Annotated in this window: 119 protein-coding genes and 1 tRNA gene (2 of these 120 running past the window's edge); 49 read left to right on the plus strand and 71 right to left on the minus strand. The window is 66.4% G+C overall.

Going from position 1 to position 109337, the window contains the following annotated elements; translation table 11 throughout:
* The 7 genes in view from AC1GI4_RS07415 to AC1GI4_RS07445 are tightly spaced (each overlapping or abutting the next) and all read left to right on the plus strand, a layout consistent with a single transcriptional unit that may run on beyond the window.
* On the plus strand, window positions 1–2653 hold the 3' portion of the coding sequence (locus tag AC1GI4_RS07415) for a monovalent cation/H+ antiporter subunit A (RefSeq protein WP_479629109.1). It extends 158 nt beyond the left edge of the window; 2653 of the gene's 2811 nt are visible here — the last part of the coding sequence; the start codon falls outside the window, past its left edge; its stop codon occupies window positions 2651–2653.
* A complete protein-coding gene (locus AC1GI4_RS07420; protein ID WP_479629110.1) occupies window positions 2650–2997 on the plus strand; it encodes a Na+/H+ antiporter subunit C in 348 nt (115 codons plus the stop codon). Before AC1GI4_RS07415 ends, AC1GI4_RS07420 begins: the two co-directional genes overlap by 4 nt.
* Window positions 2994–4517 carry a monovalent cation/H+ antiporter subunit D gene (locus AC1GI4_RS07425; protein WP_479629111.1) on the plus strand — a complete coding sequence of 508 codons (1524 nt, stop codon included), beginning with the start codon at window positions 2994–2996 and terminating at the stop codon, window positions 4515–4517. The genes AC1GI4_RS07420 and AC1GI4_RS07425 overlap by 4 nt, the downstream gene beginning before the upstream one ends.
* Complete coding sequence (locus AC1GI4_RS07430; RefSeq protein ID WP_294274225.1) at window positions 4514–5002, plus strand: Na+/H+ antiporter subunit E; 489 nt, start codon at window positions 4514–4516, stop codon at window positions 5000–5002. The genes AC1GI4_RS07425 and AC1GI4_RS07430 overlap by 4 nt, the downstream gene beginning before the upstream one ends.
* A complete protein-coding gene (locus tag AC1GI4_RS07435; RefSeq protein ID WP_294274228.1) occupies window positions 4999–5268 on the plus strand; it encodes a K+/H+ antiporter subunit F in 270 nt (89 codons plus the stop codon). The genes AC1GI4_RS07430 and AC1GI4_RS07435 overlap by 4 nt, the downstream gene beginning before the upstream one ends.
* Window positions 5265–5699 carry a Na+/H+ antiporter subunit G gene (locus tag AC1GI4_RS07440; protein WP_294274231.1) on the plus strand — a complete coding sequence of 145 codons (435 nt, stop codon included), beginning with the start codon at window positions 5265–5267 and terminating at the stop codon, window positions 5697–5699. The genes AC1GI4_RS07435 and AC1GI4_RS07440 overlap by 4 nt, the downstream gene beginning before the upstream one ends.
* Complete coding sequence (locus AC1GI4_RS07445) at window positions 5696–6523, plus strand: undecaprenyl-diphosphate phosphatase (protein WP_433909816.1); 828 nt, start codon at window positions 5696–5698, stop codon at window positions 6521–6523. The genes AC1GI4_RS07440 and AC1GI4_RS07445 overlap by 4 nt, the downstream gene beginning before the upstream one ends.
* Here AC1GI4_RS07445 and AC1GI4_RS07450 read toward each other — a convergent pair.
* The 10 genes from AC1GI4_RS07450 to AC1GI4_RS07495 form a co-directional block, all read right to left on the minus strand.
* On the minus strand, window positions 6507–7769 hold the full coding sequence (locus AC1GI4_RS07450) for a spinster family MFS transporter (protein WP_479629112.1): 1263 nt from the start codon (window positions 7767–7769) through the stop codon (window positions 6507–6509). The two genes, AC1GI4_RS07445 and AC1GI4_RS07450, sit on opposite strands and share 17 nt — an antisense overlap.
* A 228-nt stretch (window positions 7770–7997) precedes the next feature.
* Window positions 7998–9551, minus strand: a complete 1554-nt coding sequence (gene guaA / locus AC1GI4_RS07455; RefSeq protein WP_479629113.1) for a glutamine-hydrolyzing GMP synthase — start codon at window positions 9549–9551, stop codon at window positions 7998–8000.
* Between the two features lie 32 nt (window positions 9552–9583).
* Window positions 9584–10132 (minus strand): hypothetical protein, encoded by a 549-nt coding sequence (locus tag AC1GI4_RS07460; protein ID WP_479629115.1) that lies wholly within the window; start codon window positions 10130–10132, stop codon window positions 9584–9586.
* A 248-nt stretch (window positions 10133–10380) separates the two neighbouring features.
* Window positions 10381–10803 carry a 50S ribosomal protein L17 gene (gene rplQ, locus AC1GI4_RS07465; protein WP_294274241.1) on the minus strand — a complete coding sequence of 141 codons (423 nt, stop codon included), beginning with the start codon at window positions 10801–10803 and terminating at the stop codon, window positions 10381–10383.
* Between the two features lie 260 nt (window positions 10804–11063).
* Window positions 11064–12128 (minus strand): DNA-directed RNA polymerase subunit alpha, encoded by a 1065-nt coding sequence (locus AC1GI4_RS07470; protein ID WP_294274245.1) that lies wholly within the window; start codon window positions 12126–12128, stop codon window positions 11064–11066.
* Between the two features lie 88 nt (window positions 12129–12216).
* The gene (rpsK, locus tag AC1GI4_RS07475; protein WP_042486392.1) at window positions 12217–12606 is read right to left on the minus strand and encodes a 30S ribosomal protein S11; all 390 of its coding nucleotides are present in this window, start codon (window positions 12604–12606) and stop codon (window positions 12217–12219) included.
* A 106-nt stretch (window positions 12607–12712) separates the two neighbouring features.
* On the minus strand, window positions 12713–13081 hold the full coding sequence (rpsM, locus tag AC1GI4_RS07480) for a 30S ribosomal protein S13 (protein WP_183952705.1): 369 nt from the start codon (window positions 13079–13081) through the stop codon (window positions 12713–12715).
* Between the two features lie 158 nt (window positions 13082–13239).
* Entirely contained in the window at window positions 13240–13488 is a 249-nt protein-coding gene (locus AC1GI4_RS07485) for a hypothetical protein (RefSeq protein WP_294274251.1), read from the minus strand.
* Window positions 13489–13654: 166 nt separating this feature from the next.
* Window positions 13655–15010, minus strand: a complete 1356-nt coding sequence (locus AC1GI4_RS07490) for a sensor histidine kinase (RefSeq protein WP_479629116.1) — start codon at window positions 15008–15010, stop codon at window positions 13655–13657.
* The gene (locus tag AC1GI4_RS07495) at window positions 15007–15699 is read right to left on the minus strand and encodes a response regulator transcription factor (protein ID WP_056431327.1); all 693 of its coding nucleotides are present in this window, start codon (window positions 15697–15699) and stop codon (window positions 15007–15009) included. The genes AC1GI4_RS07490 and AC1GI4_RS07495 overlap by 4 nt, the downstream gene beginning before the upstream one ends.
* A 352-nt stretch (window positions 15700–16051) precedes the next feature.
* Between AC1GI4_RS07495 and AC1GI4_RS07500 the strand changes: the two genes are divergently transcribed.
* The 3 genes from AC1GI4_RS07500 (at window position 16052) to AC1GI4_RS07510 (ending at window position 20078) form a co-directional block, all read left to right on the plus strand.
* The gene (locus AC1GI4_RS07500; protein WP_479629117.1) at window positions 16052–17515 is read left to right on the plus strand and encodes a sensor domain-containing diguanylate cyclase; all 1464 of its coding nucleotides are present in this window, start codon (window positions 16052–16054) and stop codon (window positions 17513–17515) included.
* 79 nt (window positions 17516–17594) lie between these two features.
* Complete coding sequence (locus tag AC1GI4_RS07505; protein ID WP_294274261.1) at window positions 17595–17843, plus strand: DUF333 domain-containing protein; 249 nt, start codon at window positions 17595–17597, stop codon at window positions 17841–17843.
* A gap of 63 nt (window positions 17844–17906) precedes the next feature.
* Window positions 17907–20078 (plus strand): primosomal protein N', encoded by a 2172-nt coding sequence (locus tag AC1GI4_RS07510; protein WP_294274263.1) that lies wholly within the window; start codon window positions 17907–17909, stop codon window positions 20076–20078.
* A gap of 316 nt (window positions 20079–20394) precedes the next feature.
* Here the strand turns inward: AC1GI4_RS07510 and AC1GI4_RS07515 are convergent, their stop codons facing one another.
* The 7 genes from AC1GI4_RS07515 to AC1GI4_RS07545 all read right to left on the minus strand — a co-directional run bounded on the left by AC1GI4_RS07515 (window position 20395) and on the right by AC1GI4_RS07545 (window position 25990).
* The gene (locus tag AC1GI4_RS07515) at window positions 20395–20646 is read right to left on the minus strand and encodes an ATP synthase F1 subunit epsilon (RefSeq protein WP_058746267.1); all 252 of its coding nucleotides are present in this window, start codon (window positions 20644–20646) and stop codon (window positions 20395–20397) included.
* Between the two features lies 1 nt (window position 20647).
* A complete protein-coding gene (locus AC1GI4_RS07520) occupies window positions 20648–20830 on the minus strand; it encodes an eL24 family ribosomal protein (protein ID WP_007405111.1) in 183 nt (60 codons plus the stop codon).
* The gene (atpD, locus tag AC1GI4_RS07525) at window positions 20830–22302 is read right to left on the minus strand and encodes a F0F1 ATP synthase subunit beta (RefSeq protein WP_294274270.1); all 1473 of its coding nucleotides are present in this window, start codon (window positions 22300–22302) and stop codon (window positions 20830–20832) included. Before atpD ends, AC1GI4_RS07520 begins: the two co-directional genes overlap by 1 nt.
* On the minus strand, window positions 22286–22882 hold the full coding sequence (locus AC1GI4_RS07530) for a hypothetical protein (RefSeq protein ID WP_479629118.1): 597 nt from the start codon (window positions 22880–22882) through the stop codon (window positions 22286–22288). Before AC1GI4_RS07530 ends, atpD begins: the two co-directional genes overlap by 17 nt.
* Window positions 22882–23757, minus strand: a complete 876-nt coding sequence (locus AC1GI4_RS07535) for a F0F1 ATP synthase subunit gamma (RefSeq protein ID WP_479629119.1) — start codon at window positions 23755–23757, stop codon at window positions 22882–22884. The genes AC1GI4_RS07530 and AC1GI4_RS07535 overlap by 1 nt, the downstream gene beginning before the upstream one ends.
* 126 nt (window positions 23758–23883) lie before the next feature.
* Entirely contained in the window at window positions 23884–25413 is a 1530-nt protein-coding gene (gene atpA / locus AC1GI4_RS07540; RefSeq protein ID WP_479629120.1) for a F0F1 ATP synthase subunit alpha, read from the minus strand.
* Between the two features lie 7 nt (window positions 25414–25420).
* Window positions 25421–25990, minus strand: coding sequence for a F0F1 ATP synthase subunit delta (locus AC1GI4_RS07545; protein ID WP_294274841.1), 570 nt, complete (start codon window positions 25988–25990; stop codon window positions 25421–25423).
* Window positions 25991–26211: 221 nt separating this feature from the next.
* Between AC1GI4_RS07545 and AC1GI4_RS07550 the strand changes: the two genes are divergently transcribed.
* The gene (locus tag AC1GI4_RS07550; RefSeq protein ID WP_479629121.1) at window positions 26212–27045 is read left to right on the plus strand and encodes a bifunctional transcriptional activator/DNA repair enzyme AdaA; all 834 of its coding nucleotides are present in this window, start codon (window positions 26212–26214) and stop codon (window positions 27043–27045) included.
* Window positions 27046–27118: 73 nt separating this feature from the next.
* On the opposite strand, the gene AC1GI4_RS07555 is transcribed toward AC1GI4_RS07550, so the two are convergent.
* Window positions 27119–28669 (minus strand): tetratricopeptide repeat protein, encoded by a 1551-nt coding sequence (locus tag AC1GI4_RS07555; protein ID WP_479629122.1) that lies wholly within the window; start codon window positions 28667–28669, stop codon window positions 27119–27121.
* Between the two features lie 89 nt (window positions 28670–28758).
* Window positions 28759–30291, minus strand: a complete 1533-nt coding sequence (locus AC1GI4_RS07560) for a S1C family serine protease (protein ID WP_479629123.1) — start codon at window positions 30289–30291, stop codon at window positions 28759–28761.
* 108 nt (window positions 30292–30399) lie between these two features.
* Between AC1GI4_RS07560 and AC1GI4_RS07565 the strand changes: the two genes are divergently transcribed.
* Window positions 30400–31926, plus strand: coding sequence for a TadA family conjugal transfer-associated ATPase (locus tag AC1GI4_RS07565; RefSeq protein WP_294270151.1), 1527 nt, complete (start codon window positions 30400–30402; stop codon window positions 31924–31926).
* Between the two features lie 4 nt (window positions 31927–31930).
* Here AC1GI4_RS07565 and AC1GI4_RS07570 read toward each other — a convergent pair whose 3' ends face one another.
* The 3 genes from AC1GI4_RS07570 to AC1GI4_RS07580 form a co-directional block, all read right to left on the minus strand.
* Window positions 31931–32095, minus strand: a complete 165-nt coding sequence (locus AC1GI4_RS07570) for a hypothetical protein (RefSeq protein ID WP_479629124.1) — start codon at window positions 32093–32095, stop codon at window positions 31931–31933.
* A gap of 58 nt (window positions 32096–32153) precedes the next feature.
* A protein-coding gene (locus AC1GI4_RS07575) for an IS5 family transposase (RefSeq protein ID WP_479630338.1) occupies window positions 32154–32905 on the minus strand; the annotation gives its coding sequence in 2 pieces (ribosomal slippage) (window positions 32154–32575 and window positions 32575–32905; 753 coding nt in all).
* A 263-nt stretch (window positions 32906–33168) separates the two neighbouring features.
* Entirely contained in the window at window positions 33169–33858 is a 690-nt protein-coding gene (locus tag AC1GI4_RS07580) for a SatD family protein (RefSeq protein ID WP_479629125.1), read from the minus strand.
* 180 nt (window positions 33859–34038) lie between these two features.
* Between AC1GI4_RS07580 and AC1GI4_RS07585 the strand changes: the two genes are divergently transcribed.
* Complete coding sequence (locus AC1GI4_RS07585) at window positions 34039–35280, plus strand: retropepsin-like aspartic protease (protein ID WP_479630373.1); 1242 nt, start codon at window positions 34039–34041, stop codon at window positions 35278–35280.
* On the opposite strand, the gene AC1GI4_RS07590 is transcribed toward AC1GI4_RS07585, so the two are convergent.
* The 4 genes from AC1GI4_RS07590 to AC1GI4_RS07605 all read right to left on the minus strand — a co-directional run bounded on the left by AC1GI4_RS07590 (window position 35274) and on the right by AC1GI4_RS07605 (window position 37743).
* Window positions 35274–35525, minus strand: a complete 252-nt coding sequence (locus AC1GI4_RS07590) for a 3TM-type holin (protein ID WP_479629126.1) — start codon at window positions 35523–35525, stop codon at window positions 35274–35276. The genes AC1GI4_RS07585 and AC1GI4_RS07590 overlap by 7 nt on opposite strands.
* A complete protein-coding gene (locus AC1GI4_RS07595; protein WP_479629127.1) occupies window positions 35522–36079 on the minus strand; it encodes a glycoside hydrolase family 108 protein in 558 nt (185 codons plus the stop codon). Before AC1GI4_RS07595 ends, AC1GI4_RS07590 begins: the two co-directional genes overlap by 4 nt.
* Before the next feature lie 195 nt (window positions 36080–36274).
* Entirely contained in the window at window positions 36275–37174 is a 900-nt protein-coding gene (locus AC1GI4_RS07600; RefSeq protein WP_433909802.1) for an ROK family protein, read from the minus strand.
* A 155-nt stretch (window positions 37175–37329) separates the two neighbouring features.
* Window positions 37330–37743 (minus strand): MerC domain-containing protein, encoded by a 414-nt coding sequence (locus tag AC1GI4_RS07605; protein WP_479629128.1) that lies wholly within the window; start codon window positions 37741–37743, stop codon window positions 37330–37332.
* A 170-nt stretch (window positions 37744–37913) separates the two neighbouring features.
* On the opposite strand from AC1GI4_RS07605, the gene AC1GI4_RS07610 reads away from it, so the two are divergent.
* On the plus strand, window positions 37914–41024 hold the full coding sequence (locus tag AC1GI4_RS07610; RefSeq protein WP_479629129.1) for a glycoside hydrolase family 2 TIM barrel-domain containing protein: 3111 nt from the start codon (window positions 37914–37916) through the stop codon (window positions 41022–41024).
* Between the two features lie 23 nt (window positions 41025–41047).
* The gene (locus tag AC1GI4_RS07615) at window positions 41048–43291 is read left to right on the plus strand and encodes a S9 family peptidase (RefSeq protein ID WP_294271442.1); all 2244 of its coding nucleotides are present in this window, start codon (window positions 41048–41050) and stop codon (window positions 43289–43291) included.
* 139 nt (window positions 43292–43430) lie between these two features.
* On the opposite strand, the gene AC1GI4_RS07620 is transcribed toward AC1GI4_RS07615, so the two are convergent.
* Window positions 43431–43916 (minus strand): SspB family protein, encoded by a 486-nt coding sequence (locus AC1GI4_RS07620; RefSeq protein WP_294271445.1) that lies wholly within the window; start codon window positions 43914–43916, stop codon window positions 43431–43433.
* Between the two features lie 71 nt (window positions 43917–43987).
* On the opposite strand from AC1GI4_RS07620, the gene hisB reads away from it, so the two are divergent.
* The 8 genes from hisB to AC1GI4_RS07660 all read left to right on the plus strand — a co-directional run bounded on the left by hisB (window position 43988) and on the right by AC1GI4_RS07660 (window position 49830).
* Complete coding sequence (hisB, locus tag AC1GI4_RS07625; protein WP_479629130.1) at window positions 43988–44575, plus strand: imidazoleglycerol-phosphate dehydratase HisB; 588 nt, start codon at window positions 43988–43990, stop codon at window positions 44573–44575.
* A complete protein-coding gene (gene hisH, locus AC1GI4_RS07630) occupies window positions 44572–45177 on the plus strand; it encodes an imidazole glycerol phosphate synthase subunit HisH (RefSeq protein ID WP_294271447.1) in 606 nt (201 codons plus the stop codon). Before hisB ends, hisH begins: the two co-directional genes overlap by 4 nt.
* Complete coding sequence (gene hisA / locus AC1GI4_RS07635; protein ID WP_294271450.1) at window positions 45174–45908, plus strand: 1-(5-phosphoribosyl)-5-[(5-phosphoribosylamino)methylideneamino]imidazole-4-carboxamide isomerase; 735 nt, start codon at window positions 45174–45176, stop codon at window positions 45906–45908. Before hisH ends, hisA begins: the two co-directional genes overlap by 4 nt.
* Window positions 45905–46666: an imidazole glycerol phosphate synthase subunit HisF gene (gene hisF, locus AC1GI4_RS07640; protein ID WP_175313885.1), complete on the plus strand. Its 762-nt coding sequence runs from the start codon at window positions 45905–45907 to the stop codon at window positions 46664–46666. The genes hisA and hisF overlap by 4 nt, the downstream gene beginning before the upstream one ends.
* A gap of 419 nt (window positions 46667–47085) precedes the next feature.
* Window positions 47086–47238, plus strand: a complete 153-nt coding sequence (locus AC1GI4_RS07645; RefSeq protein ID WP_479629131.1) for a hypothetical protein — start codon at window positions 47086–47088, stop codon at window positions 47236–47238.
* A gap of 32 nt (window positions 47239–47270) precedes the next feature.
* A complete protein-coding gene (locus AC1GI4_RS07650) occupies window positions 47271–47585 on the plus strand; it encodes a phosphoribosyl-ATP diphosphatase (protein WP_294271457.1) in 315 nt (104 codons plus the stop codon).
* A gap of 17 nt (window positions 47586–47602) precedes the next feature.
* Window positions 47603–47980, plus strand: coding sequence for a histidine triad nucleotide-binding protein (locus tag AC1GI4_RS07655; protein ID WP_294271459.1), 378 nt, complete (start codon window positions 47603–47605; stop codon window positions 47978–47980).
* A gap of 311 nt (window positions 47981–48291) precedes the next feature.
* On the plus strand, window positions 48292–49830 hold the full coding sequence (locus tag AC1GI4_RS07660; RefSeq protein ID WP_433909799.1) for an amino acid permease: 1539 nt from the start codon (window positions 48292–48294) through the stop codon (window positions 49828–49830).
* A 179-nt stretch (window positions 49831–50009) separates the two neighbouring features.
* On the opposite strand, the gene AC1GI4_RS07665 is transcribed toward AC1GI4_RS07660, so the two are convergent.
* Entirely contained in the window at window positions 50010–51002 is a 993-nt protein-coding gene (locus AC1GI4_RS07665) for an adenosine kinase (protein ID WP_479629132.1), read from the minus strand.
* Between the two features lie 144 nt (window positions 51003–51146).
* On the opposite strand from AC1GI4_RS07665, the gene AC1GI4_RS07670 reads away from it, so the two are divergent.
* The 4 genes from AC1GI4_RS07670 (at window position 51147) to AC1GI4_RS07685 (ending at window position 53244) form a co-directional block, all read left to right on the plus strand.
* Window positions 51147–51821, plus strand: a complete 675-nt coding sequence (locus AC1GI4_RS07670; protein WP_479629133.1) for an EI24 domain-containing protein — start codon at window positions 51147–51149, stop codon at window positions 51819–51821.
* Window positions 51818–52198 carry a hypothetical protein gene (locus tag AC1GI4_RS07675; protein ID WP_089413639.1) on the plus strand — a complete coding sequence of 127 codons (381 nt, stop codon included), beginning with the start codon at window positions 51818–51820 and terminating at the stop codon, window positions 52196–52198. Before AC1GI4_RS07670 ends, AC1GI4_RS07675 begins: the two co-directional genes overlap by 4 nt.
* Window positions 52198–52818 (plus strand): LysE family translocator, encoded by a 621-nt coding sequence (locus tag AC1GI4_RS07680; RefSeq protein ID WP_479629134.1) that lies wholly within the window; start codon window positions 52198–52200, stop codon window positions 52816–52818. The genes AC1GI4_RS07675 and AC1GI4_RS07680 overlap by 1 nt, the downstream gene beginning before the upstream one ends.
* Window positions 52819–53007: 189 nt before the next feature.
* A complete protein-coding gene (locus AC1GI4_RS07685) occupies window positions 53008–53244 on the plus strand; it encodes a hypothetical protein (RefSeq protein WP_058746830.1) in 237 nt (78 codons plus the stop codon).
* Between the two features lie 102 nt (window positions 53245–53346).
* Here the strand turns inward: AC1GI4_RS07685 and AC1GI4_RS07690 are convergent, their stop codons facing one another.
* On the minus strand, window positions 53347–53748 hold the full coding sequence (locus tag AC1GI4_RS07690) for an HIRAN domain-containing protein (protein ID WP_479629135.1): 402 nt from the start codon (window positions 53746–53748) through the stop codon (window positions 53347–53349).
* 98 nt (window positions 53749–53846) lie between these two features.
* Here AC1GI4_RS07690 and AC1GI4_RS07695 point away from each other — a divergent pair, with 98 nt between their 5' ends.
* Window positions 53847–55715, plus strand: a complete 1869-nt coding sequence (locus tag AC1GI4_RS07695; RefSeq protein ID WP_479629136.1) for a M1 family metallopeptidase — start codon at window positions 53847–53849, stop codon at window positions 55713–55715.
* A gap of 206 nt (window positions 55716–55921) precedes the next feature.
* Window positions 55922–56434, plus strand: coding sequence for a CHAP domain-containing protein (locus AC1GI4_RS07700; protein WP_479630374.1), 513 nt, complete (start codon window positions 55922–55924; stop codon window positions 56432–56434).
* Window positions 56435–56545: 111 nt separating this feature from the next.
* Here AC1GI4_RS07700 and AC1GI4_RS07705 read toward each other — a convergent pair whose 3' ends face one another.
* The 4 genes from AC1GI4_RS07705 to AC1GI4_RS07720 all read right to left on the minus strand — a co-directional run bounded on the left by AC1GI4_RS07705 (window position 56546) and on the right by AC1GI4_RS07720 (window position 60606).
* Window positions 56546–57496: an IS481 family transposase gene (locus tag AC1GI4_RS07705; protein WP_479628588.1), complete on the minus strand. Its 951-nt coding sequence runs from the start codon at window positions 57494–57496 to the stop codon at window positions 56546–56548.
* A gap of 293 nt (window positions 57497–57789) precedes the next feature.
* Complete coding sequence (gene msrB, locus AC1GI4_RS07710; protein ID WP_433909792.1) at window positions 57790–58284, minus strand: peptide-methionine (R)-S-oxide reductase MsrB; 495 nt, start codon at window positions 58282–58284, stop codon at window positions 57790–57792.
* 187 nt (window positions 58285–58471) lie between these two features.
* Window positions 58472–59698: an ABC transporter permease gene (locus AC1GI4_RS07715; RefSeq protein ID WP_479629137.1), complete on the minus strand. Its 1227-nt coding sequence runs from the start codon at window positions 59696–59698 to the stop codon at window positions 58472–58474.
* Window positions 59695–60606: an ABC transporter ATP-binding protein gene (locus AC1GI4_RS07720; RefSeq protein ID WP_294273057.1), complete on the minus strand. Its 912-nt coding sequence runs from the start codon at window positions 60604–60606 to the stop codon at window positions 59695–59697. Before AC1GI4_RS07720 ends, AC1GI4_RS07715 begins: the two co-directional genes overlap by 4 nt.
* A gap of 58 nt (window positions 60607–60664) precedes the next feature.
* Here AC1GI4_RS07720 and queG point away from each other — a divergent pair, with 58 nt between their 5' ends.
* A complete protein-coding gene (queG, locus tag AC1GI4_RS07725; RefSeq protein ID WP_479629138.1) occupies window positions 60665–61714 on the plus strand; it encodes a tRNA epoxyqueuosine(34) reductase QueG in 1050 nt (349 codons plus the stop codon).
* A gap of 175 nt (window positions 61715–61889) precedes the next feature.
* Here the strand turns inward: queG and era are convergent, their stop codons facing one another.
* Window positions 61890–62786 carry a GTPase Era gene (gene era, locus AC1GI4_RS07730; protein ID WP_479629139.1) on the minus strand — a complete coding sequence of 299 codons (897 nt, stop codon included), beginning with the start codon at window positions 62784–62786 and terminating at the stop codon, window positions 61890–61892.
* A gap of 138 nt (window positions 62787–62924) precedes the next feature.
* Between era and AC1GI4_RS07735 the strand changes: the two genes are divergently transcribed.
* Window positions 62925–63146: a hypothetical protein gene (locus AC1GI4_RS07735; protein ID WP_056430721.1), complete on the plus strand. Its 222-nt coding sequence runs from the start codon at window positions 62925–62927 to the stop codon at window positions 63144–63146.
* 92 nt (window positions 63147–63238) lie between these two features.
* Here the strand turns inward: AC1GI4_RS07735 and rnc are convergent, their stop codons facing one another.
* Both rnc and lepB read right to left on the minus strand, forming a co-directional pair.
* Entirely contained in the window at window positions 63239–63904 is a 666-nt protein-coding gene (gene rnc, locus AC1GI4_RS07740) for a ribonuclease III (RefSeq protein WP_479629140.1), read from the minus strand.
* Window positions 63901–64719, minus strand: a complete 819-nt coding sequence (lepB, locus tag AC1GI4_RS07745; RefSeq protein WP_479629141.1) for a signal peptidase I — start codon at window positions 64717–64719, stop codon at window positions 63901–63903. The genes rnc and lepB overlap by 4 nt, the downstream gene beginning before the upstream one ends.
* Window positions 64720–64980: 261 nt before the next feature.
* On the opposite strand from lepB, the gene AC1GI4_RS07750 reads away from it, so the two are divergent.
* A complete protein-coding gene (locus tag AC1GI4_RS07750; protein WP_294273044.1) occupies window positions 64981–65586 on the plus strand; it encodes a DedA family protein in 606 nt (201 codons plus the stop codon).
* 377 nt (window positions 65587–65963) lie between these two features.
* On the opposite strand, the gene AC1GI4_RS07755 is transcribed toward AC1GI4_RS07750, so the two are convergent.
* From AC1GI4_RS07755 to rpsJ, 24 genes are all read right to left on the minus strand, one after another.
* On the minus strand, window positions 65964–66842 hold the full coding sequence (locus tag AC1GI4_RS07755; protein ID WP_479629142.1) for a tyrosine recombinase XerC: 879 nt from the start codon (window positions 66840–66842) through the stop codon (window positions 65964–65966).
* 369 nt (window positions 66843–67211) lie between these two features.
* Complete coding sequence (locus tag AC1GI4_RS07760) at window positions 67212–67859, minus strand: adenylate kinase (RefSeq protein WP_479630375.1); 648 nt, start codon at window positions 67857–67859, stop codon at window positions 67212–67214.
* Window positions 67860–67902: 43 nt separating this feature from the next.
* Window positions 67903–69267 carry a preprotein translocase subunit SecY gene (gene secY / locus AC1GI4_RS07765; RefSeq protein WP_433909786.1) on the minus strand — a complete coding sequence of 455 codons (1365 nt, stop codon included), beginning with the start codon at window positions 69265–69267 and terminating at the stop codon, window positions 67903–67905.
* 157 nt (window positions 69268–69424) lie between these two features.
* Window positions 69425–69955, minus strand: a complete 531-nt coding sequence (gene rplO, locus AC1GI4_RS07770) for a 50S ribosomal protein L15 (protein WP_479629143.1) — start codon at window positions 69953–69955, stop codon at window positions 69425–69427.
* Between the two features lie 148 nt (window positions 69956–70103).
* A complete protein-coding gene (rpmD, locus tag AC1GI4_RS07775; RefSeq protein WP_175313838.1) occupies window positions 70104–70280 on the minus strand; it encodes a 50S ribosomal protein L30 in 177 nt (58 codons plus the stop codon).
* A 6-nt stretch (window positions 70281–70286) separates the two neighbouring features.
* Window positions 70287–71006 (minus strand): 30S ribosomal protein S5, encoded by a 720-nt coding sequence (rpsE, locus tag AC1GI4_RS07780; protein ID WP_076714917.1) that lies wholly within the window; start codon window positions 71004–71006, stop codon window positions 70287–70289.
* 1 nt (window position 71007) lies between these two features.
* Window positions 71008–71364, minus strand: coding sequence for a 50S ribosomal protein L18 (gene rplR / locus AC1GI4_RS07785; RefSeq protein ID WP_007406066.1), 357 nt, complete (start codon window positions 71362–71364; stop codon window positions 71008–71010).
* Window positions 71364–71897, minus strand: coding sequence for a 50S ribosomal protein L6 (rplF, locus tag AC1GI4_RS07790; RefSeq protein ID WP_042491159.1), 534 nt, complete (start codon window positions 71895–71897; stop codon window positions 71364–71366). The genes rplR and rplF overlap by 1 nt, the downstream gene beginning before the upstream one ends.
* Complete coding sequence (rpsH, locus tag AC1GI4_RS07795; protein WP_042491163.1) at window positions 71897–72292, minus strand: 30S ribosomal protein S8; 396 nt, start codon at window positions 72290–72292, stop codon at window positions 71897–71899. Before rpsH ends, rplF begins: the two co-directional genes overlap by 1 nt.
* 12 nt (window positions 72293–72304) lie before the next feature.
* Entirely contained in the window at window positions 72305–72610 is a 306-nt protein-coding gene (rpsN, locus tag AC1GI4_RS07800) for a 30S ribosomal protein S14 (RefSeq protein WP_042491166.1), read from the minus strand.
* Window positions 72611–72667: 57 nt separating this feature from the next.
* A complete protein-coding gene (gene rplE, locus AC1GI4_RS07805; RefSeq protein ID WP_037569379.1) occupies window positions 72668–73249 on the minus strand; it encodes a 50S ribosomal protein L5 in 582 nt (193 codons plus the stop codon).
* On the minus strand, window positions 73242–73559 hold the full coding sequence (rplX, locus tag AC1GI4_RS07810) for a 50S ribosomal protein L24 (protein WP_294269983.1): 318 nt from the start codon (window positions 73557–73559) through the stop codon (window positions 73242–73244). The genes rplE and rplX overlap by 8 nt, the downstream gene beginning before the upstream one ends.
* Window positions 73559–73927 carry a 50S ribosomal protein L14 gene (rplN, locus tag AC1GI4_RS07815; protein WP_007406105.1) on the minus strand — a complete coding sequence of 123 codons (369 nt, stop codon included), beginning with the start codon at window positions 73925–73927 and terminating at the stop codon, window positions 73559–73561. Before rplN ends, rplX begins: the two co-directional genes overlap by 1 nt.
* Before the next feature lie 235 nt (window positions 73928–74162).
* Window positions 74163–74435, minus strand: coding sequence for a 30S ribosomal protein S17 (gene rpsQ, locus AC1GI4_RS07820; RefSeq protein ID WP_056430742.1), 273 nt, complete (start codon window positions 74433–74435; stop codon window positions 74163–74165).
* A 12-nt stretch (window positions 74436–74447) separates the two neighbouring features.
* Window positions 74448–74648 carry a 50S ribosomal protein L29 gene (gene rpmC / locus AC1GI4_RS07825; RefSeq protein ID WP_007406063.1) on the minus strand — a complete coding sequence of 67 codons (201 nt, stop codon included), beginning with the start codon at window positions 74646–74648 and terminating at the stop codon, window positions 74448–74450.
* A complete protein-coding gene (gene rplP / locus AC1GI4_RS07830) occupies window positions 74648–75082 on the minus strand; it encodes a 50S ribosomal protein L16 (RefSeq protein WP_007406071.1) in 435 nt (144 codons plus the stop codon). Before rplP ends, rpmC begins: the two co-directional genes overlap by 1 nt.
* Window positions 75083–75094: 12 nt before the next feature.
* Window positions 75095–75805, minus strand: coding sequence for a 30S ribosomal protein S3 (gene rpsC, locus AC1GI4_RS07835; protein ID WP_056430744.1), 711 nt, complete (start codon window positions 75803–75805; stop codon window positions 75095–75097).
* Window positions 75805–76182: a 50S ribosomal protein L22 gene (gene rplV, locus AC1GI4_RS07840; RefSeq protein ID WP_042491177.1), complete on the minus strand. Its 378-nt coding sequence runs from the start codon at window positions 76180–76182 to the stop codon at window positions 75805–75807. The genes rpsC and rplV overlap by 1 nt, the downstream gene beginning before the upstream one ends.
* The gene (rpsS, locus tag AC1GI4_RS07845; RefSeq protein WP_037569384.1) at window positions 76182–76460 is read right to left on the minus strand and encodes a 30S ribosomal protein S19; all 279 of its coding nucleotides are present in this window, start codon (window positions 76458–76460) and stop codon (window positions 76182–76184) included. The genes rplV and rpsS overlap by 1 nt, the downstream gene beginning before the upstream one ends.
* Window positions 76461–76466: 6 nt before the next feature.
* On the minus strand, window positions 76467–77318 hold the full coding sequence (rplB, locus tag AC1GI4_RS07850; RefSeq protein WP_042491179.1) for a 50S ribosomal protein L2: 852 nt from the start codon (window positions 77316–77318) through the stop codon (window positions 76467–76469).
* Window positions 77319–77322: 4 nt separating this feature from the next.
* A complete protein-coding gene (locus tag AC1GI4_RS07855) occupies window positions 77323–77634 on the minus strand; it encodes a 50S ribosomal protein L23 (RefSeq protein WP_479629144.1) in 312 nt (103 codons plus the stop codon).
* A complete protein-coding gene (gene rplD / locus AC1GI4_RS07860) occupies window positions 77627–78253 on the minus strand; it encodes a 50S ribosomal protein L4 (protein WP_056430747.1) in 627 nt (208 codons plus the stop codon). The genes AC1GI4_RS07855 and rplD overlap by 8 nt, the downstream gene beginning before the upstream one ends.
* Window positions 78254–78256: 3 nt before the next feature.
* On the minus strand, window positions 78257–78991 hold the full coding sequence (rplC, locus tag AC1GI4_RS07865; protein ID WP_056430750.1) for a 50S ribosomal protein L3: 735 nt from the start codon (window positions 78989–78991) through the stop codon (window positions 78257–78259).
* A 284-nt stretch (window positions 78992–79275) separates the two neighbouring features.
* The gene (rpsJ, locus tag AC1GI4_RS07870; RefSeq protein ID WP_007406109.1) at window positions 79276–79584 is read right to left on the minus strand and encodes a 30S ribosomal protein S10; all 309 of its coding nucleotides are present in this window, start codon (window positions 79582–79584) and stop codon (window positions 79276–79278) included.
* A 583-nt stretch (window positions 79585–80167) separates the two neighbouring features.
* Here rpsJ and AC1GI4_RS07875 point away from each other — a divergent pair.
* The gene (locus tag AC1GI4_RS07875) at window positions 80168–81094 is read left to right on the plus strand and encodes an IS110 family transposase (protein WP_479628293.1); all 927 of its coding nucleotides are present in this window, start codon (window positions 80168–80170) and stop codon (window positions 81092–81094) included.
* Between the two features lie 192 nt (window positions 81095–81286).
* Here AC1GI4_RS07875 and tuf read toward each other — a convergent pair whose 3' ends face one another.
* The 4 genes from tuf to rpsL all read right to left on the minus strand — a co-directional run bounded on the left by tuf (window position 81287) and on the right by rpsL (window position 85747).
* Window positions 81287–82480, minus strand: coding sequence for an elongation factor Tu (gene tuf / locus AC1GI4_RS07880; protein ID WP_433911409.1), 1194 nt, complete (start codon window positions 82478–82480; stop codon window positions 81287–81289).
* A 135-nt stretch (window positions 82481–82615) separates the two neighbouring features.
* Complete coding sequence (gene fusA, locus AC1GI4_RS07885; RefSeq protein WP_042491194.1) at window positions 82616–84691, minus strand: elongation factor G; 2076 nt, start codon at window positions 84689–84691, stop codon at window positions 82616–82618.
* A gap of 147 nt (window positions 84692–84838) precedes the next feature.
* The gene (gene rpsG / locus AC1GI4_RS07890) at window positions 84839–85309 is read right to left on the minus strand and encodes a 30S ribosomal protein S7 (protein ID WP_007406077.1); all 471 of its coding nucleotides are present in this window, start codon (window positions 85307–85309) and stop codon (window positions 84839–84841) included.
* A gap of 66 nt (window positions 85310–85375) precedes the next feature.
* Complete coding sequence (gene rpsL, locus AC1GI4_RS07895) at window positions 85376–85747, minus strand: 30S ribosomal protein S12 (protein WP_007406072.1); 372 nt, start codon at window positions 85745–85747, stop codon at window positions 85376–85378.
* 305 nt (window positions 85748–86052) lie between these two features.
* On the opposite strand from rpsL, the gene AC1GI4_RS07900 reads away from it, so the two are divergent.
* A tRNA-Trp gene (locus AC1GI4_RS07900) sits at window positions 86053–86128 on the plus strand.
* A 204-nt stretch (window positions 86129–86332) separates the two neighbouring features.
* Here the strand turns inward: AC1GI4_RS07900 and AC1GI4_RS07905 are convergent.
* The 4 genes from AC1GI4_RS07905 to AC1GI4_RS07920 all read right to left on the minus strand — a co-directional run bounded on the left by AC1GI4_RS07905 (window position 86333) and on the right by AC1GI4_RS07920 (window position 89448).
* Window positions 86333–86653 carry a hypothetical protein gene (locus AC1GI4_RS07905; protein ID WP_479629145.1) on the minus strand — a complete coding sequence of 107 codons (321 nt, stop codon included), beginning with the start codon at window positions 86651–86653 and terminating at the stop codon, window positions 86333–86335.
* Between the two features lie 113 nt (window positions 86654–86766).
* Window positions 86767–87450, minus strand: a complete 684-nt coding sequence (locus AC1GI4_RS07910; protein ID WP_433909785.1) for a DUF1013 domain-containing protein — start codon at window positions 87448–87450, stop codon at window positions 86767–86769.
* A gap of 157 nt (window positions 87451–87607) precedes the next feature.
* Window positions 87608–88312: a hypothetical protein gene (locus tag AC1GI4_RS07915; RefSeq protein ID WP_479629146.1), complete on the minus strand. Its 705-nt coding sequence runs from the start codon at window positions 88310–88312 to the stop codon at window positions 87608–87610.
* Window positions 88313–88449: 137 nt separating this feature from the next.
* The gene (locus AC1GI4_RS07920; RefSeq protein WP_479629147.1) at window positions 88450–89448 is read right to left on the minus strand and encodes an NAD(P)H-quinone oxidoreductase; all 999 of its coding nucleotides are present in this window, start codon (window positions 89446–89448) and stop codon (window positions 88450–88452) included.
* A gap of 124 nt (window positions 89449–89572) precedes the next feature.
* Between AC1GI4_RS07920 and AC1GI4_RS07925 the strand changes: the two genes are divergently transcribed.
* From AC1GI4_RS07925 to AC1GI4_RS07990, 14 genes are all read left to right on the plus strand, one after another.
* Entirely contained in the window at window positions 89573–89767 is a 195-nt protein-coding gene (locus AC1GI4_RS07925) for a DUF1192 domain-containing protein (RefSeq protein WP_479629148.1), read from the plus strand.
* A 212-nt stretch (window positions 89768–89979) separates the two neighbouring features.
* Window positions 89980–92298 (plus strand): ATP-dependent Clp protease ATP-binding subunit ClpA, encoded by a 2319-nt coding sequence (gene clpA, locus AC1GI4_RS07930; RefSeq protein ID WP_479629149.1) that lies wholly within the window; start codon window positions 89980–89982, stop codon window positions 92296–92298.
* A gap of 309 nt (window positions 92299–92607) precedes the next feature.
* Window positions 92608–94293: a sensor domain-containing diguanylate cyclase gene (locus AC1GI4_RS07935; RefSeq protein WP_479629150.1), complete on the plus strand. Its 1686-nt coding sequence runs from the start codon at window positions 92608–92610 to the stop codon at window positions 94291–94293.
* Window positions 94294–94316: 23 nt separating this feature from the next.
* On the plus strand, window positions 94317–94496 hold the full coding sequence (locus tag AC1GI4_RS07940) for a hypothetical protein (protein WP_294270018.1): 180 nt from the start codon (window positions 94317–94319) through the stop codon (window positions 94494–94496).
* Between the two features lie 47 nt (window positions 94497–94543).
* The gene (locus AC1GI4_RS07945; RefSeq protein ID WP_007406073.1) at window positions 94544–94783 is read left to right on the plus strand and encodes an exodeoxyribonuclease VII small subunit; all 240 of its coding nucleotides are present in this window, start codon (window positions 94544–94546) and stop codon (window positions 94781–94783) included.
* A 2-nt stretch (window positions 94784–94785) separates the two neighbouring features.
* Window positions 94786–95685 carry a polyprenyl synthetase family protein gene (locus tag AC1GI4_RS07950; protein WP_294270020.1) on the plus strand — a complete coding sequence of 300 codons (900 nt, stop codon included), beginning with the start codon at window positions 94786–94788 and terminating at the stop codon, window positions 95683–95685.
* The gene (coaD, locus tag AC1GI4_RS07955; protein WP_294270023.1) at window positions 95682–96185 is read left to right on the plus strand and encodes a pantetheine-phosphate adenylyltransferase; all 504 of its coding nucleotides are present in this window, start codon (window positions 95682–95684) and stop codon (window positions 96183–96185) included. Before AC1GI4_RS07950 ends, coaD begins: the two co-directional genes overlap by 4 nt.
* A gap of 237 nt (window positions 96186–96422) precedes the next feature.
* A complete protein-coding gene (locus tag AC1GI4_RS07960) occupies window positions 96423–97205 on the plus strand; it encodes a peptidylprolyl isomerase (RefSeq protein ID WP_479630376.1) in 783 nt (260 codons plus the stop codon).
* Window positions 97202–98239 carry a tRNA preQ1(34) S-adenosylmethionine ribosyltransferase-isomerase QueA gene (queA, locus tag AC1GI4_RS07965; protein ID WP_479629151.1) on the plus strand — a complete coding sequence of 346 codons (1038 nt, stop codon included), beginning with the start codon at window positions 97202–97204 and terminating at the stop codon, window positions 98237–98239. Before AC1GI4_RS07960 ends, queA begins: the two co-directional genes overlap by 4 nt.
* Window positions 98239–98742, plus strand: a complete 504-nt coding sequence (locus tag AC1GI4_RS07970) for an EF-hand domain-containing protein (RefSeq protein ID WP_433911407.1) — start codon at window positions 98239–98241, stop codon at window positions 98740–98742. Before queA ends, AC1GI4_RS07970 begins: the two co-directional genes overlap by 1 nt.
* Window positions 98739–99869 (plus strand): tRNA guanosine(34) transglycosylase Tgt, encoded by a 1131-nt coding sequence (gene tgt / locus AC1GI4_RS07975; RefSeq protein WP_479629152.1) that lies wholly within the window; start codon window positions 98739–98741, stop codon window positions 99867–99869. The genes AC1GI4_RS07970 and tgt overlap by 4 nt, the downstream gene beginning before the upstream one ends.
* A gap of 23 nt (window positions 99870–99892) precedes the next feature.
* Window positions 99893–100105 carry a hypothetical protein gene (locus tag AC1GI4_RS07980; protein WP_294275419.1) on the plus strand — a complete coding sequence of 71 codons (213 nt, stop codon included), beginning with the start codon at window positions 99893–99895 and terminating at the stop codon, window positions 100103–100105.
* 25 nt (window positions 100106–100130) lie between these two features.
* Window positions 100131–102983 (plus strand): M16 family metallopeptidase, encoded by a 2853-nt coding sequence (locus AC1GI4_RS07985; protein ID WP_479629153.1) that lies wholly within the window; start codon window positions 100131–100133, stop codon window positions 102981–102983.
* Between the two features lie 163 nt (window positions 102984–103146).
* Complete coding sequence (locus AC1GI4_RS07990) at window positions 103147–104172, plus strand: cell wall hydrolase (RefSeq protein ID WP_479629154.1); 1026 nt, start codon at window positions 103147–103149, stop codon at window positions 104170–104172.
* On the opposite strand, the gene AC1GI4_RS07995 is transcribed toward AC1GI4_RS07990, so the two are convergent.
* The 3 genes from AC1GI4_RS07995 to uvrA form a co-directional block, all read right to left on the minus strand.
* Entirely contained in the window at window positions 104160–104483 is a 324-nt protein-coding gene (locus tag AC1GI4_RS07995) for a hypothetical protein (RefSeq protein WP_294275422.1), read from the minus strand. The two genes, AC1GI4_RS07990 and AC1GI4_RS07995, sit on opposite strands and share 13 nt — an antisense overlap.
* Window positions 104484–104707: 224 nt before the next feature.
* Window positions 104708–105115, minus strand: a complete 408-nt coding sequence (locus tag AC1GI4_RS08000) for a glycine zipper 2TM domain-containing protein (protein WP_294275423.1) — start codon at window positions 105113–105115, stop codon at window positions 104708–104710.
* Between the two features lie 364 nt (window positions 105116–105479).
* Window positions 105480–108380 (minus strand): excinuclease ABC subunit UvrA, encoded by a 2901-nt coding sequence (gene uvrA / locus AC1GI4_RS08005; RefSeq protein ID WP_479629156.1) that lies wholly within the window; start codon window positions 108378–108380, stop codon window positions 105480–105482.
* 149 nt (window positions 108381–108529) lie between these two features.
* On the opposite strand from uvrA, the gene AC1GI4_RS08010 reads away from it, so the two are divergent.
* Window positions 108530–109337, plus strand: the 5' portion of a protein-coding gene (locus AC1GI4_RS08010; protein WP_479629157.1) for a S10 family peptidase. The gene runs 701 nt beyond the window's last position; only the first 808 of its 1509 coding nucleotides appear in the window; it begins with the start codon at window positions 108530–108532; its stop codon lies beyond the right edge, outside the window.

The following is a 109337-nucleotide window of genomic DNA, read 5'->3' on the forward strand; positions in this document are numbered from 1 at the left end:
CACCACGCCGAGCGTGCGGCTGGCCTGGATACCGGCGCTTGGTCTCGACTTCGCTCTATGGCTCGATCCGCTGGCGCTGCTGTTCGCCGGGCTGATCCTGGGCATCGGCCTGCTCGTCGTGATCTATGCGCAGGGCTATCTGGGCAAGGACGAGCCGACGGCGCGGTTCCTGGCCTTTCTGATGCTGTTCCAGGGGGCGATGGTCGGCATCGCTGTGTCCGGCAACATCCTGTTGATGCTGGTCTTCTGGGAGCTGACGAGCCTGTCCTCCTTCCTGTTGATCGGCTTCTGGCGCGACAAGGCGGAGGCACGACAGGGGGCGCGGATGGCGCTGACCATCACCGGCGGTGGCGGGCTGGCGCTGATCGCGGGGCTCGTCCTGCTGGGCAAGGCGGCGGGCAGTTACGATCTGGCGACGATCCTGTCGCGGGTCGATCTGGTCCAGGCCTCGCCGCTCTACCCTACGATCCTGATCCTGGTGCTGGCGGGGGCGTTCACCAAGTCGGCGCAGTTCCCGTTCCATTTCTGGCTACCCCACGCCATGGCCGCGCCGACCCCGGTCAGCGCCTATCTGCATTCGGCGACGATGGTGAAGGCGGGCGTGTTCCTGCTCGCCCGGCTATGGCCGGTACTCGCGGGGACCGAGCTCTGGTTCTTCCTCGTCGTCTCGGCCGGGTTGGCGACGATGGTCTTCGGCGCGGGCGTCGCGCTGTTCCGCCACGACCTGAAGGCGATCCTGGCCTATTCGACGATCAGCCAGCTGGGGTTGATGGTCATGCTGCTCGGTTTCGGCACGGGGGCGGCGGTGACGGCGGCGATCTTCCACATCCTGAACCATGCCGCGTTCAAGGCGGCGCTGTTCATGCATGCCGGGATCATCGACCATGAGACGGGCACGCGCGACATAAGGCGGCTGGGCGGGCTGGCCGCGATCATGCCGCTGACCGCGACGCTGGGCGTGCTGGCCGCCGCCGCGATGGCGGGGTTGCCGCCGCTCGGCGGGTTCATCTCCAAGGAGATGATGCTCGAACAGAGCGCGCATACGCTGTGGGGCGGGCAGGTGCTGCTGGTGCCGGTGCTGGCGACGATCGCGGCGATGCTCTCGGCGGCCTATTCGCTGCGCTATGCGGTGGCGCTGCATTTCGGCGCGCGGCGCACCGGCGAGGTTGCCGCCCCGCACGATCCGGGCGCATGGCTGCTCGGGCCACCCGCGATCCTCGTCGCGCTCGCCCTGGCGCTGGGACTGTTGCCTATGGCCTTGGCGGGACCACTGGTTGCGGCGGCCAGCGCGGCGGTGATCGGGGGCGTCCGGCCGGAGCTGCATCTGGCGCTATGGCATGGCCTCAACCCGGCCTTGTTCATGAGCCTGGGGGCGGTGGCGGCGGCGATCCTGCTCCTGTGGCGTTACCGAAGTGTGGCGGCACTGACGGCGCGCCTGCCCTCGCCCGATGCCAAGCGCCTGTTCGACCGGGCGATGACCACCGCCGTCGACGGATTGCGTCGCCTGTCCGGCATCATCCATGCCGCTTCGCTGCAACGCTATCTGGTCGTCCTGTTCGTCGTCGTACTGGCGCTGGGCGGAGAAGCGGCCTGGCGGTTCGGCATCGCCGCCGGATCGCGCGCGACGACGCCCGCCTCGCCGGTCGCGATCGTCGCCTGGGCGGCGCTGGTCGTCGCGACGGCGGCGGTCGTCATGGTCGACCGGCGCCGCTATCTCGCGCTGGTCTTCATCAGCGTCATCGGGCTGGTCATGGCGCTGGCCTTTATCCACCTCTCCGCCCCCGACCTCGCGCTCACCCAGATCGCGGTGGAGGTGGTGACGATCCTCCTCATGCTGCTGGCGCTGCACCTGCTGCCCGGCCAGCCGCCGCGCCTGTCGGACGTGCCGCGCCGGGTCCGCGACGCCGTGATCGCGATAGCGGGCGGGATCGGCACCGGCTGGCTCGCCTGGACGATCATGACCCGGCCGGAGCGTTTGGGCATTTCGCGCTTCCACTGGGACCATAGCTATTCGGGGGGCGGAGGCACCAATGTCGTCAACGTCACGCTGGTCGACTTCCGCGCCTTCGACACGCTAGGCGAGATCACCGTGCTGGGGATTGCGGGTCTGACCCTCTATGCGCTGCTGGAGCCCGCCGCGCGCGGCGTGGCGGGGCGGCGATTGCGCGAATGGCGGTCGCAGGACCGTTTCTCGCCCGAGCGGCACCCGATGATGTTCGTGATGGCGACGCGCCTGCTGCTGCCGCTGGCGCTCCTGGTCGGGCTCTACATCTTCCTGCGCGGGCATAACCAGCCGGGCGGCGGCTTCATCGCCGCGCTCGTCTTCTCGATCGCGATCCTGCTGCAATATCTGGCGTCCGGGTTCGACTGGACCGACACACGCCGCAAGTTCGGCGAGCATCAGCTGATCGGAACGGGTGTGCTGATCGCCGCCGCGACGGGGCTGGGCTCGCTGCTGTTCGGCGCGCCCTTCCTGACGAGCAGCTTCACCCATGTCCATCTGCCGCTGATCGGCGAGTTCGAGCTGGCGACCGCGATGCTCTTCGACCTGGGCGTCGCCTGTGTCGTGGTCGGCGCGGTATTGATGGCGCTGGCGCAGCTCGCCCATGTCGCGCAGCGCGCCGCCAAGCATGAAGGGGAGGAACGGCCATGAGCCTGGAGTTTCTGGTCGCCTCCGCCATCGCCGTGCTGGTCGCGGGCGGCATCTATCTCGCGCTGCGGGGGCGGACCTTTCAGGTGGTCCTCGGGCTGACCCTGTTGTCCTATGCGGTCAACCTGTTCCTGTTCGCGATCGGGCGGCTGGTCGTCGACCGGCCGCCGCTCTGGGCCATGGGCGTGACCGATCATGCCGATCCACTGCCCCAGGCGCTGGTCCTGACCGCGATCGTCATCACCTTCGGCATGACCGCGCTGACCGTCATCCTCAGCTTGCGCAGCTTTTTGGAAAGCGGATCGGACCAGGTCGACGGCCTGGCCGAGCCGGAGGACAGGCGATGACGCCGCTCGATCACCTGATGGTCGCGCCGATCGTGTTCCCCGCGATCATCGCGTCGCTCACCATGCTGCTGATGCGGCGGCACCGGACCACCGCCCTTGCCGTGTCGCTGGGCGGCGCCGTCGCGATGCTGGTCGTGGCCATCGCCCTGTTCGCGATGGCGCAGGACGATGCGATCCGCAGTTACGCACTGGGCGACTGGCCCGCGCCGTTCGGCATCGTGCTGGTGCTCGACCGGCTTGCCGCGACGATGCTGCTGCTGTCGGCGGTGCTGGGCAGCGTGGTGCTGGCCCATGCGGTCATCACCGGCGCGGATCGGAGGGGCTGGCATTTCCACCCCCTCTTCCACTTCCAGCTGATGGGATTGAACGGTGCGTTCCTGACCGGCGACCTGTTCAACCTGTTCGTGTTCTTCGAGGTGCTACTGATCGCCTCCTATGGCCTGATGCTGCACGGCCAGGGTGCGCTGCGGCTGAAGGCGGGCATTGCCTATGTCGTGGTCAATATCGTCGGCTCGGCGCTGTTCCTGATTGCGCTGGGGCTGCTCTATGGCCTGACGTCGACGCTCAACATGGCGGATCTGGCGGTAAAGGTTGCCAGGCTGGGGGCGGAGGATCAGGGGCTGCTCCGCATCGCCGGACTGTTGTTGATGGCGGTGTTCGCGCTGAAGGCGGCGGTGGTGCCGATCCATCTCTGGTTGCCGCGCACCTATGCCGCGACGATGCCTGTCGTCGCTGCGCTCTTCGCGATCATGACCAAGGTCGGCGTCTATGCGATGATCCGCACCGTGCCGCTGATCTTCGGCGCGCAGGCGGGTGCGGCAGCATGGGTGCCCGCGCCTTGGCTGCTGCCCGCCGCGATGCTGGGCGCGGTGCTCGGCTTTGTCGGCGTGCTGGCGGCGCGCGGAATGCGCGAGCAGGCCGCGTTTGCGGTCCTGGCTTCGACCGGCACATTGCTGATGCCCGTGTCGCTGTGGCGCGAGGCGACGCTGGCCGCCGCGCTGTATTACATGGTGCAGGCGGTACTGGCCGGAGCGGCGCTGTTCCTGGTCGCCGACGTGACGATGCGGCGGCGCGGCCAATATGCCGATGCGATCGTACCCGGCCCGCGCTTTGCCGGACAGGATGCGGCCGGGCTGCTCTATCTGGTCGCGGCCGTGGCGGCGGTCGGGCTGCCGCCACTCGCCGGGTTCATCGGCAAGCTACTGATCCTCGACGCCAGCTTCGCCACGCCGGGATGGCCGGTGATCTGGGCGACGATCCTGGCGAGCACATGGATCGGCGTGATCGGCTTCTCGCGCACCGGCTCGACGCTGTTCTGGAAAGCCGCCCCGCCCGAGGCCGACGCCATTGCCGGCACCATCCGCTCGCGCGCCGAGTTTATCGCCCCCGTTTCGCTGCTCGCCCTGCTGGTGCTGCTCACCGTCGCCGCCGGATGGGTGACGGCCCAGACCCGCGCCACCGCCGCGCAGGTCATGGCCCCCTACCACTATGTCGCCGCGATCCTGGGGGCGAAAGGATGAAGCGCCTGCTCCCCCATCCTGGGCTGTCGGCGATGCTGCTGATCGTCTGGTTGCTGATGGCGAACAGCATCACCGTCGGCGGCATCATACTGGGCAGCCTCTTCGCACTGATCCTGCCCAAATTCACCGAGCCCTTCTGGCCCGACCGCCCCCGGATGCGCTTCCGCGGCGCGTTTCTCGGCTATCTGGCGATCGTGATCTTCGACATCGTCGTCGCCAATTTCCAGGTCGCCGGGCTGATCCTGTTCCGCCGCAACCGGGACTTGCGCGCGCGCTGGCTGGTGGTGCCGGTCGAACTCTCCACGCCCGAGGCGATCACGATGCTGGCCGGCACGATCAGCCTGACGCCCGGCACCGTATCGTCCGACGTGTCGGCGGATGGCCGCTACCTGCTGGTCCATGCGCTCGACGTCGCCGACGAAGCCGCTGAGGTCGCACGGATCAAGTCCCGCTACGAAGCCCGGCTGCAACGGATATTCGCATGATCGCCATTGCCCTCCACATCGCGGCAGGCTGTATCGCGCTGGCGCTGCTGCTGAACCTCTGGCGGCTGTTGCGCGGGCCTGCGCTGGGCGACCGGATCATGGCGCTCGACACGATGGTCATCAACGCCATCGCCCTGATCGTGTTGATCGGCATGATCGGCGGCAACGACACCTATTTCGAGGCCGCACTGCTGCTCGCCATGGTCGGGTTCGTCAGCACCATCGCCTATTGCAAGTTCATCCTGCGCGGGGACATTGTCGAATGAGCGCGATCGCAGAGAGTGCCGCCGATATCGCCGTTACCCTCTTGTTGCTGCTGGGCGGCGGTTTCGCGCTGATCGGCAGTTGGGGACTGGTCCGCCTGCCCTCCACGATGGAGCGGCTGCACGGGCCGACCAAGGCGACGACCCTGGGGCTGGGCGCGCTGCTGCTCGCCTCGGTCGTCTATTTCCAGGCACGGCTTGGCATCTGGACCGCGCATGAGCTGCTGATCTCGCTCTTCCTGTTCATCACCGCGCCGATCTCGGCCAATATGATCGCCAAGGTCCATCTCCACCGCGCACGCACCCGCCCCGCGCAAGAGCCCGAGGGCATCGCCGGGCCCCCGCCCCGGCCGAACGAGGCGGGCGACTGGGCCACCTTTCAGGCCCCGCGCGACGCCCCCTCCCCGACAGACAAAGGTCGCAATTCAGAATGATTTGGTTGGAAGCCCTGTTCCTAGGGCTGTTGCAGGGTATCACCGAGTTCCTGCCGGTATCGTCGAGCGCGCATCTCCGTATCGCGGGCAGCCTGTTGCCCTCCGGCAGCGATCCGGGCGCGGCCTTCACCGCCATCACCCAGATCGGCACCGAAGCGGCGGTGCTGCTCTATTTCCGCAAGGACATATGGCGCATCGCGATGGCGTGGCTCGGCGCGGTGATCCGCCGCCCCGCCACCCTGTCGCCCGATGCGCGTATGGGGTGGCTGGTGATCTTGGGCACTTTGCCGATCGCGATCCTGGGCCTGGCGTTCAAGCATCAGATCGAAGGCGATCTGCGCGACCTGCGCATCACCGCGACGATGCTGATCGTCTTTGCCCTGGTGCTGGGTGCAGCGGATCGGCTGGGCGCCAAGCGCAAGCCGCTGGAGCGGCTGGGATGGCGCGACGGACTGATCCTGGGCTTTGCGCAGGCGATGGCGCTGGTCCCCGGCGTGTCGCGATCCGGCGGGACGATCAGCGCGGGGCTGTTGCTCGGCTATACCCGCGAGGCGGCGGCGCGTTACTCCTTCCTGCTGGCGATCCCGGCGGTGCTGGCGTCGGGCCTTTTCGAGTTGGCCGATAGCTGGGGGCGGTTCGGGGCGTTCGGCCCGGGGCCGACCCTGCTCGCCACGCTTGTTGCCTTTGCCAGCGGATACGGGGTGATCGTCGTCTTCCTGCGGCTGGTATCGACTCGCGGCTATTGGCCCTTCGTGATCTATCGCATCGTGGCAGGTGCGGCGGTGTTTGCGCTGCTCGCCCTGAACGTCATTCCGGCGCGCTAGGCCGATCCACCCAGTCGCGGCGCAGATGCGGGCCCGCCAGCCCGACCAGCAGCGCCGCGACCGCGTAAAGCCCCAGCCCGGCCAGCATCGCATAACGCAGCGCGTCCGTCCCATAGAGCGGCGTCAGTGCATCGGACAGCGCGCCCAGTGCATAGATGCCGCCGCCCAGCCCGATCAGATTGTTGACGAGCAGGAACAGGGCAGCCGCGGTCGCGCGCTCAGGCGGCTCGACCAGATGCTGCACCGCCGACAGCACCGGCCCCAGCCAGGCATAGGACAGCGCCTGGGGCAGCAGGAACAGCGCAAAGGCGATGCGCACGTCCCCGCCATGGATGCCGCCCGCGAACAGCGGAATGCTGACCAGATAGGCGATGGCCGGGACATAGCCGAACCACGCCCGGTCCCGCGCGCCCAGCCGATCCGCCAGCCAGCCGCCCGCCAATATGCCGCCGACACCCCCAACCAGCAGCAGACCTGCCAAGAAATGCGAGGTCGCGATCAGGTCCAGCCCGAAGCTGCGCCGCATCAGGCTGGGCAACCAGAAGGCCAGGCCATAGCCGATCATCGACCCGCTCGCCGCACCGAAGGATAACAGCCAGAAGGACGGCTTGCCCACCAGCGTGCGCGCGACCGTAGCGAAAGCGGAGTTGCTCGCGGCCGGAGTCGCCTTCGGCCCGTCGCGGACGATCCGGCGGACCAGCGGCGCGACCAGTATTCCGGCCAGCCCGACCACCATGAAGGCCACGCGCCAGTTTACGCGCGCGGCGATATAGCCGCCCGCCAGCACTCCGGCCGCCGAACCCAGCGGGATGCCCAGCGAATAGAGGGACAGCGCCAGCGCGCGGCGGCGCGGCGGGAAATGCTCGCTGATGATCGCATAGGAGGGCGCGACGCCCCCCGCCTCCCCGATCCCGACGCCCAGCCGCGCCAGAAATATCTGCCAGAAACCCGTCGCAAGCCCGCACAGCGCGGTAAAGCCGCTCCACAGCACGAGCGAGCCGGTAACGACCCAGCTCCGGCTCGTCCGGTCGGCCAGCCACGCCAGCGGCACGCCAAGCGTCGAATAGAGCAGCGCGAAGGCGATCCCGCCGAGCAATCCCAATTGCCGGTCGCTCAGCCCCAGTTCCTGCTGGATCGGCGCGGCGAGGATCGCCAGGATCTGGCGGTCGACGAAGTTGAAGATGTAGACGACGAGCAGCATCGCCAGCACCAGCCGGGGGCGGGTGGATTGGGTTTTCATCGCCATAAACCAAATTCCTCCCCTTGCAGGGGAGGGGGACCATGCGCAGCATGGTGGAGGGGTGTCCCCGCCCGATCATGAAGCCCGACTTCGCCAGCCGGGACACCCCTCCGTCAGGGCTTCGCCCTGCCACCTCCCCTTACAGGGGAGGATAAAACACCCTCTATGTCAGCGGTGCCTGGCGGCACCGAATAACCAAGCCGCAGCCCCGCCCCGCGGGGCCGCGAGCCTTGGTCATTCCCACTCGATCGTGCCGGGCGGCTTGCTGGTGTAGTCGTACACGACGCGGTTGATGCCCTTCACCTCGTTGATGATGCGGGTCGTCACGCGCGGCAGGAAGTCGCCGGGGAAGTCGAAGGCTTGCGCGGTCATCCCGTCGACCGAGGTCACCGCACGCAGCGCCAGCACTGAGTCGTACGTGCGGCCATCGCCCATCACGCCGACCGAGCGCACCGGCAGCAGCACCGCAAAGGCCTGCCAGATCGCGTCGTACAGACCCGCCTTGCGAATTTCTTCGAGGTAGATGGCGTCCGCCTTGCGCAGGATGTCGCAACGCTCGCGCGTCACTTCGCCGGGGATGCGGATCGCCAGGCCGGGTCCGGGGAACGGATGGCGACCGACGAACACATCCGGCAGGCCCAGCTCACGACCCAACACGCGAACCTCGTCCTTGAACAGCTCGCGCAGCGGCTCGACGAGCTTCATGTTCATGCGCTCGGGGAGCCCACCGACATTGTGGTGGCTCTTGATCGTCACCGACGGGCCGCCGGTGAAGCTGACGCTCTCGATCACGTCCGGATAGAGCGTGCCCTGCGCCAGGAATTCGGCCCCGCCGATCTTCTTGGCCTCGGCCTCGAACACGTCGATGAAGGTCTTGCCGATGAACTTGCGCTTGGCCTCGGGGTCGGTGACGCCCGCCAGACCGTCCATGAACAGGTCCTGCGCGTCCACATGGACGAGCGGGATGTTGTAGTGGCCGCGGAACAGGCTGACGACCTGCTCGGCCTCTCCCTGGCGCAGGATGCCGCCATCGACGAACACGCAGGTCAGCTGGTCGCCGATCGCCTCATGGATCAGAAGGGCTGCGACCGACGAGTCGACGCCGCCCGACAGGCCGCAGATCACCTTGCCACTGCCGACCTGCTCGCGGATTTCGGCGATCTTGGCGGCGCGGAACTCGGCCATCGTCCAGTCGCCCGAAAGCCCCGCGACGTGGCGGACGAAATTGGCGATCAGCCCGGCGCCGTCGGGCGTGTGCACGACCTCCGGGTGGAACTGCATCGCATAGATGCGGCGTTCCTCGTTGGCGATGATCGCGTAGGGCGCGCCGGGGCTGGTCGCGACGACCTGGAAGCCGGGGGCGAGCGCGGTCACCTTGTCGCCATGGCTCATCCACACCTGATGCCGCTCGCCGGTCTTCCACAGCCCGTCGAACAGGGTGCATTCGCCCTCGACGGTGATGAAGGCCTCGCCGAACTCGCCGCTGTCGCCCTTCTCGACCTTGCCGCCCAGCTGATGGGTCAGCGCCTGCTGGCCATAGCAGATGCCCAGCATCGGCAGGCCGCTGTCGAGGATCGCCTGCGGGATACGCGGGCTGTTCTCGTCCACCACAGAGGCGGGGCCGCCCGACAGGATGACCGCAGCGGGATTGATCCGCGCAAAGGCCTCGGCGGCGGATTGGAAGGGCACGATCTCGCTATAGACCCCCGCCTCGCGCACGCGACGCGCGATGAGCTGGGTGACCTGGCTGCCGAAATCGACGATGAGGATGCTGTCCGGGTGCTCCATGGCGACCCGATAGCGATGTCGTTTCAGAAAAGCTACCGGGGCGGACGTGTTTCCGCCGCGTCGATCGCGACCATGCGAACCGCCTGCGTGTCGACACGACAGCGAAAACGGCGCAGTTCGCCGGGATCGCTTTTCTTCGCCCGCAGCCGAACCGTCCCGCGCACCAGCAAGCCATCCCCCAGCGGATCGACCGCGTCCACGGCTTCGAGCAGCGCATGGGGGTATTGCCGCCGGGCTTCGTCCTCGGTCGCCAGCTTGCAGGCGCGGGTGGCTGCTTCCTGATCGATATCGGCGCGGAAAACCGCTGGCGTTTCCCCGCCACGCACCGGGGCGAGGGGGTCGGCGGCGGGAGGCTCTGCCGGTTTCGGGCGGCTCGGGTCGTAGCCTGCAGCCTGCAACCCGATGGCGGCCGCGACGACCGCCGCTACGCCACCCGCGTCCGTTCTGGCCTGTTCGCGTTGATAATGAAGCTGGGTCGCGCTCGGCGTGGCGATGCCCTTGTTCCAGTCCCTATCGGGTGTGGAACAGCCGGACAGCGACGCGATCGACGCGAGACACACCGCGATGCAGGCTTTGCTCATGTTTCTCTCCCCCTGTTGAAAAGAGAGGAAGCCCGACCAGCTTTCCGAAAGCTGAACGGCCGTCCTTGGCGCGCCCCTCCCGCAAGCGGGAGGGGATGGGGGAGGGAAAGCCGCAAGCGATGGTCTCGGTGAGACGCCCTGCCCTCCCCCCAACCCCCTCCCGCCTGCGGGAGGGGGAGAAAAACGAAAAAGGGCCGCCCCATCGCTGGAGCGGCCCTTCTCTCGAAGGTCTTCGAGAAGCGCGCTGATTACGCGGCTTCGTCGAAATCTTCCTCGGTCATGACCGGACCCGAATCCTGGCCCTTCGCCGAGACGTCGCGGTCGACGAACTCGATGATCGCCATCGGCGAGGCGTCCGACGCGCGGATGCCAGCCTTGATGATGCGGGTGTAACCACCGTTACGGTCGGCATAGCGCGACGCCAGAACGTCGAACAGCTTCACCAGCTGCGCGTCGTCGAGCAGACGGGCATGGGCCAGACGACGGTTCGACAGGCCGCCCTTCTTGGCCAGCGTCACCAGCTTTTCGACATAGGGACGCAGTTCCTTCGCCTTGGCGACGGTGGTGGTGATCTGCTCATGCTTGATGAGCGCGGCCGACATGTTGCGGAAAAGCGCAATACGATGAGCCGAGGTACGCTGCAGCTTACGGCCGCCGACGCGATGACGCATGGGTAGTTCCTTCGTTCGTTAAGGGGCCGTGTCACGGAACCCCAGAGCCGGTAGCCGTTAGAGGCCGCTACCTTCGCCTATCTAAGATCCTCCCCATCACCGATGGGGAGGGGGACCGTCGCGAAGCGATGGTGGAGGAGCCGGGCCGAAGGACCGGATCACGGCAAAGCCGCGATCCTGACGTCGAACGGGTCGCCCGTGGGCGACCCGCCGGCCGGGCTGTTTTCGTCTCCGGCGCAATTTCTTGCGCCGGTGCGAAATCAGCCCATGATCTCCTGTTCCAGCTTCTTGGCCATTTCCTCGATATTCTCGGGCGGCCAGCCGGGGATTTCCATGCCCAGGCGCAGACCCATGGACGACAGCACTTCCTTGATCTCGTTCAGCGACTTGCGACCGAAATTCGGGGTGCGCAGCATCTCGGCTTCGGTCTTGCCGACCAGATCGCCGATATAGATGATGTTGTCGTTCTTGAGGCAGTTCGCCGAACGCACCGACAGTTCCAGCTCGTCGACCTTCTTGAGAAGGTAACGGTTGATCTGCTGCGCGTCGCTCTGCGGCTCGCCGCCAGCGGCCGGAACCGCCGCCTGGCCCACGGGGGCCGCGCGGGTGAGCGCCGAGTCGTCGAAGTGCACGAACAGCGCCAACTGGTCCTGGAGGATACGCGCGGCATAGGCCACGGCGTCTTCCGGGGTGACGGTGCCGTCGGTCTCGACCGAAAGCGTCAGCTTGTCATAGTCCAGGTCCTGACCGACGCGGGTCGGATCGACCTTGTACGACACCTGGCGCACGGGCGAGTAGAGCGCATCGACCGGGATCAGACCGATCGGCGCATCGGCCGGACGGTTCGACGCGGCGGGGACATAGCCCTTCCCGATGTCGGCGGTCAGTTCCATGTTGAACGTCGCGCCTTCGTCGAGATGGCAGATCACCAGGTCCTTGTTCATGACCTCGATGTCGCCGGACACGGCGATGTCGCCTGCCTTGACGGTGGTGGGGCCGGTCGCCGACAGCTGGAGCCGCTTGGGGCCTTCGCCCTGCATGCGGATCGCGAGCTGCTTGACGTTCAGCACGATGTCGGTGACGTCTTCACGCACACCGGCGAGCGACGAGAACTCGTGCAGCACGTTCTCGATCTTGATCGAGGTGACCGCCGCGCCCTGGAGCGACGACAGGAGAACGCGACGAAGCGCGTTGCCCAGCGTCAGGCCGAAGCCACGCTCCAGCGGTTCGGCGACGAACGTCGCCTTCCGCTTGCCATCGCCGCCCTTCTTTTCGAGCGCGTTGGGCTTCTTCAGTTCCTGCCAGTTCTTTGCGTTGACAGACACGTGGTTCCCCTGAGTTATGGGCCGGAACGGGGACGGTTCCAGCCGTGGAGAGAGGCATGGCCGACTCGTCAGCCGGCCATGGGAAGCATCAGACGCGGCGACGCTTGGAAGGCCGCACGCCGTTGTGCGGGATCGAGGTCACGTCACGGATCGAGGAGATCTGGAAACCGACCGCCTGCAGCGCGCGCAGCGCCGACTCGCGGCCCGAACCCGGACCCTTGACTTCGACTTCCAGGGTGCGGACGCCATGCTCGGCGGCCTTCTTGCCCGCGTCTTCCGCTGCGACCTGCGCCGCATACGGGGTCGACTTGCGCGAACCCTTGAAGCCCATCATGCCGGCCGACGACCACGAAATGGCGTTGCCCTGCGCGTCGGTGATGGTGATCATGGTGTTGTTGAAGCTGGCGTTCACATGCGCGACGCCCGCGGTGATGTTCTTGCGCTCGCGACGGCGAATGCGCTGCGGTTCACGTGCCATTATATTCTATCCTGACCTGTATCTCTGATGCGGAGAGCGGGAAGCAGTCTGCCTCGCGCCGCCCTCCGGCGGCGAAGAAGTGAATTTCGTCCCCCGGACGAAATTCTTACTTCTTCTTGCCCGCGATCGGCTTAGCCTTGCCCTTGCGGGTGCGCGCATTGGTGTGCGTGCGCTGGCCGCGAACCGGCAGACCCTTGCGGTGACGCAGGCCGCGATAGCAGGCCAGGTCCATCAGGCGCTTGATGTTCATCGCGGTTTCGCGACGCAGATCGCCTTCCACCGTGTGATCGGCGTCGATGGTCTCGCGGATCTGGAGCACTTCCTGATCCGACAGGTCCTGGACGCGGCGATCCTCGGCGATGTTCAGCTTGGCGGAGATCTGCTTCGCCTTGGCCGGGCCGATGCCGTGGATATAGGTCAGCGCGATGATTACGCGCTTGTTGGTCGGGAGGTTAACACCCGCGATACGTGCCATGAAATTTGTTCTCCTAGCTCCACGAAGCATGGCATGGCCGCACATGCTCCATCTCAACGCGATGGCTCCGCCACGCGGAAGCGCGACGCACGCAGGTCGCGCGTCGTTCAACCGATGGTGTTGGAAGGACGGTCAGTTAAGCCGCGCGCAACACCCTGTCAAGCGATCGGTTCCACAAACTTCGTCGACTGAAGGCGCTTGAGCGTCAGCCAGCGGCGAAAGGAGACGATGGCCCACACGATCTCCACCACGCCGAACGGCCATGCCCCCTGAAGAAAGCCATAGGCCGATCCCGCGACACAGCCCAGACAGAAGCCGAGCGTCCACCAGTGCGATCCCGATTCCATCGCGTAGCAGACCAGGGTGAAGGAAACGGCGAGCAGGCCGAACAGGGAAAGCGTGTCCATGATGCGGCGGTGTAAAGCGCTGAGGCGACGGGGCAAGTGCGATCCTCCCCGGCACGGGGAGGTGGCAGGCGCAGCCTGACGGAGGGGGGCTTCCTCATAGGACATCCCCGGCGGAACGCCCCCTCCACCATGCTTCGCATGGTCCCCCTTCCCGTACCGGGGAGGATCAGGGAATCACCAACCTCGCAACCAGCCCCGGCGCGTTGTCGCCCAGTTCGAACCGGCCGCCGTGCAGCCGCGCTACCGCCTCGATCAGCGCCATGCCCAGCCCCGCGCCCGGCGTGGTCCGCGCGGTGTCGAGCCGTCCGAACCGCTTCAGAGCCTGCGCCCGATCCGCCTCGGCGATGCCGGGGCCGTGATCCTCGACCTGAAAGACGATGCCGCCCACATCCTCGCGCAGCCTGAGCGTCACCTGCCCGCCCGATGCGCCATGCTTCAGGGCATTGTCGATCAGGTTGGACAGCGCCTGGCTCATCAGCTCGCGGTGCAGCGGCAGCGGCGCGGGGCGGGCCTCCACCTCGATCAGGAAGCGCAGGCCCGCATCCTCGGCCACCGGCGCATAGAGTTCACCGATCTCCTCGACCAACTCCACCGGCGAGGCCAGGGTGAAGCGGTCGCGCGTGACGGACTCGGATCGGCTGATCTCGATCACCATGGTCAGCATCCGCATGATGAGGTCGGTCTCGACCAGCAGGCCGCCCAGCGCCGCCTCGCGCTGCGTCGGATCGGCGATCAGCACCGCCTGTTCGGTCTTGGTGCGCAGCCGGGCGAGCGGCGAGCGCAGATCGTGCGCCAGACTGTCGGTGACGACGCGCAGCTCGGCCATCAGCTGTTCGATCTTGCCCAGCATCGCGTTCAGCCGCTCGGCCAGCCGGTCGAAGGCATCGCCCTCGTCGCTGCCCGAGCGGACCAGCGACACGCGGCGCGAAAGGTCCCCCTCGCCTGCCGCGTCGATCACCGAGACGATGCTGTTGAGCCGTCCCGCGACATAGCGCGCCAGCACGAGCCCGGTGCCCGCCCCCAGCATCAGCGACAGGAACACCGCCAGCGCCAGCGCCCGCTCGATCGCGACCTGCTGCGCCTCGATCAGGTCGAGAGGCCGCCCGACCAGCAGCCAGTCATTGCCGATCGGGTGCAGCGTATAGCCCGCCTCGCGCGAGGCCCAGACACCGTCGCGCCCCAGCATCGCGATACGGAACGGCGTATCGGCCAGCGGCACCGCCAGATGGCGCGGCGCATAGCCCGCGATCCGGTGCCCCTGCGGATCGAAGATGGCAAGGACCAGCGACACGTCGCCCGGCTCGCGCGCTTCCTTGATCGCATCGGCCAGCGCAGGCAGCGCGCCCGTCCGCCAGACCGCCCTCAACGCATCGGCCTGTTCGACGATCTCGCGGTGAAGCGCGGCCACCGCATCGGCGCTCGTCTGCTTCCAGATGAAGCCGACCAGCGCCAGGTTCGAAACCAGCGCAAGAGCGATCGACAGCAGCGCGATCCGCGCCGAGATCGTCAGCCGCGGCTTCACCCTTCGACGGCCAGCCTATAGCCAGCGCCGCGCACGGTATGCAGGATCGGACTGCCGAACCCTTCCTCCAGCTTGCGGCGCAGACGGCCGATATGGACGTCGACCACGTTGGAGCCTGGATCGAAATGATAGTTCCAGATCTTCTCCAGCATCATCGTGCGGGTCACGACCTGACCGGCATGGCGCGCCAGGAATTCCAGCAGGTTGAACTCACGCGCGCCGACCGGGATGATCTTGCCCGCGCGCGTGACCGTGCGCGCCAGCAGATCGATCTCGAGATCGCCGACGCTCAGTTTGGTACGGGTCGGTTCGGACGCGGCGCGGTCGGATCGGCGGACCAGCGCCTCGATCCGCGCCGACAGCTCGGCAAAGGAGAAGGGCTTGCATAGATAATCGTCCGCGCCCGCCTTCAGCCCGTCGACCCGGTCGTCGACCGTCGCCAGCGCCGAAAGGACCAGCACCGGGGTCGAGATGCCCGCCGCGCGGATCGCGCTGACCATCGCCAGCCCGTCCAGGCGCGGCAGCATCCGGTCGGCGATGATGAGGTCGAATATACCCTCGCTCGCCAGGAACAGGCCGTCGCGACCGTCCCCGCACTGCTCGACGGCATAACCCGCCTCCGCCAGACCCTTCGCCACATAGGCGGCGGTCGAGGCGTCATCTTCGACGATCAGGATTTTGCGGCTCATCGGTTCGTCTGCTCCGTCATTGGGCGACTTTCATCATTGCGTCATGTCCGGGTCGCTCCATCCCGGACCACCGCTGCTGCCGCCAACAAGAGGCCGGCGGAAAGCGTGTCTCCGCCGGCCTCGACGGCACCCCCGGGAGTGTCGGGCGCCGAGCTCTACGAACTCTGTGGCCCAAGGGCTACAGCGCGGGGGGATACCCTGGGGTGACCATAATGTGACAAATGCGTCATCCATCCCGAACCCCCTTCGGCCGATCGCGTTCTGTATTTTCGAACGAACAAAAAGCCACATAAATTCTTATGCTTCTGGCCTTTTTTAAGATTCCGACAACTCTTTCCGCTATGGTTCGCACATGACGATGGAAGCCCCCCTTGCCATCCCCGCGCCGTTCGACGAGGAACGCCGCCTCGCCACGCTTCAGGCGCATGCGCTGCTCGACAGCGAGCCGGAGGCGGAGTTCGATGCGCTCGTCTCACTAGCGGCCGATATGCTGGGCTGTCCGGTCGCGGCGCTGACGCTGGCGGATCGCGATCGGTTCTGGGTCAAGGCAGCGGTCGGCCCCCTGCCCCGGCAGATGCCGCGAGAAATCGCCTTTTGCGACCATACCATCCAGTCGAGCGACGTGATGGTCGTGCCCGACCTCAGTTCCGACCCGCGTTTCGCGGTCAATCCCTTCGTCATGAGCGATCCGGGCACGCGCTTCTATGCCGGGATGCCGATCCGGGTCCCCGACCTGAACGGCGCGCCGCAGGCGATCGGCTCGCTCTGCGTGATGGACGCCTCGCCCCGGTCGTTGAGCCCGGCGGGCGAGCAGACTCTGCGCCATCTGGCGCGACTGGCCGAGGCGCTGATCGCCGCGCGTGCCATCGCCAAGCGGGCCACCACCATGGCCGAACTCAGCGAACGCCAGGCGGCCGATCTGCGCGCCAAGGACCGCACCGTTCGCCAGGTCGAGCGGCTGGCGATGATCGGGTCATGGCGGATCACCCTCGCCGATGGACAGCCCATGTGGTCCGAAGGCGTGTACCGCATCCACGAGCTTCCCGCGGGTCGGAAATTCACCATCGACCAGGGCCTGTCCTACTACCCCCCCGACGCGCGCGAAGTGCTGCGCAAGACGATGGCGCAGACGATACGCACCGGCGACCCGTTCGATATCGAACTGGACTTCATCACCGCCTTGGGCCGCAAGCGACGGGTCCGCGTGATGGGCGAGCGCGAGATGCTGGACGGTGAGCCGCATGGACTGGTCGGCATGTTCCAGGACGTGACCGAGCGCCACGCGCTGGAGACCCAGCTGCGTCGCAATGCCGATACCGACGCGCTGACCCTCTTGTCCAACCGTGCCGCGTTCGACCGGACGCTGGAGGCGGCCATCGCGGAGTCCGCCGCCAACGGCACGCCGCTGGCATTGGCCCTGATCGACCTGGATGGTTTCAAGCTTATCAACGACACGCTGGGCCATCCGGCGGGTGACGAGGTGCTGCGCATCGTCGGCCAGCGCCTGCGGTCGGATCTGTTGAACGACAGCTTCGTCGCGCGGCTGGGCGGGGACGAGTTCGGGGTGATCGTCCGCGACGAGGCGCTGCTCACCGATACCGAGGCGCTTCGCGTGCGGATCGAGAATCTGCTGACCATCTCGATCACGATCGATACGATCACCATGAGCTGTGCGGGGACCGTCTGCGTGACGCTGCGCCCCGAGGATTGCCACACCATTCGCGATTTCATGCATCATGCCGACAGCCGCCTGTACAGCGCCAAGCGGAGCCGGGTCGGCGAGCGACGACGCGGCGACCGGCGCCGCCCGGGTTAGGAACGCTACCGTTTCGATCTTCAGCCTGCGTTCAACCGGGCCGTGTCACGGCGCGATCCTCTAAAAGGAGATCGTAGGTATGAAGAAAGCCGCCATCCTTGCCATCGGCATCGTGACTGCCACGCTGCCGGTTGCCGCCACGGCCATGCCCAATCCCGCCTCCACCTTCTGCGCGACGATGGGCGGCCGCTCGGTCCCCGCGAAGCTGGCCGATGGTGGCGCGATCGGCCTGTGCTATCTGCCGGGCAAGAAGATCGTCGAGGAATGGACGCTGTTCCGCATGTTCGACGGCAAGAAGCCTGCGCCGCGCCACAACCCCTTCCGCTGACGCGAACCCGCGCGGAGACACCGGCCCTTTCCTCTCCGGTATATAGCCCCATATAGCAGAGGCATGTCTTCGCGCGCCCGCGTCCTCGTCCTGAACTCCGCGCTCGGCCCCCTCGACTATCGTGTGCCGCATGGGCTGACGGTCGAGCCGGGGTCGATCGTCGTCGCGCCGCTGGGTCCCCGCCAGCTGCTCGGCGTGGTGTGGGAGCCGGAGCGGATGCCGTCGGACGCAGAGGTCGGCGACAATCGCCTTCGCCCGCTGCTGGGCGTGGCCGACGCGCCGCCCCTGCCCGATGCGCTCCGTCGGCTGATCGAGTGGACGGCGGATTATTATCTCGCGCCGCCCGCCGCCGTGGTCCGCATGGCGCTGTCCTCCACCTCCGCGCTGGAGGGCGCGCGCACCGTTACCGAATATCGTGTGACGGGCCATGTTCCCGATCGCCTGACACCGCAGCGGGCGCAGGCGCTCGAGCGGATCGGCGATCGGCAGGGCCTGATCCGCGAGTTGGCGACGATGGCCGATGTCTCCGACGCGGTGATCCGGGGACTCGTGAAGAACGGCGCGATCGAGGGGGTGGAGGTCGATATCGACAGCCCGTTCCCGCTGCCCGACCCCGACCATCATCGCCCCGAACTGTCCGAGGATCAGCGCGCCGCTGCCGATATATTGGTCGCAGGGGTCACCGCCCATGCCTTCCAGCCGGTGCTGCTCGACGGCGTCACCGGATCGGGCAAGACCGAGGTGTATTTCGAGGCGGTGGCGCAGGCCATCGCCGAAGGGCGGCAGGTGCTGGTCCTGCTCCCCGAAATCGCGCTGACCGAACCCTTTCTGAAGCGCTTCCACGACCGCTTCGGCTGCGAGCCGGTGGCGTGGCATTCGGGCCTTCGCTCGTCGCAGCGGCGCCGCGCCTGGCGGGCGATCGCCAGCGGCCAGGGCCTGGTGACGGTCGGCGCGCGCTCGGCGCTGTTCCTGCCCTATGCCAATCTCGGCCTGATCGTCGTCGACGAGGCGCACGAGACCAGCTTCAAGCAGGAAGACGGCGTCCATTATCACGCGCGCGACGTGGCGGTGATGCGCGGCAAGTTCGAGCCGTGCCCGGTCATCCTCGCCTCGGCCACGCCCGCGATCGAGACGCGGCAACAGGTGGCGCTGGGCCGTTATACCGAGGTCAAGCTGCCCGGCCGATTCGGCCCCGCGCAGATGCCGACGATCGAGGCGATCGACCTGATCCAGAACCCGCCCGAGCGCGGCCGCTGGATCGCACCCAAGCTGGTCGCCGCGATGAAGGACGTGCTGGAGAAGCGCGAACAGTCGCTGCTCTATCTCAATCGGCGTGGCTATGCCCCGCTGACCTTGTGCCGGACCTGCGGGCATCGCTTTCAGTGCCCCAATTGCACCGCCTGGATGGTCGAGCACCGGCTGGTCCGGCGGCTGGCCTGCCATCATTGCGGCCATGTCCTGCCCACGCCGCGCGCCTGCCCCGAATGCGATGGCGAGGACACTTTGGTCGCCTGCGGCCCCGGCGTCGAGCGGATCGCGGACGAAGCGACCGCCCTGTTTCCCGAGGCGAAGATCGCCGTCGTCACCTCCGACACGATATGGTCCCCCGCCAAGGCGGCGGAGTTCGTCGGGCGGATGGAGGCGGGCGACATCGACATCGTCGTCGGCACGCAGCTCATCACCAAGGGCTATCACTTCCCCAACCTGACGCTGGTCGGAGTGATCGACGCGGACCTCGGGCTGGACGGCGGCGATCTGCGCGCGGCGGAACGAACCTTCCAGCAGATCCGGCAGGTGTCGGGCCGCGCCGGGCGCGGGGCCAAGCCTGGCCATGTCTTCATCCAGACGCACAGCCCCAAGGCGCAGGTGATGCAGGCGCTGGTGACGGGCGATGCGGACGCCTTTTACGAGGCGGAAACGGAGGCACGCCGCGACGCCGATGCGCCGCCCTTCGGCCGCTATGCCGCGATCATCATCTCCTCGGAGGATCAGGGCGCGGCGCAGTCCACCGCCAACGCGATCGCGCGCGCCGCGCCGAAGGTGGACGGGATGCACGTCTTCGGCCCCGCGCCCGCCCCGCTGGCGATGCTGCGCGGGCGACATCGGTTTCGGTTGCTGGTCCATGCCCGGCGCGCGCTGGCGGTGCAGGATGTCATCCGCGAATGGCTGGGCGGGGTGGAATGGTCCGCGAAGGTGCGCGTCGCGGTGGATGTGGACCCGTATAGCTTTTTATAAGCGCGCCGATCGCCGCCAAACACGCCCCTCCCGCAAGCGGGAGGGGATGGGGGAGGGAAAGGCCGCGGGCGGTGGCTCTGCGAGATTCCCTGCCCTCCCCAAACCCCTCCCGCCTGCGGGAGGGGCTTACCGTATGGGAAAAGGCTTTCCCTTGGCCTTCGACTTCGCTCAGGCTGAACGGCGGTGGGGAATGGGCAATGTACCACTCGCTCCCTTCAGCCTGAGCGAAGTCGAAGGCCACGCCCCCCGCCCACCACAAACGAAAACGGCCGCAGCTTGCGCCACGACCGTTTCAAAACCCAGCCAAGGAAAATCCTTACCCCGCATGCTCCGCCAGCACGGTCAGGCCCTTGGGCCCCACCTCGGCGAAGCCACCACGGATCTGGATCGACTCCGGCTCGCCCTTTTCGGTGCGGTAGACCTGGATCGCGCCGTCGCGGATCGTCGACATGAAGGGCGCGTGGCCCTCCAGCACGCCGAAATCGCCCTCGGTGCCGGGGACGACCACCATGTGCACCTCCTCCGAGCGGAGGAGCTTTTCGGGGGTCACGAGTTCGAAGTGCAGCATGTCAGGGTCTCGTTTCAATCGCGCGGTCGAACGCGGTGATGGCCGCGTCGAACTTGTCCCGGCAACCGGGATTGCAGAAGCCGACCACCGCGCCGCGATAGACCGTCAACCCGTCGTCGCTGATCGGCTTACCCGACCAGGGACAGACGTCGTTGACCGCATCCTCGCGGCGCGGCGCGGACATCAGGCTTCCTGGGCCAGCTTCTCGGCCTTGGCGACGGCTTCGTCGATGCCGCCGACCATGTAGAAGGCCGCTTCCGGCAGATGGTCGTATTCGCCGTCGACCACCGCCTTGAACGAGCGGATCGTGTCTTCGATCTGGACGAACTTGCCCGAGATGCCGGTGAAGACTTCCGCGACGTGGAAGGGCTGCGACAGGAAGCGCTGGATCTTGCGGGCGCGCTGGACGGTCAGCTTGTCCTCTTCGGACAGCTCGTCCATGCCCAGGATCGCGATGATGTCCTGCAGCGCCTTGTAGCGCTGGAGCAGCGACTGGACCGCACGCGCCGTCTCATAATGCTCCTGACCGACGATGCGCGGCTCGAGCACGCGGCTGGTCGAGTCGAGCGGGTCGACGGCCGGGTAGATGCCCAGCTCCGAGATGGCGCGGTTAAGCACGGTCGTCGCGTCGAGGTGGGCGAACGAGGTGGCGGGCGCCGGGTCGGTCAAGTCGTCGGCGGGCACGTACACGGCCTGCACCGAGGTGATCGAACCCTTGTTGGTCGAAGTGATGCGCTCCTGCAGCGCGCCCATGTCGGTCGACAGCGTCGGCTGATAACCCACCGCCGAGGGAATACGGCCCAGCAGCGCCGACACTTCCGCACCCGCCTGGGTGAAGCGGAAGATGTTGTCGACGAAGAACAGCACGTCCTGGCCTTCCTGGTCGCGGAAATATTCCGCGATGGCGAGGCCCGACAGCGCGACGCGGGCACGGGCGCCCGGCGGCTCGTTCATCTGGCCATAAACCAGCGCAACCTTCGAGCCCTCGCTGATCGCGTTGCCCTCGGCGTCCTTGGCGATGACGCCCGCGTCGAGGAACTCGTGATACAGGTCGTTGCCCTCGCGGGTCCGCTCACCGACGCCCGCGAACACCGAGGTGCCGCCATGGCCCTTGGCGATGTTGTTGATGAGTTCCTGAATCAGAACCGTCTTGCCGACGCCGGCACCACCGAACAGGCCGATCTTGCCGCCCTTCGCATAGGGCGCGAGAAGGTCGATGACCTTGATGCCGGTCACCAGGATCGCGCTCTCGGTAGACTGCTCGATGAACTCGGGCGCCTTGGCGTGGATCGGCGCGCGCAGGTCGGTGGCGACCGGACCACGCTCGTCGATCGGCTCGCCGACGACGTTCAGGATGCGGCCGAGCGTCGCGGGGCCGACCGGAACCTGGATCTGGTTGCCGGTGTCGGTCACGCTCTGGCCGCGGGTCAGACCCTCGGTCGTGTCCATTGCGATCGTGCGGACGGTGTTCTCGCCCAGATGCTGCGCGACTTCGAGCACCAGGCGGGTGCCGTTATTGTCCGTCTCCAGCGCCGACAGAATCGCGGGCAAGTGATCGGGGAAGTGAACGTCGACGACCGCGCCGATGACCTGGGCGATCGTGCCGACATTGTTGGTGGCCGTGGTCGGCCGGATGTCATCAGCGGCGGTTGCCATCATTGCTTCCTTGGTTCTGCTGGCCCGACTTAGCTTCGGGGCGGGTAAAGGTTACGACCAGACGGCGGCCACCGTCGATCTTGTCACGGGTAACACGGTAATCGGCGCCGGTCAGGTGGCCGGTGGTGGCGCTTTCGGTCTGGATCGCGGCCGAAACCGCATCCTTGCCGTCCAGACCCAGCTGATCCATCGGCTTGGTGACCCAGCGGATGAACTGCGTCTTGGCGAACGGGCTGGTGTCGAGATTGACGATGTCGAGCGAGAAGCGGATTTCGTTCAGTCGCTTCGCATCGCCTTCGACGATCAGGTTGCCCATATTGACCGGCGACACCGACGGATCGGCCATCGGCGTGGCCTGCGCGATGGCGCGGTACTGGCCCTGGACGGGCGCGTAACCGCTCATGCGAAAGCCCATCCGGTCGAACAGGCTGACCGTCTCGGGCGCGTTGCCGAACACGGTCGCCCAGCCGCCCGTCACGAACGGCGCAGGCGTTGCCTTGGGCGTCTCCTTCGGCTGGTCGGACGCCTGGCCGCATCCGGCCAGAGCGACCGTCAGGCCCAGAAGGAGCGCAAGACGCATCAGAGCGCCTCGGCGCCCGAGATGATTTCGACCAGCTCGGTGGTGATCGCGGCCTGACGCGTGCGGTTATACTGGATCGACAGGCGGCGGATCATGTCGCCCGCATTGCGCGTGGCATTGTCCATCGCGTTCATCTGCGAACCGTAGAAACCGGCCTGGTTTTCCAGCAGCGCGCGGAAGACCTGCACCGCGACGTTGCGCGGCAGCAGCGCGTCGAGGATGTCCTCTTCGCTCGGCTCGAACTCGGCGACCGCCTCGACCGAGGTTTCGGCCTTGCTGGGCGCGGGCATCGGCACCGGGATCAGCTGCTGCGAAACCGGGTCCTGCACCAGCGCCGAAACGAACTTCGAGTAGAACAGGTGCGCGACATCGAACTCGCCGCGCTCGAAGCGCGCGATCAGGTCGTCGGCGATTTCGCGGGCGTCGTCGAACTTGGGCGCCTTGATCGCGCTCATGTCATGATCGGCGAGGATCGCGTTCGGGAAGAAGCGCTTCAGCACGCGCCCCTTCTTGCCTGCGATGTAGAACTTCACCGTCTTACCTTCCGCGGTCAGCTCTTCGGCCTTGCGGCGCGCGGCGCGGACGATGTTGGTGTTGAACGCACCCGCCAGGCCACGCTCCGAGGTGGCGACGACCAGCAGCTGGACATCGTCCTTGCCGGTGCCCGCCAGCAGCGGCGACGCACCGACGCCACCGACGCGCGCGGCCATGCCGGCCATCACCGCTTCGAGACGCTCGGCATAGGGACGGCCGTTCTGCGCCGCGTCCTGCGCCCGGCGCAGCTTGGCGGCGGCGACCATCTTCATCGCCTTGGTGATCTTCTGGGTCGACTTGACCGAGTTGATCCGGATCTTGAGGGCCTTGAGGCTCGCCATCTTCGTCCTTCTGCCTCCCTCTCCCCTCGCGGGAGAGGGTCGGGGTGAGGGTTTGCCACGGGCGGGGTTGCTTGCAGCGCCCCCTCACCCAACCCTCTCCCACCAGGGGAGAGGGCTATGTCTGCTTTACGCGAAGATCTTCGCGAACTGGTCGAGCGCGGCCTTGAGCTTGCCCTTGGCCTCGTCGCCCAGATCCTTGGTGTCGCGGATCATCGCCAGCACATCGGCGTGATCGTTGCGCAGATAGGCGAGCATCGCCGCTTCGTAGCGAACGACCTGCGCCACCGGCACGTTATCGATGTAACCGTTGGTGCCTGCGAAGATCGACGCCGTCTGCTCCTCGAAGGGCAGCGGGTTGAACTGCGGCTGCTTGAGCAGCTCGGTCAGGCGCGCACCGCGGTTCAGCAGCTTCTGCGTCGAGGCGTCGAGGTCCGAGCCGAACTGCGCGAAGGCGGCCATTTCGCGATACTGCGCCAGCTCCAGCTTGATCGAGCCCGACACCTTCTTCATCGCCTTGGTCTGCGCGGCCGAGCCGACGCGGCTGACCGACAGGCCGACGTTGATCGCCGGGCGAATGCCCGCGAAGAACAGGTCGGTTTCGAGGAAGATCTGGCCGTCGGTGATCGAGATCACGTTGGTCGGGATGTACGCCGACACGTCACCCGCCTGGGTCTCGATGATCGGCAGCGCGGTCAGCGAACCGGCGCCGTTGGCGTCGTTCATCTTGGCCGCACGCTCCAGCAGGCGGCTGTGCAGATAGAAGACGTCGCCCGGATAGGCTTCACGGCCCGGCGGACGGCGCAGCAGGAGCGACATCTGGCGATAGGCGACGGCCTGCTTCGACAGATCGTCGAACACGATCAGCGCGTGCATCGCGTTGTCGCGGAAATACTCGCCCATCGCGGTGCCGGTGTAGGGCGCCAGGAACTGCAGCGGCGCGGGCTCCGACGCCGTCGCGGCGACGACGATGGAGTACTCCATCGCGCCATTCTCTTCGAGCGTCTTGACCAGCTGCGCCACGGTCGAGCGCTTCTGCCCCACGGCGACGTAGATGCAGTAGAGCTTCTTCGACTCGTCGGCGCCCGCGTTGACCGTCTTCTGGTTGATGAAGGCATCGATCGCGACGGCCGACTTGCCGGTCTGGCGGTCGCCGATGATGAGCTCGCGCTGGCCACGGCCGACGGGGACGAGGGCGTCGATCGCCTTCAGGCCGGTCTGGACCGGCTCGTGCACGCCCTTGCGCGGGATGATGCCCGGCGCCTTCACCTCGACGCGGCGGCGCTCGGTCGCCTCGATCGGGCCCTTGCCGTCGATCGGATTGCCCAGGCCGTCCACGACGCGGCCCAGCAGGCCACGGCCGACCGGCACGTCGACGATGGTGCCGGTGCGCTTGACGGTGTCGCCTTCCTTGATCTCGGCGTCCGAACCGAAGATCACGACGCCGACATTGTCGGCTTCGAGGTTGAGGGCCATGCCCTGCACGCCATTGGCGAACTCGACCATCTCGCCCGCCTGGACATTGTCGAGGCCGTAGATGCGCGCGATGCCGTCACCGACGCTCAGCACCTGGCCGGTCTCGCTGACCTGGGCCTCGGTGCCGAAATTGGCGATCTGGTCCTTGATGACCTTGGAGATTTCTGCGGCGCGGATATCCATGGGAACGTCAGCCTTTCATCGCGCTGGCGAGCGCATTCAAACGGGTGCGGATCGAGCTATCGATCATCTGGGAACCGATGCGGACGACAAGCCCGCCGAGCAGGTCGGGATCGACCGACAGGTCGACCGACACCTCGCGGCCGACGCGGGTGCGCAGCTGCTGCTTCAGCTCGGCGACCTGTCCTTCCGTCAGCGGGTGGGCGCTCGTCACCTCGGCCGCGACCTCGCCGCGATGGCGGCTGGCCAGCTGGCGGAAGGCACGGATGATCTGCGGCAGCGCCGAGAGGCGCCGATTCTCGGCGAGGACGCCGAGGAAATTCTTGGTCACCCCGTCCAGGCCCAGCGTGTCGGCGACCGCCAGGATCGCCTTGACCGCCTGGCCGCGCGCGACGACCGGGCTTTTGGTCAGCGCGACCAGATCCTTGTCGGCGGCCAGCGCGTCGCGAAGGGTCACGAGGCTCGCCTCGATCGTGTCGATCGAACGGCCCTGCTCAGCCGTTTCGAACAGCGCGAGCGCATAACGACCACCCAGGCTCGCCTGGATGCCGCCTGTGCCGCTTATAGTACCGCCGGACATCTCCACGGATGCGAATTCCTCGAACAACGAACGGGTTGGCCCCATGGGGAACGGGGCGCGAAAAACGCGCCTCCGATGGGTTGGCGGGCGGTTAGCATCGGGAACCTTTGGATGCAAGGTGCGTGGCACATGTTATGACAGGTTGGTGACGCAGGCGTGAGAGCTTTGGCCGCAAGCCGTGGGATGAAAGCCACAATGGATTTTGCGAGAACTGACGCGCCATGACCGACATCACGCCCCAACCGCTAGACGAGGACGCCGCCTGGGCCGCCTTCGACGCGCGCGACCGCAACGCGGACGGCCGGTTCATCGTCGCGGTGAAGACCACCGGAATTTACTGCCGCCCAAGCTGTGCGGCGCGGCGTCCCCGACGCGAGCATGTCCGGTTTCTGGACAGTCCGCAGACCGCGCGCGCGGAAGGATTCCGCGCCTGCCTGCGCTGCCTGCCCGATACGGTGACGCGCGACCGGCAGGCGGTGGCGGCGGCGATCGCCCTGATCGAGGCGGCCGAAGCCCCGCCGTCGCTGGAGGCGCTGGCCGCGCAGGTCGACTATGCGCCGCATCATTTCCACCGGCTGTTCAAGCGCGCGACCGGGGTGACGCCCGCCGCCTATGCCAGGGCGCGCCGCACCGCCCGCGCCGCGCAGGCGCTCGCGGCCGAGCCCAGCATCACCGCCGCGCTGTACGAGGCGGGTTATGCCGCGCCCAGCCGCTTCTATGCGGACAGCGACCAGCGGCTGGGCATGGCGCCGGGTCAGTGGCGTCGCGGTGGCGAGGGGGTGAACGTCGTCTGGACGATCGTCGGCTCGCCAATGGGGTCAGTGTTGGTGGCGATGACAGAGCGTGGCCTCGCCCGGATTGCATTCGAGGAAAACGAACAGGCGCTGGTCCGCTCGCTACCCGCCGCCGCCATCGGCCCGGCAGACGATGCGACGCGCGACCATATCGCCGAAATCGTCACCGCCACCGAAGTTCCCGATCCGCTATTACCCGAACCTGCCCGGCGGATCGCCTTTATCGAGGCGGTGTCGCAGGCGCTGCTGGGGACGGACTGAACCCAGCGATGCCGTCATTGCTTCGCTCCGCTCGCAATGACGGGCACACGCAAGGCGCCCCGGAACGAGCCGGCTATTCGGTCTTGTCGCTGACGGCGGCCAGCGCGGTCTTCACCGCATCCTGATTGCCGCTGTCGAGCAGCGCCAGCAGCGTCGCCGCCGGATTGTCGGGCGGCATGTGCGGATCATAGGCGAGCGGACGCAACGTGCGCTTCGCCTGGTCGATCTGCCCGGCCGAAATCTGCTGGCTGGCCATCATGAAGCGAAGCCCCTGATCCTGCGGCACCAGTTCGAAGGCGCGCTCCAGCCCCTTCACCGCCGATTCGCGCGGACGCTCGCCCGCCATACGGAAGCTGCTGTAGAAGACCGCCAGCGGCTCGGCGGCATTGGGATCGGCACGGTTGGCCCGGATGACCCAACTTCGCGCCTCGTTCCACCGCGCGGGGTCCTTCGTCTTGTCGCTGGCGGCGCGGCGCAGATGGAGCAGCCCCTTATAGAGCAGCGCCTGTTGCAGGTCGGGCTTCACCGCCAGCGCCCGATCGGCCGCCGCCTCGGCCGCCTGGTCCTGGCCCGCGTCATAGGCCATTTCGGCGAACCAGCCCTGCGCGACCGCGTCCTGAGGCCAGGCCGCCGCCACGGCCGAGGCTCGCGCATAGACTTCGCCCGCGGTGGTGCGGTCGACGCCACGATCCGACTGCATCCGGTACGGGATCATCGCCTGTTCTCCCGCACTCAGCACGCGCACCGATACGTCGGCCTTGGGCAGCCGTTCGAACCGGACCAACATGCCGGGAATCTTGCTTTGGCCCAGATAGCGACCCAGTTCCCGATCCAGCTGCTTCAGCGATCCGAACGCCTCGTTGCCCGCGTCGATGCTGGACTTGCCCTCGTTGAGCAGGGTCACATAGCGATTGAAATTCGCGACCCGCGTCGCATCGAACATCAGATAATGGGTGAGCAGCCAACCGCGTCCATAGACCTGGTCGGTTTCCATATCGCTCAGCTTGCGACGCGACGAATCGAACAGCGTCTCGATCGGCAGCTTGGCCGCGTCGAGCAGGCCATAGGCACGATGCTGGGCCGCGACGCCGAGCATGATCCCGTCCCGCTCGAAGCGTGCCGTGCCGGCGAACTCGGCCGCGCCCTCGGTGTACCAGGCCGGATAGGCGACCTGGAAATTGCCGAGCAGGAAATGATGGGCATATTCGTGGAACAGCACCTGTTGCGGCTGCAACCCGTTGGGCCCGTCATTCTCGCCGCGCATGGGCGTGAACGCGACCGAGCCGGAAACTCTGCCCTCATAAAAGCCCGCGATATGATCGCCGCCCTTGCCATAGAGCCGCCGCACCGCCGCCTCGTTGGGCAGGACATAGACGGTGACGGGGTTGCTCTCCTGCCCGTCGACCTCGGGCTTATGATAGAGATAGCGGATCGCGCCGTCGAACTGTTCGAGGCGCGTCGCCATGGTGCGGATCGCGTCCTCGGACATGTTGCCGTAGAGGATGAAGTGCCTCGCCCGCGCCTCGCGCCATTCGGCCTGGGCGGATGTCGCCGCCAATGCCCCCACACACGCCAACATCGCGGCCGCCATCCAGCGACGGGCGCGCCTTCCCCCCTTGGTCATCTCCGGCCCTCCCAAGCCGCATCAGTCAGACCGATTATGTCGTCGAAACGATGGCGACGGCGCAAGCCCTCATAGGCGCGCTGTAAGGATCAGCGGCCCGAGCGGCAGGTGTAAACCAGCTTCTCATTGGGCAGCGGGGGCAACTGCTGGCGGATTTGCGCCTGCACAGCCTCCAGATTCTGGAGCGCCTTGTCGGTTTTGACGCAGGCCTTGGGCGTGGTCGGCTGTTCCAACTTGCGGATCGCGTCCATCGTGGCGGCGGGCAGCATGTAGCGGGTCTGGGTATAGGTGCGCGTGACCGGATCGAAGCGCGCGACGGTTACGGTCGGCTCCTCCTCGGGCACGATGATCCGTTGCCAGCCGCCCTCGCCCTCCAGATACTGGACGCGGCCGTCGGCGCAGCCGTTCGCGCCCCAGTCGAGCCGCGTTTCGGCGGTGGACGACACGGTGATCCGGCTGCGGTCGGGGATCAGGGTGCAGATCATCGGCCCGATCGCCGTGCCGGGCGCGCTCGGGCCGCCGGTCGTCGCGTCCATGCCCGTTGCCATCGTCTCGCGCGGCAGCTGGATCTCGGCGGAGGGGCGCAGCAGGAACACGACGACCGCCGCGACGATCGCCACGCCGCCCACCGACACGGTCCAGATCGCCGCCCGCCGCGATCCGCGCGACTCCAGCAGCCCGGCCGCGCCGACCGCCAGCGCGCCGCCGACCAGCAGCAGGGCCGCGACCGCCATGACGTTCTCGCGCAGCCGCTCCGCCTGGCCCCGTGCCGCGTTCAACGCCTCCTCGCGACGGAGCGCCGCGGCGTTGGCGGCCTCGCGCTTGGCGGTGGCGGCATCGGCGATCGCGCGTGCATCCGCCGCGCTGTCCTCGCGCAGCCGCTCCTCGATCGAGGTGCAGGGCACGCCGACCGAGGCATAGGGCTGCTTGGCCTCGCGCAGGAACGCCATCAGCTCGGTGTCGGCGATCGCGAAGCCGAAGGTCGAATCGCCGTCATCGGCGCGGGTCAGCGCCGAATTGACCCCGATCACCCGCCCGCACGGATCGAGCAATGGCCCGCCCGAATTGCCCCGCGCGATGCTGGCGGTGTGGAGCAGCACCTCGATGCCCGTCAGCGCACGGCGGCCCGAAGCGACACCCTGCGACCGGACGGGCGACAGCGGTCGGATATAGTCCGCCGCCGACTGCGCGGTCGCCAGGTCGACATTGCCGGGATAGCCGAGCGCGATGACCTGGTCCCCCTCCGTCACCGGGCCGGTGAAGAGGGCCACCGGCGGCAGCCTGGCCTCGCTCACCTCGATCAGCGCCAGGTCACGGCGCGCGTCATAGGCGATGACCCGGCCCTGATAGGATTTGCTGCCTTCCGACGGAACGACGCCGATGACGACATTGTCGGGATAGCGCTCGGCCAGTTCGACGACATGCGCATTGGTGACGATGCGGTTCGGCGCGACCGCAAAGCCCGAGCCATGACCGAACCCGGCCACCTGGTCGTCGACCATGGCGATGGTGACGACCCGCACCACGCCGCGCGCGGTCGCGGCGATGTCGTCCGCCCCGGCCATCGCGGGCGACAGTCCGACCAGGGTCAGGAGGACGGCAAGGACGAACCGGCTGAGCATCGGACAGGGCCATATCCCGCCCTTTCCACCGCCTGCAACCGGGATCGGTTAGGCTTATGGTAAATCTTGGCATTTAGGGAATGGCCGAATGCCATGGGGAATGTCGGGATGAGTGCCTTCGGTCGCCGTCAGGGTTTGGGAAGCGGGGCCGCCGGTCGCCCGGCCTTCGGGGTGGCGCGCCCGATGCACGGCCCCGGCCCCATCGCGCGTCCCGATTCCGATTCGTCCGCACCTGGTGGGGGCACGCAATTCCCGCCGCTGAATGCCCTGGAAGGCGCGATCGCCGTGCCCGGCACCGCCGCCGACGCGATGCAGCGGCTCGCCGAGCGCCAGGCCGCCTCGATCGATCCGACCCCGGCGCGCGGCGAGGGCTTCGAGGCGTCGATCCACCGGATCAAGGAACAGGTCCTTCCCCGCCTGCTCGAGCGCGTCGACCCGGAAGCCGCCGCGACGCTGGGCAAGGACGAGCTGGCCGAGGAATTCCGCCCGATCATCGGCGAGGTGCTGGCCGAGCTGAAGCTGACGCTCAACCGGCGCGAACAGTTCGCGCTGGAAAAGGTGCTGGTCGACGAGCTGCTGGGTCTGGGTCCGCTCGAGGAGCTACTGGCGGATACCGACATCACCGACATCATGGTCAATGGCCCCGAGCAGACCTATGTGGAGCGCAAGGGGCGCCTCGAACTCGCCAATATCCGGTTCCGCGACGAGGAGCATCTGTTCCAGGTCGCCCAGCGCATCGTCAACTCGGTCGGCCGCCGCGTCGACCAGACCACGCCGCTGGCCGATGCGCGGTTGAAGGACGGCAGCCGCGTCAACGTGATCGTGCCGCCGCTGTCGCTTCGCGGCACCGCCATCTCGATCCGCAAATTCTCCGCCAAGCCGATCACGCTCGACATGATGGCAAGCGGCGGGTCGATGAGCCAGGACATGGCGACTCTGCTGAAGATCGCGGGCGCGTCGCGGTTCAACATCGTGATTTCGGGCGGCACCGGCTCGGGCAAGACGACGATGCTGAATGCGCTGTCCAAGATGATCGATCCGGGCGAGCGCGTGCTGACCATCGAGGACGCGGCCGAGCTTCGCCTGCAACAGCCACACTGGCTGCCGCTGGAGACGCGCCCCGCCAATCTGGAGGGCCAGGGCGAGATCAGCATCCGCGACCTGGTCCGCAACGCCCTGCGTATGCGGCCCGACCGGATCATCCTGGGCGAAATCCGCGGGTCGGAGTGTTTCGACCTGCTGGCCGCGATGAACACCGGCCATGACGGATCGATGTGCACGCTCCACTCCAACTCCCCGCGCGAGGCGCTGGCCCGCATGGAGAATATGGTGATGATGTCCGACATCAAGGTGCCGAAGGAGGCGATCAGCCGCCAGATCGCCGACTCGGTCGACATGGTCGTCCAGGTCAAGCGCCTGCGCGACGGCAGCCGCCGCGTGACCAACATCACCGAGGTGATCGGCATGGAAGGCCCGGTGATCGTGACGCAGGAACTGTTCAGTTTCGAGTATCTGGACGAAGGCACCGACGGCAAGATCATCGGCGAGTATCGCTCGTCGAACCTGCGCCCCTATACGCTGGACAAGGCCAAGCAGTTCGGTTTCGACAAGGCGTTGCTGGAGGCGTGCCTGTAGGGAATCAGTCCTTCTTGGCCTCGATCCCCATATATCGTTCGGCATGCTTCCGAACGTCGCCGCCGACCCGGTGGTCATAGGCGAGCCATGCGCCGGTCACGAGCATCGTCCAGAAGATGCTGAACAGCGAGCCGACGAGGAAATATTCGGCGAAGGCCCGCTCGTCCATGTCCTTGAACCGCGCGACCGTCTTGAGCGCGATGACCGCAGCTAGGTCGGATCGACATTCAGCGTAACCATATCATGGCGGCGGCGAGATGTACGAAGCCGGTGAAGTGAGCAGTTCGGCGGTCGTAGCGGGTGGCGAAGCGGCGGAAATGTTTGAGGCGTCCGAAGCATCGCTCAATCTGGTTGCGGTGCCTGTAGATGTCGGCGTCGTGCGGGATTGCGACCTTGCGATTGCGTTTTGACGGGATGACAGCGGTGGCGTTCATGCCTGCGATCCGGTCACGCAAGTCGTTGCCGTCATAGGCTTTGTCGGCCAGCACCGCCACGGCGTGCTGACCTTCGAGCAGATCAGATGCGGAGGCGATGTCGCTGGCTTGCCCCGGCGTGATGCGGAACCGCACAGGGCGACCGAACGTGTCGGCGAGCATGTGAATCTTGGTTGTCAATCCACCTCGGGAACGCCCCAGCGCCTGATCCTTGGCCCCCCTTTTCCGGTCGCAGCCTGCTGGTGTGCTCGAACGATGGTGCTGTCGATCATCAGATACTGGTTGTCCCGGTCGGCCGTCAGCGCCTCGAACACCTGCTCCCAGACGCCGGCGTGGCACCAGCGGCTGAAACGCCGATGCACCGTCTTCCACTTGCCGTAGCGTTCCGGCAGGTCGCACCAGTGCGCTCCCGAGCGCAGCACCCACAAACATCCGTTTACGAACAATCGGTTATCTGAACCCGTTCGGCCGGGATCAGTCGTCTTGCCCGGAACCAGCGACGCAATCCGCGACCACTGCGCCTCGCTCAACTCGTAACGCTTGATCCCCATCACTCCCTCCGCGCTTTGACACGGAGGCCTATGAATCAGCCTGCAGCGGCTTTGGGAAGCCTGAATGTCGATCCGGCCTAGGATTTCCCAGCTCTGCGCGATGATCCCGACCGCCAGGATCAGCCGTTCGAAAGCGCCGATCCAGCGCCCCGCGCTGTGAACCGGCGTGGGCAGGTGCGCGATCGAGTCCTTCAGGCCGGTCAGGTTGAAAATGCCCCGGCAGATTTCGTTGCCTAGCCAGACCAGCGCGATCAGCGCTATGCCGGTGTAAACGAATATGTGCAGCATGTGTCGGCCCCCGGCAGGTCATGGCGCTTGTCGAGTTCGATCAGCGCCTTTTGAACCGCATTCCATTGTGTCGTGTAGAGATCGTAATCCCCAGCGTTACGCACCTTGTAGACATTGAAATTGCCGACATCGCGCGCTCGGGCCACGTCAGCCACGGAAGCCCCCCCCAATAGAGCGATGATGTCATCGCGCTGAACTTTGGACCATTTGCGCTCTATGGCACTGATGCTGGCGCCGATGGCTTCCAGCAGGGTTTCCAGAAGCGGATCCTGTGGAAGGGAAAATTGGTAGAGGCTTGCCGATCGCTTCTCGCCCAGCCGTTCGCGCGCGGCAGCGAAACCCGGCCCCATCATGTTCCAGGCACGCTCGGCGTTGAGCGGGGTCTTCAGGTCAACCAATCCAACGACGAACCGACATTCGATATCCTGCCGCATCAGGTCGAACCGTATCTGCCGCGCTGCCCATGTGGCGGCGACCAGCGAGGTCAATAGCCCCTGAAACTCGTCGCCCAAGGTGATGGTCAGCGGCGACATTATGTCGGCGGCCAGATGCACATTCTGTAGATCGATCGCTGCGTTAAATGCGACATGAAGCTGTTCGGGGTCGGCATGGCGTTCGCTATCGACCACATCGCCCATCAATACGGCATAGCAGGACATAAGCGTATAATGTCACCTGTCAGAATCGCCCCCAAACGGGCCAATTGCCGTTGTTGCCCCAAGAATGGGTCAATTTCAATATTGACCCGAAAATGGGCCAATAGATCTTTATGATTTTTGAGTGTGCCGCCGCCGTCATCCTCGCGCGCAGCCTCCCGTCGGGTTAGGCGTTGGGGCGTGATGCGTTCGCTGCTCTATTTAGCCCCCATTCCCCTGTTGCTGACCGCCGCGATGATGGCCCCCTCTGCGACCCGCGAGCCCAGCGCGGCCCCGGCGCAGGAGGATGTCGTCGCCGCCGCCGCGCGCGATCCGGGGGTTTCGACCCTTTCATCCGATGCCGAGCAACGCTGGATTCACTTCCAGCTGACGCCGGGCAACCAGATCCGCTTCGCCATGACCATCGACGGGCAGCAGGTGAGCGCGATCCTCGACACCGGGGTCAGCTTCACGCTGCTTTCGCAAAGCTCGCCCGTCGCGGCCAAGGCCAAGGTGCGGCCCGGCGGGCAGGCCAGCGCGATCGGCGGGGCGGTGGCGATCGGGTGGATGCCGACGCGCAGCCTGTCGCTGGGCGGGCTGACCCGCAAGGGCGGCGGGGTGGTGGTCGCGCCGCTGCCCGCGCTCGCGACCGGGGATGCGACGCCGGTCGATCTGCTGGTCGGGCGCGACCTGCTCGCAGCCCATGCGCTCGACATCGATTATGCCGCCAAGTGGTTTCGCCTGATCCCGTCGGGGCGGATGCCCTTCACCGGCGCCACCGCCCCCCTCACCGTGTCGACCGAGCGGCGCGTCTATGAAAGCATGGTGGGATTGGGCGCGGCGAAGCTGTCGCCGATCATCGTCGATACCGGCGACGGCTCGGCGCTGACCGTCACCCAGGCGGGCTGGCGCGCGGCGAAGCTGACCTCGCTGCCGACCACCACCGCGATCGGCTTCGGGCTGGCGGGGCCGACGGTCAACGACCTTGCGATCGTGCCAAGCGTGCGGCTGGGCACCCTGACCGCGCATGAGGTGGAGGTGCGGATCGAGCCGCCACAGGGATTCAGCGAATCGGTGGGCGCGGCCGGACGGATCGGCTCGGGCTTTCTGCAACGCTATCGCGTGCTGCTCGATCCCGGCGCGGGGCGGATGATCCTGAAGCCCGGCCTCCATGCCGACAGCCCGGCCCAGCGATCGACCGCCGGGCTGTTGATGGGCGTCGCGGGCGACCGGCTGCGCGTGCTGCACGTCATGCGCGGTGGCCCGGCGGCGGCGAGCGGCTGGCGCGAAGGCGACACGATCTGCGCCATCGACGGACAGCCCATCCCCCGCGACTATGTCGACAGCCCGCTCGCCCGCTGGACGGTGGGCAAGCCCGGCACGGTCGTCCGCTTGCGCACCTGCGATGGACAGGACCGGGCGCTGACGCTCAAACGCTTCTACTGACGCGATTTTCCCCATTCGCGCGCGACGGTATAGCCCAGATAGCCGGTGCCGAAGAGCGCATAGAGCGGCTCGGGAAGGGCGGCGAGATACTGCGCCATGCCGCGTACCATCGCCGCCGCCATGCCGGGCCGCACCCCCGCCAGCAATCCCATCGGGATGCTCCAGAGCAGCAGCGCATACATGACATAGAGAAAGGTCGGTCGCGCCCGGCGGGTCCAGGCATCGGTGGCATCCTCGCCGTTCATGACAGGCGATCCGCGAGCCAGCCGTACAGGAACGCCTCATTGGCCGGACGCCGCTCGGCCAGCGTCAGATAGCGTTCGCCCTGCAGCGCTTCGACCGCCTTGAGCAGCACGACCTCGCCCGCCGCCCCCCGGTGGCGCAGGAAAGCATCGAGTGCCGCCAGCGTCGCCGCTCCGATCCGCCCGTCCGCCGCCAGATCGGGATAGTCGCGCGCCCCGCGATTGAGCGCGTTGAGCGCACGTTGCAGGAAAGCGGTGGCGACGTTCGGCCCCATATTGACGCCGGTGTCGAACAGTTCCTCCGCCAGCCGGGGCGCAAAGGCGGCCACCCGGTCGAAGCCGGGCGCGGTCCAGTAAAGGCGGCGATAGATCACCTCGGCCCGCGCCAGCGGCAGGCGGCGCATCGGCCCGGTATAGCCGTCGGCACGCGCCACCGCCTCGGTAATGCCGAACCGCGTCGCGCCGCCGCGATCGGCCGGATGGTCGCTATAATCCCCCTCGCGCGCGATGACCTGCGCGATCAGCGCCTCGACGCGAACGTCGTCCCCCTGCCCCATGATGGTCTCCCCCGTTACGAGGAATGAGGAACCATATCGGTTCGTTGTAGGACAGCGGAATCTGATCCTCCCCGGCACGGGGAGGTGGCAGGGCGAAGCCCTGACGGAGGGGGGCTTCCACGCAGGTCATGCTTGGCCGCACACCCCCCTCCACCATGCTGCGCATGGCCCCCCCCTGCCGGGGAGGATTTCAGGTCAGTCCAGCACCGTCCGCGCCAGCGCCAGCGTGCCGAGCGGCCCGGCCTGGTCGCCCAGCTGGGCATGGACGATGCGGTTGGCGACCTCGGCGGCGTTGACGAACGGCAGATAGCCCGACAGCTTCTCGACCGTCGCGGCACGTACCATGTCGAGCAGCTGCGGCTGGCCCACGCCCACGCCGCCGCCGATCACGATGCGCCCGCACGCCAGCGTCAGGAACAGCCCGGCAAAGCTCTCCGCCAGCGCATCCGCGACGAAGGTCCAGGCGGGATCGTCCTGCGCCAGCTCCTGCGCCGGGCGACCGACGCGCGCGGCGATGCCCGGCCCCGCGACCAATCCTTCCAGGCAGTCGCCATGGAAGGGGCAGGCGCCCACGAAGTCGTCGCCCGCCATCCGGCGGACGCGGACATGGCCTGCCTCGGGATGCATCCGCCCCGACACCGGCTGGCCGTTGACGATGATGCCCATGCCGACGCCGGTGCCGACCGTGACATAGACATGATCGGCCAGGCCGCGCGCCGCGCCCCACTGCCCCTCGGCCAGCGCCGCGCCGGTCACGTCGGTATGGATCGCGACGCGCTCGCCAAAACCCTCGGCCAGCGCGCCCGCCACGTCGGCGCCCGCCCAGCCGGGCTTGGGCGTGGCGAGCATGTGGCCATAGTCCGCATCACTCTTGTCGAGCGCGATCGGGCCGAAGCTGCCGATGCCCAGCGCCTCGGGCTTATACTGCTCGCGCCATTCGGCCAGACGCTGGCGCAACGCGGCCAGGGTCACGGCGGGAGTGGTTGTCGGCAGGCGCTCGGACACCAGGATGTCGCGCCCGCGCCCGATCAGCACAATCGATTTCGTACCGCCCAGTTCGACTCCTGCGACGATCCGGTCCTGTGCCTCGGTCATTCCTATCTCCCGCCAGTCGCTTTGCTTGAATGCAGCGCGCCTGCGCGAAACGGCGCGTCGCGGTCAAGGGGCGGGGATCAGAAAATCGGCTGGCCGACCAGGGCGACGACGATGGTCCAAGGCGATGGCTTTCGACACGAACAGGCGGTCCCGCGTTACAGGTTCATCAGTCGATAGAGATTGGTCGCGCGCAGATTGGCAACATGCGCGACCGCCAGCACCAGCCCGCCCGCGACGGTCAGCGCGGTGTCCATGCCCTGCCCCTCGAACGCCAGCCCGAGGACGAGCAGCCCCAGCCCCGCCGCGCCCGCCATCATCGGAAACGCCGCCCGGTGCCGTCGCCACCCGCCGAACAGGGTCAACCCGCTGAGCGGCACGGCGACGACCAGCATGACGATATGAAACGCCTCGCCCAGATCCGCCCATTCGGCGATCGCCGGAAGAAAGGCGATCAGCACCGGCAGCACGAGGCAATGGATCAGGCATAGCGTCGAGGCGGAAATCGCCAGCGCGTCCAGATGCCGGAACCCGCCATGAGGGCTGCGGGATAAAGCTGTGTCGTCAATCATGATGCTTGATTCCAATCACCCCCTCAACTCCCTATTGATACAATGTATCATGATTGGCAAGAGGCAACCGCCAGCCTTTGCATTAGTATTCCGTATAATATAACGTCGACCCCGACATGGATGGGGAGGACGGGATGAAGACAGGCACCAGGCTTTGGCTGAGCGCGAGCATGTCCGTCCTGATGGCAAGCGGCGCGACGGCCCAGACGGCCCCCGAACATGCCGCCCCCGCCCGGCCCGACTGGGAGAACCCCGCCGTCAACCATATCGGCGCGGAGCCGATGCACACGACCTTTGCGGGCTTCGAGTCCCGTGCCGCCGCGCTGGCGGGCGATGTCGGCAAATCGCGCTATCACCTGTCGCTCGACGGGATGTGGAAAGTCCACATGTCGCCCAATCCCGAGGCGCGGCCGGTCGGCTTTCAGGACCCCGCGCGCGACGTCTCGTCCTGGCGCGAGGTGGCGGTGCCCGGCATTTTGCAGGCGCAGGGGCTGAGCCGCCCGGTCTTTGTCGGCAGCGGCTACCCCTTTCCGCGCAACGAGCCGTTTATCGAGCACCGGCTGAACGAGGTCGCCTCGTACCGCCGCGACTTCACGGTCCCCGCTTATTTCGCCGGACGCCGCCTGCTGCTCAATGTCGGCGCGGCAGGTGCGGCCTATTATCTCTGGGTCAACGGCCAGAAGATCGGCTATTCCGAGGACTCCAAGCTCCCGACCGAATTCGACATCAGCCGCGCCGCCAGGCTTGGCAAGAACACGATCGCGATCGAACTCTATCGCCATGCCGACGGCAGCTATCTGGAGGATCAGGATTTCTGGCGGGTCAACGGGATCGAGCGGTCGATCACCCTCTATGCCGCGCCGCAGACGCATATCCGCGACCTGGAGATCGATGCGGGGCTGACCCATGACTATCGCGACGGCACGCTGTCGGCGCAGGTCGATCTGGCGGGGGCGGCGCAGGGAACGAGCGTGCGCGCGACCCTGCTCGACGGCAAGCATGCTGTCCTGACCCGCACCGCCACGCCGACCGGCACGTCGGCGACGATCACGGCGGAGGTTCCCGGCGTGAAGACATGGAGTGCGGAGGATCCCAATCTCTATACGCTGCTGGTCGAACTGCTCGATGGCAAGGGCAAGCTGATCGAGGCGACCAGCCGCCGCATCGGCTTCCGCACGGTCGAGATCGCGGGCGGGGAGGTCCGGGTGAACGGCAAGCGGATCATGATCCGCGGCGTCAACCGCCACGAGCATGATCCCCACACCTTCCGCATCGTGTCCGAGGAGACGATGCGGAAAGACATCGAACTGATGAAGGCCGCCAATATCAACGCGGTTCGCACCTCGCACTATCCCAATGATCCGCGCTGGTACGATCTGGCCGACGAATATGGCCTGTACGTGATGGACGAGGCCAATATCGAGAGCCACGGCTATTTGAGCCTCACTCAGGAAAAGGGCGATCCGACGCTGAACCTGGGTCACAAGCCCGAATGGGCCGCCGCGCATCTCGACCGGGTGCAGCGCATGGTCGAGCGGGATCGGAACCACCCTTCGGTCATCTTCTGGTCGCTGGGCAATGAAAGCGGCGTCGGCCCGAATTTCGAGGCGGCGGCGAAATGGGTGCGCGCGCACGACAAGACGCGGCTCATCAACTTCCTGGGCTATAGCATGAGCGGGTGGCGGCACCCGACCAACGCCTATGTCGACATCTTCGCGCCGATGTATGACGATGTCGAGAAGCTGGCCGATTACGCCACCCGGCCCGAGTTCACCCAGCCGCTGATCCTGTGCGAATACGCCCATTCCATGGGCAACAGCCTAGGCGACTTCCAGGGTTATTGGGACACATTCCGCAAATACCCGAAGCTCCAGGGCGGCTTCGTCTGGGACTGGGTCGACCAGACCATGATCCTGAAGGACAAGCAGGGTCGCCCCTATTGGGGCCAGGGCCTCGATTATGACCCCGATCCCAAGGATGCCGGGCTGCACGGCGACGACAGCCCGGTGGGCGACGGCGTGATCCAGTCGGATCGCACCCCCGATCCCGAATATTACGAGATGGCGCATGTCCAGTCGCCGATCACCTTCACGCAATCGGGCGGCGGCTGGCAGGTGGTCAACCGCCACGACCATATCGACCTGTCGCGCTTCACGCTGGACTGGACGGTGCTGGAGAATGGCGTCGAGACCGCGCGCGGCAGCATCGCGACACCTTCGGTCGCGCCGGGGCAGAGTGCGCCGCTGGCCTTGACCCTACCGCCCGCCAGGGACCCCGGTGCCGAGCGCTCGCTGATCCTGCGCGCGCGAACCAGGGCGGGCGCCATTCCCCCGCTGCCCGCGGGCCAGGTCATCGGCTGGGAGCAGTTCGCGCTGTCGCCCCCGGTCTTCGCAGCCGCCGCACCCGCCGGATCGGTCGCGCCGGAGGAAAGCGCCGGTGCGATGACGCTGAAGGCCGGGAACGCGGTGCTGGAGATCGACCGGACGACCGGCCTCGTCCGCCGCTATGCGCGGGACGGCAGGACGCTGCTGACCGGGGGCTCGCCCAATTTCTATCGCGCCCCGACCGACAATGATGTCGGCGCGGGCGTGCCCAAGAGCCATGACATGTGGCAATATTTCTCCGCCCACCGCCGCCTCGACGCGATCCGGCAGGAGGGCAATGCCATCATCGTCGATCACGACATGGGCATCGGATCGGTCAAGATGCAGACCCGCTGGACCATGGCCCCGGACGGTGCGGCGACCGCGACGGTGCGCTTCACCCCGCTGCGCATGACGCTGCCCGATCCGCTGCGCGTCGGCCTTGCCTTCGCGACGCCCGGGCAGCAGTTCACCCAGGTCAGCTGGTTCGGGCGCGGCCCGTGGGAAAGCTATGCCGACCGCAAGACGGGTGCGATGATCGCGCGCTGGGACGGCAAGCTGGCCGACCAGTATTACGACTATGCCCGGCCGCAGGAGAGCGGCAACAAGACCGATGTCCGCTGGATCCAGCTGACCGGAACCGGCCCCGACGCCATCAACGGCCTGCGCGTCACGGGCGCGCAGCCGCTGTCGGTCAACGCCCTGCCCTTCCCGTACGACGACCTCGCGATGAAGCCGCCCGCACAGGCGCACAGCTCGGACATCCGCCCGCATGGCGACGGCACGCTGCTGATCGACGCCGCGCAGGTCGGGGTCGGCGGCGATACCGGCTGGAACCTCGATGGCCGCGCGCACATGCCCTATCGCATCGCGCTCCAGCCGCTGACCTACAGCTTCACCATCGGGGCGGCCCGTTGAAGGGGTTATTCACCCTAGCCCTGTTGCTGACCACGACGCCGGTCGCGGCACAGTCGGTGCCCGACCGTATCGCCAAATCCCTGGCGCTCCGCGAGCAATGGCAATGGCTGACCCGCGACATCGCCTCTCCCGCCGAATGGGACGCGGACGGGCGGCATTTCCACTATCGCAAGACGGTGGCGGGCGGCTTCGCCTTTGTCGATGTCGATGTCGATGCGGCCACCCGCGCCAAGGCCCCCGCCTTCGACGCGGCCACCTTGGCCCCCGCGCTGGGCAAGGTGACGGGCCAGCCGGTCGCGCCCTTGCGCCTGCCCTTCGAGCATTTCGCCTATACGCCCGATCGAACCGCCATCCGCTTCTCGATCGGCTATGACGACACTGTCTATCGCTGCACGCTCGTCCAGCCGGTCTGCGCCGTCGTCCCGCCCGACAACCCCGGCCGCCCACGCGGCTTCGGCGTGGTGCGCGATCTGCGCGTGCCCGCCGACAATCATCCGCGCCTCTCGCCCGACCGCAGGCTGGAGGCGCTGGTCCTCGACGACAATCTGGTCGTACGGGCGGCCGGTGACGGCAAGGAATTGTGGCGGAGCCAGGACGGCAGCCCCGCCGATTTCTACGACCCCGAGAGCATCGCCTGGAGCCCGGACGGCCAGCATATCGCGCTCCAGCGCGTCCGCCCCGGCTATGCCCGCATGGTCACGCGCGTCCTCGCCGCGCCGCCGGGCAAGGTCCAACCGGAAGTCGTCCAGCAACTCTATCCCAAGCCCGGCGACGCGGTGGACCAGGAAACGCCCGTGCTGTTCCGCGTGTCGGACGGGAAGCGCACCGACATCGACCCCCGCCTGTTCGCGGACGCCTATACCCTGTCCGCCCCCGAATGGCGCAGCGACAGCAAAAGCTTCGCCTTCGACGATCTGAAGCGCGGTTTCGGCGAGGCGAAAATCATCGCGGTAGACGCCGATACCGGGCAGGCGCACGCCGCCGTCAGCGAGACGGCGAAGACCTTCGTCTTTCGCGACCGCATCTGGTCGCATGACGTGAAGAACCAGGGCCGCGAAATCCTCTGGGCGTCCGAGCGCGACGGCTGGCGGCACCTATACCTGATCGACGGCACGACCGGCCGGGTGGTGCGCCAGATCACGAAGGGCAACTGGCTGATCCGCGACATCGCGCATGTCGATGACGAAAAGCGGCAGATCTGGTTCTCGGCCAGTGGCTTCGTGCCGGGCGAAGACCCCTATTACAAACAGTGGTTCCGCGTCGATTTCGACGGCCGTAACCTGACCCGGCTGACGCGGGAGAATGCGACGCACGACGTCCGCTTCTCCCCCGACATGACCACCTATGTCGATGTCTATTCGCGCACCGACCTGCCCGAAACGATGGAGCTGCACGACGCGCGCGACGGACGCCTGATCCAGACGCTGGAAAAGGGCGACATCACCGCACTGACCGCCGCCGGATTCCGCCCGCCGGAACGCTTCACCGCCAAGGGGCGCGACGGCAGGACCGACATTTACGGCCTGGTCGTCCGCCCGCGCGATTACGATCCGACCAAGCGCTATCCGGTGATCGAGAATATCTATGCCGGGCCGCATGACAGTTTCGTGCCCAAGGCCTTCTGGCCGTTCGGCGGTTTTTCCGGCGGCGACAAGGTCATGGGGATGCAGCAGCTCGCCGACCTCGGCTTCGTCGTCGTGATGATCGACGGCATGGGCACCGCCAACCGCTCGAAAGCCTTCCACGATGTCGCCTGGAAGAATCTAGCCGACAGCGGCTTTCCTGACCGAATCGCCTGGATGAAGGCGCTGGCGGCCAAGGATCCCGGCGTCGATATCACCCGAGTCGGCATCTATGGCGGCTCGGCGGGCGGGCAGAGCACACTCAACGCGTTGCTCTTCCACCCCGAATTCTACAAGGCCGGGGTCGCCTATGCCGGGTGTTTCGACAACCGGATGGACAAGATCGACTGGAACGAACAGTGGCTCGGCTATCCGGTCGACCAGAGCTATCTCGACGCCTCGGGCGTGGTGCATGCCCACCAGTTGCAGGGCAAGCTGATGCTGGTCGTCGGCGAGCAGGATTCCAATGTCGACCCCGCCAGCACGACCCAGGTGGTCGATGCGCTCATCAAGGCGGACAAGGATTTCGACCTGCTGGTCATCCCCGGCGGCGAACATACCGCGGGGCGCAGCACCGGGCCGGTGGCTTATGCCATGCGGCGGCAATATGCCTTTTTCCTGAAGGCCCTGCGCGGGGAGGAGTAACCCCTCTTTCCTCCCCTGTAAGGGGAGGGGGACCATGCGCAGCATGGTGGAGGGGTGTCCCGCTCTCGAGAGGGTGACACCCCTCCGTCAGGGCTGACGCCCTGCCACCTCCCCTTGCAGGGGAGGAATTCTAAGAGACTTACTTCTTCCGCTTGAAATCCACCGCGACGACGTTGCTGCCGTCCTCGACCTGCTTGGCGACGGGTTCGTCATTCTCGGCCGAACCGTGCGGATCGGGATCGCTCTGGGGATCGTCGGCGACGTGGAAGCCCAGCTCGAACTGAACCTCGGGGTCCTGGAATCGGGTGATCGCCGAATAGGGAATCACCAGCTTCGACGGCACCTGGTTGAAGCTGAGCCCGACCGAGAAGCGATTCTCATCGACCGTCAGGTCCCAGAAGCGATTCTGCAGGACGATGGTCATTTCGTCGGGGAATCGCTCGACCAGCCGCTGCGGGATGTCGACACCCGGCGCCTGCGTCTTGAAGGTGATGTAGAAATGGTGCGTGCCGGGCAGGTGCCCCGTCTCCGCCACCGGGCCGAGCACACGCCCCACCACGGCGCGCAGGGCCTCCTGCACGATGTCGTCATAGGGGATGAGGCTGTCGGGCAATCCTTCGGTCATAGCCCATGGACTAGCGGCCTTTGATCGCGGGTCAAGATTGCATGGGACGGATAGGTGTTTATGGGGAGGCCATGCGCACCGCCACCGTCCACCGCGCCACCGCGGAAACCGTCATCGACGTCACCGTCAATCTCGACGGCACCGGCGTCTATCAGAACGCCACCGGCATCGGCTTTCTCGATCACATGCTCGACCAGCTGTCGCGGCATTCGCTGATCGACCTGTCGGTCAAGGTTCAGGGCGACCTGCATATCGACGGGCACCACACGACCGAGGACAGCGCGCTGGCGATCGGTCAGGCCTTTGCCAAGGCGCTGGGCGACAAGCGCGGCATCCGCCGCTATGGCGAGGCGCTGTCGCCGATGGACGAGGTGCTGACCCGCACCGCGCTCGACATTTCGGGCCGCCCCTGGCTGGTGTGGAAGGTGCCGTTCACCAATCCGATGCTGGGCACGCTCCAGACCGAGATGATCGAGCACTGGTTCCACAGCTTCGCACGGGAAGCGGGCATCACGCTGCACGTCGAGCTGCTGCACGGCCACAACAACCATCACATCGCCGAGAGCATCTTCAAGGGCCTGGCCCGCGCCCTGCGCATGGCGGTCGAGATCGACCCGCGCAAGGCCGACGCCATCCCCTCGACCAAGGGCATGTTGTGACGCTGGCGCTGATCGACATCGAGTCGGGCAATCTCCACTCGGTCGACAATGCCCTGCGCGCGGCGGGGGCGAGCGATGTGGTCATCACCGCCGACCCGGACGTGATCGCCAGGGCCGACCGGATCGTGCTCCCTGGCGTTGGCGCGTTCGGGGCGTGCGCGGCGAATCTGCGCGCCGTCGACGGACTGGAAGAGGCGCTGCGCGACGCCGCCCTCACCCGCGCGCGGCCGTTCCTGGGCATTTGCGTCGGCATGCAGCTGCTCGCCGACGCCGGCGACGAGATGGGCGAGCATCGTGGCCTGGGCTGGATTTCCGGCCGCGTCACGCGCCTGACGCCCAGCGATCCGTCGGCCAAGGTGCCACACATGGGCTGGAACGATGTCCGGCCGACGTGCGAGCATCCGCTGATCGTGCCGGGCGAAGCCTATTTCCTCCACAGCTACGCCTTTACCGGCGACCATGTGCTGGCGACGACCGACCATGACGGTCCCGTCACCGCCGCGATCGGCCGCGACACCGTGGTCGGCGCGCAATTCCATCCCGAGAAGAGCCAGCGTTACGGCCTCTCGTTCCTCACCCGTTTCCTGGAGTGGCATCCGTGAGCCTTATCGTCTTTCCCGCGATCGACCTGAAGGGCGGCCAGGTGGTGCGTCTGGCCGAGGGCGATATGGACCGCGCGACCGTGTACGGCGACGATCCCACCCATCAGGCGATGCTGTTCGCCGAGGCGGGAGCGCAGCATCTGCACGTCGTCGATCTGGACGGCGCCTTTGCGGGCGAGTCGGTCAATGGCGAGGCGGTGCAGGCGATCGTCAAAGCCTTTCCCGGCCATGTCCAGCTGGGCGGCGGCATCCGCAAGCCGGAGAATGTCGAGCGCTGGTTCGACCTGGGCGTCTCGCGCGTGGTGATCGGCACCGCGGCGCTGGAGAATCCCGACTTCGTGCGCGACATGGCCAAGGCCTATCCCGGCGGCATCGTCGTCGCGGTCGATGCCAAGGACGGCATGGTCGCGACGCGCGGCTGGGCGGACGTGTCGACCGTCTCGGTCGAGGACCTTGCCCGCCGGTTCGAGGATGCGGGCGTCGCCTCGCTGCTATTCACCGACGTCGGCCGTGACGGGATGCTGAAGGGCTGCAACGTGCCCGCGACCGTCGACCTCGCGCGGGCGGTGCGAATCCCGGTCATCGCCAGCGGCGGCGTGGCGGGGATCGGGGATATCCACATGCTGGCCGTCCATCATCAGGATGGGGTCGAGGGCGTCATTACCGGCCGCGCGCTCTATGACGGGCGGCTCGACCTGGCGGCGGCGCTGTCGGTGGCGGCGGCCGCATGACCGTCCGCGCGCGCGTCATCCCCTGCCTCGACGTCGCGAACGGCCGGGTGGTCAAGGGCGTCAACTTCGTCGACCTGATCGATGCGGGCGATCCCGTCGAGCAGGCGCGCGCCTATGACGCGGCCGGGGCCGACGAGCTGTGCTTCCTGGACATCACCGCCAGCCATGAAGCGCGGGGCACGATCCTGGACGTAGTGCGGCGGACGGCGGCGGTGTGCTTCATGCCGCTGACCGTCGGCGGCGGCGTGCGCACGGCGGAGGACGCCCGCGCGTTGCTGCTGGCGGGCGCCGACAAGGTGGCGGTCAACTCCGCCGCCGTCAGCCGCCCGGAAGTCGTCTCCGACATCGCCGAGCGATTCGGCAGCCAGTGCTGCGTCGCCAGCGTGGACGCGCGGCGGACGGCGGATGGCTGGGAGGTGTTCACCCATGGCGGGCGGCGCGCGACCGGGATCGATGCGGTCGAACATGCGCTGCGCCTGGCCGAACTGGGCGCGGGCGAGCTGCTGGTGACCTCGATGGACCGGGACGGGACGCGGGGCGGCTATGACCTCGACCTGATCCGCACCATCGCCGACCGGACCAGCGTGCCGGTGGTGGCGAGCGGTGGCGTCGGCGGGCTGGACGATCTGGTCGCGGGCGTGCGCGACGGCCATGCCTCGGCGGTGCTGGCGGCGTCGATCTTCCACTTCGGCGATGCGTCGATTGCCGATGCGCATCGGGCGCTGGCGGCGGCGGGGGTGCCGGTTCGGGCGCATTGATTTTCGCGCGAAGACGCGAGGACGCGAAGATTTTTGGTTCGCGCGGAGGCGGGGAGGCGCGGAGGGTCTGGATGCGGGGTGGGCGATGGGCCCTCCACCCGGCCGGAGCATGTCTTCCGCTCGCCACCTACCCACCCCCCGTTCACGCTGAGCGAAGTCGAAGCGCACGCCCGGCGCTTTGCCCAAGGGCGCAGTTATCCCTTGGCCTTCGACTTCGCTCAGGCTGAACGGCGGTTGGGGAGCGTCCCCCATCGATCGGGAGACACACCCCGCCTCGCGATACAGGCCAGCGCCCGCCCGAGAACCAGACCCTCCGCGTCTCCGCGCCTCCGCGCGAACCAAAAATCTTCGCGGCCTCGCGTCTTCGCATCCATCAAAACCCGAATGACCCAAGCCCGACACGCTGGTAAACCACCCCCATGCCGCTCGCCTCGATGACCGCCGCCGCCCATAACGGCACGCCCCAGCCGCGAAGCCATCCCGAATGGTCCGACATCGGCCTGTTCGTCTTCGCGATCGGCGCGGTCTGGCTGCTGCGGCATCTGATGCGCCGCCGCCACCGCAAGGATTGACGCGAGCGCCGCGCCGCGCCACCCACGCGGCCATGGACATGTTCGACCGCCTCGAAGCCACGATCCGCGCGCGCCGCGACGAAGGCGACGCCGCCACCTCCTACGCCGCCAGCCTGTTCGCCAAGGGGCGGCCCAAGATCGCGCAGAAGCTGGGCGAGGAAGCGGTCGAGACCGTCATCGCCGCCATGACCCAGCCCGACAAGATCGTGTCCGAGGCCGCCGACCTGATGTTCCACCTGATCGTGCTGCTGGCCGATACCGGCCACACGCTGGACGACGTCCGCGCCGAACTGGCGCGGCGTGAAGGCGTGTCGGGGCATGACGAAAAGGCCGCCCGGGCCCGGTAATTCCACGGAGAGTTTCGATGCCGATCGACGCCACCCTGCCCTATGACGACCAGAATATCTTCGCCAAGATCCTGCGCGGCGAGATCCCCTCGAAGCGCGTCTATGAAGACGAGTGGGCCATCGCCTTCCACGACATCGCGCCCCACGCCCCGACCCATATCCTGGTGATCCCGCGCGGCCCCTATGTGTCGTGGGACGATTTCTCCGCGCGCGCCAGCGAGGCGGAGATTGCCGGGTTCGTTCGCGCCGTCGGCCATGTCGCGCGCGAGGCAGGCGCGGTGGAGCCGGGATACCGGCTGCTGGCGAATATCGGTGCTGATGCGGGGCAGGAAGTGCCGCACCTCCACGTCCATATCCTGGCGGGCAAGCCGCTCGGCCCGATGCTTACGCGATGAGCCAGACACTTGGCACGCCCCTCCCGTAAACGGGAGGGGATGGGGGAGGGAAAGCCACAGGCGACAGGCTCTCCGAGACCCCATGCCCTCCCCAAACCCCTCCCGCCTGCGGGAGGGGCTTACCGCGCAACGGAACGGCAATCCTATCTATCACTACCGGCATAGGGTCTTTAATCCCCTCCCCCGACCGCATCCCGCGCACCTTAGGGATTGCGCGTAATAAAATTGCAGCTAACCTTCCCGATCATTCACCAAACACCGGGCGCGCTCCCATGTCGGGGCCGCCCTTCCCTCGGGGGGATTGGACATTCATGATTTTCGGGCGCGTTAAGCCTCTGGACGCCATTTTGGCGACCGCCGAGAAGAAGGGGCTGCAACGATCGCTAGGCGCGTTCCAGCTCACCATGCTGGGCATCGGCGCCGTTATCGGCACGGGCATCTTCGTTCTCACCTCCGAAGCCGCGCAGAAGGCGGGGCCGGGGATGATGCTGTCCTTCGTGCTGGCGGGTTTCGTCTGCGCGGTGGCCGCACTCTGCTATTCCGAGCTGGCGTCGATGGTGCCGGTCGCGGGGTCGGCCTATACCTATACCTATGCGGTCATGGGCGAGCTGCTCGCCTGGATGGTCGGCTGGGCGCTGATCCTGGAATATGCGGTCGGTGCCTCGGCCGTGGCGGTCGGCTGGTCGGGCTATGTCGTCGGGCAGCTTCGCAACCTGCTGGGCATCGACATACCGATGGAATGGGTCAATGGCCCGTCGTCGGGCGGCTATATCAACCTGCCCGCCGTCATCATCTCGCTGCTCGTCACCTGGCTGCTGGTCGTCGGCACCACCGAGAGCGCGCGCGTCAACGCCATCCTGGTCGCGATCAAGGTCGCCGCGCTGACGCTGTTCATCGCGCTGTCGGTGCCGGTCATCAACGGCGCGAATTTCCACCCCTTCATGCCCACCGGCCTGACCGGCGTGGCCGGGGCCGCGGCGTCGATCTTCTTCGCCTATGTCGGCTTCGACGCGGTGTCGACCGCCGCCGAGGAGACGAAGAATCCGCAGCGCAACGTGCCGATCGGCCTGATCGCGTCGCTGCTGTTCTGCACCGTCTTCTATCTGCTCGTCTCGGCGGGAGCGATCGGCTCGCCGCTGGGCGCGCAGCCGGTGCGCGACGCCGCCGGTGTCGTGCTGTCGCCCGGCACCTCGGAACTGACCGCACGCTGTCAGGCGATCGTCGCGGGCGGCGCGGCCGAGCCCCTGTCCTGCTCGAAGGAAGCCCTGGCGCATGTCCTGCGGACCATCGGCTGGGAAAAGATCGGCAACCTGATCGGCCTGGCCGCCACGCTGGCGCTGCCCTCGGTCGTGCTGATGATGATGTTCGGCCAGACCCGCGTGTTCTTCACGATGGCGCGTGACGGCCTGCTGCCCCAGGCTTTCGCCAAGGTCCATCCGAAGTACAAGACGCCGCACGTCGTCACGATCGTGACCGGCCTGGCCGCGACCTTCGCCTCGGCCTTCCTGCCGGTCGGAAAGCTGGCCAACTATTCCAATTCGGGTACGCTCTTCGCCTTCCTGATGGTGGCCGTATCGGTGCTGGTGCTGCGGCGTACCGACCCCGATCGTCGCCGCCCGTTCCGCACGCCGCTCGTGTGGATCGTCGCGCCGCTCGCGATCGTCGGCTGCCTGTACCTGTTCCTCTCGCTCGACTGGGGTTCGATCCTCGTCCTGCCGGTATGGGGCGCAATCGGCCTGGTCATCTATTTCGGCTATAGCCGCCGCCGCAGCTATGTCGGGCGGGGCATCGTCGACGTGGTCGACGATCCGGCGATGCAGCCGGAGGTCGCCCGGCCGCTCGATCGCTGATCGGCTTTCGACGGACATAAAAAAGGCCCGGAGGAGCGGTCCTCCGGGCCTTTTTGCTTTGGGGCGCATGCCCCTCCACCATCCTTCGGATGGTCCCCCTCCCCAAGCAAAGCTTGGGGAGGATTGGGTTCTCTCTCGCTGCGTTCAGCCTCAGCGAGGTCGAAGGCCACGCTCTTCGCTCAAAGGCTGGCGGCCAGCGCCTTCAGGTCGACCTGGGGACGGGCGCCGAAATGGCTGATGATCTCGGCGGCGCAGGCCGCACCCAGGGTCAGCGAGGCCTTCAGGTCCTGGCCATGCGTCTGGCCATAGAGGAAGCCCGCCGCGAACAGGTCGCCCGCGCCCGTGGTATCGACGACCTTGTCGACGGGATGGGCAGGCACGGTCACGCGCTCGTCCCCGCGTTGCGCCAGCGCGCCCTTTTCGGCGAGCGTCACGACCAGCGTCTCGACCTTGTCCTTCAGCGAGGCGATGGCGGCCTCGACATCCGCCGTCTCGGTCAGCGCGACGATCTCGGTCTCGTTGGCGAAGATCACGTCGATCATGCCGCCGTTGATCAGCGCGTGGAAGTCGGCGCGGTGACGGTCGATCACGAACTCGGCGGAAGCGGTAAAGGCGATCTTGCGCCCCGCCGCGCGGGCGACCTCGATCGCGGCGCGCATCGCGGCGCGCGGCTCTTCCGGATCCCAGAGATAGCCCTCGATATACAGATAGGCCGCATCCGCGATCAGCGCGCGGTCGAGCGCCTCGGCGGGCAGATAGTGCGAGGCGCCCAGGAAGGTGTTCATCGTCCGCTGGCCATCGGGGCTGACGAAGATCATGCAGCGCGCCGTCGTCGGCTGGCCGGCGCGGGCGGGCGTGTCGAAGCGGACGCCCGCCGCGCGGATGTCGTGGCTGAACACCGCGCCCAGCTGATCGTCGGCGACCTGGCCGATGAACGCGGTCTTGCCGCCCAGCGCGGCCATGCCCGCCAGCGTGTTGGCGGCCGATCCGCCCGAAATCTCGCGACCGGGGCCCATCTTGGCATAGAGCGCATCGGCTTCCTCGGGCGAGAAGACGAGCTGCATCGCGCCCTTGGTCATGCCGTTCTCGGCGATGAAATCATCCTCGGCAGAGGCCAGAATATCGACGATCGCATTGCCGATCGCCACCACGTCGTAAGTGGGGTTGGTCAAGGGAAGAGGCTCCGGGAAAAAACAGCTATGATGCCGCCGCCCTAGTCAGCGCGCTACCCCCGCGCAAGGGAGCCGCCCGCCCGGAGTGGCCGTGCATTGGGCCGTGCATTGACTTGGCCACCGCGCCCGCGCCATCGATGGGACATGTTGCGCGCCTTTTTCCTGTCGCTGGCCCAGCTCGGCGACCCGGCGATCCGCCGGGTGCTGATCCGCTCGCTGGGCATGACGCTGGCGATCTTCGCGCTGGCGGGGGTGGCCTTGTGGTGGGGCGTGCGCGCCGCCCTGGCCGGATGGCTGGGCGCGCAGGCGGGCGGGTGGTCGGTCGCCTTCACGCTGGTCGTGGAACTGCTGGCATTCTGGTTGGCCTTTCGTGCGGTCGCGGTGGCGGTGGTGGGCGTCTTTGCCGACGATATCGTCGCCGCCGTCGAAGCGCGGCATTATCCGGCAGCGCTGGCGAGCGGCAGGCCGGTGTCGTTCGCGCGCGGCTCCGCCATGGGGCTGGGATCCGCCGCGCGCGTCATCGCGGTCAACCTGATCCTGCTGCCGCTCTACATCGTGTTGCTGGCGACCGGCGTCGGCACGGCGGCGGCGTTCCTGCTGGTCAATGGCTGGCTGTTGTCGCGCGACCTGGGCGACATGGTCGCAGCGCGGCACATGGACCGATCGGCGATGCGTCGCTGGCGCAAGGCGACCGGGCCCGCGCGCTTCCTGTTGGGGCTTGCCGTCGCTACCCTGTTCGTGGTTCCGGGACTCAATCTGCTCGCGCCCGTCCTGGGGGCGAGCATGGCGACCCATTTCTTCCACAGGAGACAGGCGTGACCCGCCTCATCGCGCTGCCGCTGCTGGGCCTGACATTGCTGGCGGGCTGTACCGTGCCGCAGACCGCCGCGCCGGTGCGCAGCGGCGGCATGGCCCCCGTGCCCGTCCCCTATACCAGCGTCGGGCTGGAGCGGGTGATCGGGCAGGACGCCGCCGGGCTGACCAAGCTGTTTGGCACGCCCGACGCCGATGTCCGCGAGGGCACCGCGCGCAAGCTGCAGTTCCAGGGCAGTTTCTGCGTCCTCGACGCCTATCTCTATCCCAAGGACGGGGCCGAGCCGCGCGTCACCTATCTCGACGCGCGCGAGCCCGATGGCAGTTCGATCGACCGGGCGAGCTGCGTCGCGGCGCTGACCCGGCGCGACGGCGGCCGCTGATGCGCCCCGACCTGTGGTTCGCCTTCGTCGCGGCGACCCTGGTCATCGGGCTGATCCCCGGCCCCGGGGTGGCGGCGATCCTGGGCTATGCGATCGGGGCGGGGCGGCGCACCGCCTTCGCCTCGGTGGCGGGATTGATGATCGGCAATCTGGCCGCCTCGACCGCCAGCCTGCTCGGCATGGGCGCAGTGCTCGCGGCATCGGCCTTTCTGTTCGGACTGCTCAAATGGGCGGGCGCGGCCTATCTGATTGCGATAGGCGTGCTGGGCCTGTGGCGCGCGCGCAACGCCGATGCGGTGGCGATCCGCCCGCGCCTGATCTCGCCGCGCGCCGCGTTCCTGGGCAATCTGGGCGTCGGCACCTTCCACCCCAAGACGATTCTGTTCCTCGCCGCCTTTGCGCCGCAGTTCATCGATCCGCATCGCGCCTATTGGCCGCAGGCGGGAATATTGGTGGTGACGTTCGTCCTCGTCCTGGCGCTGACCGATGCCTGCTATGCCTGGGCGGCATCGAGCGCGGGCGGATTGCTGCGATCGACCAAGGCCCAGGCCTGGGCACAGCGGGCCGGTGGCGGAGCATTGATTTTCGCCGGGCTGGCAACCGCCGCGATCCGCCGCTGATCCGCATAGCTTTCAATCATTTGACCGCAGAAACGACCCATCCGTTTCTTGGCGACTGCGACATTTGTTCCACGCTCTCATCAAAAAAATGATGCAGTGCGGGAACAAATTTACGGGCCCATGCTTTTGCGCTATCGGGACGATGAACACCACCGCGTCTTGGCGGTCGTTCGCCATGGGAGATTGATTATGATGAAGTTCCTGTCTGCTGTTGCCGCCACGGCTCTGGTTGCTGCTCCGGTCGCCGCTGCGCCGACCAACCCGGCTGCCAGCCTGTCGGTTTCGAAGTCGGTTCGCGCTTCGGCTCCGACCGCCAAGGGCAACAAGCTGGCCGGCGGCGGCATCCTGGCTGCTCTGATCGCTGCTGGCGTCGTCGCCATCGGCGTCGTCGCGATCGTCAAGGACGACAACGCGGACAGCAACTGATTGTCGCGGGCGGGGGCAACCCTGCCCGGACCATCGCCGCTCAGGCGGACGGAAAGGGAGCCGGTTTTGGCTCCCTTTTTTGTTGCCCCCAACATGCGCGCGTTACGCCCCCCATTCCGGACCATCGGGGTCGGGGTAGAAATCATCTTCGATAGGCTGGGGCGGATCTTCCACGACAGGCGGCAGGGTCGGCGCACCACCGCCGAACCGCACCCGGATATAGGCGACCGACCCCGCAATCCCCTGAAACACCGCCTGCACCTCTTCGCCGCGCCGTATCCGCCCGCCGATCAACGGCGCCCGTTCCGCCGAGAGGTAGCCGACCTGGACGTCACGCACGCTGAACACGGCGACGGCATTGGGATCGTGCTGGTTGCGCGGCTCGGGGCGCAGGCTCACCGGCTCGCCCCTCGCCGAAGCAAGCAGCTCGAACCGCCGATTGCTTCGCGCCTTGTCCTCGTTGGGAAAGTCGATCCCGACCACGGCCAGCGTCATTTCATCCATGCCGCCTAACTGGTCATGCGCTTGCCCGACGTCCAGAGCCCTCCCATTCATCGGCAATCCGGCTATGGTGCAATCATCCTGTCCCATTCGGAGTGCCCATGTCCCTGGCCGCCCTGGCGATGCTGCTCGCCGCCCAATCCCCCGCCCCGCAGACCGCGCCTGCCGTCGCGCCCGTGCTGACCAGCGCCGATGCCCGCGACGTACACAGCTATGCGCAGCCGCTGGAGGCGCGGGTCACCCATGTCTCGCTGAACCTCTATGCCGATTTCGATGACCATGTGATGCGCGGCATCGCAACCCTGTCGGTCGATGCCAGGCCCGATGCCAAGACGCTGGTGGTCGACGACAACGGCCTGCGCATCGTCACCGTCACCGATGCGCAGAACCGCCCCCTGCCCTATACGGTCGGCACCGCCGACAAGGTGCATGGTGCGCCCCTGACCATCACGCTCAACGGCGCGCGTACGGTGAAGATCGCCTATGCCTCGGCGCCCGGCGCCAAGGCGCTGCAATGGCTGTCGCCCGAACAGACGGCGGGCAAGAAACAGCCCTATCTGTTCAGCCAGGGCGAGGCGATCCTCAACCGCAGCTGGATCCCGACCCAGGATTCGCCCGGCATCCGCCAGACCTGGGACGCCACCGTCAACGCCCCCTGCGCGCTGACCGTCGTGATGAGCGGCGAGCGGACGGCCGAAACGCCGTGCAAGGACGGCCGCCACACCGCCAGCTATCGCATGGACAAGCCGGTCGCCCCCTATCTGATCGCGCTGGCCATCGGCGACCTGAAGTTCAGGCCGCTGAGCGCGCATACCGGCATCTGGACCGAGCCCGCGATGCTCGACAAATCCGCCTGGGAGTTTGCCGGGCTCGACAAGTTCGTGACGGCGGCCGAGGGGCTGTACGGCCCCTATCGCTGGGGTCGCTATGACGTTCTGGTCCTGCCGCCCAGCTTCCCGTTCGGCGGGATGGAGAACCCGACCCTGACCTTCGCGACGCCGACCGTGCTGGCGGGCGACCGCAGCCTCGTCAGCCTGATCGCGCATGAGCTGGCGCATAGCTGGTCGGGCAATCTCGTCACCAACGCGACCTGGGACGATTTCTGGCTGAACGAAGGCTTCACCAGCTATTTCGAGAACCGGATCATGGAGTCGATGTACGGCAAGCGCCGCGCCGCCATGGAGGCCGACCTCGCCTGGACCGACATGCAGAATGCGGTGAAGGAAGCCGGTGGGCCGCAGTCGCCCGACACCAAGCTGCATCTCGACCTGAACGCCGCCCGCGACCCCGACGACGGCATGACCCAGATCGCCTATGACAAGGGCGCGACCTTCCTGCGCACCATCGAGTCGGTCGTTGGCCGTGCGCGCTGGGACGCGTATCTGCGCAGCTATTTCGATCGCCATGCCTTCCAGCCCCAGACCAGCGCAGGCTTCGTCGCCGATCTGCGCAAGAACCTGCTCAAGCCCGGCGAGGATGCCAGGATCGGCGTCGACCAATGGGTCTATCAGCCCGGCATCCCCGCCAATGCCGTCCATGTCCGTTCCGACGCCTTTCCCGCGATCGACGCGGCGGCCAAGGCGTTCGCAGCCGGTGGTCCCGTCTCGGCCGTGCCCGACAAGGTGACGACGCAGGAATATGTCCGCTTCCTCGACCAGCTGCCCCGCCAGCTGTCGGCCGAGCGGCTCGCCGCCCTCGACGGGCGGTTCCATTGGAACGAGACGGGCAACAGCGAAATCCGCTTCGCCTGGCTGCGTCTGGCGCTCGCCAACCGTTATCCGCCCGCCGAGGCTTCGGCCGAGCAGTTCCTGACCTCGCAAGGGCGTCGCAAGTTCGTCGCGCCGCTGTTCCAGCAGCTTCAGGGACAGGGCGAATGGGGCCAGGCGCTGGCCAGGCGAATCTACGACAAGGCGCGACCCGGCTATCACGCGGTAACGCAGGTGACGGTGGATCGCCTGCTCGGCCGATAAGCCGAGCCTTGGCAGCGGCGAAACGAGGAACGAAAAACTCGTTTCGCCGCCGGATTTTCAGGTCACCGCCGCCGAAACACCGTTCACCGGATATGGTTCCGGCGGCGCTTTTCATCCCGTTAGGCCCCGGTTAATCGAAACTCACACCGACATTCCGACCGGGGGGTCCAGTGAAGTTCAAGGCATTCGCAGTGCGATTCGCGCTGATGGCAACGTGCGGCCTGATGATGGCCACCCCCGCTGCCGCGCAGTTCTGGCAGTGCGCCCCTTATGCCCGCGAAATCTCGGGCATCGACCTTCACGGTAACGCCAACACCTGGTGGAGTCAGGCCGCCGGTCGCTATGACCGTGGCCACACCCCGCAGGAAGGTTCGGTCCTCGCCTTCGAATCGACCAGCCGGATGCGCGTCGGTCATGTCGCCATGGTCAGCAAAGTCGTCAGCGACCGCGAAGTCCTCCTGACCCACGCCAACTGGTCGCGTCGCGGCGGCATCGAGCGCGACGTCCGCGCCATCGACGTCTCGCCGAACAACGACTGGTCGATGGTCAAGGTCTGGTACAGCCCCAATGGCGGCCTGGGCACCTCTGCCTATCCGACCAAGGGCTTCATCTATGCGGGCCACAAGAGCGGCGTCGCCGACCTGCCCGCCACCCAGATCGCCTCGAACGAGGGCGGCCGGGTTTCGGGCATCCTGACCTTCGCGGCGCCGATCCGGTAATATTCTGCCGGGTGTCGGGAAGACCCAGACCATAGCGCGGAACGTGCGCTTCGACTTCGCTCAGCGTGAACGGATGTGGTGGAGCGCGGCGGTCCACTCTACCTTCGCCCGCTAGGTGTTTGGTCCCAGTATTTGATGGTGCGGGTTTGATGTAAAGCGTGCTGGCTCGTTCTGCCATGCTTTGCAGATGGCCTCGTAGGGCGTGAGGCCTTTGAGCGTCTTGAGCCTGCGGCCGAAGTTGTAGGCGGCGACGAAGTCGCCGAGATGTTGCCGGAGCTGGTCGTGGCTGTCGTAATGGTAGCGCTTGACGGTCGCTTCCTTAATGGTGCGGTTCATCCGCTCGACCTGGCCGTTGGTCCAGGGATGCTTCACCTTGGTGAGCCGGTGCTCGATGCCGTTCTCGTCGCAGACGCGATCGAAGATGTGGTGGAAGGCGTATTTTTGGTGGGCATGGTTGGTGAACTGGATACCGTTATCGGTCAGCACGGTGTGGATACGGTAGGGCACGGCCGTGACCAGATTACGCAGGAACTGCGCCGCGATCATCTTGCCACCTTCCTGATGCAGTTCGACGAACGCGAACTTGCTCGTTCGGTCGATCGCCACGAACAGGCGCAGCTTGCCCTCGGCGGTCTGAACCTCGGCGATGTCGATGTGGAAGTAGCCGATCGGGTAGGTCTTGAACTTGCGTTTGGGCGTCTTGTCGCCGGTGATCTCGGGCAACCGGCTGATGCCATGGCGTTGCAGGCAGCGGTGTAGCGACGAGCGCGTCAGGTGCGGGATCGTCGCCTGTAGCGCGTAGAGGCAGTCGTCCAGCGGCAGCAACGTGTGGCGCCGGAAAGCGACGATGACCGCTTCCTCCTCGATGGTCAGTACCGTCGAGTGCGGGTCCTTCGGCCCAGTCGGCAGATCCTTGACCGCCGTCCGCTTCTTCCACTTCGCGACGGTCTTCTGGTTGATCCCGTGGCGCTTCGCCAGCACCCTCAGGCTCTCTTGACTATGTTGTATCGCTCGACGGACCGCCTCTGTCGTGCGGGCGCTCCCGTGTAGAACCTGTCCCATAGTGCATCCCTCCAAGCTTGCGACGATGATGCACCATCAAATGCCGGGATCAAACACCTAGAGCATGATGACATGAGACTAATTCACCCCTCCCCTTCAGGGGAGGGGCCGGGGGTGGGGCGCCTCCGCAAGCGTGCAGCCCGTGGTGAGGCCCCACCCCAACCCCTCCCCTGAAGGGGAGGGGGTCGCCTTGGTTCAACGCAACGTCATCACGGTCTAAGCCAACCCTCCCGACCGCCGTTCAGCCTGAGCGTAGTCGAAGGCCAAGGAAGAAGCCTGCCTCCGGCGCAATCTCACCCCGCCCTGAACGTCATCGCCACACCGTTCATGCAATAGCGCTTGCCGGTCGGCTTGGGCCCGTCGTCGAAGACATGGCCCAGATGCCCGCCACAGCGGCTGCAATGCACCTCGACCCGCTCCATCATCAGCGATCGGTCAGAGGTCGTCCCCACCGCGCGCGGCAGGGGCGCCCAAAAGCTCGGCCAGCCGGTGCCACTGTCGAACTTGGTCTTGGACGAGAAGAGCGGCTGCGCGCAGCCCTTGCAGGAAAAGATGCCGCTGCGATGCTCGTCGTTGAGCGGGCTGCTATAGGGCCGCTCGGTCCCTTCGCGGCGCAGGACGTTATAGGCTGCCGGGCCGAGCTTCTGCTTCCACGCGGCATCGCTCATCGCGACCGGAAAGCGTTCCGCCGCCTCGGCCTGACGCCCGCAGGCGGAAAGCCCGACGCCCAGGGCGCCGAGCCCCATCAGCGACAGGAAATGGCGGCGATCGGAAGGGAATGGGGTCATGGACCCAAGATAGGAAGGCCATGCGAACCGGAGAAGCCCCCCCCACGATCCTCCCCATCGACGATGGGGAGGGGGACCGCCGGGCGTCAGCCCGGTGGTGGAGGGGCGGGTCGACGTCCCCTTGCCCCTCCACCATCGCTGGCGCGATGGTCCCCCTCTCCAAGCATAGCATGGAGAGGAAAAGCGATTACGCCCCCTTGCGCCGCCAGAAGGGCCGCGTGCTGCCCGATTGCAGCACACCGCGCCGGAACAGCCGCGCACCCAGCGTCACGAACAGCGCCACCCACAGGGCCTGCCACGCAATGGCCACCGCATGCGGCCAGAGCGAATCGCTCGCCGCCGCCACGCCCGCCATCGCGAAGGGCGAGGACAGCGGAAACACCTCGGCGACCAGCGCGAGCCAGCTGCCGGGCTGCGACAAGCCGCTCAGCGTCAGGGTGAACATGCCGACCTGGACGATGGTGATCGGCAGCGAGAGCATCTGGATCTCGCGCATGGTCGAGGCCTGCGCGCCGATCGTCAGAAACACCGAGCCGAGCAGCAGATAGGCCATGGTGAAATAGGTGACGAACAACACCGTGAACATCGGCAGCCCGACCGCTGGCGACAGCTCGCCGACCATCCCGGCAAAGGCGGGTGGCAACACGCTCGTTACCTGCCCCAGCACCGTGCCCCAGAAGGTGATGAACAGCACAGCCACTCCGAACATGCCCAGCAGCTTGCCCAGGAACACCGCCTCCAGCGGAACGGCGGCGGCCAGCACCTCGATGACCTTGTTCGACCGCTCCTCGGCCATGGTGCCGACCACCTGCCCCGCCAGGAACAGGGTCAGGAAGAAGACGCCGAACACCGCCAGGAACGCGGTCTGGTTCTGCCCGCCCAGCGTCGCGCGCTGGCGCGAGAAGGGCAGTTTCCGGGCCGCGATCTTGGGCAGTTCGCCGCCCAACCGCTCGGCCGACAGGGCGCCACCGGCTAGGACCGCCAGATAGTCGGCTGCCCGCGTGCCCCGCGCGCCGTACAGGATCGTCGGCCGGTCGAGCGGCCCGTACAGCACGGCGGCCGCGTCATAGTCGGGCGATTCAAACGCGGCCCGCGCCTGAGCCGCCGGATCGCGCGCGGGGGGCAGCGTCACCAGTTCGGGCGGCTCCTCGTCCCGGCGAAAGATGGCACGGGACTGGCGATCGGCGTCGGCAAAGGCCTTGGCCGCCGCGTCGGGCGCGATCGCGACGATCCGCACCCGGTCGGTGCCATGGTCCGCCGCCTGCGCCGCGCCCATCGCGCCGATGGTGCTGAACGCGACCATGATGAGCGGGGCGAAGAGGAACAGCAGGAAGATCGGGGTATAGACCGTCGCGATAAAGTCGCGCCGCGCGATGGTCAGGGTCTGGCGGATCAGTCGCCGGGTCGGGCTCATGCCGCTATCTCCTGCTCGCCGACGATACGGACAAAGGCTTCGTGAAGGCTGGGCCGCTCGATCGACAGGTTCAGGATGCCCGCCCCCGCCGCCAGTAACCGGCCGAGCAACGGCTCGATCCCGTCCTCGGGCAGCGGGAAGTGCCAGTCGGCGCCCTCGCGCACCGCCTCGGCAGGCAAGAGCGCGGGCGTCACCCGATCCGGGTCGCGCGGACGGTAGCGGACACGCGCGGTCAGCGTGCCGCGTGCCTCGTCCACCGTGCCCTCGAACCGGCGGCGCCCGCCCGCGATGATGGCCAGGCGGTCGCACAGCCGTTCGGCATGGGCCATGACATGGGTAGAGAACAGGATGGTCGCCCCCCGGTCGCGCTCGCCCAGGATCAGCGCCTCCAGCCGTTCCTGATTGACCGGATCGAGCCCCGAAAAGGGCTCGTCCAGCACCAGCAGTTTCGGCCGGTGCACGACCGAGCCGAGCAGCTGGACCAGCTGCGCCATGCCCTTGGACAATTTGCGGATCTTGCTGTCGGCGGCATGGCCGAGCCCGGCCTGTTCGAGCAGCTCGTTCGCGCGCGCCCGGCCCGTCTTCCAGTCCAACCCGCGCAGCGAGCCCATGAAGGCGATCGCCTCGCGCGCCTTCATCGCCGGATAGAGCCCGCGTTCTTCCGGCAGATAGCCGACCAGATCGCTGGCATCGCGCGGATGGGCATGACCCAGCAGACTGCGCTCCCCCTCATCGGGTTCGATGATGCCCAGCAGCATCCGAAGCGTCGTCGTCTTGCCCGCACCATTGGGGCCGAGCACGCCATACACCGCGCCGGTCGGCACCGCGATGTCGACGCCGTCGACGACCCGCCGGTCACCGAAGCGTTTGGCGAGGCCCGAGGCGCTGACCGCCCACTGATTATCCACGCGCCCCTGATTATCCACGCGATTGTCCCTCCCTGATCGCCTGTGGTAGCGGGCGTTCGTGGCGCAAGACAAGCTGGAAACCCGGATCAAGGCGAAGGCGGCCGAACTGGGCTTTGCCGCGATCGGTATCACCCATGCCGATGCCGCACCGAAAACAGTCGAGCGGCTGCACCAGTGGCTGGCCGAGGGACGCCACGGATCGATGATCTGGATGGCCGACCGCGCCCATCAGCGGCAAAGTCCGGCGAGCCTGTGGCCCGAGGTCAAGAGCATCATCTCGCTCGGCGTCAGCTATGCCCCCGCCGAGGACCCGATGCGGCTGGCGGACCAGGGGCGGATCGGGCGAATCTCGGTCTATGCGCAAGGAGCGGACTATCACGATGTCGTGAAGCGCCAGTTGAAGGCGCTGGGCCGCTGGCTGGCGCAGGAGGCGAAATGCGACCTGAAGGTCTTCGTCGACACCGCGCCGGTCATGGAAAAGCCGCTGGCCGAGGCGGCGGGGCTGGGCTGGCAGGGCAAGCATACCAATCTGGTCAGCCGGGAACATGGCAGCTGGCTGTTCCTGGGCGCGATCTACACCACGCTGGAGCTGGAACCCGATGCGGTGGCGCGCGACACCTGCGGCCGCTGCGACGCGTGCCAGCGGGCCTGCCCGACCGACGCGTTTCCCGCGCCGTACCAGCTGGATGCGCGGCGCTGCATTTCCTACCTGACCATCGAACATGCCGGGCCGATTCCGGAGGAGTTCCGGGCGGCGATGGGCAACCGCATCTATGGCTGCGACGACTGCTTGGCGGTGTGCCCGTGGAACAAGTTCGCGGCGGCGGCGCAGGCGAACATGGCGTTTCATCCGCGTGCGGAGCTGACCGCGCCGGAATTGGGGGACTTGCTGTCGCTGGACGATCCCGCGTTCCGGCAGGTGTTTTCAGGCTCGCCGATCAAGCGGATCGGGCGCAACCGAATGGTGCGTAACGCAGCGATCGCGGCGGGGAATAGCGGCGCGACGGAGTTGGTGCCGGTGTTGCGGGGGTTGCTGGGGGATGATGACCCGGTGGTGGTGGAGGCGGTGGAGTGGGCTTTGGGGCGGTTGGGCGGGTTGATCGCCTAGCCCTTGCCCTGCCCCATCCCCTCCCGCCTGCGGGAGGGGTGCGTTGCTTGGCAAGTGTTAAGCACAAGCAACCATTGAAGCGCATACCGTTTGCGCTGGGCACACCCCTCCCGCAAGCGGGAGGGGATGGGGGAGGGTCCGGTGTCTCACCGAGACCGCCACCACCCCAAAAAATTCAATCTACCCAATCCAACCCGATATCCTTGTAGACCGAGCGATCCTCGTCCCAGCCCGGCTTGACCTTCACATGCAGGTATAGGTGGACCTTCTGCCCCAGCAGCTCGGACAACTGCGCCCGGGCCCGCGCGCCGATCTCCTTGATCCGCACGCCGTTCTTGCCCAGCACGATGGCGCGCTGGGTCGGACGTTCGACCAGGATCTGCTGATGGATCTCGACCGATCCGTCCTCGCGCTCCTTATAGGCCTCGGTCTCGACCGCGCTGGCGTAAGGTAGTTCGGCGTGGAGCTGAAGATAGAGCTGCTCGCGCGTCACCTCGGCCGCCAGCGCGCGCTCGGTGGCGTCGGACACCTGATCCTCCGGGTAATGCCACGGCCCTTCCGGCATCAGCGCCGCGAGATGCGACTTCAACTGCGGCAAGCCATCGCCGGTCTGCGCCGAGATGAACCAGGTTTCGTCGAACTTCACGACCTCGTTCAGCTTTTCCGCATGGGTCAGCAACCGCGCCTTGTCGGCGATGTCGACCTTGTTGAGGATCAGGTGCTTCGGCTCGGGCCGGTGTGCGATCGACTCGGCGATGGCGTGGATCTTGGGGCCGATCCCGCCCTTGCCGTCGACGACCAGCGCCAGGATGTCGGCCCCCTCCGCGCCTTCCCAGGCGGCGGCGACCATCGCACGATCCAGGCGACGCTTGGGCTCGAAGATGCCGGGGGTGTCGACCAGCAGGATCTGGGACTCGCCCTCGATCGCGACGCCGAGCAGCTTGGCGCGGGTCGTCTGCGCCTTGGGGCTGACGATCGCGACCTTCTGGCCGACCAGGGCATTGACGAGGGTGGATTTGCCGGCATTGGGCGCGCCGACGACGGCCACGAGGCCGCAACGTTGTTCAGTCATGACCGCCAGCGGTACAGGTCCCGCCCCCTTCCCGCAACGGCAAGCCCACATGGACGGAATGTAATGGTCGGCTCACGGAACGGCCACCGACCCACGCGCATTTTTCCGGCCACACGTTCGAGTGTCAGGAGAGACGTTATGAAGACCCTTCTCACCGCCCTGTCGGCCGCTGCGCTGCTGACCGTCGCCGGCCCTGCCTCGGCCAAGGGCTGCCTGAAGGGCGCGGCTGTGGGCGGCGTTGGCGGGCATTTCGTCGGCAAGGGCCATGCCGTGCTGGGCGCGGCGGCGGGCTGCGCGATCGGCCATCACCGCGCCAAGGTACAGGCCAAGAAGGAAGCGGCCGCCGCCAAGGGGCGTTGAGGTCGGAGACTGGGCGAGGTCGGTGGCCTGGCCTTCGACTTCGGCGCATGGCGCCGAAGTCGAAGCTTACGCCCCGACCTCCCCCCTCCCTATCAAGCCTTCAACTTGGCCAGCATCGCCTTCGCGGCGGCCGTCTCGGCCTCCTGCTTGTTGGCCCCCGTCGCGGTCACTTCCGCCGTGCGGCCGATCCGCACCGCCACCGTGAAGCGCGGCGCATGATGCGGGCCCGAGCGCTCCACCACCACATATTCCGGTGCCTTGCGGTTGTTCGCGGCGGCCCATTCCTGAAGCGCCGACTTGGGATGCTGCGGGGCCTTGCCCTGCGAATGGACCCGGTCCCCCCACGCCTTGCGGATAAAGGCTCGTGCCGCGTCCAGCCCGGACTCGCGATACCAGGCGCCGATCAGCGCCTCCATCACGTCGCCCAGCACATTGTCGCTGTCCGAGGCGCCGTCGTCGCGCGCCTGCTTGCCCAGCCGCAAATGCTCGCGCACGCCCAGATCGCGCGCAACATCGGCGCAGACCGCACCCGTCACCAGTGAGTTCAGACGCCGCGACAACTGCCCTTCGGGCTCGGCGGGGAATTGCTCCCATAGCCATTCGGCCATGACGAGACCCAGCACCCGGTCGCCCAGAAACTCAAGCCGCTCGTAATTCTCGGCCGCCTGGCTGCCATGGGTCAGCGCGCGGTAGAAGGGGGCGGTGTCGTTCGGCGCCCGCCCCAGTATCCCGGCCAGCCAGTCGTCAAGGGCGCTCAAAACCCTTCTCCGATCCGGTTCCAGCGCGCGGCCGACACCCAGGTCCAGGGCTTGATCCACTCGGCCGAACCGTCGGTCGAGAAGAAGACGATCGCCGCGCGGCCCTCCAGCCGGTTCATCGGGATCATGCCCATGCCACGCGGCGGGGCAAAGCGGCTGTCCGCCGAGTCGTCGCGATTGTCGCCCATCAGGAAGACGTGGTCGGCGGGCACGGTATAGACGCCGGTATCATCGGCCTCCGGGAAATTGCCCAGGTCGAGCACATTATAGCTCTTGCCCTCGGGCAGCGTCTCCCGGAACTGCGGATAACGGCACACCGGCTTGCCCGCGACCGTATCGACGAACGGCCCGCACTTGTTCGCGTCGAAATTGGGGGTCAGCGGCAGGACGAAGTCGGCGATCCGCTGCTTGGGGATCGGGCGACCGTTCAGGATCACCTGGCCGTCCCGAACCTGGATCGTATCGCCGGGCAGGCCGATCACCCGCTTGATGACGTCATGATCGTCCGGCTCGGGCGAGCGGAACACCACCACATCACCCCGCGCCGGGTCGCGGCCCAGGATACGGCCCGGCAGCAAGGGCAGGCCGAAGGGGAAGGACCAGCGCGAATAGCCGTAATTCCACTTGGTCACGAACAGATAGTCGCCGATCAGCAGCCGGGGCAGCATCGACTCCGACGGGATCACGAACGACGTCACGATCAGGCTGCGAAGAAAGAAGACGAACAGCGCCAGCTTCAGAAAGAAGCGCAGCGTATCCTTCGCCTCCGACTTCTCGGGCGACGTTTCGGATGACTTTTGTGGGGTGTCGGCCATGGCGTCGGGTTCGCGCAAGCCGCCCCTGGCGTCAAGTGTCGCAGAACAAGGGCCTCAAGTCTCTTCCATTCCTCCCCTTGCAGGAGAGGTGGCAGGTCGAAGGCCTGACGGAGGGGTGTCGCGCTATCGAGAGGGGGACACCCCTCCGACGCGCGGCGCGTGCCACCTCCCCTGCCAGGGGAGGAATAGAAGACCTTTTGCAGAACGGCCGATCCATCCTAGGGGAACCGCCCCGCCCTTCATCGGTACATCTCCTTGCCCATGACCGACTTCATCCTCAACCTCATCGCCTGGGGCGGTTATTTCGGTATCTTCCTGCTGATGGCGCTGGAAAATATCGTGCCGCCTATTCCGTCCGAGGTCATCATGGGCCTGGGCGGCATGGCGGTGGCGCGCGGGCAAATGGCGATGATCCCGCTGATCCTGTGGGGCACGGCGGGCACGACGATCGGCAATTATGCCTGGTATGCGGTCGGCCGCTATATCGGTTACGAGCGGTTCCGGCCCTTTGTCGACAAATATGGCCGCTGGCTGACCATGGAGTGGCGCGATGTCGAGCGGCTTCACCTGTTCTTCGTGCGGCATGGCGGATGGGTGGTATTCGTGTTCCGCTTCATGCCCGCCTTTCGCACGCTGATCTCGCTGCCCGCCGGGATCACGCGGATGCCGCTGGCGAAGTTCCTGATCTGGACCTTTGCGGGAAGCACGATCTGGAACGCGGTGCTCGCCTATGCGGGCCTATGGCTCGGTGCCAATTTCGAGGCGATCAACCGCTATGTCGGCCCGGCCGCGATCGCGATGACGGTGCTGATGGTCGGCGGCTATCTATGGCGCGTCTTCACCTGGAAACCGCACGGCGAACGCTAGGCAGGTCCGGCGCCTAATTCACCGATGCCTCGTCGCGTTGGGCTGGTCGCGGCTTCATGAAAAGCCATGCCATCACGGCTACGCTGGTCACCATGGCGGCCGTCCAGAGCCAGAATACCAGGCCATCGGACAAACGGATTCGCACGACCATGTAAATGGCCAGAATCGGAAAGGTGATGAGAAAGCCCTGCCATCGCGACATGACCAGCCGAGCGCCACAGCCTGGACAGGCAAAGACCTTACCAAGGCCATACTGCGTACGGCGGAATGGCACTCGAGCGCCGCAATGGGGGCATGTCGGGCCCAATGCCATGAAGATGCTCCAGACTCCGTGCCCCCAGGAGTATCAGGCGGCAACGCCTGAACCGTCAAGCGTCTCAGGCGCGGGGATGTGCGGTGCGATAAATGTCGAGCAGATGCGCGGCATCGACCGCCGTATAGATTTGCGTCGAGCTGAGGCTGGCGTGACCCAATAGCTCCTGTAGCTGGCGCAGGTCCGCCCCCCGCCCCAGCAAATGGGTGGCGAAGCTGTGACGCAGCGCATGGGGCGTCGTCCGCCCGCCCAGTCCCAGCCGCTCGCGCGCCGCCTGAACCGACCGCCGAATGATCGCGGGCGATAGCGGCCCGCCCTTCGCCCCCCGGAATAGCGGCTCGCTTGGGATCAGCGGGTAGGGCGACTGGCGGGCATATTCCTCGATCGCGGTGCGCAGTTCGGGAAGCAGCGGCACCATCCGCGTCTTGCCGCGCTTGCCCAACACGCGGATCGTCTCACCCAGCGGCAGGATGTCCGCGGGCAGCGCCATCGCCTCCCCGATGCGCAGTCCCGCGCCATAGAGCAGCAGAAGTACGGCCCAGTCGCGCGCCGCGATCCACGGCTCGGCGGCATTCTCGGCGATGTCCTCGCCCAGCGCCATGATATCGGCGGGGGACTGGGGGCGCGGGAGGCTTCGCTTGCGGCGAGGGCCTTTCAGCGGCGGCGGCTCGACGCCCGTCCAATGGAGGAAGGTTCGCACCGCCGACAATTCCCGCGCGGTCGAAGCGGCGGTGAGCCCATCCCCCCGGCGCGCCGCAAGGAAGGCGCGCAGGTCGGCGGCGGTTATGCGGGCCAGACTGGCCGGGTCGATGGCCTCACCCCAATGGTCCGACAGGAAACCGCAGAGCCGCTCCGCCGTGGCGACATAGGCGCGAACCGTGTGGTCGGAGCGGCGCAGATCGACCGTAAGGTGGCGGTAATAATCGGCGATCAGCGCGCTCATGGAGCGAGTCTAGGGGATTATCCTGACCGATTGAACCATCCTTCCGGCTCGTTTCCGATAGCATTTTGCGGGAGCCCGAGCTTGGCTTTCGACGTCGCTCAGTCTGAACGGGGAGGCAGCCCGTTAATAGGGACAATCGCTCACCTCTGGCCGCTCCCCTCCCGCAGGCGGGAGGGGATGGGGGAGGGAATGGAGTGTCACCGAAACTATCGCCTGTGGCTTTGCCCCTCCCCAAACCCCTCCCCCTGCCGGGAGAGGGGCTTTCCGTGGAGTCTCAAGTGTCATCTGCCCGAGCAATCGGCAACGCCCAGAGAAAAAGGGGCGCTGCCGCTTGGCAACGCCCCCTTTATCAGCCCCGAAAAGACCGGATCAGCGATCGAGGATCGCGTCTATCTCCGCGCCCACGGCATCCATCGCCGCCATGCCGTCGACCCGCGTCACGATCCCGCGCGCTTCGTAGATCGGCAGGATCGGTGCCGTCTTGGCGCGATACTCGGCCATACGGGTACGAACCGTCTCGGCATTGTCGTCGGGGCGCCGCTTGAACTCGGTCGAGCCGCAGACGTCGCAGACGCCTTCGACCTGGGTCGGCTTGAAGCTGTCGTGATAGCCAGCCCCGCACGACGCGCAGGTGAAACGGCCGGTGATGCGCTCGACCAGCGCGTCCTCGTCCACCGCCAGCTCGATGACGTGGTCGAGCGTCTTGCCGCGCTCGGCCAGCAGAACGTCCAGCGCCTCGGCCTGCGCCTCGGTGCGTGGATAGCCGTCGAAGATCGCGCCGCCTTCGGCTTCAGCTTGGTCCAGCCGCTCGCCGATCAGCGCCGAGACGATGGCGTCCGACACGAGTTCGCCCGCGTCCATCACCGCCTTGGCCTGAAGCCCGACGGGTGTGCCCGCCTTGACCGCCGCGCGCAGCATGTCGCCGGTCGACAGCTGCACCATGCCGCGATTGGCCACCAGCCGCTGCGCCTGGGTTCCCTTGCCCGCGCCGGGCGGGCCCAGCAGGATGATGTTCACGCCCACGTCAATCTCCCCTCTATGCCCTGGCATCCGCCCGCGCTCAGCGCAGGCGGCCACCCTTCAGCTTCGCCTTCTTGATAAGGTCGCCATATTGATGCGCGAGCAGATGGCTCTGGATCTGGGTCACCGTGTCCATGGTCACGTTGACGACGATCAGCAAGCTGGTGCCGCCCAGATAGAAGGGAATCTGCAGCGCCGAGACCAGATATTCCGGCAACAGACAGATGATCGTCAGATAGGCCGCACCGATCACGGTCACGCGGGTCAGCACGTAATCGAGATAATTCTCGGTGTTCTTGCCCGGACGGATGCCGGGGATGAAGCCGCCATAGCGCTTCAGATTGTCCGCCGTCTCCTCCGGGTTGAACACAACCGCGGTGTAGAAGAACGAGAAGAAGATAATGCCCGCGCCGTAGAGCAGCATGTAGACGGGCGAGCCGTGCTGCAGATACTGGTTCAGGCTGATGATGAAGTCGCCCCAACGGCTCTCACCCGCGACGCGCTGTCCGGCGAACTGCGAAATGGTCAGCGGCATCAGCAGCAGCGACGAGGCGAAGATCGGAGGGATCACGCCCGCGGTGTTGATCTTCAGCGGCAGGTGGCTGCGATCGGCCTGCATGCCCCGCTGCGTCGCGCGCTTCGGGTACTGGATCAGGATGCGGCGCTGCGCGCGCTCCATGAAGCAGATGAACAGGACGAGCACGACGACCGCGACGACGATGCCGATCAGGCGCACCGGATCGATGCTGCCGGTACGGCCGCCTTCGAGCAGGTTGACCAGCGTGGTCGGCAGGTGCGCGACGATGCCCGCCATGATGATGAGCGACACGCCGTTGCCGATGCCACGGCTGGTGATCTGCTCACCCAACCACATCAGGAACATCGTACCACCGATCAGCGAGATGACCGCCGCGATGCGGAAGGTCATGCCCGGCTCGATCACTGCCTGGATGCCCTGGCTGGCGCCCAGCGTCTCGAGACCCACGGCGATGAAATAGCCCTGGATCGCGGTCAGCAGCACCGTGCCGTAGCGGGTATACTGGTTCAGCTTCTTGCGACCGCTCTCGCCTTCCTTCTTGATGGCGGCGAGCTGCGGGCTCAGCGAAGTCGCGAGCTGCACGACGATCGATGCCGTGATGTACGGCATCACGCCGAGCGCAATCAGCGACATGCGGCTGAGCGAACCGCCCGAGAAGGTGTTGAAGAAGTCGAGTACGCCGCCCGTGGTCTTCTGGCTTAGCAGGCCCAGCGCGGTCGGGTCGACGCCCGGCAGCGGAACATAGCTGAGCAGGCGGAAGACGATCAGCGCGCCGATGGTGAACCACAGCCGCTTCTTGAGGTCGGTGGCCTTGGCGAATTTCGCCAGGCTGATGCTTTGCGCCATCTGGTCGGCTGCGGATGCCATAGCTGTTGCGTTATCCTGGAAACGAAAAACGGCGGGATGCGTTTTGAACCGCCCCGCCGCTCATATAGGCGCGAAGACGCGCTTGTCTAACCCGGATGCAAAATCCGCCGCTGGGTTATGGCTCTCGGCCAATCTCCAGCGGCGGACTTTATCCGGTTCAGGCCTTGGCGGCGAGCTTCGCGGCGCGGGCCTGGCCCTTCTTCGCGGCGGCCTTCTCGGCGGCGGGCACGACGTGCGGCACGTCGACCGAACCACCGGCCTTCTCGACCGCTTCACGCGCCGAGGCCGACACGCCCTGCACGACGAACGACAGCTTGGTGGTCAATTCGCCCTTGCCGAGCAGACGCACGCCGTCCTTGCCGCCACGGGCCAGGCCAGCGGCCTTCAGCGCGGCGTGGTCGATCGTGCCGTCGGCCTTCAGCTTGCCCGAGTCGACCGCCTTCTGGATCGCGCCCAGGTTCACCTCGGCATAGTCCTTGGCGAAGATATTGTTGAAGCCGCGCTTCGGCAGGCGCATGTGGAGCGGCATCTGACCGCCCTCGAAGCCCGCGATGGACACGCCCTCACGGCTCTTCTGCCCCTTGACGCCGCGACCACCGGTCTTGCCCTTGCCCGAACCGATACCGCGACCGACGCGGATCTTGGACTTGCGGGCGCCTTGGTTGTCGAAAAGTTCGTTCAGCTTCATGATTTGCACTCGCTTTCGCTTGTTTCGCGCATGGCCGTCATCCCGGAGAATCACGACCGCTGGATAAAAGGAAGGGGGCCGCATAGCCCCCTTCCCCGTGTTTGTCACTGTTCAATGTGACGGATGTGAGTCTGTCGCGACGACAGTCTCAGTCCACCACCTGAACCATGTGCTGCACCTTGCGGATCATGCCGCGGACTTCAGGGGTGTCCTGAAGCTCGGCGACCTTGTGCATCTTGTTCAGGCCCAGGCCGACGAGGGTCGCGCGCTGGTCCTTGGTGCGGCGGATCGGCGAACCGGTCTGCTTGACTTTGATGGTAGCCATGGTCGCTTACTCCACGACGGCCGCGGCTTCCGCCTCGGCAGTCTGCTGGGTGGCACCGTGACCGCGACCCAGCAGGTCGGCGATCTTCTTGCCACGACGCTGCGCCACCGCCTTCGGCGAAGTCTGGTCGCCCAGCGCTTCGAAGGTGGCACGGATCATGTTGTACGGGTTCGACGTGCCGACCGACTTCGTCACCACGTCGGCGACGCCGAGCGATTCGAAGATGGCGCGCATCGGACCACCGGCGATGATGCCGGTCCCCTGCGGGGCCGAACGCACCGTCACGCGGCCCGCACCGAAATGGCCGTTGCCATCATGATGCAGCGTGCGACCGTCCTTCAGCGGAACGCGGACCATCGCCTTCTTGGCGGCAGCCGTCGCCTTCGAGATGGCTTCCGGCACTTCGCGCGCCTTGCCATGACCGAAGCCCGCACGTCCCTTGCCGTCGCCGACCACGACGAGCGCGGCGAAGCCGAAACGCTTACCGCCCTTCACGGTCTTCGAGACGCGGTTGATGTGGACGAGCTTTTCGATCAGCTCTTCGCCCTGCTCCTCGGTGCCACCGCGACGGTCGTCGCGACGACCACGGTTGCCGTCACGGCCGCCGCGGCCGCGATCACCACCGCCCGGACCACGGCCACGGCCGCCCCGGGGACCACGACCCTGGGTCGCGTCCTGCGCGGCGCCTTCGGCACCGGCAACGGCCACGTTGTTCTCGTCAGCCATATTAGAACTCCAATCCCGCTTCGCGTGCCGCCTCGGCCAGCGCCTTGACGCGACCGTGGAACAGGAAGCCGCCACGGTCGAAAACGACCTGCGTGACGCCGGCGGCCTTGGCCTTCTCGGCCACGCGCTTGCCGACTTCGCTCGCCGCTGCGACGTTCGCGCCCGACTGGCCGCGTGCGTCCTTTTCCAGCGTCGAGGCCGAAGCCACGGTACGACCGGCCTCGTCGTCGATCACCTGGGCATAGATATGCTTACCCGAGCGATGCACCGACAGGCGCGGACGGGTGCCCGCACGCGCACGCAGCGCGGTACGGTTGCGCCGACGGCGCTTCTCGAAAAGAGAGAGACCCTTGGTCATTACTTCTTCTTCCCTTCCTTGCGGAAGATGAACTCGCCGTCGTACTTAATGCCCTTGCCCTTATACGGCTCGGGCTTGCGCCAGCGGCGGATCTCGGCGGCCAGCTGGCCGACCTTCTGCTTGTCCGCACCGCTGATTTCGACGGTGGTGGCGTCCGGCGTCTTCACCTCAAGGCCTTCCGGCACGTCGATGTTGACGTCGTGGCTGTAGCCGAGCTGCAGCTTCAGGGTCTTGCCCTGCGCGGCGGCGCGGTAGCCGACGCCGGTGATGACCAGCTTCTTCGAGAAGCCTGCGGTCACGCCGGTGACGAGGTTCTGCACCATGGTGCGCTGCATGCCCCAGAACGCGCGAGCGCGCTTCGTGGCGTTGGCGGGCTGCACCGCGATGGCGTCCGCCTGGACGTCATAGGTGATCTCGTCGGCGAGCGGCATGGAGAGGGTGCCCTTGGGACCCTTCACGCTCAGCACCTTGTCGGCGATGGTCGCGGTGACGCCGGCCGGAACCGGGACCGCCTTCTTACCGATGCGGCTCATCAGAACACCTCCGCCAGGACTTCGCCACCGACGTTCTGCTCACGCGCTTCGGCGTCCGACAGAACGCCACGCGGCGTCGACACGATGGTGATGCCCAGGCCGTTGCGGACGCGGGGAAGGTCCTGCGCGCCCGAATAGATACGGCGGCCGGGCTTCGACACGCGCGCGACATGCTTGATCGCGGGCTGGCCTTCGAAATACTTCAGCTCGATGCGGATGCCGGCCGCGGGGCCCATCTGCTCTTCGCTGTAGCCACGGATATAGCCCTCGCGCTGAAGCACGTCGAGCACGCGGACGCGCAGCTTCGACGCAGGCGTCAGGACGGAGTCCTTGCGCGCGCGCTGGCCGTTGCGGATGCGGGTGAGCAAGTCACCCAGGGGATCGGTCACTGCCATCTCAAATGGTCCTTACCAGCTCGACTTGGTGACGCCGGGGATCTGGCCCTTGTTGGCCAGTTCACGCAGCATGACGCGAGCGAGACGGAACTTGCGGTAATACGCACGCGGGCGACCGGTGATCTCGCAACGGTTGCGGATACGGGTCGGATTGCCGTTGCGGGGGATCTCGGCCATCTTGAGGCGCGCGATCAGACGCTCGGTTTCATCGAGGCTCTGGTCGTTCGCGATCGCCTTCAGCTTCGCGTACTTGCCCGCATACTTCTTGACGAGAGCGCGACGCTTCTCGTTCTTATTAATCGAACTCAGTTTCGCCATGGACTTAAGCTCTTTCTGTAAGGACCCCCTCCCCGGCGTGGAGAGGGGGCAGTCCGGTTACGCCGCCTTCTTCTCGTCGGCAGCGTCTTCCTTGGGGAACGGGAAGCCGAACAGACGCAGCAGCTCACGCGCTTCGTCGTCGGTCTTCGCCGAGGTGGTCACGATCACATCCATGCCGCGCACCTTGTCGATGCGGTCATAGTTGATTTCGGGGAAGATGATCTGTTCCTTGATGCCGCAGGCATAGTTGCCGCGACCGTCGAAGGACTTCGGATTCAGGCCGCGGAAGTCGCGAACGCGCGGCAGCGCGATCGTGATGAAGCGGTCCAGGAACTCATACATGCGCTCGCGACGCAGCGTGACCTTCACACCGATCGGCATGCCTTCACGCAGCTTGAACTGCGCGATCGACTTCTTCGCCTTGGTGATGACCGGCTTCTGACCCGCGATCAGCTCCATCTCGGACGCAGCCTGGTCGACGCGCTTCTTGTCCTGCGTCGCTTCGCCCACGCCCATGTTGAGCACGATCTTCTCGATCCGGGGGATCTCGTTGACGTTCTTGTAACCGAACTTGTCGGTCATCGCCTTAATGATGCTATCGTCATAGATAGCCTTCATGCGGGGCTTGTAATCAGCCATCGATCTTCTCCCCGGTCTTGACGGCCACGCGGACCTTCTTGCCATCCTGCGTCTCGAAACGGACGCGGGTCGGCTTGCCATCGGCGGTCACGTGCGCAACCTTCGAGACATGCAGCGGAGCAGCGGTGCGCTCCAGGCCACCCTGCGGGTTCGCCTGGGTCGGCTTGCGGTGACGGGTGGCGATGTTGACGCCGTCCACGACGACCTTGCCGTCCTTCGGCATCGCCAGCGACACGGTGCCGGTCTTGCCCTTGTCCTTGCCGGACAGGACGATGACCTTGTCACCCTTCTTGATGCGTGCAGCGGCCATTACAAAACCTCCGGCGCCAGCGAGATGATCTTCATGTGCTTCTTACCACGAAGCTCACGCACGACCGGGCCAAAGATACGGGTGCCGATCGGCTCCTCGTTCTTGTTGACCAGCACGGCGGCGTTACCGTCGAAACGGATCACCGAACCGTCGGCGCGACGGATGTCCTTGGCGGTACGGACGATCACCGCGCGGTGAACGTCGCCCTTCTTCACGCGGCCACGCGGCTGCGCTTCCTTGACGCTGACGACGATGATGTCGCCGACCGATGCGGTACGGCGCTTCGAGCCGCCCAGCACCTTGATGCACTGCACCCGCTTCGCGCCGCTGTTGTCAGCGACGTCGAGATTGGACTGCATCTGGATCATGGATCCGCTTCCTTCTCTCTTCTGGGGAGGATACCGACCCTGCCCCGCCTTTAAAAAACGACCCCCGGCGCGGGGCTACCGCGCCAGGGGGAGAGGCCCCATAGCCACTCCTGGCCCGAAAGGCAAGCGAGTCGCCCCGCCGCTTTCGACCAATCCGCTCTTTGCCCCGAAGGGCGCCTTTCAATCCGAACCCCGCTCCTCCAATCCGGAGAAGCGGGGCCCGAAATCAAAGGGTTCAGCCCTCGGCCGAGGCCCGTTCCGGCGTCATGTGGGTATCGACCCGCTCGACGACCTTCCAGGTCTTCAGCTTCGAGATCGGGGCGGTCTCTTCGATCCGCACCGTCTCACCGGCCTTGTACTCGTTCGCCTCGTCATGGGCGTGGTACTTCTTCGACCGACGGATGATCTTGCCGTAGAGGGGGTGCTTAACCTTCCGCTCCACATTGACGACGACCGTCTTGTCGGTCTTGTCCGAGACAATCACCCCGGTCAGCACGCGCTTCGGCATGTGTCTCGGTCCTTACTTGGCAGCCGCAGCGGTGCGCTGCGCCTGGATGGTCTTGATCCGCGCGATGTCGCGACGGACTTCCTTGACCCGGCTGGGCTTTTCGAGCTGGCTCGTGGCCGCCTGGAAGCGCAGGTTGAACTGCTCGCGCTTCAGGTTGCCCAGCGCCTCGACGAGCTGGTCGTCGCTCTGGCCGGTATATTCAGTCTTGGCCATTACTCGCCTCCGAGGTGCGAGGTGTCGCCCAGGCGGGCAACGACCTTGGTCTTGATGGGCAGCTTCATCGCCGCGCGCTCGAATGCCTCGGCGGCCAGCGGGCCGTCGACACCGTCGAGTTCGAACAGGATGCGACCCGGCTTCACGCGGGCGGCCCAGAATTCCGGCGAACCCTTACCCGAGCCCATGCGGACTTCGGCAGGCTTCGACGAGACGGGCACGTCCGGGAAGATGCGGATCCACAAGCGACCCTGGCGCTTGATGTGACGGGTGATCGCGCGGCGAGCCGCCTCGATCTGGCGAGCCGTGATACGCTCCGGCTCCATGGCCTTCAGGCCGTAGGAACCGAAGTTCAGGCTGGTGCCGCCCTTCGCATCGCCGTGGATGCGGCCCTTGAAGGCCTTGCGGAACTTGGTGCGCTTTGGTTGCAGCATGTTCTTTGATCCTTAGCGGCGATGATCGTCGCGCGCCGGGCGCACGCCGGAGGTCTGAGCCTCCATCATCAGCCGGTCCTGCGCCATGGGGTCATGGCCCAGGATCTCGCCCTTGAAGATCCACACCTTCACGCCGCACACGCCATAAGCGGTGTGCGCCTGCGCTTCGGCATAGTCGACGTTCGCACGCAGCGTGTGCAGCGGAACGCGGCCTTCACGATACCATTCGGTACGCGCGATTTCCGCTCCGCCCAGACGGCCGCCGCAGGTGATACGGATGCCTTCGGCGCCCAGACGGAGCGCGGACTGCACCGCACGCTTCATGGCGCGACGGAACGCGATACGGCGCTCCAGCTGGTCGGCCACGCCCTGGGCGACGAGCTTGGCGTCGATCTCGGGCTTGCGGATTTCGACGATGTTCAGCGACACGTCGGACGAGGTCATCGAACCCAGCTTCTTGCGAAGCTTTTCGATGTCGGCGCCCTTCTTGCCGATGATCACGCCCGGACGCGCCGCGAAGATCGAGATGCGGCACAGCTTGGCCGGACGCTCGATGACGACCTTCGAGATCGCGGCCTGGGGCAGCGTCTTCATGATGAACTGGCGGATCTTCAGATCCTCCAGCAGCAGGCGGCCATAGTCATGGCCTTCGGCGAACCAGCGGCTGTCCCAGGTACGGTTGATCTGGAGACGCAGGCCGATCGGATTGCTCTTCTGACCCATTATGCTTCTTCCTGCTCGCGGACGACGATGCGGAGCCGCGAAAACGGCTTCAGGATGCGGGTGGACTTGCCACGGCCGCGCGTCGCGAAACGCTTCATGGTGATCGACTTGCCGACCGACGCCTCGGCGACGACGAGCGAGTCGACGTCGAGGTTGTGGTTGTTCTCGGCATTGGCGATCGCGGAGGCCAGGATCTTGCGCGCGTCGACGGCCATCGCCTTCGTCGAGAAGGCGAGGATGTTCATCGCGTCGCCGACCTTCTTGCCGCGGATCAGCGCCGCGACCAGGTTCAGCTTCTGCGCCGAACCACGGATCTGCGTGCCGACCGACAGCGCTTCCTTGTCACCGACCTTGCGGGGGGATGCGGGCTTCGACATCAGCGCTTACCCTTCTTGTCGGCAGCGTGGCCGGGGAAGTAGCGCGTGGGCGCGAATTCACCGAGCTTCATGCCGACCATGTCCTCGTTCACCGAGACGGGAACGAACTTGCGACCGTTGTAGACGTTGAAGGTCAGACCGACGAACGACGGCAGGATGGTCGAGCGACGCGACCAGGTCTTGATCGGACCTGCGCGGTTGCCAGCATCCTGAGCCACTTCGGCCTTCTTCAGGAGATGGAGGTCCACGAAAGGACCCTTCCAAACGGAACGAGCCATTGCGTGTTAGCCCTTCTTCTTGGCGTGACGGCTACGGATGATCATCTTGTCCGTCGCCTTGTTGTGACGAGTGCGCGCACCCTTCGTCGGCTTGCCCCACGGGGTGACCGGATGACGGCCGCCCGAGGTCCGGCCTTCACCACCGCCGTGCGGGTGGTCGACCGGGTTCTTCGCAACACCGCGGGTCAGCGGGCGATGGCCCTTCCAACGGTTGCGACCAGCCTTCGCCAGGTTGGTGTTGCCGTTGTCGGGGTTCGACACCGCGCCGACGGTCGCCATGCAGTTCGCATGGATGTAGCGCTGCTCGCCCGAGTTCAGACGGACGATGACCATGCCCTTGTCGCGGCCCACGACCTGCACATAGGTGCCGGCCGAACGTGCGATCTGACCGCCCTTGCCGGGCTTCATCTCGACGTTGTGGACGATCGTGCCGACCGGCATCTGGCCCAGTTCCATGGCGTTGCCAGGCTTCACGTCGGTCTTCTTGCCCGCGATCACCTTGTCGCCGACAGCCAGACGCTGGGGCGCGATGATGTAGGACTGGTCGACCTTGCCGGCTTCGTCGGTGCCATAGTTGATGAGCGCGATGAAGGCGGTGCGGTTGGGATCATATTCGATCCGCTCCACGGTGCCCTCGACGTCCCACTGGCGACGCTTGAAGTCGATGAAGCGATAGCGCTGCTTGTGGCCGCCCGCGATACCGCGGCTGGTCACATGGCCCTTGTTGTTGCGGCCGCCGGTCTTGCGCTTGCCTTCGGTAAGCGCCTTGACGGGCGCACCCTTCCAGAGCGCCGAGCGGTCGACGAGGATCAGGCCGCGGCGGGCCGGGCTCGTCGGGTTATAATGCTTGAGTGCCATCGCCTCAGATCCCCGTCGTCACGTCAATGGACTGACCGTCCTTGAGGGTGACGATCGCCTTCTTCATGTCCGAACGCTGATAGGGGGCACCCTTCCAGCGCTTGGTCTTGCCCTTCTGGACGATCGTGTTCACGCCGGTGACGTTCACGTCGAACAGAGCCTCGACGGCCGCCTTGATCTCGGGCTTGGTAGCGCCCGAAGCGACCTTGAACACCACGGCGTTGTTCTCGCTGAGGAGCGTCGCCTTCTCGGTGATGTGCGGCGCAACGATCACGTCGTAATGACGCGGATCGACCGCCTTCTGCTGCTTAGCCATGGAAACGGGCCTCCAGCTTTTCGACAGCCGAGCGCGTCAGCACCAGGGTGTCATGCTTCAGAATGTCGTAGACATTGGCGCCAGCGGCCGGAAGGACGTTGATTTCCTTCAGGTTGCCTGCGGCCAGTGCGAACGACGTCTCGACGGCGTCGCCATCGATGACCAGCGCGGTCTTGCCGAAGCCGAGCTTCGCCAGATCGCCCTGCAGCGTCTTCGTCTTGTTACCAGCGACCGCCAGATCGTTCATCACGATCAGCGAACCGGCCTTGGCATGGCTCGACAGCGCCATCTTCAGACCCAGGGCGCGAACCTTCTTGTTCAGACCCGGGTTGAAGTCGCGGACGCGGGCGCCGTGCGCCTTACCACCGCCGATGAAGACGGGGGCCCGACGATCGCCGTGACGAGCGACACCGCCGCCCTTCTGGCGACCGAGCTTCTTGCCCGAGCGGGCGACATCGGCGCGCTCACGGGTGCCGCGCGCGGTGGCGCGACGCTTTTCCAGCTGCCAGGTCACAACGCGGTGCAGGATGTCGGCGCGCGGATCGAGGCCGAAGACCTCGTCGTTGAGCTCGATGTCCGCGGCGTCGGTGCCGGCGAAGGATTGAACCTTGACCTTCACGACTTAGCCCTCCTGGCTCTCGGTGGCTTCCGGAGCAGGCTCGGCAGAAGCGTTGTTGTTGGCGGCCGCCTTGATGCTGGCGGGGAACGGGGCGTCCGCGTGGCGCGAAACCTTGACCGCATCCTTGACGATCAGCCAGCCACCCTTCGAGCCAGGCACCGAGCCCTTGACGAAGATCAGGCCGCGCTCGACGTCGGTCGACACGATTTCCAGGTTCTGCTGCGTGCGGTTCTTGTCACCCATGTGACCGGCCATCTTCTTGTTCTTGAAGACGCGGCCCGGATCCTGACGGTTGCCGGTCGAACCATGCGAACGGTGCGAGACCGAGACGCCGTGGGTCGCGCGCAGACCACCGAAGTTCCAGCGCTTCATCGCACCGGCAAAGCCCTTACCCTGGGTACGACCCTGGATATCGACATACTGACCGGGGACGAAATGGTCGGCGGAGATTTCCGCGCCGACGTCCAGCAGGCCGTCTTCGTTCACGCGGAACTCGACCAGCACCTGCTTGGGCTCGACTTCGGCCTTGCCGAAGTGGCCACGCTGCGGCTTGGCAACATTCTTGGTCTTGGCGACACCTGCACCAAGCTGGACGGCGGTGTAGCCGTCACGATCCATCTCGCGGCGAGCGACGACCTGTACGCCTTCAAGCGCCAGGACGGTGACCGGCACGTGCCGACCATCGTCCTGGAACAGGCGGGTCATCCCCAGCTTCTTCGCGATCACGCCGGTACGCATGATCCTGTTCCTTCCTCGACAGAGGCCCCCAAGAACCATTCAAGGGGGGCATATCCAGCCCGATTAAAGCGAAACGAGCCCCCGTCCCGGGCTGGCGACCGGCGAGCCGGTCAGACGGGGGACGCTGCCCCGGCACCATCTCGCTTGCGCGAAACCACCGGGCGGTATCCCTAAAGAGTGCCGGATCGCGGGAGCGACCTCGGCGCGTTTTCCGGCTGCTTCAGAACCGGGAAACGCCAAAATCCCGTGGGACGGAATCGTCGACCACGGGAACGCTGGCCCTCTTACGCCAGCTTGATCTCGACATCAACACCTGCGGCCAGGTCGAGCTTCATCAGCGCATCGACGGTCTGCGGGGTCGGCTGCACGATGTCGAGCATGCGCTTGTAGGTGCGGACCTCGAACTGCTCGCGCGACTTCTTGTCGATGTGCGGACCACGGTTGACCGTGAACTTCTCGATGCGCGTCGGAAGCGGGATCGGACCGCGGATGAGCGCGCCGGTACGGCGTGCGGTGTCGGCGATGTCGCCAGTGGCCTGATCGAGCACGCGATGGTCGAACGCCTTCAGACGAATGCGGATATTGCTGTCCATGATCCCTACCGATGCGAAAGAGCGGGCTTTCCGGTCGAAATCACGAAAACGACAAGTGCGATCGGCTGTCCGACCGGGCACTCGACCGTCCGCCGTGAAGGCGACCCTGGGCCGAAACAAACTCTGGGTTACGACAGTGGCGGCAACCGCCCCTGCCCTCACTAAAAGCAAACGGCCGACTCCGGTGTTTCCGGTGCCAGCCGATTCCCTCAAGGCGTGTGCCTATACGCACATGGGCCGGGGGCCGCAAGGGGGTGGCCGCGAGTTTTTGTCGGGGAGGGCGGAACCAGCGGCGATTGCGCCAAAACCCACCCGCCGTTCAGCCTGAGCGAAGTCGAAGGCCACGCGCTGGTGGGACGACGGGGCATACTTCGCCTTCGTCCAGTGCGCACGGAGAGCGGCGAAAGCCCAAGCCCCCCCCCTGTCTGATGCGACGGTGGTATGAAGATGTTGCGGAAGGGAGCCCGTCCCCCCCGAGGGTCTGGAGCCCGATAGGGAGCAAGGGTCCCTTCCGCGTTGGTCACAACCCTGAACAGTTGCTTGGGACTGCTGATCCCGCACGACATGGACAGGAGCCTATACCATGCCACAAGCCGTTATCGGCTGCGACCTTTCGCGTGCCGTCATCGACATCTGCGAGCTGCCATCGGGCCGGATCGGGCGGATCGCCAATACACCGGATGCCATCGCCGTCTGGCTCGACACGCTCGACCACGACATCCGCCTTGTCTTCGAGGCGACCAGTGGTTGCGACGGTGACCTGATCGCCGCGCTGGCGACACGCGGCCATCCCTTCTCGCGCGTCAATCCGCGTCAGGCCCGCGAGTTCGCCAGAGCCACCGGCACGCTGGCCAAGACTGACCGCGTCGATGCCCGCGTGCTCGCGCAGATGGGCGCAGCGCTGAACCTGCCCGCTACCATCCCGCTCAGCCCTGCCCGTTCACGCCTGGCCGATTTCCTGCGTCGCCGCAGACAGTTGGTCGACATGCGCAAAGCCGAAAAGCTGCATCGCCACAGCGCAGGCCAACCCGAAATCGCACAAGCCATCGAAGCCATGATCGACCTGCTCAGCCAGCAGATCGCCCAGCTCGACCGCCAGATCGCAGGCTTCATCGCCCAGGATCGGGCCCTGTCCGAACAGGCCCAGCTGCTGACGGCTGTTCCCGGCATCGGGCCCACCGTCCTGGCAACCCTGCTCGGTGAACTTCCCGAACTCGGCACGCTGTGCCGTCGAAAGATCGCCTCGCTCGCCGGCCTCGCTCCCCACGCCCGCGAAAGTGGCACATGGCGCGGCGCCAGGCGCATTTGGGGCGGGCGGCGCAAGGTCCGCGAAGCCCTCTACATCGCCGCCCTCAATGCCTCACGGCGCATCCCCGTCCTCACCGCTATGCGCGACAGGATGCGAGCCAAAGGCAAGGCGCCAAAGACCATCCTTATCGCCGTCGCACGCCAACTCCTCGTCATCCTCAACGCCATGATCCGAAAGCGACAGCCTATCGCTCTCTCATGAGCATCACAGTTGCCCCTTATTGCGAGCGCAGCGAAGCAATCCAGAGCGTCTTGCCCGTGACTCTGGATTGCTTCGCTGCGCTTGCAATGACGGAAGGGATTTATGCAGTGATCGCCCATCCCCCAACGAAAAAGGCCGCCCCCGTCGCCGGGAGCGGCCCTTTCCTGTGAGCTTCAGGCTTTCGCCCAAGACTTACTTGTCGATCGAGCTGACGACGCCCGCGCCGACGGTACGGCCGCCTTCACGGATCGTGAAGCGCTGACCGATGTCCATGGCGATCGGAGCGATCAGCTTCACGCCCAGAGCGACGTTGTCGCCCGGCATGACCATCTCGGTGCCCTCAGGCAGCTCGACGGTGCCGGTGACGTCGGTCGTGCGGAAGTAGAACTGCGGACGATAGTTCGCGAAGAACGGGGTGTGACGGCCGCCTTCTTCCTTCGACAGGACGTACACTTCCGACTGGAAGTCGGTGTGCGGGGTGATCGAACCCGGCTTGGCCAGAACCTGACCACGCTCGACTTCGTCACGGGCAACGCCGCGGATCAGCGCGCCGATGTTGTCGCCAGCCTGGCCCGAGTCGAGCAGCTTGCGGAACATTTCCACGCCGGTGACGGTGGTCTTGCGGGTGTTGTTGATGCCGACGATCTCGACTTCTTCACCAACCTTGATGATGCCGGTTTCGACACGGCCGGTGACGACGGTGCCGCGACCCGAGATCGAGAACACGTCTTCGATCGGCATCATGAACGGCTTGTCGAGCGGACGCTCCGGCTGCGGGATGTATTCGTCGACCTGCTTCATCAGCTCGAGAACGGCATCCTTGCCGAACTTGTCGTTCGAACCCGACAGAGCGCAGGTCGCCGAACCCTTGACGACGGGGATGTCGTCGCCCGGGAATTCGTACGAGCTCAGCAGCTCGCGGATTTCCAGCTCGACCAGCTCGAGGATTTCCTCGTCGTCGACCAGGTCGACCTTGTTCATGAACACGACCATCGCGGGCACGCCGACCTGGCGGGCGAGCAGGATGTGCTCGCGGGTCTGCGGCATCGGGCCGTCGGTCGACGACACGACCAGGATCGCGCCGTCCATCTGCGCCGCGCCGGTGATCATGTTCTTCACATAGTCGGCGTGGCCGGGGCAGTCGACGTGCGCATAGTGGCGCGCTTCGGTCTCATACTCGACGTGCGCGGTCGAGATGGTGATGCCGCGCTCACGCTCTTCCGGAGCCTTGTCGATGTTCGCGAAGTCCACCGCGGCGTTGCCGGCGACGTTATCGGCCAGAACCTTGGTGATCGCTGCGGTCAGCGAGGTCTTGCCGTGGTCGACGTGGCCGATGGTGCCGATGTTGAGGTGCGGCTTGTTCCGCTCGAATTTTGCCTTTGCCATTTTCCTACCTTCTGAATCGAATTCGGTGCCGCATCCGAGGCCACGCGAACGCGGCCCCATAGCGGGTGTTTGAAGCGATTGCCAGCCCCTAGCGCTGTCGCGCCCCCAGTTGCCCCGGGGGCACGACGGACGCTGTTAGGCCATCTTCGCCTTGACCTCGTCCGCAACATTCTGCGGCACTTCGTCATAGTGCGAGAACTGCATCGAGTACTGCGCACGGCCCTGGGTGAACGAGCGGAGCGCGTTCACATAGCCGAACATGTTCGCCAGCGGGACCATCGCCTCGACCGTCTGCGCGTTGCCGCGCGTGTCGGTGCCCTGGATCTGGCCACGACGGCTGTTCATGTCGCCGATGACGTCGCCCAGATAGTCTTCCGGGGTCACGACTTCGACCTTCATGACCGGCTCGAGCAGCGTGATGCCCGACTTCTGGGCCGCTTCGCGCATCGCGCCGCGGGCACAGATTTCGAACGCCAGTGCCGACGAGTCGACGTCGTGGTACGCGCCGTCATACAGCAGGACTTCGAAGTCGATGATCGGGAAGCCGACCAGCGAGCCGGTTTCCGCGGTCTCACGGAAGCCCTTCTCGATCGCGGGGATATATTCCTTCGGAATGTTACCGCCCTTGATCTCGTCCTTGAAGACGAAGCCCGAACCACGCTCGCCCGGGGTCAGCTTGACCTTGACGCGGCCGAACTGGCCGGTGCCGCCCGACTGCTTCTTGTGCGTGTAGTCGATGTCGACCGGCTTCTTGAGGTATTCGCGATACGCCACCTGCGGCGCGCCGACATTCGCCTCGACCTTGAACTCGCGCTTCATGCGGTCGACCAGAATCTCGAGATGGAGCTCGCCCATGCCCTTGATGATGGTCTGGCCCGACTCGGCGTCCGAGGTCACGCGGAACGAGGGGTCCTCGCGAGCGAGACGATTGAGCGCGACGCCCATCTTCTCCTGGTCGGCCTTGGTCTTCGGCTCCACCGACAGCTCGATCACGGGCTCGGGGAATTCCATGCGCTCCAGGATGATCGGGGCGTTCTGCGCGCAGAGCGTGTCACCCGTGGTGGTGTCCTTGAGGCCCGCGAGAGCGACGATGTCGCCCGCATAGGCTTCCTGGATGTCCTCACGGCTGTTCGCATGCATCAGCAGCATGCGGCCGATCTTTTCCTTCTTGTCCTTGACCGAGTTCAGGACCTGCGACGAGGTCTCGAGCTTGCCCGAATAGATGCGGGCGAAGGTCAGCGAACCGACGAACGGGTCGTTCATGATCTTGAACGCCAGCGCCGAGAAGGGCTCGGTGTCCGACGAAGGACGCTCGTCCGGCGTTTCGCCGTCGAGCTTCACGCCCTTGATGGCCGGAACGTCGAGCGGGCTCGGCAGATAGTCGATGACCGCGTCGAGCAGGGGCTGCACGCCCTTGTTCTTGAACGCCGAGCCGCAGACCACGGGGACGAACGCCATTTCCAGCGTGCCCTTGCGGATCAGCTTCTTCAGCTCTTCGACCGACGGCTCGTTGCCTTCCAGGTACGACTCCATCGCGGCGTCGTCCTGCTCGACGGCCATTTCGATCAGGTCGCTGCGATACTTCGCGGCCTTTTCCTTCAGGTCATCTGGGATGTCCTGATATTCGAACTTCGCGCCCAGCGACTCTTCGAGCCAGATGATCGCGCGGTTCTCGACCAGGTCGACCAGACCCTTGAAGCCGCCCTCGATGCCGATCGGCAGATACAGGACCGCCGGACGCGCGCCCAGGCGCTCGATGATCGAGTTCACGCAGAAATAGAAGTCGGCGCCGGTGCGGTCGAGCTTGTTGACGAAGCACATGCGCGGCACGCCGTACTTGTCGGCCTGACGCCACACGGTTTCCGACTGCGGCTCAACACCCGCCACGCCGTCGAAGCAGGCGACCGCGCCGTCGAGCACGCGGAGCGAACGCTCCACTTCGATGGTGAAGTCGACGTGCCCGGGGGTGTCGATGATGTTGATGCGGTTGTCGTTCCAGAAACAGGTCGTCGCGGCCGACGTGATGGTGATGCCGCGCTCCTGCTCCTGCTCCATCCAGTCCATGGTGGCGGTGCCTTCGTGCACTTCGCCGATCTTGTAGGACTTGCCGGTGTAATAAAGAATGCGCTCGGTCGTGGTCGTCTTGCCGGCATCGATGTGCGCCATGATGCCGATGTTGCGATACTTCTCGAGCGGATGGCTGCGGGCCATGATCGATCTTCCTCAAGCGTAGGGGGGAGCCGGTTGGCCCGGCTCCCCCTTATATAGGCTGTTTGCGTGACCAGCGGAAGACCGCCGGCACCGCACCCTGAAAAGGTTGCGGCAGGACGGAAATAAATCCGGTCCCGCCGCAGGCCTTTACCAGCGGTAGTGCGAGAAGGCGCGATTCGCTTCCGCCATGCGGTGCGTATCTTCGCGCTTCTTGACCGCGTTGCCGCGGTTGTTCGCAGCGTCCATCAGCTCACCCGACAGACGCGCGGCCATCGTGTTCTCCGAACGGGCGCGCGACGCGCCGATCAGCCAACGGATGGCCAGAGCCTGGGCACGCTCCGGACGGACTTCGACCGGAACCTGGTAGGTCGCACCGCCGACGCGGCGCGAACGGACTTCGATGCCCGGCTTGATGTTGTTCAGCGCATCGTGGAACACGCCGATCGGATCGCGCTTGGCGCGCGTCTCGACGGTTTCCAGAGCACCGTAAACGATGGCTTCGGCCACGGACTTCTTACCGTCCAGCATGACCGAATTCATGAACTTCGACAGGACCACATCTCCGAACTTGGGGTCCGGCAGGATTTCCCGCTTTTCGGGACGACGACGACGAGCCATTCTCGTATTTCCTTACAAAACTTCAGCCTTTGATGGTCGAGGAGCCTGCACGCAGGCCCGACCGGCTTACTTCGGACGCTTGGCGCCGTACTTCGAGCGGGACTGCTTGCGATCCTTCACGCCCTGCGTGTCGAGAACGCCGCGCAGAACGTGGTAGCGCACGCCGGGAAGGTCGCGCACACGGCCGCCGCGGATGAGCACCACCGAGTGCTCCTGCAGGTTATGGCCTTCGCCCGGGATGTACGAAATGACTTCGCGGCTGTTGGTCAGACGGACCTTGGCCACCTTGCGAAGTGCCGAGTTCGGCTTCTTCGGGGTCGTCGTGTAGACACGGGTGCAAACGCCGCGCTTCTGCGGGTTCTGCTCCATTGCAGGGACCTTGGACTTGGCCTTCTGCAGTTCGCGGCCCTTGCGGACCAGCTGGTTGATCGTCGGCATTGAAGCCTTCACCTTTCCATGAGGTTACTTTGCTGGAGCCATCACAGCACTTCGGAATACAAAAAGGGGCCTTTGCGCCTTGCGCCCGGCCCTATTCGCATCCAGCAATGTTCAAGCTTGCCCGACGGACATGTCCCGAATCCCGAGAAATCCCCTTCGTGCAGCGGCGGCCTATACGCGGGAGTCGCCGGGCGGTCAATGTCGGCGCGGGACGGCGGGCAGACGGGCTTTTTCCGAGGATCTGCTAAAATCGCAATTTTGGCCTTGTCCCGCCCCGCCAGCCGGGCTAATGGCGGCCGCCTCGCAGGAGTGTAGCTCAGTTGGTAGAGCATCGGTCTCCAAAACCGAGGGCCCACGGTTCGAGTCCGTGCACTCCTGCCACTTTTCCCTGACATCGCCGGACATGTGACACCGCCTTGGCGGCGAGCACTTGTGCTGCTTCGTTCCTCCCCTGCAAGGGGAGGGGGACCAGCGAAGCTGGTGGAGGGGTGTAGCCGGTTGCGACGACAGCCTAAGCTCTCTAGCCGCAACACCCCTCCGTCAGGCCTTTGGCCTGCCACCTCCCCTGCAAGGGGAGGAATAGGATCAGTCCACCGGGCGCGGTCCTATGCCGGGCGGAGTGGCGGGATCCACCTCGCCGATCTCGTCGCCGCGATGGCCGCCGCCGGCCCCTGCCCCGCTGCCATGAACCTCCCCCGTCTTCGGATCGACCGACGCGCGCTTGCCATTGTCGGCGGGCAGGCTGGTGTCCGCATTGCCGTCACCGGGCGCGGGCGCCTTTGGTGCGACCTGGCCGGACGGCAGGTCGCGTCCCATCGCGCGCTCGTCCGCACGGTCGTAGACTTCGCAGCTGTCGCCACGGTTGGAGGCGCGGGGATGGTCGGGGCGTGTTTCCTGATCGGACATGGGCTTCTCCTTCGATCAGGCTCAACGGCAATCGCCGGACGCCGTTCCCCCCATGCAAAAGGGGCGCCCACCACCAAGGTGGACGCCCCCTTCGTCAGGCCGAGGCCCGTGGATCAGCTGCGGAACAGCGAGTGCGGGTCGATCACGTCGTCGCCATGCCCATGGCCGATCGAATCGACATCGCGGCTGGCCTGTTCGCGCTCGGCGCGCAGCGAGGCGAGCAGCGCTTCGCGATCGCCCTCCAGACGGGTGTCGGTCGGCTGCGCCTCGGCATTGCCGCCGGTCGTCTTCGCCGCCTTCGCCACCGCCGAGTCCAGCTCGCGCTGGGTGGTCAGGCCCAGCGTCACCGGGTCCTTGGGCGTGATGTTGGCGATGTTCCAGTGGCTGCGGTCGCGGATCGCGGCGATCGTCGTGCGGGTCGTGCCGATCAGGTTGCTGATCGCGCCGTCCGAGATTTCCGGGTGGTTGCGGATGATCCAGGCGATGCCGTCCGGCTTGTCCTGCCGCTTGCTGACCGGCGTGTAGCGCGGACCCTTGGTGCGGCGGACCTGCTCGGGGCCCTTGGTCATCTTCATGCGGTAATCGGGATTGGCCTGCGCCTTTTCGATCTCGCTCTGGGTCAGCTCGTGCGCGCGGACGGGATCGCGGCCGGTCAGCTTGGTGGCGGCCGTGTCGTCGGCGATCGCCTGGACTTCGAGGATGTGGAGGCCGCAGAAATCCGCGATCTGCTCGAACGAGAGCGACGTGTTGTCGACCAGCCAGGAAGCGGTCGCATGGGGCATGAGCGGCTGGGCCACGGGGATCACTCCAGTCGGAAAATAAAAGGGCCGCCCCTCACCGGAGCGGCCGTAGCTGCGACAAATCTAATGAAAGCCGTTCCCGAGAGCAAGGTGCGCTGCCACAAACTGTCGGGACAGGGCGCGATAGACCCTGATCGCCCCTGCGTCCAGCCGCTCAGTTGTCGTCGTCGAAGCGTCCGAAGGGTAGCGATTGCGAAGCGAGTGCCCGTGTCCTGGTCAGGTCGCCGGTGCGCAACGCGGCCAGGACGGCGGTGCAGGCGTGTTGCAGGATGCGATCGATCGGCGTCACCGTCCCGGCGTGCACCGCCGCCTCCGCCAGCGCCCGTCCGCGCGGATCGCGCGGGTCCAGCTCCAGTCGGAGCAGCGCCGCCAGCCCCGGAAACAGCGCCCGGTCGCCGCCCAGCGCGATGGCCCGATCGAGCGAAGCGAAGCCGACGCCGCGCTGCGCCCCCAAGGCCGCGCGCCCGACGATCGCCCCCAGCTTCTTGACCGCCCCGATGTGCCAGGCCCCCAGCGCCAATTGCGCCTCGGCATCGCGGGGCTTCTGCGCAACCAGCGCCTCGAACTGACGGCGGGCCGCGATCGCATCGCTGCGGTTGCCGGTCAGCTTGGCGCGGTAGCCGAGCGCGGTGGCGCGCATCAGCAGCGCTTCATGGTCGTCGGGGGCACGCTTCAGGAGGTTGGTCGCCGACACATAGGCGGCCGAGACACGACGCAGCGCGGTCTCTTCGTCGGAATCGCCGAAAGACGCCTGGGTCAGCAGCTCGCGCGGCGACTCCGCCTGCACCGGCGCCGCCATCGCCCATCCGCTTGCCAGACCCACGCAGACCAGTCCGATCCGGCCTCCACCCTGCACCATCGCCACCCCCCATGGATTCGGCGTGGAAAAACGGCCGATCCGGTCGTTCGATCCGTTGCAATCTTTTGCAGCTGGATCAAGATCGGCGCTACCGCCGGTGCCGCAAAACGTGCCTCGGCCCGTTTCCGTACAGACCCTCAGTCGTCCGACCCGGCGCCCATGGTCAACACGATCTTGCCCATGTGGTCGCCGCCCTCCATCCGGCGATGCGCCTCGGCCGCCTCGGCCAGCGGGAAACTGCGGTCGATGACGGGGCGAAGCCGCCCCTCCTCGACATGTGGCCAGACCAGCTGCGACAGCTCGTCGGCGACCATCGCCTTGAACGCCCGGTCCCGGCCGCGCAGCGTCGAGCCGGTCAGGATCAGGCGGCGGCGCATGATCTCCCAGATCGGGATTTCCGCCTTCGCCCCGCGCTGCACGGCGATCGAGACATGGCGGCCGTCCTCGGCCAGGCACTGGATATTGCGCGGCAGGTAATCGCCGCCGACCATGTCGAGTACGATGTCGACGCCCTTGCCGTCGGTGAAATCCTTCACCGCCTCGACGAAATCGACCGTCTTGTAGTTGATCGCCTTGGCCGCGCCGAGCTTCTCGGCGGCCGCGCATTTCTCGTCCGAGCCCGCCGTGACGATCACGCTCAGCCCGAAGATACGCCCCAGCAGGATCGCCATGGTACCGATGCCGCTGGTCCCGCCATGCACCAGCAGGGTGTCGCCCTCATCGGCATAGGCGCGCTCGAACACGTTGGTCCACACGGTGAACAGCGTCTCGGGAATGGCCGCGGCCTGGACCATCGACAGGCCGTGCGGCACCGGCAGGCAATGCTCGGCGACCGCCAGGGCATATTCGGCATAGCCGCCGCCGCCGATCAGCGCGCAGACCGGCTGGCCCAGCATTTCCGGCCCCACCCCCTCGCCGACCGCGACGACATAGCCTGCGATCTCCAGCCCTGGAATGGAGGGCGCGCCCGGCGGCGGCGGATAGAGCCCCTGGCGCTGCATGACGTCGGGCCGGTTCACGCCCGCAGCGGCGACGCGGATCAGCACCTCGCCCGCGCCCGGTGTCGGCGTCGGGCGCTGGACGGGCACCAGCACCTCGGGACCGCCCGCATCCTCCGGATCGATGGCGGTCATCATTGTCGGGATATCGCCGATCCCCATCCCATCGCCAAACGCGTGCACCGGCTGCCATCCCCCATCGTCGGCTCTTGTGTCACCGTTATTGACATCGACGGCGTTGGGGTCAACGCTGCATCCCGTTATGGAACAGGACGATTCCCCTTTCCGCCTGCCCGACGCGCTCGCCGCGGTGACGAAGCAGGACCTTGATCCGCTCTCCGTGGCCGAGCTGGAGGCGCGGATCGCGACGCTGGAGGGCGAGATCGCGCGCACCCGACGCCACATGGAGCGCGCCGCCACCCACCGCGCCAGCGCCGACGCCCTGTTCAAGCGGTGACGACTGGCGCACCGGACGGGTTCAGCACCCTCCGCCGGTTCGCCCGCGCCGCCGCTTTCGTCGAACACGCACCGCCCGCCAGACACGCTGGGGCCCCCGAACACGGTTTGTTCAGACCCGCCGTGCCATACCCGCTTGATGCCGGGGCTCACCATCCCGACATTGGTCGCAACGGAGCGCCCGTCCCCTGCGCTTCGCCAGGAGTATCGTAGATGCCATCTTTCGCCCCCGCGCTTGAGACCACGCTTCACAAGGCGCTCGAAGCCGCGACCGTGCGGCGCCATGAATATGCCACGCTGGAGCACCTCCTCCTCGCGCTGATCGACGACGAACATGCCTCCAAGGTGATGGAAGCATGCCATGTCGACACGGGCGAGTTGAAGGCGACGGTCGCCCAGTATCTCGACACCGAACTCGACGCGCTGAAGGTCGAGGCGGCAACCGACCCCTCCCCGACCAGCGGGTTCCAGCGCGTGGTCCAGCGCGCGATCCTGCACGTCCAGTCCTCGGGCCGCGACGAAGTGACCGGCGCGAACGTGCTGGTCGCGCTGTTCTCCGAACGCGAATCCTATGCCGTCTATTTCCTGCAGCAGCAGGATATGAGCCGCCTGGATGCCGTCAGCTTCATCAGCCACGGCGTCGGCAAGGGTGGTGCGACGACCGAATCGACCCCGCCCAAGGGCGTCGAGGAAGAAAAGCCCGTCAAGGCGCCTGAGAAGGGCAAGGCCGAGAGCGCGCTCAAGCAGTTCACCGTCGACCTCAACGAAAAGGCCAAGATCGGCAAGGTCGATCCGCTGATCGGGCGCGGCCCCGAAGTGGACCGTACCGTCCAGATCCTGTGCCGCCGGTCGAAGAACAATCCGCTCTATGTCGGCGATCCCGGCGTCGGCAAGACCGCCATCGCCGAAGGCCTGGCACGCAAGATCGTCGAGGGCGACGTGCCCGAGGTGCTGCTGAACGCCGTCATCTACTCGCTCGACATGGGCGCGCTGCTCGCGGGTACCCGCTATCGCGGCGACTTCGAGGAGCGGCTGAAGGCGGTCGTCAACGAGCTGGAGAAGCTGCCCCACGCGGTCCTCTTCATCGACGAGATCCACACCGTCATCGGCGCGGGCGCGACCAGCGGCGGGGCGATGGATGCGTCGAACCTGCTCAAGCCCGCTTTGTCGGGCGGCACGATCCGCTGCATCGGCTCGACCACCTATAAGGAGTTCCGCAACCACTTTGAAAAGGACCGCGCCCTGCTGCGCCGGTTCCAGAAGATCGACGTGAACGAGCCGACGATCGAGGACACGATCAAGATCCTGGCGGGTCTGCGCTCGGCGTTCGAGGATCACCACCAGGTCAAGTACACACCCGATGCGATCAAGTCGGCGGTCGAGCTGTCGGCACGCTATATCAACGACCGCAAGCTGCCCGACAAGGCGATCGATGTGATCGACGAGGTCGGCGCGATGCAGATGCTGGTGCCGGTCAGCAAGCGCAAGAAGACGATCACGCCCAAGGAGATCGAGGCCGTGATCGCCACCATGGCGCGCATCCCGCCGAAAAGTGTGTCGACCGACGACCGCCAGCAGCTGGAAATGCTGGAGACCGACCTCAAGCGCGTGGTGTTCGGCCAGAATGCCGCGATTGAGAACCTGTCCTCGGCGATCAAGCTCAGCCGGGCGGGCCTGCGCGATCCCGACAAGCCGATCGGCAACTATCTGTTCACCGGCCCCACCGGCGTCGGCAAGACCGAGGTCGCACGCCAGCTGGCGACCATCCTGGGCATCCCGCTCCAGCGGTTCGACATGTCCGAATATATGGAGCGTCACTCGGTCAGCCGTCTGATCGGCGCCCCTCCCGGCTATGTCGGCTATGACCAGGGCGGTCTGCTCACGGACGCGGTCGATCAGAATCCGCATTCGGTGCTGCTGCTCGACGAGATCGAGAAGGCACATCCCGACCTGTTCAACATCCTGTTGCAGGTGATGGACAACGGCAAGCTGACCGATCACCACGGCAAGACGGTCGATTTCCGCAACACGATCATCATCATGACGACCAATGCGGGCGCCGCCGACATGGCGCGCGAGACGGTCGGCTTCGGCAATCTCACCCGCGAAGGCGAGGATGAGCAGGCCGTGCAGAAGATGTTCACGCCGGAATTCCGCAACCGCCTGGATGCGATCGTGCCCTTCGGCTATCTGCCGCCGGAAGTCGTGGCGCGGGTGGTGGACAAGTTCATCCTCCAGCTCGAACTCCAGCTGGCCGACCGTCACGTCCATATCAGCCTGGATGAGGCGGCGAAGAGCTGGCTCACCGAAAAAGGCTATGACCGCCTGTACGGTGCGCGCCCGATGGGCCGCCTGATCCAGGAGAAGATCAAGCAGCCGCTGGCCGAGGAACTGCTGTTCGGCAAGCTGGTCCATGGCGGCGAGGTGACGGTGAAAATGAAGGACGGCGCGCTGTCCTTCGCGATCGAACCCGCTGCGCCCAAGAAGCCGCGCAAGAAGGGCGGCAAGCCCGCCGCGGTCGACGCGAGCTGATCGATCGCACCGAAACGGTGACAATTCCAGAATGGGCCGGGTGGCGACACCCGGCCTTTTTTGCATGTACTGCCCAGGCCGGATTGCCATTCACGTCATTCCTCCCCTTGCAGGGAAGGAATATGCGGCATCTTGCCTGAATGGCGATCGGCCCTAGCTTGCCGCCGAGGCTCGATGATATGCACAACCTGTGTTATGTCGCCGTTAACCAGATTTTCGGCCTTCCGCGGACAGATGAGACGTATGAAGGGTGCTTGGCCGATCACAATAGGCGGGTTGCTGCTAGCGCTGCTGGCAGTCCTTTGGCCTTTGGCCCAAGCAACCGCCCAGGGTGGTGAGAGCCTGACCACCTGTATTCGCCCGATGCACGCAGGGGACAACAGCCGAACCCTGCTGACGCAAGCCGGCGACTTTGACTTTGATTGCACCCGTAACCAGTCTTCCTATGGCGTCGGCGATTTCTGGGTCTTGTCGCAGCCCTTGCCGGTGATCGCCGGTGACGTTCGCGACCGGCTGGCGGTCGGCTTCGCGAGCACCTGGCAGGATGCGACGGCACTGCACATCCTCTATGCCGACGGACAAATCCGCACCGTCGCCTTTACCAGCGCGACGACCGCCCCCTATCTACTGCTCGGCCCGACCATTGCCGTGCCACTGCCGCACGAAGAGACGCGGCCGGTGCGTATCCTGTGGGAGGCGCACGGCGCCGCCAATATGCGCGGGGTCGTGCGCGGCGCGCGGATCGGCCCTTATGCCGATATGCTGGCGGTCGAATCCTCGCTCGGGCTGACCTATGGCGTCATCCTGGGCGTGGTGGTCGGTCTGGCCGTGTATAATATTGCGCTGTGGCCCGCGCTACGCCAGCCACTCCAGCCGGTCTATTGCCTGCTGCTGTTCTTCATCACCGGCTATACCCTGTCGTCCTCGGGCCTGATCGGCCAGTGGCTGCCCTGGCTCGACAATAACGAGCGGCATCGGTGGAATGCGATCATGCTGGGCGGGGTCGCGATGACCCTGGTGATCTTTTCGCGCTATTTCTTCGAGCGGAAGGTGTTCGAGGGCTGGCTGGACCGGATGGCGGCGATCAGCTTCGTCCTGATCGCCATTCCCAATATCGCCTTCGCCCTGCTCGCCCCCCGCTGGATCATCGTGCTCGACCAGGCGGTGCTGTTGGGCTTCATGGTCCTGCTGATCTTCCTTATCGCGGTGCTGGTGCAGGCTTGGCGGCGGCGCAGCAATTTCCTCTGGGCCTTCGCTATCGCCTGGGGCACGCCGATCGGGCTGGCGATGTTCCGGGTGCTCCATGCGCTCCACCTCATCGAATGGCGCCCCTGGATCGACCAATCGACCGTGTTGTCGATGGGCGTCGAGGCGCTGGTCGCCAGCCTGGGCGTCGCTTATCGCATCTATCTGCTTAGCCGGGAGCGCGATCTGGCGCGCGCCGACGAGCGGGTGGCCCGCCGCCTGGCCGATACCGATCCGCTGACCGGGCTGTTCAACCGCCGCGCCTTTCTGGAACAGGCGATCGGGCGCAGCGGGCCGCAGACGCTGATCCTGGCGGATATCGACCATTTCAAACGCATCAACGACTTGCTGGGTCATGACGGCGGCGACGAGGTACTGCGTATCTTCGCCAACGCGCTGGGCGAGGCGGCCGGGATGGATATGCTGATCGCCCGGATCGGCGGCGAGGAATTCGCGCTGCTCGCCGATGCCGAACGCGCCCCCTCCCCCGAGGCGCTGCTCGCCCGGCTTCGCGCCATCCCCTATCCCTCGGGCCTGTCCGTCACCGCCAGTCTCGGGGTGTGCACCGGCCCGATCGCCGACGAATCGGATTGGCGCCTGTTGTACCGCGAGGCGGACCAGGCACTGTTCGCCGCCAAGGATGCCGGGAGAGACCGCGCCTGCCGGGGCGCCACCATCACCCCCGCCCCGCAGCCGAGCGGGCTCTTGCCCGTCCTGCGCCCGCACACTAGGATGCTGCGCAGGGGGTAGGGCTTTTGCGCGAACGACGGATCATGGCGGCTGGACTGGTGCTGGCGCTGATCGCGCTGGCGTATCGCCATCCGACCGCCGATATCCGCCTCATCACCCATGACCTGACCGACCGCTCGCCCCGCCGCGTGCAGGCGGCCGTCGATCTGGGTCTGTTCGGCGTCTCGTTTCTCTACACCTGGACCGTCAACCGGCTGAGATAGGTGCGAGCATCCTTGCGCCCGCCGGGCCGGTATCGCATAGCGGCGTCATGGATACGCCCATCGAAGAACTGACGTTCGAGGACGCCCTCAAGGAACTGGAGAGGATCGTCGGCCGACTGGAAAGCGGCGAAGCGACGCTCGACGAATCGATCCGCCTCTATGAGCGCGGCGATCGTCTGCGCCAGCGCTGCGCCGAACGGCTCGACGCCGCCCAGGCCCGGATCGAGGCGATCCGCCTGGATGCCGAGGGCAAGGCCGCGGGCACGCGCCCGTTTCAGGCGGGTTGAGGGTGACGCTCGCCGCCACCACCCTGACCGAGGCGCTGGCCGAAGTCGCCGAGGATATCGACGCCCGCTTTGCCGAGTTGCTCGCCGATCCGGGCGATCCGCGCGCCTCGCTCTATGCCGCGATGCGCCACGCCGCGATCGGCGGCGGCAAGCGGCTTCGCCCGCTGCTGGTGTTCGCCACCGCGCATCTGTTCGCGGTCGACCGCAACTGTGCGGGCTGGGTCGCCACCGCGCTGGAGGCGATTCACGTCTATTCGCTGATCCATGACGATCTGCCCGCGATGGACGACGACGATATGCGGCGCGGCAAGCCGACCGTGCACAAGGCGTTCGACGAGGCGACGGCGATCCTGGCGGGCGACTGCCTCCACGCGCTGGCCTTTGAGATTCTGGCCGATCCGGCGACCCATGCCGATCCCTTTGTCCGCTCCGAGCTGATCCTGGACCTCGCGCGCGCCTCCGGCCCCAGCGGCATGGCGGGCGGGCAGCAGATGGACCTGGAGGCCGAGCGGCAGGTGTTCGACCTCGCCACCGTCACCCGGCTTCAGCAGATGAAGACCGGCGCGCTGATCTGCGCGGCGGTCGAGGCGGGCGCGATCCTGGGTCGCGTTCCCCCCGAGGGCCGCACGCATCTGCGCGGCTATGCGCATGACCTGGGGCTGGCCTTCCAGATCGCCGACGACCTGCTCGACGCCGAGGGTGACGAGGCGACGGCGGGCAAGAAGCTGCGCAAGGATCAGGACGCGGGCAAGGCGACCTTCCTCAGCCTGCTGGGCGTCGAGCGCGCGCGTGAGCAGTGCCGCATGCTGGTCGCCCAGGCGATCGAGCATCTACGCGACTATGGCCCCGAGGCCGATCTGCTCCGCGCCATCGCTGCTTACGTCGTAGAGCGCGACCGATGACCCGGATCGGCGTCTATCCCGGCACCTTTGATCCGGTGACGCTGGGCCACATGGATATCATCCGGCGCGGCGCGAAGCTGGTCGACCGGCTGGTGATCGGCGTCACCACCAATCCGTCCAAGTCGCCGATGTTCACCCTGGACGAGCGGATGGAGATGGTCCGTCGCGAAGTGGCGGACGTCGCGGGTGAGATTCACGTCGTCGCCTTCGATTCGCTGCTGATGGATTTCGCCGAGCGCGAGGGCGCCAAGGTCATCGTCCGGGGCCTGCGCGCCGTCGCCGACTTCGAATATGAATATCAGATGGCGGGCATGAACCAGCAGATCAATCCGCGGGTTGAGACCGTCTTCCTGATGGCCGACGTCGCGCTGCAACCCATCGCCAGCCGGTTGGTGAAGGAAATCGCGATGTACGGCGGCAGCATCGCCAAGTTCGTGACGCCTGCGGTCTGCGAGGACGTCGTCGCCCGCGTCGAGAAGATCGGCCGCAAGGGCAGCTGACCCTATTCCTCCCCTGCAAGGGGAGGGGGACCAGCGAAGCTGGTGGAGGGGTATCACCACTTGCGAGGCCGGTCTTTCCTCTCCAAGCGGGACACCCCTCCGTCAGGCCTCTGGCCTGCCACCTCCTCTTGCAAGGGAGGAAAATGCTCCCACCCGACACCCAACTCAGGTTCAGATTGGCGCAAGGGGCGATTTGCTCTACAGCCTCCCCATTCCTTCCCTTGTCGTAGAGATATGATGCGCGTTCTCGCCGCTCTTGCCATGATGATGGCCAGCCTGGTCGCCGTTCCGGCACAGGCGCAGAAACAGTCCCAGGTCGAACCCAAGTTCAGCACCCCCGCCAAGGCCGCGCAGGTCCTCGAGGCCAATATCGCCGACCGGCTGCCCCCGCCGCCCGTCACCGACAAGGAGAATCTCTGGCTGCTCGACCTGTCGACCGGCGGCCGGGTGACGATCTGGCTGCGCCCCGACGTCGCGCCGAAGATGGTCGAGCGGATCAAGGTCCTGACGCGCCGCCATTTCTATGACGGTCTGACCTTCCACCGCGTGATCGACGGCTTCATGGCGCAGGGCGGCGATCCCAAGGGCGACGGCACCGGCGGTTCGGACCTGCCCAACGTGCCCGCCGAGTTCAACTATCTGCCGCATGTGCGCGGATCGGTGGCGGCCGCGCGCGCCGACGACCCCAACAGCGCCAACAGCCAGTTCTACATCGTCTTCCAGCCGCGCTTCGCGCTCGACAAGAAGTACACGGTGTTCGGCCGGGTGATCGACGGCATGCAATATGTCGATGCGATCGAGCGCGGCGAGCCGCCCGCCAACCCCAGCAGGATCGTCCATGCCTATGTCGCGGCGGACAATCCCCCGGCCTATGTGCCGATGGCGCCTGCTCCCACTCCCGCCCTGGGTGCGCCGGTGACGCTGCCGGGTGCGGCGACCAAGCCTGTGACCATCACACCGGCGCGCCGTGCCGCCCCCAAACCGGCTCCGGCCAAGAAGGCGGCCGTGGCGACCAAGTGAACGTCGACCTTTTCGATTTCACCCTGCCGCCTGAGCGGATCGCGCTCTACCCGGCATCCCCGCGCGATTCGGCGCGCATGCTGGTCCTGGAAGGCCCCGCCACCCGCGACCAGCGGGTGAGCGACCTGCCCGCCGCCTTGCGCGCAGGCGACCTGCTGGTGTTCAACGACACCCGCGTCATCCCCGCCCAGCTGGAAGGCGTGCGGGGAGAGGCGCGGATCGGCGCGACGCTCCACAAGCGGGAGGGTGCGCGCCGCTGGCGCGCCTTCATCCGCAACGCCAAGCGGCTGCGCGACGGCGACGTGATCGACTTCGGCGCGGGTGTCAGCGCCACGGCACGCGACCGGGCCGAGGATGGCAGCTTCGCGCTCGACTTCGCAGGCGACGAGCCGGTCGAGCTGCTGCTGGAGCGGGCGGGCACCATGCCCCTGCCCCCCTATATCGCGCAGAAGCGCGGCGTGACCGAGCAGGACGCCGACGATTATCAGACGATGTTCGCCAACGAGCCCGGCGCGGTCGCCGCGCCGACGGCGGCGCTGCACTTCACGCCCGGCCTGCTTGAATCGCTGGCGGCGGCGGGGATCGAGCATGCGACGCTGACTCTCCATGTCGGCGCGGGCACCTTCCTGCCGGTCAAGGCCGAGGATACCGTCGACCACAAGATGCACGCCGAATGGGGCCGCATCGATGCTGCCACCGCCGATCGGCTGAACGCCGTCAAGGCGCGAGGCGGCCGGGTCATCGCGGTCGGCACCACCTCGCTGCGCCTGATCGAGAGTGCGGCGGGCGAAGATGGCGTGATCCGTCCGTTCGAGGGCGACACCGCGATCTTCATCACGCCGGGCTATCGCTTTCGCGGTATCGACGGACTGATGACCAATTTCCACCTGCCGCGCTCGACCCTGTTCATGCTGGTGTCTGCGCTGATGGGGCTGGATCGGATGCAGGCGGCCTATGCCCATGCGATCGGACACGACTACCGCTTCTATTCCTATGGCGACGCGTCGCTGCTGCTGCCGGAACGCAGCGCATGATGCTGCTCGCGCTGATCCTGATGCAGGCGGCGCAACCGCCTGCACAGGAGCCGGACAACACCGTCGTCGTCACGGCCCGACCCAAGCCTTTCGCCCAGACGCCCGCGACCATGGTGGTCGAGCCGGTGGCGATGATGATCGCGACGCTCGACAGCGATGGCGACGGCAAGACGTCCCGCGCCGAGATGGAGGCGGGAATCAAGCGCAGCTATGACGCGATCGACACCACGCATCAGGGATCGATCGGCTATCTCCAGTTCGCCGATTGGGCCGAGCGCTGGCTGGGTGATCGCAACGCGCTGCCCAGCCCGTTCGATGTCGACAAGAACAGCGACAATCGCATCACCCTGGCCGAGTTACAGGCGCATTTCTCGCGCCTGTTCTCACGCTTCGACCGGGATCAGGACGGCGCGATCAGTCGTGCCGAGGCGCTGACCATCCGTACCACCCCCGTCGACGCCAACGGCCCGACCGGCCCGCTTCGGCCCCGAGACAGAAAATGACCGCCCGCTTCTCTTTTGCCATCCACGCCACCGACGGCCGCGCCCGCACCGGCACCATCACCATGAAGCGGGGCGAGATCCGCACGCCCGCCTTCATGCCCGTCGGCACCGCCGCCACCGTCAAGGCGATGAAGCCGGGCGACGTGCGCGCGAGCGGCGCGGACATCATCCTGGGCAACACCTATCACCTGATGCTGCGCCCCGGTGCCGAGCGGGTCGCCCGTCTGGGCGGACTGCATAATTTCATGGGCTGGGACCGGCCGATCCTGACCGACTCGGGCGGCTATCAGGTGATGAGCCTGGCCGAACTGACCAAGCGGTCGGAGGATGGCGTCGCGTTCAAGAGCCACTTGGACGGCACCCGCCACCTGCTCAGCCCCGAACGCTCGATCGAGATTCAGCGGCTGCTCGGCTCCAACATCGTCATGGCGTTCGACGAGCTGGTTCCGACCACCTCGACCCGCGAAGTGCAGGCCAGCGCCATGGAACGCTCGATGCGCTGGGCCAAGCGCAGCCGCGATGCCTTTGACGCGGGCGGCCAGCATGCCGAGGACAATGCGATCTTCGGCATCCAGCAGGGCGCGCTGGACGAGGGGTTCCGCAAGGCGTCGGCGGACGCGCTGATCGACATCGGGTTCGACGGTTACGCGATCGGCGGCCTCGCGGTCGGCGAGGGGCAGGAGGCGATGTTCGGCTGTCTCGACTTCGCACCGGGCCAGTTGCCGGTGGAAAAGCCGCGCTATCTGATGGGCGTGGGCAAGCCGACCGATATCGTCGGCGCGGTCGAGCGCGGGGTCGACATGTTCGACTGCGTGCTGCCGACCCGCTCGGGCCGCACGGGGCAGGCCTTTACGCGCCAGGGCCCGATCAACATCCGCAATGCGCGCTTCGCCGAGGATCAGGGGCCGCTCGATCCCGCTTGTGGCTGCCCGGTCTGTTCGACCTGGAGTCGCGCCTATCTCCATCATCTGGTCCGCGCGGGCGAAATCCTGGGCGCGATGCTGATGACTGAGCATAATATCTGGTTCTACCAGCAGATGATGGCCGATCTGCGCGCCGCAATTTCCGAAGGACGACTGACGGCCTTTGCGGACGACTTCCGGGCGCGCTACGCTGGCGGCCAATGATTTCGGGCCAGTAGGAGAGTAACATGACCGATCATATCGAAGACGCCCCCAACGAGATCCTCGCCGCCGCCAAGGAGGCCAAGGACCACGCCGTCGCCGCCGCCGAGGCGACCGCCACATCGATCAAGGACAAGACGCGTAACTGGCCGATGGGCAAGATCGGTCTGGGCGTCGGCATCGGTTCGGCCGCGATCGCGGCGGCCGTGCTGTACGGCACGCGCAACAAGTCCAAGTAATCCGCAAACGATAAAGAGGGTTTTCATGCGCCTTTTCCGTGCCGCGCTCCTGCTCGGCGTCGCCGCCCTTCCCACCTTGGCCGGGGCGCAGAGTGCTCCGCCGCAAACGGCCGCGGGAGCACGCACGGAAAGCGTGAAGCCGATCGACTTCACCACGCGCACCCTGCCCAACGGCCTGCGCGTCTATGCCATTCGCGACACGACGACGCCCAACGTCTCGGTCCAGGTCTGGTATGACGTCGGGTCGAAGGACGATCCCAAGGGCCGCTCGGGCTTTGCGCACATGTTCGAGCATCTGATGTTCAAGGCGAAGAGGAACCTCGTCCCCGAACAGATGGATCGCCTGACCGAGGATGTCGGCGGCTATAACAACGCCTCCACCGCCGACGATTACACCAATTATTTCGAGGTGGTGCCCGCCAACCACCTGCAACGCCTGCTGTTCGCGGAAGCCGACCGCATGGCCTCGCTGGTCGTCGAGCCCAAGAGCTTTGCCAGCGAGCGCGACGTGGTGAAGGAGGAACTGCGTCAGCGCACCCTCGCCCAGCCCTATGGCAAGCTGTTCTCCATCTATTACCCCAAGCTCGCCTATTCGGTGCACCCCTATGCGCGTCCCGGCATCGGCAGCCTGGAGGAGCTGGAATCGGCGGGCATCGACGATGTCCGCGCCTTCCACGCCACCTATTACCGCCCCGACAATGCGGTGCTGGTCGTCTCGGGCAATTTCGACCCCGCGCAGCTGAACCGCTGGGTCGATGATTATTTCGCGAAGATCAAGCGCCCGACCACCGCGATCCCGCGCGTCACCGTGCAGGAGCCGCCGCGCACCCAAGCCGTGGCACGAACCGCGTACGACGCCAACGTACCGCTTCCGGCTGTCCTCATCAGCTATCACATCCCGCCCGAGCGCAGCGCCGACACCCCTGCGCTGATGGTGCTGAACGCGATCCTGTCGGCGGGTGAAAGCTCGCGGCTGTACGAGGACCTGGTCTATCGCGACCAGCTGGCGCAGTCGGCCTCGACCTTCCTCGATACCAAGCAGTCGACCGGCAACATCGTGCTGTATGCGATGATGGCGAGCGGCAAGCCGGTGGCCGAGGGAGAAACCGCGCTGAAGCGGGAAGTGGCGCGCCTGCGCGACACCCCCGTCTCCGCCGCCGAACTGGCCGAAGCGAAGAACGAGCTGCTCACCGCCGCGCTCAAGCAGCGCGAGACGGCGGAGGGCAAGGCCAGCCTGATCGCGAACAGCGTGATCGTCGACGGCGATCCCAGGGCCGCCGACCGTCAGATCACCGCCGTGCAGAAGGTGACCGCCGCCGATATCCAGCGGGTCGCGCGCGACTATCTGAAGGACAGCCAGAGCGCGACCATCCGCTATCTGCCCGACAGCCAGCGGCCCGCCAATGTGCGTGAAATGCCGATCGAGATCGCGCCGACCGTCCAGACGGCGGCGCTGACCCCGCCTGCCCAGATCGACGTGGTGACGCCCGCCCCCGAAGGCCAGCGCATCCTGCCCCCGCCGCCGGGTGCGGCGATCGCGCCGACCTTGCCGCAACCCGTCGCGACCACGCTGCCCAACGGCCTGCGCGTCGTGACGGTCGAGCGGCACGACCTGCCGCTCGTAACCGCCTCGCTGGTGGCGCTGGGCGGTGCGGCGACCGATCCGGTGGGCAAGGCGGGCGCGAGCAGCCTGTCGGCCGACCTGATGACCAAGGGCACGACGACCCGCTCGGCCACCGAGATCGCGCGTGCGGTCGAAAGCCTGGGCGGATCGATCTCGGCCGGTGCCTCGGACGATGGCGCGACCATCGACCTGACCGTGCCGTCGGCCCAGCTGGGCACCGCGATGACCATCCTGGCCGATGTCGCGACCCACCCGGCCTTCAAGCCAGAGGAGATCGATCGCGCCCGGACCCAGTCGATCGACAGCCTGAACGTGGCGATGCAGAACCCCGCGCAGCTGTCGGCCATGGTCGCCGACCGCGTCGTCTATGGCGCGCGCGCCTATGGCCAGCCGCTGTCGGGTACCCCCGCCTCGCTGAAGACGCTGACCCGCGCCGACCTGACCGCCGCCTATGGCCGCAGCTGGAAGCCCGGTCAGGCGACGCTGCTGCTGGTCGGCGACGTGACGCCCGGCCAAGCGAAACAGATCGCCGAGCGTTATCTGGGCAACTGGCGGGTCGCCGGAGCCGCCGCGACCACGGCCAAGGCCCCGGAACCCGCGTTCCCCGCACCGCGCGTAATCGTCGTCGACATGCCCGATGCCGGACAGGCGGGCGTGGTCGTCGCGCGCTCGGGCATCCGCCGCGCCGACGACCGCTATTATCCGCTGGCGGTCGCCAACACCGTGCTGGGCGGCGGCTTCTCGTCGCGGCTGAACCAGGAAATCCGCATCAAGCGCGGCCTGGCTTACGGCGCGGGCAGCGCGGTGGCGACGGGCCGTGACATCGGCATCATCTCGGCACGTACCCAGACCAAGAACCCCTCGGCCGCCGAAGTGGTCGGGCTGATCGATGCCGAGATGCGCAAGCTGGGCACCGCGCCCGTGCCGCAAAGCGAATTGGCGACCCGGCAGGCCGTGCTGGTCGGCAATTTCGGCCGGACGATCGAGACGACGGACGGCATCGCCAGCATCCTGGCAAGCTATACGCTGCAGGGTGTGCCGCTGGAGGAGCTGAGCCGCTATATCCCGCGCGTCCAGGCGGTGGACCCGGCGGCGGTGGAATCGGTCTCTGCCACGCTGCTCGATCCGAAGGCGGCGAGCATCATCGTGGTCGGCGACTCCAAGCAGTTCCTGCCCGCGTTGCGTCAGGCCCATCCCGAGGTCGAAGTCATTCCGGCCGCCTCGGTCAACCTCGACACGCCCAAATTGCGCTGACCTCAAATCCCCCCCCAGGCCGTGTCTGGGGGGACCATCCGAAAAGTGGTGGAGGGGCAGGACCGCCGTTACGCGAAATTCTTAACCCTCTCCGGTATATTCGCGAACGGCTAGGACTGGAGGACTCCCCACATTGCGGGTGGCGAAGCGGACGGTAAGGCGGATGATACAGGTCTGGCTGGCGCTACTCGGCCTGATGCTGACGTTCGGCCTGATGCTGGCCGCGCAAGGGGCCTGGCGGGCGAAGCGGCCGGTGGTGGCCGCGACGCCGTCGCAGGCACGGCCCACGACCGCGTCTCTCCCCATTGCCGACATGCTGCCCGCCGTCGATGGCAGTACGGGGACGGTCGCCCTACCGGACCTGCCGATCCCGCCGGGGGCAAACATCGCCGATCGCGGCGTAGTGGCCGCCCGGCCCTTTGCCTGGGGGCGGGCAAGCGCGATCGATCGTGCCCGCGCCATGCAGTGCCTGACCGCTGCCATCTATTACGAAGCGGGCGGCGAAAGCATCGACGGCCAGCGCGCGGTGGCGCAGGTCGTGCTCAACCGCGCGCGGCATCCGGCCTTTCCGGCCACCGTGTGCGGCGTCGTCTATCAGGGGGTTGAGCGCGGGCATTGCCAGTTCAGCTTCGCATGCGACGGCGCATTGTCGCGCACGCCCGCGATCGCGGGCTGGTCGCGCGCGGCGCAGGTCGCGGCGGCGGCGCTGTCCGGCGGCGTCTATGCGCCGGTCGGATTGGCGACGCATTACCACACCTTCGCCGTCGCTCCCGCCTGGAACCGCGCCATGGTGATGACCGACATGGTCGGCGCCCATCTGTTCCACCGCTGGAAGGGCTATTGGGGCACCGCCGCCGCGATGAACCGGGTCTATGCGGGGGGCGAGGTGCTGCCCGTGCTGGCCCCCGCTCCGGTCGCCGAAACGGCAAGCGGCGAGGACCTGCCCCCCGCCCCGGCCAGTCTACCCGCGCCGCCGCTGCCCGGCGCAACGCCCGCGCCGGTGCGCCCGGTCCATCCACAGGAAATGCCGACCCCCGCTCCGCCACGCGATACGGGGATCAGCGACCGGCTGGCCACGTCGGGCCAGATACTCGACAAATGGAAGGATAGCGGTCGCCCGATCGAGCGGCCCGACGCGCCGCGCCCGAATGGCTCGGGCGCGACGGCCGTCACCGATCAGCGGCGATAATTGCGGTCGTGCTTTTCGAAGCGGACCTGACGGCTCAGCACGGCATAGCGACGGTCCAGGTCACGGCGCTCCGACATGCTCAGCCCACCACCCGAGCGGCGATAGCGATATTCGAGCTGGTTCAAGCCGCGCAGTTCCGACTGGAGCCGTACCGCCTCGCGCCGGTTGAGCGCACCCGAGCGAACGCCCTGGTCGATCCGCTGCTGCAGCTGCCCTTGGCGCTGCGCGATCGGAGTCCAGCGCTGCGCCTCGGCAACGGTCGGAACGGCGATGGTGGCGAAACCCAAGCCTGCAAGGATCATGGCCTTCATGATGACACTCCCTTAATAAAGCGGGCGAATACTGGCCCGATCCGCAATATGGGTGGTGGCAATCGCAAAGCTATCCCAATGACTTAGCTAATGTGTCGCCAATTGTCGCAGAAAATGAAATCATGTTCATGTGGGGTTTATCCTGCCCCGACATGACGAGGCCGACCCTTTCCTTACAAGAGGAGAGGATCGGCCCGATCAGCTGTAAAACTCAAACGCCGCGATCAACGGCAGCGGACATTGTCCCGCTCGATCGCACGACCGGCCAGTGCACCGCCCGCGGCACCAAGCAGCGTGCCCAACGTCTGCGATCCGCCCGAAGTGATCGCCGCGCCCAACGCACCGCCCGCAATGCCGCCAACGATCAGGCCGGTGGTGCCGTCGTTGCGGCGGCAATAATAGCGGCCGTCCTGCCCGACATAGACGCGGTCGTTCCGGCCCAGCCGCCGCTCACGATAGCGGGCATTGTCGACATAATAGCGGTCGGCATAATAGCCGCCATAAGCAGGATCGGGACGGTTATAGTCATAGGCATAGCGCGGGCCGCCATAACCGCCACCCAAGCCGCCATACGTCGAACAACCGGAAACCAGCGTCGCCGCCGCCACCAGGCCGAGTGTCAATGCACGCATCACATCCTCCCTCATGGGTAATGTGGGAGAAGCGCTTTGCGGCTTCAAAGGTTGCGATAGGTTAAGTGCGTTTTGTGCGTTGAGGCAGCGCTCGCTGGCCCATGGCCAATCATGGGGTGTGCACTTCGACGTCGCTCAGTGCGAACGGAGAGCAGGATTGTTTGGCAACCTATACTACCCATTTGCGACAGGCCGTTGGCCGATCCCCCGCCCCGTTCGACCTGAGCGACGTCGAAGGCCACGGGACGCGGCGCTCCCCGACACTTGGAGAGGGCAGCGCATGGCGCCGATGGAGGGGCATCCCTGTCGGAAAGCCCCCTCCACCATGCTGCGCTGGTCCCCCTCCCCGAGCCGGGGAGGAGCGCTACTCCGCCGCCTGCGCCTGCCCCTTGTCGAGCAGCGGCTTCAGATAATTGCCGGTAAAGCTGCGCGGTTCGGCCGCGACCACCTCCGGCGTGCCGACCGCGACGATCTCACCGCCCTTGACGCCGCCTTCGGGGCCCAGATCGACGATCCAGTCGGCGGTCTTGATGACGTCGAGATTATGCTCGATCACCACCACCGTATTGCCCTGTTCGACCAACGCATGCAGCACTTCGAGCAGCTTGCGGACGTCCTCGAAATGCAGGCCGGTGGTCGGTTCGTCGAGGATGTAGAGCGTGTTGCCGGTCGCGCGGCGCGACAATTCCTTGGCCAGCTTCACCCGCTGCGCCTCGCCGCCCGACAGGGTCGTCGCCTGCTGGCCGACCTTGACGTAGCCTAGGCCCACTTCGACCAGCATCGCCATCTTGTCGCGGATCGGCGGCACTGCCTGGAAAAACTCGGCGGCATCCTCGACGGTCATGTCGAGCACATCGGCGATCGAGTGGCCCTTGAACTTCACCTCCAGCGTCTCGCGATTATAGCGCGCGCCGTGGCAGACGTCGCAGGTCACATAGACGTCCGGCAGGAAGTGCATCTCGATCTTGAGCACGCCGTCGCCCTGACACGCCTCGCACCGCCCGCCCTTGACGTTGAACGAGAAACGGCCGGGCTTGTACCCCCGCGCCTGCGCCTCGGGCAGCCCCGCGAACCAGTCGCGAATCTGGGTGAAAGCGCCGGTATAGGTCGCCGGGTTCGAGCGTGGGGTGCGGCCGATTGGCGACTGGTCGATGTCGATCACCTTGTCGAGATGGTCGAGCCCGGTGATCTTCTCATGCTTGCCCGCCAGGATGCGCGCGCCGTTCAGCGAGCGCGCGGCGGCGGCATAGAGGGTGTCGATGGTGAAGCTCGACTTGCCCGATCCCGACACGCCGGTGATGCAGGTGAAGGTGCCGAGCGGAATGCTCGCGGTCACGCCCTGCAGATTGTTGGCGGTCGCCTTGTGCACGGTCAGCTTCTTGCCAGACCCCTTGCGGCGCTTCGCGGGCACGGCGACCTCACGCGTGCCGTTGAGGTAATCGGCGGTGACGCTGGTCTTGGACTTGAGCAGCTGCTTCAGCGTCCCGTGCGCGACGATCTGGCCACCATGCACGCCCGCCCCCGGCCCCATGTCGATGACATAATCGGCGGTGCGGATCGCATCCTCGTCATGCTCGACGACCAGCACCGTGTTGCCGAGGTCGCGCAACCGCCGCAGCGTCGCGAGCAGCATGTCGTTGTCGCGCTGGTGAAGCCCGATCGACGGCTCGTCGAGCACATAGAGCACACCCGAAAGGCCCGAGCCGATCTGCGACGCGAGGCGAATCCGCTGGCTCTCGCCACCCGACAGCGTGCCGCTGGTCCGGTCGAGATTGAGGTAATCGAGGCCGACATTGTTGAGGAAGCCTAGCCGCTCGACGATCTCCTTGAGGATCGGCTGCGCGATGGCGCGCTGCTGGTCGGTCAGATGTTCGGGAAGCCCGGTGAAGAAGGCCAGCGCATCGACCACCGACAGATGCGTGGCGTAGCTGATGTCCTGCATGGCGATCTTCACCGCCAGCGCCTCAGGCTTCAACCGCGCGCCGTGGCAGACTTCGCAGGGCTGCGACGACTGGTAGTTAGCCAGTTCCTCGCGCATCCAAGCGCTCTCGGTCTGGAGCATCCGGCGGTTGAGATTGCCGATCACGCCCTCGAACGGCTTTTTCACGTCGTAGGACTTCTTGCCGTCGACAAAGGTCAGCGTGACCGCCTTGCCCTTGGTGCCATGCAGGATCGCGTCGCGGACCTTGTCCTCCAAATCCTTCCACGGCGTCTCCAGTGAGAAGCCGAACTCGCGCGCCAGGCTGCCTAGCACCTGCATATAATAGGGGCTGGGCGGGTTGGACTTGGCCCATGGCACGACCGCGCCCTTCTTGATCGACAGCTCGTGATTGGGAACGACCAGATCCTCGTCGAAGATCAGCTTCTCGCCCAGACCGTCACAGGCCGGGCACGCCCCCTGCGGCGCGTTGAACGAGAAGAGGCGCGGTTCGATCTCGGAGATGGTGAAGCCGGAGATCGGGCAGGCGAACTTTTCCGAAAACACGATGCGGCCATCGGGCGCATTGTTGCCCAGCACGGCCGATTTGGGCGTGGCAGGCTCGACCGGATCGGCCGGGTCGACATAGGCCAGGCCATCGGCCAGCTTCAGCGCGGTCTCGAAACTGTCGGCTAGACGCGTCGCGATATCCTCGCGCACGACCAGACGGTCGACCACCACTTCGATGTCATGCTTGAACTTCTTGTCGAGCGCGGGGGCCTCGTCGATCTCGTAGAGCTGGCCGTCGATGCGGACGCGGGTGAAGCCCGCCTTCTGCCACTCGGCCATTTCCTTGCGATATTCGCCCTTGCGGCCACGCACGACGGGGGCGAGCAGGTACAGGCGCGTACCCTCGGGCAGCGTCATCACCCGGTCGACCATCTGGCTGACCGTCTGCGCCGCGATTGGCTCGCCGGTGGCCGGGCTGTAGGGAATGCCGACCCGCGCCCAGAGCAGGCGCATATAGTCGTAGATTTCGGTGACGGTCGCCACGGTCGAGCGAGGATTGCGGCTGGTCGTCTTCTGCTCGATCGAGATGGCGGGCGACAGCCCCTCGATATGGTCGACGTCCGGCTTCTGCATCATCTCCAGGAACTGGCGCGCATAGGCCGACAGCGACTCGACGTAACGCCGCTGCCCCTCGGCATAGATGGTGTCGAAGGCGAGGCTGGACTTGCCCGACCCCGACAGGCCGGTGATGACCGTCAGCGTGTCACGGGGAATGTCGATATCGACATCCTTGAGATTATGCTCGCGCGCGCCGCGGACGGAAATCTTGGTCAGCATGAGGCAGGTTCTACTTCTGTTCCGGGAGGAAGGCCAGAGGCGAGATAGGGAGCGAAGGCGACGGTTTCGAGAGGGCCGGGCTTGCGGGAACGCGGAAGTCCGGCGCATGATCCCTTTCGATCGCCGTTCGAGGGGGAGTAGTTTCCAACGTGTCCAAGACCTTGCACCTGACCGCCCTGCTGTTGCTGGCCAGCACCACCGCCACGCCCGCCTTCGCGCAAAAGGCCGAGAAGACCGAGACCAAGACGACTACTGAGACGAAGGACGACGACAGCAAGCGTCCGCCGCTGCCCGCCGATAAGACGATCAGCCAGTCGGCGCGGATCGGCGGCCGGATCGTCAACTACAAGGCGACCGTGGGCAAGATCGCAGTGCGCGACGACAAGGGCAAGGAGATCGGGCAGGTCGTCTACACCGCCTATACCGTGCCCGGCGGCGATGTGCGGCGGCCGGTCACCTTCGCGTTCAACGGCGGGCCGGGCGCGGCCTCGGTCTATCTGAACATGGGCGCGGTCGGCCCCAAGCGCGTGCCCTTCGGCGCGCAGGGCGATGCGCCGTCCGACGCGCCGGTGACGACCGACAATCCCAATAGCTGGCTGGACTTCACCGACCTGGTCTTCATCGACCCCATCGGCACCGGCTTCAGCCGCAGCCTGGTCGACGAGGGCGAGACGAAGAAGGCCTTTTACGCCAACGACCCGGACATCAAATATCTGTCCAAGGTCGTCTATGACTGGCTGGTCAAGGAAGGGCGGCTGCGCTCGCCCAAGTACATCATGGGTGAAAGCTATGGCGGCTATCGCGCGCCGCGCATCGCCTATGAGCTTCAGTCGCAGATCGGCGTCGGGGTGAACGGGCTGGTGATGGTGTCGCCCTATCTCGACCCGGCCTCGGGCGACGACGCCACCGCGCTGTCGCCCCTGCCGTGGATGATCGACCTGCCCTCGATGGCCGCCG

Source organism: Sphingomonas sp. 77B, assembly GCF_056497825.1.

Excerpts from the sequence above, each read along its gene's own strand:
- AC1GI4_RS07420 (WP_479629110.1), top strand. The coding sequence starts at position 2,650 with ATGAGCCTGGAGTTTCTGGTCGCCTCCGCCATCGCCGTGCTGGTCGCG.
- AC1GI4_RS07425 (WP_479629111.1), top strand. The coding sequence starts at position 2,994 with ATGACGCCGCTCGATCACCTGATGGTCGCGCCGATCGTGTTCCCCGCG.
- AC1GI4_RS07430 (WP_294274225.1), top strand. The coding sequence starts at position 4,514 with ATGAAGCGCCTGCTCCCCCATCCTGGGCTGTCGGCGATGCTGCTGATC.
- AC1GI4_RS07435 (WP_294274228.1), top strand. The coding sequence starts at position 4,999 with ATGATCGCCATTGCCCTCCACATCGCGGCAGGCTGTATCGCGCTGGCG.
- AC1GI4_RS07440 (WP_294274231.1), top strand. The coding sequence starts at position 5,265 with ATGAGCGCGATCGCAGAGAGTGCCGCCGATATCGCCGTTACCCTCTTG.
- AC1GI4_RS07445 (WP_433909816.1), top strand. The coding sequence starts at position 5,696 with ATGATTTGGTTGGAAGCCCTGTTCCTAGGGCTGTTGCAGGGTATCACC.
- AC1GI4_RS07450 (WP_479629112.1), bottom strand. The coding sequence starts at position 7,769 with ATGGCGATGAAAACCCAATCCACCCGCCCCCGGCTGGTGCTGGCGATG.
- guaA (WP_479629113.1), bottom strand. The coding sequence starts at position 9,551 with ATGGAGCACCCGGACAGCATCCTCATCGTCGATTTCGGCAGCCAGGTC.
- AC1GI4_RS07460 (WP_479629115.1), bottom strand. The coding sequence starts at position 10,132 with ATGAGCAAAGCCTGCATCGCGGTGTGTCTCGCGTCGATCGCGTCGCTG.
- rplQ (WP_294274241.1), bottom strand. The coding sequence starts at position 10,803 with ATGCGTCATCGCGTCGGCGGCCGTAAGCTGCAGCGTACCTCGGCTCAT.
- rpsK (WP_042486392.1), bottom strand. The coding sequence starts at position 12,606 with ATGGCACGTGAACCGCAGCGCATTCGCCGTCGCGAGCGCAAGAACATC.
- rpsM (WP_183952705.1), bottom strand. The coding sequence starts at position 13,081 with ATGGCACGTATCGCGGGTGTTAACCTCCCGACCAACAAGCGCGTAATC.
- AC1GI4_RS07485 (WP_294274251.1), bottom strand. The coding sequence starts at position 13,488 with ATGGACACGCTTTCCCTGTTCGGCCTGCTCGCCGTTTCCTTCACCCTG.
- AC1GI4_RS07495 (WP_056431327.1), bottom strand. The coding sequence starts at position 15,699 with ATGAGCCGCAAAATCCTGATCGTCGAAGATGACGCCTCGACCGCCGCC.
- AC1GI4_RS07500 (WP_479629117.1), top strand. The coding sequence starts at position 16,052 with ATGACGATGGAAGCCCCCCTTGCCATCCCCGCGCCGTTCGACGAGGAA.
- AC1GI4_RS07505 (WP_294274261.1), top strand. The coding sequence starts at position 17,595 with ATGAAGAAAGCCGCCATCCTTGCCATCGGCATCGTGACTGCCACGCTG.
- AC1GI4_RS07510 (WP_294274263.1), top strand. The coding sequence starts at position 17,907 with ATGTCTTCGCGCGCCCGCGTCCTCGTCCTGAACTCCGCGCTCGGCCCC.
- AC1GI4_RS07515 (WP_058746267.1), bottom strand. The coding sequence starts at position 20,646 with ATGCTGCACTTCGAACTCGTGACCCCCGAAAAGCTCCTCCGCTCGGAG.
- AC1GI4_RS07520 (WP_007405111.1), bottom strand. The coding sequence starts at position 20,830 with ATGTCCGCGCCGCGCCGCGAGGATGCGGTCAACGACGTCTGTCCCTGG.
- atpD (WP_294274270.1), bottom strand. The coding sequence starts at position 22,302 with ATGGCAACCGCCGCTGATGACATCCGGCCGACCACGGCCACCAACAAT.
- AC1GI4_RS07530 (WP_479629118.1), bottom strand. The coding sequence starts at position 22,882 with ATGCGTCTTGCGCTCCTTCTGGGCCTGACGGTCGCTCTGGCCGGATGC.
- AC1GI4_RS07535 (WP_479629119.1), bottom strand. The coding sequence starts at position 23,757 with ATGGCGAGCCTCAAGGCCCTCAAGATCCGGATCAACTCGGTCAAGTCG.
- atpA (WP_479629120.1), bottom strand. The coding sequence starts at position 25,413 with ATGGATATCCGCGCCGCAGAAATCTCCAAGGTCATCAAGGACCAGATC.
- AC1GI4_RS07545 (WP_294274841.1), bottom strand. The coding sequence starts at position 25,990 with ATGTCCGGCGGTACTATAAGCGGCACAGGCGGCATCCAGGCGAGCCTG.
- AC1GI4_RS07550 (WP_479629121.1), top strand. The coding sequence starts at position 26,212 with ATGACCGACATCACGCCCCAACCGCTAGACGAGGACGCCGCCTGGGCC.
- AC1GI4_RS07555 (WP_479629122.1), bottom strand. The coding sequence starts at position 28,669 with ATGACCAAGGGGGGAAGGCGCGCCCGTCGCTGGATGGCGGCCGCGATG.
- AC1GI4_RS07560 (WP_479629123.1), bottom strand. The coding sequence starts at position 30,291 with ATGCTCAGCCGGTTCGTCCTTGCCGTCCTCCTGACCCTGGTCGGACTG.
- AC1GI4_RS07565 (WP_294270151.1), top strand. The coding sequence starts at position 30,400 with ATGAGTGCCTTCGGTCGCCGTCAGGGTTTGGGAAGCGGGGCCGCCGGT.
- AC1GI4_RS07570 (WP_479629124.1), bottom strand. The coding sequence starts at position 32,095 with ATGGACGAGCGGGCCTTCGCCGAATATTTCCTCGTCGGCTCGCTGTTC.
- AC1GI4_RS07580 (WP_479629125.1), bottom strand. The coding sequence starts at position 33,858 with ATGTCCTGCTATGCCGTATTGATGGGCGATGTGGTCGATAGCGAACGC.
- AC1GI4_RS07585 (WP_479630373.1), top strand. The coding sequence starts at position 34,039 with ATGCGTTCGCTGCTCTATTTAGCCCCCATTCCCCTGTTGCTGACCGCC.
- AC1GI4_RS07590 (WP_479629126.1), bottom strand. The coding sequence starts at position 35,525 with ATGAACGGCGAGGATGCCACCGATGCCTGGACCCGCCGGGCGCGACCG.
- AC1GI4_RS07595 (WP_479629127.1), bottom strand. The coding sequence starts at position 36,079 with ATGGGGCAGGGGGACGACGTTCGCGTCGAGGCGCTGATCGCGCAGGTC.
- AC1GI4_RS07600 (WP_433909802.1), bottom strand. The coding sequence starts at position 37,174 with ATGACCGAGGCACAGGACCGGATCGTCGCAGGAGTCGAACTGGGCGGT.
- AC1GI4_RS07605 (WP_479629128.1), bottom strand. The coding sequence starts at position 37,743 with ATGATTGACGACACAGCTTTATCCCGCAGCCCTCATGGCGGGTTCCGG.
- AC1GI4_RS07610 (WP_479629129.1), top strand. The coding sequence starts at position 37,914 with ATGTCCGTCCTGATGGCAAGCGGCGCGACGGCCCAGACGGCCCCCGAA.
- AC1GI4_RS07620 (WP_294271445.1), bottom strand. The coding sequence starts at position 43,916 with ATGACCGAAGGATTGCCCGACAGCCTCATCCCCTATGACGACATCGTG.
- hisB (WP_479629130.1), top strand. The coding sequence starts at position 43,988 with ATGCGCACCGCCACCGTCCACCGCGCCACCGCGGAAACCGTCATCGAC.
- hisF (WP_175313885.1), top strand. The coding sequence starts at position 45,905 with ATGACCGTCCGCGCGCGCGTCATCCCCTGCCTCGACGTCGCGAACGGC.
- AC1GI4_RS07645 (WP_479629131.1), top strand. The coding sequence starts at position 47,086 with ATGCCGCTCGCCTCGATGACCGCCGCCGCCCATAACGGCACGCCCCAG.
- AC1GI4_RS07650 (WP_294271457.1), top strand. The coding sequence starts at position 47,271 with ATGGACATGTTCGACCGCCTCGAAGCCACGATCCGCGCGCGCCGCGAC.
- AC1GI4_RS07655 (WP_294271459.1), top strand. The coding sequence starts at position 47,603 with ATGCCGATCGACGCCACCCTGCCCTATGACGACCAGAATATCTTCGCC.
- AC1GI4_RS07660 (WP_433909799.1), top strand. The coding sequence starts at position 48,292 with ATGATTTTCGGGCGCGTTAAGCCTCTGGACGCCATTTTGGCGACCGCC.
- AC1GI4_RS07670 (WP_479629133.1), top strand. The coding sequence starts at position 51,147 with ATGTTGCGCGCCTTTTTCCTGTCGCTGGCCCAGCTCGGCGACCCGGCG.
- AC1GI4_RS07680 (WP_479629134.1), top strand. The coding sequence starts at position 52,198 with ATGCGCCCCGACCTGTGGTTCGCCTTCGTCGCGGCGACCCTGGTCATC.
- AC1GI4_RS07685 (WP_058746830.1), top strand. The coding sequence starts at position 53,008 with ATGATGAAGTTCCTGTCTGCTGTTGCCGCCACGGCTCTGGTTGCTGCT.
- AC1GI4_RS07690 (WP_479629135.1), bottom strand. The coding sequence starts at position 53,748 with ATGGATGAAATGACGCTGGCCGTGGTCGGGATCGACTTTCCCAACGAG.
- AC1GI4_RS07695 (WP_479629136.1), top strand. The coding sequence starts at position 53,847 with ATGTCCCTGGCCGCCCTGGCGATGCTGCTCGCCGCCCAATCCCCCGCC.
- AC1GI4_RS07700 (WP_479630374.1), top strand. The coding sequence starts at position 55,922 with ATGGCAACGTGCGGCCTGATGATGGCCACCCCCGCTGCCGCGCAGTTC.
- AC1GI4_RS07705 (WP_479628588.1), bottom strand. The coding sequence starts at position 57,496 with ATGGGACAGGTTCTACACGGGAGCGCCCGCACGACAGAGGCGGTCCGT.
- msrB (WP_433909792.1), bottom strand. The coding sequence starts at position 58,284 with ATGACCCCATTCCCTTCCGATCGCCGCCATTTCCTGTCGCTGATGGGG.
- AC1GI4_RS07715 (WP_479629137.1), bottom strand. The coding sequence starts at position 59,698 with ATGAGCCCGACCCGGCGACTGATCCGCCAGACCCTGACCATCGCGCGG.
- era (WP_479629139.1), bottom strand. The coding sequence starts at position 62,786 with ATGACTGAACAACGTTGCGGCCTCGTGGCCGTCGTCGGCGCGCCCAAT.
- AC1GI4_RS07735 (WP_056430721.1), top strand. The coding sequence starts at position 62,925 with ATGAAGACCCTTCTCACCGCCCTGTCGGCCGCTGCGCTGCTGACCGTC.
- lepB (WP_479629141.1), bottom strand. The coding sequence starts at position 64,719 with ATGGCCGACACCCCACAAAAGTCATCCGAAACGTCGCCCGAGAAGTCG.
- AC1GI4_RS07750 (WP_294273044.1), top strand. The coding sequence starts at position 64,981 with ATGACCGACTTCATCCTCAACCTCATCGCCTGGGGCGGTTATTTCGGT.
- AC1GI4_RS07755 (WP_479629142.1), bottom strand. The coding sequence starts at position 66,842 with ATGAGCGCGCTGATCGCCGATTATTACCGCCACCTTACGGTCGATCTG.
- secY (WP_433909786.1), bottom strand. The coding sequence starts at position 69,267 with ATGGCATCCGCAGCCGACCAGATGGCGCAAAGCATCAGCCTGGCGAAA.
- rplO (WP_479629143.1), bottom strand. The coding sequence starts at position 69,955 with ATGAAGCTGAACGAACTTTTCGACAACCAAGGCGCCCGCAAGTCCAAG.
- rpmD (WP_175313838.1), bottom strand. The coding sequence starts at position 70,280 with ATGGCTACCATCAAAGTCAAGCAGACCGGTTCGCCGATCCGCCGCACC.
- rpsE (WP_076714917.1), bottom strand. The coding sequence starts at position 71,006 with ATGGCTGACGAGAACAACGTGGCCGTTGCCGGTGCCGAAGGCGCCGCG.
- rplR (WP_007406066.1), bottom strand. The coding sequence starts at position 71,364 with ATGACCAAGGGTCTCTCTCTTTTCGAGAAGCGCCGTCGGCGCAACCGT.
- rplF (WP_042491159.1), bottom strand. The coding sequence starts at position 71,897 with ATGAGCCGCATCGGTAAGAAGGCGGTCCCGGTTCCGGCCGGCGTCACC.
- rpsH (WP_042491163.1), bottom strand. The coding sequence starts at position 72,292 with ATGGCAGTGACCGATCCCCTGGGTGACTTGCTCACCCGCATCCGCAAC.
- rpsN (WP_042491166.1), bottom strand. The coding sequence starts at position 72,610 with ATGGCGAAACTGAGTTCGATTAATAAGAACGAGAAGCGTCGCGCTCTC.
- rplE (WP_037569379.1), bottom strand. The coding sequence starts at position 73,249 with ATGGCTGATTACAAGCCCCGCATGAAGGCTATCTATGACGATAGCATC.
- rplX (WP_294269983.1), bottom strand. The coding sequence starts at position 73,559 with ATGGCCGCTGCACGCATCAAGAAGGGTGACAAGGTCATCGTCCTGTCC.
- rplN (WP_007406105.1), bottom strand. The coding sequence starts at position 73,927 with ATGATCCAGATGCAGTCCAATCTCGACGTCGCTGACAACAGCGGCGCG.
- rpsQ (WP_056430742.1), bottom strand. The coding sequence starts at position 74,435 with ATGCCGAAGCGCGTGCTGACCGGGGTGATTGTCTCGGACAAGACCGAC.
- rpmC (WP_007406063.1), bottom strand. The coding sequence starts at position 74,648 with ATGGCCAAGACTGAATATACCGGCCAGAGCGACGACCAGCTCGTCGAG.
- rplP (WP_007406071.1), bottom strand. The coding sequence starts at position 75,082 with ATGCTGCAACCAAAGCGCACCAAGTTCCGCAAGGCCTTCAAGGGCCGC.
- rpsC (WP_056430744.1), bottom strand. The coding sequence starts at position 75,805 with ATGGGTCAGAAGAGCAATCCGATCGGCCTGCGTCTCCAGATCAACCGT.
- rplV (WP_042491177.1), bottom strand. The coding sequence starts at position 76,182 with ATGTCGAAGCCCGCATCCCCCCGCAAGGTCGGTGACAAGGAAGCGCTG.
- rpsS (WP_037569384.1), bottom strand. The coding sequence starts at position 76,460 with ATGGCTCGTTCCGTTTGGAAGGGTCCTTTCGTGGACCTCCATCTCCTG.
- rplB (WP_042491179.1), bottom strand. The coding sequence starts at position 77,318 with ATGGCACTCAAGCATTATAACCCGACGAGCCCGGCCCGCCGCGGCCTG.
- AC1GI4_RS07855 (WP_479629144.1), bottom strand. The coding sequence starts at position 77,634 with ATGGCTAAGCAGCAGAAGGCGGTCGATCCGCGTCATTACGACGTGATC.
- rplC (WP_056430750.1), bottom strand. The coding sequence starts at position 78,991 with ATGCGTACCGGCGTGATCGCGAAGAAGCTGGGGATGACCCGCCTGTTC.
- rpsJ (WP_007406109.1), bottom strand. The coding sequence starts at position 79,584 with ATGGACAGCAATATCCGCATTCGTCTGAAGGCGTTCGACCATCGCGTG.
- AC1GI4_RS07875 (WP_479628293.1), top strand. The coding sequence starts at position 80,168 with ATGCCACAAGCCGTTATCGGCTGCGACCTTTCGCGTGCCGTCATCGAC.
- tuf (WP_433911409.1), bottom strand. The coding sequence starts at position 82,480 with ATGGCAAAGGCAAAATTCGAGCGGAACAAGCCGCACCTCAACATCGGC.
- fusA (WP_042491194.1), bottom strand. The coding sequence starts at position 84,691 with ATGGCCCGCAGCCATCCGCTCGAGAAGTATCGCAACATCGGCATCATG.
- rpsG (WP_007406077.1), bottom strand. The coding sequence starts at position 85,309 with ATGGCTCGTCGTCGTCGTCCCGAAAAGCGGGAAATCCTGCCGGACCCC.
- rpsL (WP_007406072.1), bottom strand. The coding sequence starts at position 85,747 with ATGCCGACGATCAACCAGCTGGTCCGCAAGGGCCGCGAACTGCAGAAG.
- AC1GI4_RS07905 (WP_479629145.1), bottom strand. The coding sequence starts at position 86,653 with ATGTCCGATCAGGAAACACGCCCCGACCATCCCCGCGCCTCCAACCGT.
- AC1GI4_RS07915 (WP_479629146.1), bottom strand. The coding sequence starts at position 88,312 with ATGGTGCAGGGTGGAGGCCGGATCGGACTGGTCTGCGTGGGTCTGGCA.
- AC1GI4_RS07920 (WP_479629147.1), bottom strand. The coding sequence starts at position 89,448 with ATGATGACCGCCATCGATCCGGAGGATGCGGGCGGTCCCGAGGTGCTG.
- AC1GI4_RS07925 (WP_479629148.1), top strand. The coding sequence starts at position 89,573 with ATGGAACAGGACGATTCCCCTTTCCGCCTGCCCGACGCGCTCGCCGCG.
- clpA (WP_479629149.1), top strand. The coding sequence starts at position 89,980 with ATGCCATCTTTCGCCCCCGCGCTTGAGACCACGCTTCACAAGGCGCTC.
- AC1GI4_RS07940 (WP_294270018.1), top strand. The coding sequence starts at position 94,317 with ATGGCGGCTGGACTGGTGCTGGCGCTGATCGCGCTGGCGTATCGCCAT.
- AC1GI4_RS07945 (WP_007406073.1), top strand. The coding sequence starts at position 94,544 with ATGGATACGCCCATCGAAGAACTGACGTTCGAGGACGCCCTCAAGGAA.
- coaD (WP_294270023.1), top strand. The coding sequence starts at position 95,682 with ATGACCCGGATCGGCGTCTATCCCGGCACCTTTGATCCGGTGACGCTG.
- AC1GI4_RS07960 (WP_479630376.1), top strand. The coding sequence starts at position 96,423 with ATGCGCGTTCTCGCCGCTCTTGCCATGATGATGGCCAGCCTGGTCGCC.
- AC1GI4_RS07970 (WP_433911407.1), top strand. The coding sequence starts at position 98,239 with ATGCTGCTCGCGCTGATCCTGATGCAGGCGGCGCAACCGCCTGCACAG.
- tgt (WP_479629152.1), top strand. The coding sequence starts at position 98,739 with ATGACCGCCCGCTTCTCTTTTGCCATCCACGCCACCGACGGCCGCGCC.
- AC1GI4_RS07980 (WP_294275419.1), top strand. The coding sequence starts at position 99,893 with ATGACCGATCATATCGAAGACGCCCCCAACGAGATCCTCGCCGCCGCC.
- AC1GI4_RS07985 (WP_479629153.1), top strand. The coding sequence starts at position 100,131 with ATGCGCCTTTTCCGTGCCGCGCTCCTGCTCGGCGTCGCCGCCCTTCCC.
- AC1GI4_RS07990 (WP_479629154.1), top strand. The coding sequence starts at position 103,147 with ATGATACAGGTCTGGCTGGCGCTACTCGGCCTGATGCTGACGTTCGGC.
- AC1GI4_RS07995 (WP_294275422.1), bottom strand. The coding sequence starts at position 104,483 with ATGAAGGCCATGATCCTTGCAGGCTTGGGTTTCGCCACCATCGCCGTT.
- AC1GI4_RS08000 (WP_294275423.1), bottom strand. The coding sequence starts at position 105,115 with ATGCGTGCATTGACACTCGGCCTGGTGGCGGCGGCGACGCTGGTTTCC.
- uvrA (WP_479629156.1), bottom strand. The coding sequence starts at position 108,380 with ATGCTGACCAAGATTTCCGTCCGCGGCGCGCGCGAGCATAATCTCAAG.